This window comes from Vibrio sp. Y20_XG_PY13, assembly GCF_024181925.1.
In the GTDB taxonomy this organism is placed as follows: Bacteria; Pseudomonadota; Gammaproteobacteria; order Enterobacterales; family Vibrionaceae; genus Vibrio; species Vibrio parahaemolyticus.
Genome location: NZ_JAMZAL010000006.1, coordinates 57,672 through 173,014 on the forward strand (window position 1 = coordinate 57,672; position 115,343 = coordinate 173,014).

Sequence of the window (115,343 nt, forward strand, 5' to 3'; positions counted from 1 at the left end):
CGCTGCAGTTCGCTCCAAAGTCACCGAAGGTTACCCATTGGCAGATAGCCTAGGTGATTATCCACACGTATTTGACGAACTGTTTCGCTCTATGGTCGCCGCGGGTGAAAAATCTGGACACCTTGATACGGTTTTAGAGCGCTTGGCAGAGTACGTCGAAAACCGTCAGAAAATGCGTTCTAAGCTGTTGCAAGCGATGATCTACCCTGTCGTGTTAGTGGTGTTTGCGGTGGCGATTGTCTCGTTCTTGTTGGCGACCGTGGTACCCAAAATCATCGAGCCGATCATTCAAATGGGGCAAGAGCTGCCACAGTCGACGCAATTTTTGCTGGCGGCTAGTGAGTTCGTCCAAGAGTGGGGGCTGATTATCTTTGTTGTGCTAGTAGTTTGTTTTTATGGCTTAAAACTGGCGTTGCAAAAACCAGATTTTCGCTTGTCTTGGGACAGAAAAATCATCAGCTTGCCGCTCGTCGGTAAGATTTCTAAAGGTCTCAATACCGCTCGTTTCGCTCGTACCTTGTCGATTTGTACTTCAAGTGCGATCCCAATTCTTGAAGGGATGCGAGTGGCGGTTGATGTGATGTCAAACCGTTACGTAAAGCAGCAAGTGTTGATTGCTGCAGACAACGTCCGTGAAGGGGCAAGCTTGCGTAAAGCTCTGGATCAAACCCGTCTATTCCCACCGATGATGCTGCATATGATCGCCAGTGGTGAGCAGAGTGGTGAGTTAGAAAGCATGTTGACGCGTGCGGCGGACAACCAAGACCAAAACTTTGAATCTACGGTCAATATTGCGTTGGGAGTGTTCACTCCTGCCTTGATCGCATTAATGGCTGGATTGGTGTTATTCATTGTCATGGCGACCTTGATGCCGATGCTAGAAATGAATAACTTGATGAGCGGATAATATTCGAATTAAGGCGTGTCTAAATTAAGACGTGGCTTGAATCTAACTTTCGGAGAAAAAAATGAAATTTAAGCGTAGTAAGCAACACGGTTTCACACTGTTAGAAGTGATGGTAGTTGTTGTTATCTTGGGTATTTTGGCAAGTTTTGTTGTTCCAAACTTGCTAGGCAACAAAGAAAAGGCAGACCAACAAAAAGCGATCACTGACATTGTGGCGTTAGAGAACGCGTTGGATATGTACAAGCTAGACAACAGCGTGTACCCAACGACAGACCAAGGTCTAGACGCATTGGTTACTAAGCCTTCTAACCCAGAACCGCGCAACTACCGTGATGGTGGTTACATCAAGCGTCTTCCAAATGACCCTTGGGGTAATGCATACCAATACCTAAGCCCTGGTGACAACGGCACGATTGATATCTTCACTCTAGGTGCGGATGGTCAAGAGGGCGGTGAAGGTCCAGCAGCGGATATTGGCAACTGGAACATGCAAGACTTCCAATAAAATGAGCGCAAGCCAGCACTAATGAAACAAATGCGAAAACATAACGGTTTTACATTAATAGAAATCCTATTGGTGCTGGTTTTGCTATCTCTTACCGCGGTGGCGGTGATCACTACGTTGCCTACCAGTCAAAAAGACCTCTCTAAACAATACGCGCAAAGTTTCTTTCAGCGTTTGCAGTTGCTTAACGAAGAAGCCGTACTCAGCGGTAAAGATTTTGGTGTGCGTGTCGACGATACCAAAAAGACCTACACCCTGCTTAGCTTGACCGCTGAAGGCTGGAAGCCGCTAGAAATGAAGCAAATTCCAAGCAAAACCAAATTAGAAGATGACATTGCATTGCAATTGGATCTAGGTGGCGGTGCTTGGGATAAAGACGATCGTTTGTTTGAGCCGGGTTCACTGTTTGAAGACATGTTTGCCGACGAAACTGAAGAAAAGAAAGTGAAACCACCGCAAGTCTTCATTTTCTCGAGCGCAGAAGTCACGCCGTTTACCTTGTCTTTTTTTCCACAAAAAGGCGATGCGTTTAACGATGGTTGGCGAGTGATCGGAAAAGAGAGTGGGCAAATTCTGTTGGTAGCGCCAAGTGAAGAAGTGGAAGAGGATGCGAATGCGCAATTTTAAGCAAACTCAACCAAACTTAAACCGTCGCCGAGTGCGAGGTATGACGTTGCTTGAAGTGTTGGTTGCACTGGCTATTTTTGCCACCGCGGCGATCAGTGTGATTCGCTCAGTGAGTCAACACATCAACACAGTCAGCTACTTAGAAGAAAAGATGTTTGCAGCAATGGTTGTGGATAACCAAATGGCGAATGTGATGCTAGATACTGGCGCGCTGAAAGCCAAGAATGGTACCGAAGAGCTAGCAGGGCGTACATGGTATTGGAAAGTCACGCCTGTAGCTACCACGCAGCCATTGCTGAAAGCATTTGATGTAAGTGTCGCGACCGCGAAAAACGCGAGTCCAGTTGTTACGGTAAGAAGCTATGTGGCGCAGTAAACCCAATCGCGCAGATAAGCGCCGTGCAGCAAAAGGTTTTACACTCATTGAAGTGCTGGTGTCGATAGCGATCTTTGCCAGTTTGAGTGTGGCGGCATACCAAGTGGTGTCGCAAGTTCAGCGCAGTAACGAGTTGTCGCAAGAGCGAACTCAGCGTTTGAATGAACTGCAACGCGCCATGGTGATGATGGATAACGACTTCCGCCAAATGGCATTGCGTCAAACGCGTACCAACGGCGAAGACCCTGCCGGGCAACTGATCTTTTGGTCGGATTATTTACTCGATTCCGACGCGAAAGGCCTAATGTTTGCACGTGTGGGTTGGCATAACCCGCAGCAACAGTTCCCGCGTGGTGAAGTGACTAAAGTGGGCTATCGCGTTAAAGAAGAAACCTTGCAGCGTGTTTGGTGGCGTTATCCAGATACCCCAGTTGGGCAGGAAGGCATTGTCACTCCGTTGCTGACGCAGGTGGAATCTTTCGACATGCGTTTTTATGACGGTAAACAGTGGAAGAAAGAGTGGGACAGCAATAAAGAGTTGCCGAAAGCTGTCTCAGTTGTCTTGAAGTTGAAGGATTACGGTGAAATTGCGCGCACGTATCTAACGCCAGATGGCAAGCTTGCAGAAAGTGAAAGAAACAAAGCATCGGAGGGCAACAACAATGGCTAATCGTCAGCGCGGTGTTGCTTTGATTATTGTACTGATGCTGTTGGCAATTATGGCGACCATTGCTGCCACCATGTCTGAACGTCTGTTTTTACAGTTTCAGCGCGGTTCAAACCAAATCCATTACCAGCAAGCATATTGGTACAGTGTTGGTGTTGAAGCCTTGGCTGAAGTGGGTATCGAGCAGAGCTACAAAGACAGCGATACCATCAACCTCAGCCAACCTTGGGCGATTAAAGAACAAGTGTACCCATTGGACTATGGTCAAGCTGCAGGACGTATTTGGGACAAGCAAGCGTGCTTTAACCTCAATGTGTTAAGTCGAGTGCAGCCGACCGGACAACAAACCACTCGACCATATTTGGTTCAAGTGCTGCAGCGTTTGTTGGAAGAGTCGGATGTAGAGCCGTATCAAGCGGAAGTGATTGCCGATTCCACTTGGGAATACATTGATTCAGACAGCACAGTACGTTCAACCACTGGGGTGGAAGACAGCACCTACGAATCGATGAAACCTTCGTATTTAGCGGCTAATGGTTGGATGGCAGACAAAACTGAACTGCGCGCGGTATATCAAGTGAGTGGTGAAATTTATCAAAAAATTGAGCCCTTGATATGTGCGATCCCAAGTGATGATTGGCGTTTAAACGTCAACACGATAGAGGTAGAACAAGCGCCGATTTTAGTCGCTATGTTTTCACCGAACTTGAGCAGCAGCGACGCGGTTCAACTGATAGAAAAACGTCCCTTCGATGGTTGGGACAGCGTAGACGAATTTCTAGCGGAGTCAGAATTAACTGGCTTGAGCGATGATGTAAAGAAAAACGCCAAAGGCTATTTAGGAGTGGATAGCTCCTTCTTCGAATTGGATGCACAAGTGTTGGTGGATGATTCACGAGTACGTATCCGAAGCCTTTTGCAAAGTACAAATAGAGAAACGGTGACGGTCGTTCGCCGTCGTTTTGGAGGGATCAGTGAGCGAGTTTCTGACCGTTCGGCTGAGTAGCGAACAACAAAGTACCATTCCTTGGGTGGTGTGGTCGACAGAACAACAGGAAGTGATTGCCAGCGGTGAACTTGCCGGATGGGAACACTTGGATGAGTTGGTATCGTATGCCGGCCAGCGCCAAGTCATCGCTTTACTAGCGAGTAATGATGTGGTGTTAACTCAGGTGGACATTCCGCCTGGTGCAACACGTCAGTTCGACAGCATGTTGCCTTATTTGATTGAAGATGAAGTCGCGCAAGATGTGGATAGCTTGCACTTCACCGTATTGGGTAAGCAAGCGGATAAAGCACAAGTGTGTGCGGTCGAGCGCGCATGGGTACAAACCGTGCTACAGCATTTTGCTAGCCAAGGGTTGACCATCAAACGCATCTTGCCAGATGTATTGGCATTGCCTGTCAGTGATGACAACAGCAGTGCGGCACTGATTGGTGAGCAATGGCTAATTCGTCACTCAGAGACGGAAGGCGCGGTGGTGGATTCGGCGTGGCTGGACCTTTATCTCTCTTCTTATCTGCAAAATCATGAAGGTTGGCAACTCGAATGCTACAGTTCCGTGCCAGAATCGACTGTTGAGAGTGTATGGGTTCCTAAGCCAGAAGAAATGACGATGGCGTTGCTCGCAAAAGGCGTCGTGAGTAGTAAAACGAACCTGTTAACTGGCGAGTTTAAGCCGAAGTCTTCTTGGGGTAAGTACTGGAAAGTTTGGCAAAAGGCGGCTATCGCTGCGGGCGTTTTGTTAGTGGTGGTCGTGGCTCAGCAACTTCTCGTCGTCCACAAGTACGAGGCGCAAGCACAAGCCTATCGTGAAGAAAGCGAACGTATTTTCCGTCAGGTTTTCCCAAACAAGAATCGAATTCCAACCGTAAGCTACTTAAAGCGCCAAATGACGGATGAAGAGCGCCGTTTATCTGGTGGCTCAACAGATGTTGCGATGTTGTCTTGGCTTGCTGCCTTGCCTGCAACGCTTGGTCAGGTGAAAGATCTAGAAATCACCAGCTTTAAGTATGACGGCCAACGTGGTGAAGTGCGCATTCACGCACGTAGCTCAGACTTCCAGCCTTTTGAGCAGGCACGTGTGAAGTTGGCTGAGAAGTTTAATGTTGAGCAAGGTCAGCTTAATCGCAGCGATAACGTTGTGATGGGTAGCTTTGTGTTGAAGCGTCAGTGAGGTGATGATGAAGAATTTAATTTCTCAAGCGCAAGCTTGGTGGAGTGGCATCTCTCAGCGTGAACAACGACTTGTGCTGGGCTGTGGTGCATTCGCCATCCTTGGCATTCTTTACTGGGGGCTGCTGCAGCCGATGAGCCAACGTGCAGAGTTGGCGCAATCTCGTATCCAAAGTGAAAAGCAATTGCTTACATGGGTACAAGACAAAGCTGATGACATTACCGCATTGAGAAAAAGCGGGGGTGTCAGTTTTTCCAATCAGCCACTTAACCAACTTGTCTCTTCATCATCGCGCCGTTTTAAGGTGGAACTGATTCGTGTGCAACCACGCAACGACAGTGTGCAAGTGTGGATTAAACCGCTCGCATTCAACCAATTGGTGGATTGGCTACGCTATTTGAAAGAGCAGCAAGGCATTGAAGTTGAATTTTTAGACATCGATCGTACAGACCAAGCGGGCATGATTGATGTGAACCGTCTGCAATTTAAGCGAGGTTAAGGTGAAGCGAGCAGTACTTTACGTTGTAATCTTTATCGTTTGTTTTTCTGTTAGCTTGATCATGGGGTTACCTGTTTCTTGGGTTCTCCAGCAAGCCCCCACTGTGAAAGGGCTAGACATACAAGGTGCTCACGGTTCCGTTTGGCAAGGTCAGGCTTCTAGCGTGCGTTGGCAGCGTCAAAATCTAGGGCAAGTGAATTGGGATTTCCAATGGTCTAGCTTATTTACCGGCAAAGCCGAATTTTCGGTACGTTTTGGGCGTGGCAGCGATATGAACATTCGCGGTCGAGGTTTAGTTGGTTACAGTCTCAGCGATGGCCCTTACGCAGAAAATTTGGTTGTGTCGATCCCTGCATCGAAAGCCGTCGAACAAGCGCGCCTGCCGGTGCCTGTTGGTGTTGATGGCCAGCTGGAGTTGAACATTCGTCATGCGACTTACGCAGCTCCGTGGTGTAAAACTGGTGAAGGCACATTGGTTTGGAGTGCCAGTGGCATTCAAAGTCCAGTGGGAAGCTTAGAGCTCGGCCCTGTTATTGCTGATTTGAAATGCCAAGATAGCGTGCTAACTGCATCAGGTGAGCAAACCAGTAAGCAAGTTTCCTCGGCGTTTTCAGCGGAGCTGATGCCGAATCAACGCTATTCAACGAAAGCGTGGTTTAAACCTGGCGCAGATTTCCCATCAAGCATGGGGGAGCAGTTGAAATGGCTTGGACAGCCAAACGCACAAGGCCAATACGAGTTTGACTACAAAGGCAGATTCTAATTTTAAGCCAACGTAATACAGAAAAGAGCTGCCAATGTGCAGCTCTTTTTGCTTTTGGATCATAGTAGGCCAAACCCTCTATTCGCTGTACGTAAATAAACGAGGGACAAAACATATTGTTTAAGTGCTTGTATTTTAATGGAATTATGTGATTTTGTGCAGTTTAATTAGCTTTAGGTATATGGTAGGTCAAATACTGTTAAAGCTGCTCATGCGGAAAAAGAAAAGGCCGTGAACGGAATTCACGGCCTAATGATACAAGTTGAGTTACGCAAGTATAAGTACTTAATCTTTGCGTTGCAGGATGTCATCCCAAGGCAAATTCGTATCGCCCAGCACGATAAAGTTCGGGTTCTCTAGCGTTTCCCGTTCGTTGTAAGACAAAGGTTCGAGGTGAGTGCTGAGAATGCGTCCGCCCGCTTCTTCCACGATGCATTGCGTTGCTGCTGTATCCCATTCGCCAGTAGGGCCCAAACGTAAATAGCAATCGACCGCTCCTTCCGCCACCAAACACGCTTTTAACGCTGCAGAACCGAGAGGAATTAAGTCGTAATTCCAAGCGCTACTCATGCGGCTGGTGATGCGATTAATGTCTTGGCGACGGCTGATAGCAATGGCAATGTTTTGTCCTGCTTGTTCATGTTTGTGCGTGTGGATTTTCACGCTTTCAGACATGTCTGGGATTTTCCACGCACCTTTGCCGCTGTATGCGTAATACGTGACGCCAGAAACAGGCCCATACACCACGCCCATCGCTGGCTTGTTGTTGTCAATTAATGCAATGATGGTCGCAAAGTCGCCACTGCGTGCGATGAATTCTTGTGTGCCATCTAGTGGATCGACCAACCAATAACGCTGCCATTGTGCGCGCTGCTCTAAGCTGATGTCGGCGGCTTCTTCAGACAACACGGGGATGTCTGGTGTCAGTTCACTTAAACGTTCAGTGATGAGTTTGTGCGCGGCAATATCGGCGCTTGTGACCGGTGTTTCATCACTTTTGGTATACGCTTCATATTGCTTTTTCTCGTAGATATCGAGAATCATTTGTCCCGCACTGCGGGCAATTTCGATAACTTGAGGAAGCAGGTGAGATAGATCTTTTGTCATTGGCATAGGTGATAGTCCTTACTCACAATATTTTCGGTTTACACCGTTATTGATTGTTGTTGTGAGTGGTGTTTGGTAAGTGTTTCAGTGCCAACATTAACGCCGTGATGCTTCGTGCTTCACAGAAGTCCAAATGCGTTAATAGCTCTTCGGCTTGTGCGAGTGGCCAGCGCACAATTTCTAACGGCTCTGGTTCGTCACCTTCTTGCTTTTCAGGGTATAGCGATTGACCTAGAAACAGCGTCATCTTGCTCGAAAAATAAGAAGGAGCAAGGATCACTTGTTTTAACGGGGTGAGTTCCTTACAACCAAAACCAATTTCTTCTTTTAGTTCGCGGTCTGCGGCCTGATGTGGCGTTTCACCGGGATCGATAAGACCTTTAGGAAAACCCAGTTCGTAACGCTCTGTACCAGCAGCGTATTCACGTACCAACAGTAAATCGCCCTGCTCGGTTACCGGTACAACCATTACGGCATCGCGACCACTTGGCTTCATGCGCTCATAAGTGCGATGCTCGCCATTGGAGAAGCGAAGGTCGAGGGCTTCCACAGCAAACAGTTTTGATCGAGCGACCGTCTGACAAGAGAGAATCTCTGGTGGGGTCCTTTTCGACATGGCGCTGACTCCTTGGTGTCGTTGGCTTTTGTAAGGTGCGTAAGATTCTTAATATATGAGAACTCTGCAAGAGTTGCTAGTTTGATTTCATCGCTTCGGCAGTGTTCGCTCGATAACCTTGAAAGAGGTCGTGTGTGACGAAGAATCTCACGTGTTTAATGGATTGTTCAGATACAAAAATGGGAGACCAAAGCCTCCCATTTTCACCGACGATAAGCTCTTAGTAGTAAGAGTGGTCACCACGGTCGTGTTCTGTTGCATCTCGAACTGCTGTTAGCTCACCAACGAACTGGTTTAGTAGCTCTTTCTCGATGCCTTCTTTTAGTGTTACGTCAACCATTGAACAACCGTTACAGCCGCCACCGAATGCAACGATAGCTACGCCTGCTTCAGTAATCTCAACCAAGTTCACATGACCTCCGTGGCCAGCAAGCTGTGGGTTAACTTGAGTTTGGATAACGTACTCTACACGCTCAACAAGTGGCGCATCGTCCGACACTTTACGCATTTTTGCGTTTGGTGCTTTCAATGTCAGTTGAGAACCCATTTTGTCGGTAACGAAGTCGATTTCAGCGTCTTCAAGGAAAGGTAGGCTTAGCTCATCCACGTAAGCTGAAAAACCTGCGTAAGGGATCTCAGTGTCGGTCGCTTCAACCGCTTCTGGTGGGCAGTAAGATACGCCACACTCAGCGTTTTGTGTACCTGGGTTCACAACGAAAATACGAATGTTAGTGCCTTCTGGCTGTTGGCCTAGAAGGTTAGCGAAATGCGTTTGCGCAGTTTCTGTAATAGTAATATTTGACACGACGAATACCTGAGTAATTTTGTAGGTTACTGCTGCTATTCTACTCCTGTTGACGTATGGGTCTAGTCTTTTTGATGCTAAGGCATGGTGAAGCGATCTAGACAGCACCAGGAGCAGGGGTTCTGCAGATGCAGTAAATATCGACGGTTTCTACGCCAACTTCAAGTAGTAAATGACATAATTGTCGAACCGTGCTTCCCGTCGTGACCACATCATCTACGATTGCGACGTGGTTATACTTTGGTGGCTGATTTAAGGTGAAAGCGCCTTTTAAATTCTGTTCTCGGCTGGATTTCTTGTGCCCACGCTGTGACTGGGCGTGTTTTACGCGGCGAAACACGTGATTATCAAACCTCACATTAAGGTGACCAGCCAAATGTCGCGCCAGTATGTCGCTCTGATTAAAGCCTCGATACAAATAGCGTTGCCAGTGCAATGGCACTGTGGTGATAAGCGGAGCGGGAGTTGAAATGCGCTGGGCAAGCAATTGCGTTAAAGCGTGAACATGCCATGTTTGTCCGTGATCTTTGAAGCGTTGTACTTCTCGAGACAGCGGAAAGTCGTAGTCTCCCAAGGTAAATAGTTGTTGCCACGGTGGAGGCTCGGAGAGGCACTCGCCGCAAATACTCTCTATATTCGCTTCCTCAGCTTTTAAGCTCAATCCACAACGTTGGCAGCGTTTTACTGGCGTAAGATATTGATAACAGTGATCACACCAACGCAGAGCATTGGGTTGAGCGGTAGCCTGAATCGGGAAGCGACATAAACCGCATTGACTGCTGAGCACACGATGCATGATGTTTTGCCAGTGATGAGATAACATACCGCTTATTCAAGGTTAGATTTTGCACAGCCTAACGCTTGAGTTAAGCGATAAGGAATAAAATAAGTGGGAGAGATTGAGATCATGAGCACGAATTTACACTGGCAGTCGTTCGGTCAGGGACCGGATTTGGTGTTGCTGCATGGCTGGGGGATGAATGGCGCAGTTTGGCAGCAAACGGTCGAATCTCTGCAGGCCGATTTTTGTGTCCATGTCGTCGATCTTCCTGGATATGGTTTTAGCGCTGGGCATCATGGTGAAGACCTCGCACAAATCGCTGCCATGGTACTAAAAGATGCGCCAGAGAAAGCAGTGTGGCTAGGTTGGTCGTTGGGTGGTTTGGTTGCCACGCACATTGCGCTCAATGCTCCTCAGCGAGTGAGTAAGTTGATCACCGTCGCCAGCTCACCAAAATTTGCCGCAGAAAAACCGTGGCGCGGCATTCAACCGAATGTACTGAGCGCGTTCACCTCTCAGTTACTAGAAGATTTCTCTCTGACCATTGAGCGCTTTATGGCGCTGCAAGCCATGGGAAGTCCGTCTGCACGTAAAGATGTTAAACAACTCAAACAAGCGGTGCTATCGCGTCCTCAGCCGAACCCAGAGTCACTATTGGTTGGCTTAAATATTTTGGCGGATGTGGACCTGCGTGAGGCTTTGATTTCCCTGACCATGCCGATGCTACGTCTTTACGGTCGTTTGGATGGTTTGGTGCCGATTAAAGTGGCGACCGATCTAAGCCAGCAACTGCCCCACACACAACAGTTTGTCTTTTCTCAATCTTCTCATGCACCATTCATGACCGAACATGATGAATTTTGTGCGCAAGTTCGAGATTTCGCTCGGGATTAAAATCGCGCAGTGAAAAAGGCTAAAGTTGATTAAAATTTGGCCGATATAATTGTCGGTAAGGTTTTATTCGTAAATAAGGCCAAGCCATATTGACGAGTTGGGCGACTCTGAGGAGGGTTCGCAATGATTGTGTCACCGACCAACGTAAGTGTGCCACTGATCGCCCCATCCGTTAATGTGCAGACGGAACAAGCTGCTCGTGACAACAGAGTCCGAGAACCTGTGACGCCGACGGTCGCATTGGCAAAAACCAATGCCGAGCGCAAAGTAAAAAGTGATGAGAAGCGACGACGTCAGTCCTCTTGGGATCCCTCTGAGCATCCCGATTACGAAGTGGACCATGAAGTTGATGCGCGTTATCACGAGGAGCCGGAAGACACGCTTGAAAGGCTTTTCGATTTACTGGCACTGAAATCGTACAGTGAAGATCAGGGAAAGGGCTATGCGATACGCTTTCGTTTACCGAAGCGCATTTTGGATGCTGCGATCAACCAAGGATTGATGGAAAAGCGCAGGAAGGTGATCAAATTTCATTATGGTCATTCGGTCGTGCCCCATACCCCGTCAGAAGTGATAGCAGTATTATGACGAATCAATATCCTATCCAATAAAAACGCTCCAATCAGCATGACTGACTGGAGCGTTTTCTTTTTTCTTCTGGATGCTTGAAGCCGTCGCCCAGCTGCAATGTTAATATCTCAAGTGCAGCCGTTAAAACCTAGACTACTTCTTTGCTTTGGCGAAAGCAGCCGCAAATGCGCCACCCATCGCGCAGTTCGATGAGGAATCATCACGGCGAGGTTGACGACGTTGTGGTTGGTCATTACGACGCGGCGCTGCTGATGAGCGTTGGCTGCGGTTGTCTTGACCCGGCTCGTCGTTTAAACGCATCGATAGACCGATACGCTTGCGCTGTGCGTCCACTTCCATCACTTTCACTTTAACGATGTCACCTGCTTTCACCACTTCACGCGGATCAGAAACGAAACGATCCGTCAGGGCTGAGATGTGCACTAAACCATCTTGGTGAACACCAATATCGACGAAAGCACCAAAGTTGGCCACGTTCGATACGACGCCTTCGAGAATCATGCCCGGTTCTAGATCTGCAACCGAGTTAACGCCTTCAGCGAAGGTCGCTGTTTTGAACTCCGGGCGAGGGTCTCGGCCTGGTTTGTCCAGCTCTTTGATGATATCGGTCACCGTTGGGACACCGAAGTGCTCATCGGTGTAATCCACCGCGTGCAGACCTTTAAGGAACGTCGAATCGCCAATCAGTGCTTTGATGTCTTTACTGTTCTTCTCGGCAATCGCTTTGACTACAGGGTAGGCTTCTGGGTGCACTGCAGAGGCATCCAGTGGGTTTTTACCATCCATAATACGAAGGAAACCCGCACACTGCTCGAACGCTTTAGGACCTAAACGAGGCACTTTCTTCAAGGTTGTACGTGCTTCGAAACGACCGTTTTCATCACGGAAGTCGACAATGTTCTGTGCGATGGTGCTCGACAAGCCTGCAACGCGCGTCAGTAGCGCTGCAGAGGCAGTGTTCACATCAACACCCACCGCGTTTACACAGTCTTCGACAATCGCATCAAGACGTTTTGCCAGCATAGATTGGCTAACATCGTGCTGATATTGGCCCACACCGATCGATTTAGGATCGATTTTAACGAGCTCCGCTAGCGGGTCTTGCAGACGACGAGCAATCGACACCGCACCACGCAGAGATACGTCCATATTTGGGAACTCTTTCGCTGCAAGCTCAGATGCTGAGTAAACCGATGCCCCCGCTTCACTTACGATGATCTTCTGAACTTTCAGGTTGCCGCGTTTGATCACGTCTGCGACAAAGCTGTCGGTTTCACGCGAAGCCGTGCCGTTACCTATCGCAATCAAATCCACGTTGTATTTGCGCACCAACTGATCAACGATTTGCGCTGATTTGTCGTATTGCTTTTGTGGTGGGTGAGGGTAGATGGTTTCTGTTGCAAGCACTTTACCAGTAGGGTCGACAATAGCGATTTTAGAGCCTGTACGCAGACCCGGATCGAGACCCAGCGTCGCACGAGGGCCTGCCGGTGCTGCCATCAACAAATCTTTTAGGTTGGTGGCAAACACTTCAATCGCTTCGATTTCAGCACGTTCTTTCATTGCGCCCATCAGCTCGGTTTCCATGTGCATCGATACTTTGATGCGCCATGCCCAACTGATCACTTGTTTACGCCATGAGTCCGCCGGAGCACTGCTTAGCGTCACGCCATAATGGTCGGCAATGATGGTTTCACAGTACGATTGGCGAGCACCTTCTTCTTGTTCTGGGTCAGCGTTCATCGCCAACGTCAAAAAGCCTTCATTACGGCCTCGTAACATCGCCAGTGCTCGGTGTGATGGCACTTTGCTCAGTGGCTCGTTATGGTTGAAGTAATCTTTAAACTTCTCGCCTTCTTGCTCTTTACCTTCAACGACACGAGAAACCAGTTCCGCGTTGCGGTTTAGATGAGCACGAATTTTTTCAAGTAGGTTCGCATCCTCAGCAATGCGCTCCATGATGATTGCGCGAGCGCCATCCAGTGCCGCTTTGGTATCCGCGATGCCTTTGTCCGCATCAAGATATTTCGTCGCTTCGCTTTCTGGTTCTGTTTGTGGCTGGTTCCAAAGTGTATCAGCGAGAGGTTCTAAGCCAGCTTCAATCGCGATTTGACCTTTGGTGCGGCGCTTTGGTTTGTATGGCAGGTAAAGGTCTTCCAGGCGAGTCTTGCTGTCGGCTTGCGTGATCTCTCGTTCTAGTTCTGGCGTCAGTTTGCCTTGTTCTTGGATCGACTTCAGAATGGTTTGACGGCGATCGTCGAGCTCGCGAAGGTATGACAGACGGCTGTCCAGAGTACGCAGTTGGGTATCATCAAGGCCACCTGTCACCTCTTTACGGTAACGTGCAATAAATGGGACCGTGTTACCATCATCAATCAGGGTGACAGCGGCGTTGACTTGCTCTGGGCGAACATTCAGTTCTTGAGCAATCATGCGACAGATAGCTTGGCTCATCCGTGTATTCTCTTTTAATTCGGTTTGGATATTGGTTGTGTATAGAACATTGGGGTCATTCATAGAATTTGCAATGTTTTAAATTAGCTTCGCAAAAATTTACCGGGCGCTGGTGGACATCGGTCAGATTTATGTCAAAACTGTAATTAAATTGAGAACTTATAAGTTCTGTTGGCGACTAATTTTATATACCTTGGCTCACACGGATAATCATGATGAAAAAAATGTCTTTGGCTCTGGCACTCTCTAGTGCTCTCCTGATAGCCCCGTTTGGTTGGGCGCAATCCATCTCTGCAACCACGCAAGATCCCACCTATCAACTTGATGATAAGTTAGTTTTAGGGCGGGTCGAAAGTGTGTATTACAGCGAAATTCCTGAGCTAAGTGACGTCCCTTTCATCGGTAAAATTGATACCGGCGCTGACACCACCTCCATGCATGCAGAAAATATCCACGTAAGCAGCAGCAATCCCAAATACAAGAATCTTAAAGATGACAAACTGCTGTGGGCAATTGTCGACGATTTAGGTGGCACGCAAGCCAAATGGGAAGCCAACAGTTTTGAACCTTATCAAGTCACCGTCAGTTTCACGATTCAGCATCCTTATACTGGCAAAGAGATCACGGTAACCGACGATCTTGAGCGCATCAGTGCTATCCGCAGTCGCACTAGCAAAAAACCGATTTTGCGTCCAACCGTAAAAATGCCGATGACGATTGCTGGGCATACGGTAGATACCGTGGTGAATCTTACCTCGCGCAAACAGTTCTCTGCGCCAATCCTGATTGGCAAAACTTACCTAGATGATAACGCGTGGGTGTTTGCTGGGTATGACTACCTGCAAGAACAACCCAACGCAAAAATGATTGGTAAGAAAGAGACGGTAGAAATCGAAGGCATTCCCTACAAAACCAGCGTTTCGACAAGCAGCCGGTACACCAACGTTCACGCTCTCGACATCAAAGTTGATAAAAAAGCCAAGCAAGTGTCGTTTACTTTAGAGGGTGAGAACGGTAAGCGCCATCCTATGACACTGCCATTGGTGCGCATGTTGAAAACCACCAAGAGCGAGCGACCTTTGGTGTATCTGCCTGTCAAGATTGATGAAAACGAAACTCAGCAATGGTTGGTGTACTTACGAGACCGCAGCAAGTTCAGTTCGCAAATCCGTCTGGGTCGAGACGTAGTGAGCCAACATTTCGTGATAGATACCGACAAAGAGAATTTGCTCGGTGGTGTGGAAAAAACCTTTAAGAGTGCACTGAAGTCCAAGCCATTGGTGATTTCACCGGAAGAGGAAGTGAACATTGATGGCTACGTGGTTCCCGCTTATCCAACCTTTACCGTGAAAACGCCATTATTACGCGTGAATGGATTTGAACTGAGTGAAAAGGGCAAAGACGAAGTCGCGACGTTCTATTTGAGCAACGAAAAAGGCAAAGAAGAAAAAATCACCAAACCCGAGCTGAAGAAACTCAAAGTCGGCGACATGGTGCGTCCTGTGGTGGAAGGTGACTTCTTGTTCGGTAACAAAGAAAAGTCGATGGAGTTTGCTATTGACGTGCTAGATAAAGATGAAGAGCAGCCGTTTTTCGTTTTCGGCCACAACATGGCTAAAGGTGGCGTGCTACTGAATACGCGCGCAGACCACTTGCTCGATGCCAAACCTTTGTTCCGAGCTGGCCACATCGAAGTGGCCGAAGTGGAAGGCATGTCTTTCCCGGTCAAACTGGACACCGGTGCGGATGTCAGTTCTATCAATGCTAAAGACATCAAACTGTTCCAAAAAGATGGCAAAGACATGGTGAGCTTTACCTACGAAAATGACCTCGGTATGCAAAAAGCCTTTACTCGCGAAGTGGTAGACGTAATGAAAATTACTGCGAAAAAAGGCGAGAAAGCAAACGTCCGTCCGGTGGTGGAAATGCATGTCAAACTGGGTGAGTTAGAGAAGAAAATTCGCGTGAATTTGCAAGATCGCGGACGCTTTCATTACAGCATGATTTTGGGTAAAAACTTCTTAAAGCACGGTGCGTTAGTGGCGAGTGAAACCAATTACATCGTGACGAAAAAACCAGATTACGAAAAATAGTCGAACTGCCGCCTAACCTAATTGCCAATACCCAAAGTCCGCTCTGAGAATCTTGTGGCTTTGGGTATAATTCTAGGTTTAGGATGAAGATCGCGTAAGCGTCGATGCTGCTGAATGTGCGGCATTTTTTATGCCGAAATGAATAGGAGCCAAATTGAAAACTAAGCTGATTACCCGTGAAGGTTATAACAAACTCAAGCAAGAGCACGATTACCTCTGGAATGAAAAGCGTCCAGAAATCACCAAGATCGTGACGTGGGCGGCCAGCCTTGGCGATCGTTCGGAAAATGCTGACTACACCTTCAATAAACGACTGCTGCGTCAAATCGATCGACGCGTTCGTTTTCTCAGAAAGTTTTTACCTGAAGTCACCATCGTTGATTACTCTCCTCAACAAGAAGGCAAAGTCTTTTTTGGTGCTTGGGTCGAGATTGAAAACGAAGCCGGTGATGTGAAGAAGTTCCGCATTGTGGGGCCAGAAGAAATATATGGCGATGCCAAAGATTACATCTCCATTGATTCCCCTATGGCCAGAGCCATGTTGAAAAAGCAAGTGGATGAAGAATTTACCGTTCGAACGCCGGAAGGAGACAAAGAGTGGTTCATCAATTCGATTGAATACAACAAGCAAAGCGCAGAATCTTAACTTCCTCGACCTTGAAACATTCGGCGAGCGAAGTGCGTTTGCCAATGATGTTGACCTATTTTTTTATGCGCCCTCATTTGAGGGCGCGAGCTGTATTTACTGGAGAGGTTTAAAATGAAAGCCGTGATTTGTGGTGCTGTGTTAACGATGGCTATTTCACTTCCTACTGTCGCTCAAGAAGAGCTAAAAGGGTGTGATGCCAAAGCGTTTGCACTTGAGCAGCAAATTGAATACGCCACAGTACAAGGTAATCAAAAGCGCATTGATGGATTAAAACGAGCCCTTGCTGCGATTGAGGATGAATGCTCGGAAGAAGATTTACGCGAAAAACTGCAAGCAGAAGTCGAACAAAAAGCGCAAAAAGTAAAAGCTCGCGAGCTAGAATTGGCAGAGGCACAAACGTCGGGTTCGAGCGACAAAATCGAGAAAAAGCGCCGAAAATTAGATGAAGCGCAAAAAGAGTTGTTAGACGCTAAACGTGAGTTGGAATGGAATTACGGCCAGTAGGCACACCGACCTTCGCGGCGGTTAAAGCCATCTTTCACCGCAGTTTTGTGGCGTTGTTCACATCTCGAAACAAAGTCAATATCGCTAAATACTTAGGGCGGCGCGCAAATAATTTCCCAAAACCGCGTCTAAGATAAAAAGAGTAACAATTTGCACAAGCACGTTTGAAAAAACAGTGATACATTTTCGTCAATAGATGCTTCTGAAAGGATGTTTCAATGCAGGAAAATCATAAAATTTTAGTGGTTGATGACGATGCTCGTTTGCGTGCTCTGTTGGAGCGTTACCTTTCTGAGCAAGGTTTTCAAGTCCGTAGTGTAGCAAACGGCGAACAAATGGATCGCCTACTAACACGCGAAAACTTTCACCTAATGGTATTGGATTTGATGTTGCCAGGCGAAGATGGCTTGTCGATTTGTCGCCGTTTACGCCACGCCAATAACATGTTGCCAATTCTGATGCTGACAGCAAAAGGTGACGAGGTTGACCGTATTGTTGGTTTGGAAGTTGGTGCGGACGATTACCTACCTAAACCGTTCAACCCGCGCGAACTACTCGCTCGAATTAAAGCGGTTTTACGTCGCCAAACGGTTGAGCTACCGGGTGCGCCAAGTACAGAAGAAAAAGTGGTCGAGTTTGGCGAGTTTCGTTTGAATCTCGGCACGCGTGAAATGTTCCGTGGTGATGAGGCGATGCCATTAACATCGGGTGAATTTGCGGTGTTGAAATCACTGGTAACCAACGCGCGTGAGCCAATGTCGCGTGATAAGCTGATGAACATGGCGCGTGGTCGTGAATACTCTGCGATGGAGCGTTCTATCGACGTACAAATTTCTCGTCTACGCCGCATGCTGGAAGACGATCCGAGCAAACCTCGCTACATCCAGACCGTATGGGGTTTAGGTTACGTATTTGTCCCAGACGGCAAAGAGTCGTAATTCTTACTCACTTAACCGGCAATCGGTTTTTAAAACTTCGGCCATCAAATTTCCTTCTTATTTGGTGGTCGAGGTTTTCGCAATTAGGGTCATCAGGAAATTTGCATGCGAATCCGAAGTTCACTGACACAATCTATTCTACTGTTCATCTCCTTGCTTCTCGCTAGCCAAGTCTTTTCTTATTACGCCGTTTTTAACTACGCGTTGATGCCAAGCCTGCAACAGTTCAACAAAATTCTCGCTCACGAACTGAATCTGGTTCTCGATGAAGATGGCCCGCTCAAATCGGATGCACCATTGCGTCGCCAGTTATTAGAAAGGTTGGGTGTGACAGTTCACAGCATCAACAGCGAGAAGGCGGTTGAGTTTAACCATGCGATGTCTATTGATTTGATGTCGGAGGAAATGACTCAAGAGCTAGGCTCACCAACCGAAGTACGCCTGCTGCTAGGTAGTGAAAGCTACATTTTGTGGATGCACATCGAGAAGCTGCCCAATTCCATTATTCGCATCCCACTGTCTGAGCTGCAAGAAGAGGACTTTGCGCCGCTATTTCGTAACAGCCTGATCATGGCGCTATTAATTATCGCAGGTGGTTGGTTGTTTATTCGCTTGCAAAACCGGCCATTATTGGCGTTGCAACGAGCGGCAGAAGGCGTTGGGAGAGGGGAAATTCCCCCACCGCTACCAGAAAAAGGCGCATCGGAAATTCGTTCGGTAACTCGTGCGTTTAACCAGATGTCGAAAGGGATTCAAGAGCTCGAAGAAGACCGCGCTCTGTTAATGGCAGGCATCAGTCATGATTTACGTACGCCGCTGACGCGAATTCGTCTCGCTACTGAAATGATGTCGCCAGAAGACAGCTATTTGGCGGAAGGGATCATCAGTGACACTGAAGAGTGCAATGAGATCATCAGTCAATTTATGGATTATCTAAAGCCTGTAAACAAAGAATCGTTTGAGTCGGTTGATGTCAGCACCATCGCTAGTGACGTGGCGAGCTCTGAAGGGGGGTATGAAGTTGAGATTGAGACGGACTTGAACATGCACCTTCCTCCTGCGAAAGGCAGCCCGATTGCCATTAAGCGAGCGGTGAGTAACTTAGTCGTCAACGCACTGCGTTACGGCAACGGTTGGGTGAAAATCAGCACAGGCGTGACGGCAGACAAACAGTTGGTTTGGATATGCGTAGAAGACAACGGGCCGGGGATTGAGCAGTCGCAAATCGCGAAGTTGTTCGAGCCGTTTACCCGTGGTGATACGGCGCGTGGCAGCGAAGGTACTGGTCTGGGTTTAGCGATTGTAAAACGTATTGTTATCCAACATTCAGGTTCGGTGGTGATGCGTAATCGCAGTGAAGGCGGCTTGATCGCCCAAATCAGTTTCCCGACCAAATAACCCTCTTAAACCAAAAAGCCCAACCAAAAATGTGGTTGGGCTTTTTAATTTCTAAGTACAGGTATTAAGACTCTTTCACTTCTTGAGCGACAAGTTCATCTTCTTCTGTCAGTTTTTCTGGAAGCAGCAAGTTCAGCAGTATCGCGGTGATACCGCCAGCAGCCACACCAGTTGAGAAGATACTTTTAATAAACTCAGGCATAAACTGCAGAATCTCCGGTTTCTGAGCGATACCTAACCCCGTCGAGAATGACAACGCCATAATCAGAATTGCGCGGCGGTCGAGGTCAACACGCGAGATAATACGCACGCCTGCAGCGGCAATGGTGCCGAACATCACGATGGTAGCGCCACCAAGTACAGGTTCTGGGATCAGCTGAACAAAACTGGCCACGCCCGGGAATAGACCAAGAATCACTAACATGCCCGAGATAAAGTAACCCACGTAACGGCTTGCGACGCCCGTTAGCATGATAATGCCGTTGTTTTGACTGAAGGTAGAGTTTGGAAAGCTGTTGAATACCGCAGCGATAGCCGAGTTCAGACCGTCCGCTAATACCCCACCTTTGATGCGCTTCATGTAAGTAGGGCCTTTAACCGGCTCGCCAGATACTTCAGACGTTGCGGTAATGTCGCCGATCGCTTCCAACGCCGTGATAAAGAAAATCAGCACGAGAGGGATAAACAGTGACCAGTCAAATGACAAGCCGTACTGCATCGGAATCGGTAGCGCAACGAGGTTGGTTTCCCCCAATTTTGAGGTGTCGACCATGCCTATGAAGTATGCCATTACATAGCCAACCAGCATGGCAATCACGATCGAAGCCACGCGAATGTATGGGTTTTTAGAACGATTCAAAATCACAATTAACCCAAGTACGGTACCAGCGAGCGCCAGTTTGTCTAAGCTACCAAAAGTACCGTCGCCCATTGCAGCATAGCCTCCACCCATAGAAACCAAGCCAACTTGGATCAGCGTCAGGCCAATCAGAGTTACGACAATGCCAGAGACGAGAGGTGTGATGATGCGACGTGCATGTTCAAGCACACGAGACAGTAAAATCTCGGCAAAAGAGGCGACTAAAATCGTACCGAAAATCGCCGCCATCATGGTGCTGATGTCCGCGCCACCTGCTTTGAGTGATAAACCCGCACCGATGATTGGACCCAAAAAGTTAAAGCTGGTGCCTTGCACCGATAGCAAGCCGGAGCCGACAGGGCCAAAGGTACGGATTTGGATAAAGGAAGAAACACCAGATGCAAACAGCGACATGCTGATAATGGTGTTGGTTTGATCGGCCGGAACGCCCAAAGATTGGCAAATGATTAATGAAGGTGTAATCACCGCAACGAACATCGCCAATAAATGCTGAAGTGCAGCAAAAATCGTTTGTGGCAGTGGTGGACGATCATTTAATTGATAGACCAGTTCCGAAGATCGGTTTGAAGTTGTCATGATTTGTCTCGCTAGTCGCAATGTGTTCCCAGATCTCGCTGAATGGGAGGGCTGGGTGGAGTTGACGTCGTTACCTGTGATTGCTGTTAATCAGTGTCAACTCAGGTTGGTGAAGTGTGATGAGGCACACTCTAGAAATTTTGAGCGCGATTATAGAGAGATTTACCCAAAAAGCAATCGTTTGCTATTGGTGGCGGTACTAAAAAACGAGCCGTTTGGCTCGCTTTAAGATTTACGCTTTGGAGTAGATATCACGCTCGCCTAGCCAGCGATCGATAATGGCGGCTGCATTGGTTGGGTAATTGTCGTGAATATGACGTGCAATACGTTGAACTTCGGGAATTAAGCGTTGATCTCGAACTAAATCGGCAATTTTGAAATCAGCCAAGCCTGTTTGTTTGGTGCCCAACAATTCGCCGGGCCCGCGGATCTCGAGGTCTTTCTGCGCAATAACAAAGCCATCGTTACTTTCACGCAGCACACCTAGTCGTTTTTGTGCGGTTTTCGACAGGGGGGCGTGGTACAGCAGGACACAGTGACTGGCAACCGAGCCTCGACCGACGCGGCCTCTTAACTGGTGTAATTGAGCCAAACCAAGGCGTTCAGGGTTTTCGATGATCATCAAGCTAGAGTTTGGCACGTCTACGCCAACTTCTATCACCGTCGTGGCTACGAGCAGGTGGAGCTTGTTGTCTTTAAACTCTTGCATGACAGCTTGCTTTTCGGCGGGCTTCATACGGCCATGAACTAGGCCAATTTTTACATCTGGCAGTTTGCGCTGCAACTCTTCGGCGGTGTCTGCTGCGGCTTGAGCTTCCAACACTTCCGATTCATCGATCAGCGTACACACCCAATACGCTTGCTTGCCTTCGTTAAGACAAGCGTTTCGTACCCGCTCGACAATGTCGTCACGTTTGGTATCTGGAATGGCGACGGTTTGAATCGGCGTTCGGCCTGGTGGTAATTCGTCTATCACCGACGTTTCCAAATCAGCATACGCTGTCATTGCTAGCGTGCGAGGAATCGGAGTCGCCGTCATGATGAGCTGATGCGGATACGCGCCTTGTTTTGCCCCTTTCTCACGTAACTCTAATCGCTGATGGACGCCAAAGCGGTGCTGCTCATCAATGATGACTAAAGCTAGGTGATGAAATTCCACATGTTCTTGGAAGAGGGCGTGAGTACCCACTATCATTTGCGCTTCACCGCTGGCAATGCGAGCCAGTTCCGTCTCTTTGGCTTTGCCCTTGAGCTTACCAGCAAGCCAGCCTACTTGAATGCCCATGGCTTCAAACCAGTTGGCGAAATTGATGGCGTGTTGTTCGGCGAGCAGCTCAGTTGGTGCCATTAGTGCGACCTGATAACCGTGCTCGATAGCTCGAACCGCAGCCAGTGCCGCGACGAGGGTTTTCCCTGAGCCTACGTCACCTTGGACAAGACGCATCATTGGATGCGGCTTTTCGAGGTCGGATTCAATCTCTTTCACCACGCGTGCTTGAGCATTGGTCGGAGAAAACGGCAGTTGCGCCAACAGCTGTTTTTTCAGTTTGTCACATGGCGCGAGCGGTAAGGCTATATCTTGCTGGCCTTTGCTGCGAACCGCCAACATCGACAAGTTCTGAGCGAGCAATTCTTCCATGATCAAACGGATTTGAGCGGGGTGCTTACCTTCATCAAATTCATCTAAATTAATGGTTGGCGGCGGGCGATGAATGGTGTGCAACGCCTGTGACATAGTAATCTGATGGTTATACAAGCCAGAAGGTAGCAATTCTTGCACTGCCGCTTTATCGAGTAGCGCCAATGCTTGCTCAGTAAGATTACGTAAGGTGATTTGACGCAGGCCATCTGTGGTTGGATAAACCGGGGTTAAGCTTTGTTCCACATCTGGCTTTTGTTCACTGGCGTAAAATTTGTAGTCAGGGTGCACAATTTCCAGCCCCATACCACCACGCTTAATTTCTCCGTAAGCGTGTACTAACTTACCCTGTGAAAAATTGTTCTTCATCGCTGCAGTAAAGTTGAAAAAACGCAGCGTGATGGTGCCATTGCCATCACTGATTTTGACTGTCAGCATTTTGCGTTTACCAAAAATGGTATCGACGGTCATGACTTTGCCTTGTACGGCCGCCCAAAGGCCTGCGTGCAGTTTGGCAATAGGATAAATGCGGGTGCGATCTTCGTAGCGTAGGGGCAGGTGGAACAACAAATCTTGAACGCTATGCAAGCCGACTTTAGCGAGTTTTTCTGCGACTTTGGCGCCAACTCCTGATAGAGAAGTTAAAGGAACAGCAGATAGCATTTGGGCAGACATAGAAAGCTCAAGAAAATGGTTAACATAGCAGTATGTTAACCATTGAGCTGTGTTTTTGTACAGGAAAAACTATAAGAAGTGGCGTAGAAAGCGAGGGCTTTCAACGTTATGTTTCAGCTTAAGCTTTTTGCATCTCTTGCCACCACGCCTCATCTGCGATGATTTGACCTTCATCGTCGAGTGGAGGGTATTCCAGTTTCTTGCGTTTCGCTACTTTGGCAAGCACTGGGTGACCACGTTCAAATAAGATGCGATGAATGGTTTCTTTTGGTAGTGCGCTTTCTTCTCGATCATACATGCCTGCCGCTTCACGTTGGCGTTGCGCTTCATACAGAATAACTGCGCTGGCGACCGAAACATTCAAAGATTGCACCATACCGATCATTGGGATAATGATGTCTTGATCTGCGAGTTTTTTCGCTTGTTCAGACGCGCCAATTTTTTCACTCCCCAGGATGATTGCAGTCGGTTTGGTGTAGTCGATTTCACGAAAATCGACCGCGGTGTCCGATAAGTTGGTCACCAATACTTGCATGCCTTGGGCTTTGAGCTCGGTAATGGCGGTTTCAATCGAGTTGTGAGTTTCTACTTCAACCCAGTTACGAGCACCTGCAGAAGTGTGGGTTAAAGTGCGCATTTTATCAGGCCAGATAGCATGAACTTTGTGTAAGCCCGTGGCGTCAGCCGTACGAATAACGGCAGAGACGTTGTTAGGTTTGTGAACCTCTTCTAGGCACAAAGTAAGGTCGGTTTGGCGTGCTTTCAGCACCTGATGGATACGGTGGTAACGTTCTAAATTCATAGTAAATAAATAGGGTATAAAAAAATCGCCACCCAGTGTGAATGGGTGGCGATGAGTTTAGTTCTTTCTTCGTCTGACTCGGGTCGCCTGCGGCATCGCTTTGATTTTTCGCATGATACCTGCAAGGTGGACACGATCTTTGGTGGTCAGTAGAACGGTGACAGTATACAGTCGGCCATCACGTTCTTCGGTCGACAGGCCATGGATATTGGAGCCTGTTTTTGAAATCACGTTGGTCAATTCTGCCAGAGCACCTTGGTGGTTGAGCATGTCGACTTTCAGTTCTGCGATAAACTCTTTGTCGTAATCGTCAGACCACGCAACGGCCATGTATTTGTCCGGCTCTTTTTGGTAACCGCGCACATTTGGACACGTTTCACGGTGAACAACCAAGCCACGGCCAGGAGACACATGCGCAATGATGTGGTCATCTGGAATTGGGTGACAGCAGTTAGCAAACGTCAGCAGCAAACCTTCCGCGCCACGAATTGGAAGTTTCTTCTTCGAGTCGGTTGGAATGGAACTGGTTGTCGTTAGCTCTTCAGTATCGCCCAGCAAACGACGAGCAATCACAATACTCATGAGTTCGCCTAAGCCAATTGCTGCGAGTAAATCGTCTGTGCTTTCTAAGCGCAGATCGGTCAGTACTTCTTGAATGTTCTCTGGGTAGATGGAGTCAATCGAGTGACGACCCAAAGCGTGATTCAATAGGCGGCGACCGAGCGTGATGGATTCTTCACGGCGCATGGTTTTCAGTACTTGACGAATCTTAGTGCGAGCGCGAGAAGTCACGACATAGTTCAACCAAGCGGCATTTGGACGCGCACCTGGCGCACTGATGATTTCTACCGTCTGGCCGTTCTTCAGCGCCTTACTTAGTGGGTAAGGGTTACGGTCAACACGAGCACCAACACAGGAATTACCTACATCGGTATGTACCGCGTAAGCAAAATCTACGGCTGTCGCGCCAAGTGGCAGTTCAACAATACGACCTTTTGGTGTGAAGACGTAAATCTCATCTGGGAATAGATCCGATTTTACGTTTTCAATGAATTCGAATGAGTTACCGGCACTTTGTTGTAGCTCAAGCAAGCTTTGCATCCAACGTTGCGCTTTCACTTGCGCGGTCGTGCCTGACTTATCGCCCTTGTCTTTGTAAGACCAGTGTGCAGCAACACCTTTGTCCGCCATTTGATCCATATCTTCAGTACGGATCTGAACTTCAACAGGCACACCGTGTGGGCCAACCATGGAAGTGTGAAGCGATTGATAGCCGTTCGCTTTTGGTACCGCGATATAGTCTTTCATGCGACCTGGGCGCGGCTTATACAAGCTGTGTACTTGGCCTAGAACGCGATAACAAGTATCGGCAGTATCAACAACCACTCGGAAAGCGTAGATATCCATGATGGTGTGAAAACGCTGTTCTTTGGTTTTCATCTTGTTGTAGATGGAGAACAGGTTCTTTTCACGACCTACGACGCGTGCATTCAAACCAACATCTTGCAGTCGGCCTTCGATTTCACTGTGAATACGCTGAATCATCTCTTTGCGATTCCCGCGAGCCGCTCTCACGACTTCTTTGAGTACGCGATAACGGTTTGGGTACAGCGCTTCGAAACCCAGCTCTTCTAACTCAGTTTTGATATTGTGAATACCAAGACGATGAGCTAATGGGGCATAGATTTCTAATGTTTCACGAGCGATGCGACGTTTTTTGTCTGGTCGCAGGGCACCTAACGTGCGCATGTTGTGCGTACGGTCAGCCAGTTTGATCAGGATAACGCGGATATCTTGCACCATTGCCAGAACCATCTTGCGAAAGTTCTCAGCTTGAGCCTCTTTCCTGTCACGGAATTTGAGTTTGTCCAGTTTAGATACACCATCAACCAACTCAGCGACGGTGTTGCCGAATTTCTCTTCGAGATCTTCTTTTGTAACGTCACAGTCTTCAATGACGTCATGCAGCAAAGCAGCTTGGAGGGTTTCAATATCGAGGCGCATTTCGGCCAAGATACGAGCCACAGCGACAGGGTGGATGATGTATGGTTCACCGCTAGAGCGGGTTTGCCCTTCATGGGCATCTCTCGCTACCACATAAGATTGACGCAGAGCCTCAATTTGAGGCTCTGTTAGGTATTCTTGGGCAACGTCTTTGAGGCTATCGAATAGATACAAATTATAGGCCCGGGAGGTTGTTGAATTCTAAAGACAGAATTAACGGTTGTGAGCGATGCTGCTTACTGCCGCTAGCTCTGCCGCTTCTTGCTCTTGCTGTTCTTGACGTTCACGAGCGTCTAGAACTTCTTTAGTAATTAAACCTTCTTCGATTTCGCGTAGAGCGATAACCGTTGGCTTATCGTTCTCTTCTGGCACTAGTGCATCTTTACCGCCAGTTTGCATTTGACGAGCGCGGCGAGCCGCAATCAGTACTAGGTCGAAACGGTTGCCAACTTTTTCAACAGCGTCTTGAACAGTTACGCGTGCCATGAGGACTCCAAATAGTTAACTAAATTTTAGAATGACGAGAAAGTATACAACCTAACTACTTTATTTACTAGCAATTAGACAAGCCACAATGTGTGGGCTTTCTCTCTTGTTTATTATGGCTACTTTGCACAATACAAAGTAGCGGAAATTCTGGTTAAACAGACTGACTCTTTGGTGAGAGCTATTCTGCTAATAACGCGTCAAGCATACCTTTATATTTAGCAGCTTGTTTTTCTTCCTTCAATCTTTCTGCACGAAGGATAGCTTTAAAGTCCATTAATGCTGTGTCGAAATCATCATTCACGATGACGTAGTCATATTCGCTGTAATGTGAGATTTCCGATTTTGCTTCAGCCATGCGCTTGGCGATGACTTCTGCGCTGTCTTGACCACGAGTATTTAAACGACGTTCAAGCTCACCGTTTGAAGGTGGCAGAATGAAGATGCTTTTTGCTTCTGGCATTTGCTCTCGAATTTGGCGAGCACCTTGCCAGTCGATATCTAGGAATACATCGATGCCTTTCTCTAGCGTTTCTTCAATCCATACGCGAGACGTACCGTAATAGTTACCAAACACTTCGGCGTATTCTAGGAAGTCGCCTTTAGCAATCAGAGTTTCAAACTCTTCTTTTGCGACGAAGTGGTAGTGGACACCGTCTTCTTCACCAGGACGCATGTTGCGAGTAGTGTGAGACACAGACACTTTCATTGCGTATGTTGGATTACGTTCCAACATTGCTGAGATCAAGCTAGATTTACCTGCGCCGCTAGGTGCAGATACGATATAGAGAGTACCTTTGCCCATTGTACTGTTCCACTTTTGATTGGATTGATTGATTGCCGAAGGAAAGTTTCGACAGTCTTATAACGATAGCACTGGCGGCAGGGAATCAGCCATTATGGAAATGGTGATTGGTGATAATCCCGCCAGAAAAATGGAGGCGAAGAGTATCATGATCTCTATGTGGTTACCAGTTGATCTTTTGGTTTGCATACCCTTCAATGACAACGGATTGAGAACTGAAAAACGACGAAAAAAGGGGAAGCTTTCACTTCCCCAGGCGTGCGACTGACTCACACTTAATTTTCGCGCCATGCTAAATGCATGACTTACCCTTGTGACTCTAGGAAATTAATCCAAGGGCTCGCCATTGCTCTCATATCCGGAGATTGAGCCGCACTTTTCATTGCTTTTAGAGCATTACTCGGTTGGTTTAACTCAAAATATGCCATGCCACGAATGTAAGAGAGCTCTCCTTTTTGTTCGTGCTTAGCATCTGGGGCGGCGTTTTGCGTAAATTTCGTCGCCTCCGTATATTGCTTGTCTAAAATCATTAGACGAGCAATTTTTATTTGAGTTTTTGCTTGTGGAGCAAGATTGTAAGCTTGCTGATAGACGTCGATAGCCTGTTCAAGTTCTTGTGCTTGCTGCCAAAACGAACCAAGTGTTTCCAAATTTTTTGCGTTGCGTTCTACATGACCATTATCAAAGGCTGCTTGAAGTGTTTTCGCTGCGCGGAAAGGCACCCCTTGATAAGCTTGGAAGTTTACTAAACGCAGGTATTCTTTCTCACCTTCTAATAGACCCAATTTATGAGCCATTTCTAGTGTTGAAAGGGCATTGCGCTCTTGATTTAACTCCATGTAAATACCAGACAATTGAGTCCAGTAACGCTTATTTTTTGGATATTTAGTGGTTAATGTTTTCAATACACCCGCAACGCTCTTGAACTGCTTAAGTTCATAATGCGCAGACATCAGTAGCTGATACCAAGATTCACTAGGTTCTTTACTCATAGCGATTGCTTGCTTAGCTGGTGGAATCGCGTTTTTGTAATCTTCTAGCTGAACATAAGCACTCGCTAGAGTGATGTATGCATGCGCTTGTGGCTTTTCTTCGGTGGTTTCTGCAATTTTGAACCACTCATTCATGGTTGCTACTGACTTTTTAAATTGCCCTTCGGCTAAGTAAAGCTGCGCCAAGCTATAACGAACTTGCTGGGCTACAGGCACTGGAAGTGCGTTTAAACTTAACGCATCAGCAAAATACTTTGCTGCTTTCGGGTAGTCATCTTGCAGAGAGTACAAAAAGCCCATCTGTTGCAGTAAGACTGCACGGTCATATTGTTTTTTGCTTGTACTACTTAATGCTGAGTTCAATTTAGAAAGGGCATCAGCGTACTTTTCTGTAGCAATGAGTTCCTGAACTTTGTTTACCGTTCGAAACGTTTTGTCTGACAACTCCGGAGTGTTGGCAAAACCAGGCGCGCCATACGCGCCTGACAATAACACTAGAGAAGCCAACAGTTTGGTATATGCTTTCATACGTATGACTCCTTAGTTTGTAGAGAACTCAATTTCTTGAGAAAGGCGAGAGCTAACCGCTTTACCATCAACCATCTTGGGTTTGAAGGTCCACTTAGATACGGTTTTCTTCGCGGCTTGTCCCAAGCCCAACTTACGTGGTGTCTCTTTTAAAACTTTGACGTCCTCGACGCTACCACGTTCGTTAACAGTAAACTCTACAAGTACGATACCTTTCTCAAGTCCAGAACGGGCGGCCTTACGAGGCATCTGAGGTTGGAATGTTGCTAAAGGTACAGGACCTCCGCTACCTGCCAGTCTCGCTCCGCCACCTTGGCTGTAATGACCGAGCACTGAGCCACCAGTGACGTTTACTGGTAGATCGAGTTTTGGCATATCCATTGGAACTTGGTCCATCACCGGTTTTACTGTCGACGTCACCTTCATTTCTGGTGGCGGCGGCGGACGCTTAGGTGGTGGCGGTTTCGGGAGTTCGCGTTTTTTCTCCTGTACTTTTTCGTCCGGTTTAATGCGAATGAAATCGACCATACGCTGATCATCATTCGACACTAGCTCGTGGCGCTCTTTGTTTACCAGCTTGTCCATCCCCCAGAACAATCCGAGGGAGACAATGAGCGCCAGTGCAATTGAGGCCAGATACCGCATAAGCTTAATCCTTATTCGTTGCGGCAATGGAGATGCTTTCGACACCTGCCATCTTAATCTGGTCCATAACCTTCACGACTACCCCTGCATTGGCCTCGGTATCCGCTTGGATAACAACAGCGCCATCAGGGCTTTCTGCGCGAAGACGTTCGATGTTGGCGCGAACAGCGTCGACTTCAATGCGTCGTTTATCAACCCATACGTCTCCAGCGGCACCGATGGCAACCATAATGTTCCCTTTCTTCACGGTTTGTGCTGAGCTTGCTGTTGGGCGGTTTACTTCCAAACCTGCTTCTTTAACGAACGATGTTGTTACGATAAAGAAGATCAACATGATGAATACGATGTCGAGCATCGGTGTCATATCGATAGCTGTTTCGTCACTGCTATCACTGCTATAGCGTCTTTTCATGACCTATACCTCTAATTCCATTTACTCAGGCAATATGCTTTAGCTTATCTTCCAGCTTTTGCGTTGTGACTTTGGCTAAATGATCAAGACGTGAACTAAAGAACAGTCCTGACAGAGAAGCCACCATCCCGGCTAAAGTTGGGATTGTTGCCTTTGAGATCCCCGAGGCCATTGCTCGAGGGCTTCCTGTTCCGGTTACCGCTAAGATGTCGAATACTTGGATCATGCCGACTACGGTGCCGAGCAGGCCAAGTAGGGGACAAAGTGCAATCAGTACTTTGACGATTGGTAGCCCCTTTTTATTCTCAATATCCTGACGAGATACAATTTCTTGTCGGATCATCTTTGCGTTCCAGCTTTGATGTTCTGAACGCTCACTCCAAAGAGTCACGGCTTTTTTCGCGGCTCTTGGAGCGACGGCGGCAAAGTAGAACCAGCGTTCTAGCAGCACTGCCCATAACATGAAGCTGAGGATGAAGATAGCGACGAGTACATCGCCACCCATTCCCAAGAAGCGCCTAATTGATTCAAGTTCTCCAACTAACCACCACATAACGCCTCCTTAGCTTTCGGCTTTATGTAGTTTTTCCTGATAGCGAGCGATGAAACCTGCACTCTGTTCTTCAAGAGTTTGAACCAAACGACGACCTTTACTGTGTACGATGGTGTAAAGGAACAGTAGAGGAATTGCGACAACCAGACCTAGCATGGTGGTTACCAATGCTTCAGAAATACCGCCAGCCATTAGTTTCGGATCGCCGGTACCAAATAGCGTGATTGCCTGGAAGGTACCGATCATACCCATTACTGTACCTAGTAGACCCAGTAGTGGTGCTACAGAAGCAAACAGTTTGATTGAGCTGATAAAGCGTTCAATGCTTGGTGCATTGCGTAGGATGATTTCGTCCAACTTCGCTTCCAGATCTTCAAGGTTGTCGCCTTTGTGATCTTGGTAAGCTTGGATAACTTCACCTAGAGGGTTGCCAGGGATAACTGTGTCTGATTTCGCCTGTTTACGCATTTTGCCACCGATGATCTGAAGGCGTAGGAAGCACAATAGCGCGATGATGACACCAACAGCGCCCATTGCTAGGATGACGTAACCAACGATACCACCTTGGTCAATACGTTCCTGAACGGTAGGACTCTGTACTAGTAGCGATAGAATTACGCCACGAGATGGATCAAGGAATAGCGGCTCATAAGTGCCTTTTGCTGATTCGAAACCAGCCACTTGGCTTGTGATGTTCTTGCTTGGCTGACGTGATAGTTCTTCGAACTTGCCAGTTTGAGGTACGTAAATGACGTATTTACCATCTGCAATTGCGTTAAATTCACCTACTAGCGTTACGTCGCGAACGGCTTCTTTACCTTCACCGTAAACAACCGTTGCTTGTGTTGTTGATGTATCACCAGATACGACAACTTGTTGAAGAATAGTGTGCCAGAATGCTTCCAGCTCTTGAGTTGATGGTAGTTCTTTACTTTCTGCCAGTTTCGTCAGCAGTGCATCACGCTCTGGGAACTGAACGGCATTTTGCGAAGCGGCAAACAGACCTTTAAATTCACCTGCGTATTGACGAACCACACCAAACATTTCACCCAAGGTACCGGAGCGAACACGCAGTGTTTCGGTTAGTTCAGTCAGTTGTTTGTCGTTTTCGTCGAACGTTGCTTTTAGCTGATCACCCAGTGCTTGTTGTGCGGCAAGCTCATCGCGCGCTTGTTGCAGTAATACGGCTTGTTGGTCACGATCGCGCTTGAACACAGCTTCGCGTTCTTTGTTTTCTTTTGATTCAACAATGCTTTCTGATTTTACGTTTTTTAGTAGTTCAGAAAGTGTTTGTGGGGTTTCAGCTTGAACGCCACAAACCATAAATAAGCTGGCTAGTAGACCAGCGGCTAGAGTTTTGAATCCTTTCATCTCTTATTCCTCCCCAGCAAATACAGGCAATTTGATTAGCGCTGGTGGCGCTTGCTTCTTCGCAATACGAAGGCCTTGCTGTACCGCAATACGGTAGCTTTCAGGTAGTGTCTCCCATTGACGTGTTTGTTGGTTCCACATACCTGTTTCACCGCCGTCTGGAGATTGGAATAGAAGTGCTGTACGACCAATACGTAAGAAATCGTACGTTACGATTTCGCCGTTACGATCTAAGCTCGCTTTGTAAGACTCAATTGAGCGAGAGAAGCCTTCTTCAATTTGGTACGCTTCCATCACTTTACGGAATTTCTCAGAAGTCGTTACGTCTGCGCGATCCATCAGGCGGCGTAACTCTTGAACGCGTTTGTTGCGTTCTTCTTTTTGGAAAGGCAAATCGAGAGTAACGAACTCATCTAGCGCATCGATCATTTTTAGTGTTAGAGGAACAACTTCTGTTGCTGTTTGATCGATTTGAGCAATTTGGTTATTCAATGAGTCCAGTTCGCCCTGTTGCGATTGAACCATTCGATTAATTTGCTCGTTGTAGACTTTCATACTATCGATTTGACGAAGTAAGCCCTTATATTCTGCCAACATGCCTTCTGTGCTTTCAGCGTAAGTATCGATTTTTTGCTGAGAAGCTTGAGAAGACTTCGTTGTTTGTGCTTGATTGGCGACTACGGTTCCAGAGTCTGCAGCAATCGCTGCACCACTTACCGAGAGAATCGCGGCAGTAACTGCACTTACGCCAAATTCCTTTAACGTCATAGTAGCATCCTTGTTAGTGTAAATAGTCAGTCGAATAGGGCGCAGGAAATACTCCTGCGCCAAAGGTTTTAATTAAAAGTTTTGAGAGTATTTCAAGAAGTAAACGCGGCCTTGAATGCTGTATAGGTCTTTATCGTAAGTTACACCATCAGATTCAAATGCAGGATCTTCATCAGTTAAGTTACGAACACCAGCAGTAAACTTCGCATCCCATGGAGCTAAGTAGTTGTACGCGATGTTCCACGTTGTTTGTGATGATATATGGCCAGTTTTATTATAGTTGTCGTCAACATCTTGAGCTTGATCGGCGATGTGGTCAGCAGATAGGTAGATGTCATGTTCTTCCAAGAAGTTTACGCCAACACCTGTGTTGAAACGGTATTCTGGTAGACCATTTCGACCCACTTGGTTGTTTACCGGACCACCAACGTATTCTGGTGAGCTGTAATCAAGCACGTAGCTACCTGTAAAGTCATAACGGATTGTTGCAACATTAAAGTCATAACGATAACCGATTTTAAGGTCTAGACCTGATGTATCAAGTGTTCCTAGGTTTTGAAGTCCAGCAGTAGCTTCTTTGATTCGTCCATTTTCTCGAACGATATTTGGATTCGACACACCAGAACTACGTTCTTGATCAATCATGCTCTGGAGCGTATTCAGAGTGATTACGTCATCAATGCTAATGTTGTAGTAGTCTAAAGTCAGGTCTAGGTCGTCAATTGGTGAGTAACTGATCCCGAAGTTAAAAGATACAGACTTTTCTGCATCCAGATCTTCATTGGATGTGCGAGTAACGTCATATTGAGTTTCCGGACATTCTGAAGCTGATATGCCATTCTGGCTACAGAATACGTAGTCTTTCGCATAGTCAGATGAGAAGCTATCAGCTCCGTATAGATCTGATAGGGTTGGAGCTCGGAAACCAAGACCTGCACCAGTACGGAACATCAAGTTGTCTAACGGCTGGTAACGGAAAGATACTTTTGGTGAGATTTCATCTCCAAAGTCACTGTAATGGTCGTAACGAGCTGCAATGTTCATCTCTAGTTCATCAGTAAACGCAATGAGAGATTCAGCATAAATTGCGTATGTTTCGCGGTCACCACCAGCGGAGTTCCCCGAACTACCAATGATATTACCCGCTTCACTTTGTGGATCGTATTGGTCAAAGTAGTCGTAAGTTGTGTACTCTGCCCCTACATATAGTGGGATAACAATGTTTCCCACTTCTGCTAGATCAAATTGAAGTCCACCATAAACTTGGTGCATTTCCATTTGAGTTTCGCGCCCTGTTCCTGCTGACAGTTGGCTAGTCGCATCGGCACTGAACTCGCCATTTACAAACTGACCTGAGTTTGCCAGTTGTTCAGCTGGAGAGCGGAACACATAGCCAGTACCAGTTTCGTTACTATTCGAGAAGTTTAGGTGGTAACCAGTTTCCCAAATGACTTCACCAAATGAATCTGTGTAAAGTGTGCCATCTAAGCCGGCTTTTAAGTCTGCTTGGAAATCGGTAACACTATTGTCACGTGTACCAACATTGTTGAATCGGTAATAAACAGCAGCAGGACCTTTAGTTGCATCTAAGCCATTTTCGGCAAAGAATGCTGCGCCACCAGTAGTTGTTGGATCGACTTCGAAATAACCAGCCGCTGGCGCGAAGCGTCCAAAGCTTTCATTTCGGTTTAAAAGAACCTGAGCGTTAAACGTGGTGTCATCAGATAAGAAAATGTTACCGTTCATAAAAACGGTGTTGCGTTCTAGAGATGCTGTTTGAGCAGCTTCCGATGTGTAGTCGTAGCCGCAGATATCACCCAAACCAGGGTAGTTCGTTAACCCTACAAAACCTTTTGAAGGATCACACGAAGCGTCTGTGTCGTAGCCTTTAAGTGCTTTCAACTGACCATCATGATAAACGTTACGCCCGTAAATACTAACGCCTGACATATCGAAGTAGTTTGCAGAGCCAGTGTTGGTTGAGCTTAGGTAATCACGATCGCGTTGGTAAATTTCGTCTTTGCTGTCATGTTCAAATGAGAACATGATGTTACCTTTCTCACCGCTTGTACCTAGCACAATTGAAACGTTTTCTTCGTCAGCTCCTTCGCGACTTGGAATACCAGACCCCAGGGTTACGTTGATGCCATCAAATTCTTCTTTAAGAATGATGTTTACTACGCCTGCTACAGCATCAGAGCCATACACCGCAGAACCACCGTCGGCCATGACTTCCACGCGCTCTACGATCGCTGACGGAATTACGTTGATGTTTGCTGCACCACCACCCATTGATGCGGAACCAGGGAGACGTTTACCATTGATCAAAACGAGAGTGCGCTCAGAACCTAGGCCACGTAGAGAGATCGTTGCTTGACTTTGCGCAGAGCTACCTGAACGCTCGTTGTGTGAACCAAATGAGTTAAAAGATGATTTACGCAATACATCGGCAATCGATACGTCACCAGCGCGTTCAATTTCAGCTCGACCAATTACTGCTACTGGAGTGCTTCCTTCCATAGATGCGCGCGTTAGGCGCGAACCAGTAACTTTCATCTTTTGAAGTTTTTCAACTTGTTGCTCTTCTGCCTGTGCTGTTAGAGGGGCCACTGCTGCCGCTGTCCCCAAAGCAAGACTGATCGCAACAGATAAAGCGGTTGTGTTTTTATACATCCTTGTTGCTCCGATTATTATTATTTCCTATGTCTGGTCGCATAGCGACCAAATGTGACGTTAATATTTCGTTAACGGTCGGCCAATGTATAACCGAGAAGAAAAAAGGAAGTCAAACCAGTGGTAAACGGAGATGTGGAAATGTAAAAAAGATGTAAACAACTAAAAGTGATTTAAATCACGGAATAATTTACTGTGTAGGTTCTATAAATCGAGATCAAATTTTAATAAAACACCGTATTTTGTGTTTCTTGTAAACTTTAATGACATATATTGCCTATGGTTTTTAAGCGGGTAATTGAATCTGAAAATACTCATTTATCCAGTGAATTATTCTAAAGGTGGAATTTTATCGAATGCTAACCATGTTGACTTGGTTGCACTGGGTGGTATCAAAATATGATACCCATTGCTGTAAAAGGGCTCACTCGTATTTTTCAGTCAAATGTAACCACAGCTTATGTGTCTATTTATTCTTGCTATGTGCATTTTTATATAGGGTTTTGGCTCTAAAGTGCCTAGATTGATATTCTGCAGGAATTCTTTTTGTGGTTTTTTATAATTTTTTACAAAAACATTTCTGTTTTTCGACATCGGAGGAAGTTTGTCATGTTTTGGTTTCAAACACTTGAAGCTGATGTGGATTCAAGATAAATATGACGCTGAAATTATTGCCGTAGAAGAAAAAACTAGTTATTGAATCGCAGGGAGTGTGTTTCAACAGCTTTAGTTACTACGCGGATAGATATGCACCATTTTGGGCCGGAAACTTCCCACCAAACCCGCCTAATTTGGACAGTAGACAAGGAGCAAGTTGTATATGCTGTCGTACTTTTTACGCCGTTTAGCGTTAGTCATTCCGACGTTTCTCGGTATCACCATTCTTATCTTTGCCATCACTCGATTTGTACCGGGTGGGCCAGTTGAACGCATGCTGTCACAAATGCAGTCTCAGGGAGACGGCGCAGCATCGATGACGTCAGCGGGTGGCAATACTGCACTGTCTGATGAGCAAATCGCTGAGCTAAACGCATTCTACGGGTTGGATAAACCTGTGATGGAAGCTTACGTTGATTGGTTGAGTCGATTAGTGACGTTGGACTTGGGTGAATCAACGCGTTATTACGAACCAGTATCGGATATGATTGCAGAGCGTCTGCCTGTTTCGCTGTTCTATGGTGGCATGACTTTCTTTATCAGCTACTTCATCTCGATACCGCTTGGCTATTACAAAGCCCTCAAGCACGGTTCTGTGTTTGATTCTACCTCCTCCATTTTGATATTCGTCGGTTATGCCTTGCCTGGCTATGTGGTTGGCGTGTTATTGATTACTTTGTTTAGTTATCACTTGGAATGGTTCCCTATGGGGGGCTTTGTCGGTGATGATTTCGATGACTATGAAACCTTCTTTGAACGCGCAAAAGACGTGATGTGGCATGCTGTGCTTCCGCTGATCTGTTACTTGATTGGTGATTTCGCAACGCTCACTATGACGATGAAAAATAACCTGATGGAAAACTTATCATCGGATTACATCCGTACCGCGATCGCAAAAGGCTTGCCGTTTAAGAAAGCGGTACGCAAACACGCGCTACGCAATAGCTTAATTCCAATTGCTTCTCACTTTGGCAACTCACTGTTGTTCTTCATGACAGGGGCATTTTTGATCGAAGTTATCTTCAACATCGACGGCATTGGTTTATTAGGTTACGAATCCATTATGGAACGTGATTACCCAGTAGTGATGGGCATCGTTGCTATCAACGCGGTATTGCTGCTGATCGGCAATATTATTTCGGATATCTGTGTTGCTTTAGTCGACCCACGTGTGAAGTTTGGAGCGTAATATGATTAAAGTAAGTCCATTAACTCAAAAGAAAATCCGTCACTTTAAAGAAATTAAACGTGGTTATTGGTCGTTTGTGATCTTATCTATCATGTTGATTCTTTCACTATTTGCCGAGCTGTTAATCAACAGTAAAGCGTTGATGGTGAAGTACGATGGTAGTTACTATTTTCCGGTTGTCAGTGACGTCCGTTTAGGTAGCGAGTTTGGTCAAGATTCTTCAAGTGAAGCTGATTACCGAGTTCTCCAACAAGTCTTTGAGGAAGAGGGGGGGGACAACTTTGTGATTCTACCTATCGTTCCTTGGAACCCATACGAACAAGACTTCAGTGGCGATTTCCCTCCGACCGCGCCAAGCGCTGAGAATAAACACTATCTAGGTACTGACGTTATTGGTCGCGATATTTTAGCGCGCTTGGTGTATGGCTTCCGTACTGCGATGGGGTTTGCGTTGTTAACGATGGCGGTGTCCTACGCTATTGGTACCGCTGTAGGCTGTGCCATGGGCTTCTGGGGCGGCAAGTTCGACCTATTTGTCCAACGTTTGATTGAGGTTTGGTCAATGGTGCCATTCCTGTACGTCATTATGATTTTGGTGTCCATCGTTCAACCGACTTTCACGCTCTTTGTCGCCATCAACGTGTTGTTTGGATGGATGGGGATGACATGGTACATGCGTACCATGACTTACAAAGAATCTGCACGCGAATACGTAATGGCAGCTCGTGCGTTGGGTGCCTCGACAGGCCGAATCCTGTTTAACCATATTCTGCCAAATACCATGGTCATGATTGTTACCTTGGCGCCATTTACTATTGCCGCCAACATCACCGCACTGACAGCGCTTGATTATCTTGGTTTAGGCTTGATGCCACCAACACCAAGCTGGGGTGAGTTACTGCAGCAAGGTAAGTCCAACTTGGACTCGCCATGGATTGTGGCGTCTGTTGTGACTTCCATTGTACTGGTACTGGTGATGGTCACCTTTATCGGTGAAGCGATTCGAGCGGCATTCGACCCGAAAAAATTCACACGCTATGTTTAAGCATGCATTGTGAGCAAAACATAAAAAAGGGAAGTTTTATGAAAAGAATAATTTTAGCGTCCACGCTAAGCGCCCTAAGTTTTGGCGCGATGTCAGCGACGCTTCCGACTGACTTAAACTGGCAAACGAACTGGGATGAGCCACAATATGGCTCTCCTGAAGCAAAGCGTGGCGGGACTTACCGCACTTTCATGTCGAGCTTTCCTCAGACTCTACGCAGTGTCGGTCCTGATGCAAACTCTGGTTTACGTTCTTTCATCTTGGATGAAACGCCAGGGTTGGTGGTTCGCCACCCAGATACGCTTGAATTCATCCCTGAGCTAGCCAATGAGTGGGCATTAGCGGGTGACAATAAAACGGTTTATTTCAAACTAAACCCACAAGCTAAATGGTCGGATGGCAAGCCAGTCACGGCAGACGATTTTGTTTTTATGCTTAAGTTTTACCGCTCGAAAGACATTTTAGAGCCTTGGTACAACGACTATTACTACAAAACGGTTGCTGATGTTATCAAATTTGACGATCACACCTTCGCCGTGAAGGCCGCGAAAGAGCTCAATCCAGAAGAGTTGTTGTTGAGAATGGGGGCGCTACGTCCTCGTCCTGCTCATTTCTATGCGAATCCGAAGAAAGACGAGAACGGTGACGGCATTCATGATGATTTTGTGCGCTACTACAACTTTAAAAGTGAACCAACCACCAGCGCTTATTACTTAGCCGACGTCAAAAAAGGTAAAAGCGTTACCTTTAAGCACGTAGGTGAGGACTGGTGGGGTTATACCAATAAGTACTACGAGAATCGCTATAACGTCGACAAAATTCGTATCACGGTTATCCGCGATAGTGATATTGCGATGAAGCACTTCGAAAAAGGTAAGCTGGACGCATTTGGATTGGTTTTGCCAAGTCTATGGCATGATAAATCCAATGCTGCCCCTTATCAAAAGGGTTACATTGAGAAGTTCTGGGGTTACAACCAATATCCAGTTGGTGCTGGTGGCGTTTGGATAAACACGGCCATGCCTCTACTCGATGACTTAAACATTCGCAAAGGGATCACTTACGCGACAGATTTCGACGGCATGATCGAGAATGTTATGCGTGGAGACTACAGTCGTAAACCCAACCCAACTGGCTTTGGGCATGGTAAGTACACGTTACCAGATGTGAAAGCGCCAAAGTTTGAACCAGAAAAAGCGGCGGCAGCGTTTGAAGCTGCGGGCTTCGATAAGATTAGTTCCGATGGTATTCGCGTGAATGATAAAGGTCAGCGTTTGAGCTTTGAATTGACGTACTCATCTCCAGTTCATACACCGCGTATTGCTTTCTTGCGTGAACAAGCAAAATTGGCAGGGTTGGACATTGAGCTGAAGCTGATTGATGGTTCATCGATGTTCAAGTATGTGCGTGAGAAAAAACACGAACTTGCTTTCTTTGATATGGGGACTTCGGAAATCCCAACTTATTGGGAATACTTCCATTCCGTGAATGCCAACAAACCACAAACGAACTCATTCACTAACTACAGCACGCCAGAGCTAGATGAAAAGATCATTGCGTATCGCTTTAACATGGACATGGATAAGAAGATCCAACTAGGTCATGAGATTCAGCGAGACATTATTGATGCGCACGTGATTGTCACTGGCTACATGGTGCCTTACGTTCGTTATGGACACTGGCGTTGGTTGAAATTGCCAGAGAAACCAATGAATCGAATGACAGAAGCATTGTTCAGTGGCGGAATTATCGGTGATGGCACGTATTGGATCGACAAAGACGTGAAGAAAGAAACCCAGAAAGCGATGAAGTCGGGTAAAACCTTTGAACCGGTTGTTGTCGTTGATGACACGTATAAGCTGTAAGGATGTGTTATGGAAAACGATGTAATTTTGAGTGTAAAAGACCTCGAAGTGGAATTCATCACGGATGATGGCCCGGTAAAAGTACTCCATGGCGTGAACTTTGATGTTCGTGCAGGACGAACGCTCGGTCTCGTTGGTGAGTCTGGCAGTGGTAAGAGCGTGACCTCCATGTCCATCATGGGACTGTTGCCAAAGCCTTACGGCAATATTGTCAATGGTGAAGTTAACTACCGAGGTACCAATCTGGTGTCGCTACCAGCGGAAGAAATGTACGCCATGCGCGGCGACCGCATTTCGATCATTTTCCAAGACCCAATGACGGCGTTGAATCCAGTGCATACCATTGGCCGCCAACTGTGCGAAGTGTTGGAATTACACCGTCCTGAGTTAGGTAAAAAAGAGCGCGAATCCTACGCGGTAGAAATGCTGGCTAAAGTGAAAATTCCAATGCCAGAAAAGCGCCTCAACGAATACCCGCACAACCTATCTGGTGGTATGCGCCAGCGCGTGATGATCGCAATGGCACTCGCATGTAAACCAGACATTTTGATTTGTGATGAGCCAACGACAGCTCTGGATGTAACGGTACAGGCGTCTATCCTTGAACTTATGAATGAACTTCAAGAAGAAACGGGCATGGCAATGATCTTCATTACCCATGATTTAGGCGTAGTCGCTGAAGTGTGTGATGACGTTGCGGTAATGTATGGTGGTCGTATTGTCGAAAAAGCGGAGATTTTTGAGCTGTTTGACAATCCGCAGCACCCTTACACGGAACGTTTGATGGGCTTAATGCCAAGCTTGGACAACGAACCTAAGCAGATGATTGATATCAAACCAATCGATGCCAGCATGTTTGCTAGCTAACTGGTGCAAAGTGAACAAGTCATAAAAGAGGATGTTATGGCCAAAGAAGTATTAAGAATTGAAAATCTTAAGCAGCACTTTGTATCTGGTAAAGGACTGTTTAAGAAAGGCTACACGATCAAAGCTGTAGACGGCGTTTCCTTGTCGGTTTCAGAAGGAGAAACATTGGGACTCGTTGGTGAATCTGGCTGTGGTAAAAGTACCTTAGGACGTACGATTCTAAAATTGTATGAGCCTACAGAAGGTAAGATTTTCTTTGAAGGCAAAGACATTACAAAGTTCTCTGTCAAAGAGATGCGCTCGTTGCGTAAAGACATGCAGATTGTCTTTCAGGACCCAATGGAGTCACTTAACCAGCGTCACACCATTGGTATGATTTTGGAAGAGCCGTATATCATCCATAAAATAGGCACTCCTGCAGAGCGTAAACAATGGGTGAAAGAGCTGTTGGTGAAAGTTGGCTTGCCTGAAACGGCTGTGAACCGTTATCCGCACGAATTCTCTGGTGGCCAGCGTCAGCGTATTGGTATTGCTCGTGCGATAGCACTGAAGCCAAAGCTGTTGATTTGTGATGAATCAGTATCTGCACTGGATGTATCGGTTCAGGCGCAAATTCTCAACTTGTTGCTACAACTTCAACAAGAAATGAACCTTGCCATCATCTTCATCTCTCACGATTTGTCGGTGGTTAAGCATGTCTCCGATAAAGTTGCGGTGATGTACTTTGGTAAAGTGGTGGAAGCGGGGAATGCGAAAGAAATTTACGCGAACCCACAAAACGATTACACCAAGAAACTGCTCTCCGCGATTCCGATTACCCATCCTAAATATCGCAAGAAAAAGCGTGTGGCAGAAAAAAAGCAGCAAGTGGCGTAAGCCGTGCCACCATCGCATTCAAGAAAACACGCTCCGTTAAATAAACGGGGCGTTTTTCTTATGTATCCTTTTTTATCTTGCATGCTAAACTCAAAGCTTATCTCTTTGGTTTTGCTTGGATAATTGGCTATGCCATCAAATTTACCTAAATCGTTCAGTCGCCCATTTTTAAAGATGTTCCACATCTTAGAAGCGGTTCTGTTGGTCGCTATTACCTTGGCAACTATTTATGCCATGGCTCAAGAGTTCATTCACGTCTTTGTTGAGAAGCGAGTGCTGTTGACGGACATCTTATTGATGTTCATCTATCTTGAGGTTTTAGCGATGGTGCAGCAGTTTGTGATGAACGGTAAGATCCCTGTTCGCTATCCTATCTATATCGCGATGATGGCCATTGCTCGCTACATCACTTTAGGTATGAAAGAGTTGGATGCCACTTTGGTGGTTTGGCTTTCTATAGCGGCGTTTATCTTGGCGGCAGCGACCTTGGTGATTCGCGTTGGACACCACTATTGGCCGTATGTTGACAACCGAACCTTGGAAAAAGACGAATAAAATAAAGCCCCGCATTAAGCGGGGCTTTCAATATGTAATCTAAATGTTTTTAGATTATTCGATGTTTTGGATCTGTTCGTAGAGCAATAAATTTTATTATTTAAAAATCAATAGCTTGGTGGGTTTTTGTTGTCTTATTTAGGGTTTTACTACCCAATATACTACCCAGTTGGGTTACATCACAGCGTTTCTTACATTGACAATAGTTCTGCTATTTGCGAAATGATAACTATTATTATTATCAATCGCAGTGTTTTTACCAACCGAAACACTAAGCTGTGAGAGGTATATGTGCATACTAAGGTAAATATAGTGTCATGTAATTCTGCCGTGAACAACTGTAGCTTTATTTTAAACGCTGCTTCATCAGGGTACTTAAGCTGTATTCGATAAACGTGAATTTTGATCACCATCCCCACTTCTTGTTGATATATCTAGTTCTAGATCTAGATCGGTACGTCATCAAGACTGTCATATCACGTGTATGGTAAATGCCTTTATACAGCTAAGCGAAGATGTTCAGCCCCATTAAAGTCGGCGTTCCTCCCGCAAATGTTTATTCCAAAACCTTAAAAATTTGCTGCAAAACGGCTGGTGGTATCGGGTCCTTGCTTTTCACGATGAAATTCTTTAGATCAAGCCGTAGATCACTCAAAATTTCCAAAAATTGAAAATAACGCTTTTCAGGGGTGTCTTGCGATTGAGGTTCAGAACTTTTTTGTTGCTTTTTCTCTGACTCTCCCACGGGCTTTTGGGGGACAAAAAATTGTGACGAAAAAGCTTCTGTTACCTGTACAAAAGTGCCAAGACTGAGATTCCCCCGTTTAGTTTCCTCTGTGTACAGCCTAACATAACCGAGTTCTTGGAGGCGTTTTAAAGTATCGGATACACGGCGAACACTCATCCCTAAAATGACCGCCATCTTGGTTTTGCTTATCCCTAATCCAAGGGTATTACGGTCAACATTCTTGGCTAAAAATGAGCAAACCAGAATCAATGCTTCCGCAGCTTGAGACGGCGTTGAATCACCGGATGGGTGGTTATGGGCAAATATCACCGCTGCGGCATTCACTTCTAACACTGCTTTCACCACTTCTCGCGGGTAGACGCTGGCGGCATCCACCGTTCCCTGAAACAGCTCTTTAAACTCAATCAGTCGGTTTTGGTTATCCAGCAACAATAAGGCAAACACTTCACGATCATGGCTGCCTAGCTTACAGCGCACATATTCTTTGGTGGCATTAGGATTGGTTAGGGCATCACCACGCACGTAGCGCGTAGCCAGTATTTCAGCCGCATGCTCTAGGATTTCATTTTCCTGATAGCGTTGCTGCTTTTGGTAATCGGAAGTTTTGGGATTCATTTCAGGCTCCTGTCGGAATCAATGATGGGGTTTCACATTGATGACATATACCTGAAGATTTTTGGATTTAACGTTTGTTGTAAAGAAAGGTTGTTTAAGTTGGGCTGCCAATAATCAAAGTTGGGTAGGTGTTTCGAGCATTCTGCTAGGAGAATCGATTCAACCAAAGTTAAACCTTTATTTCTTATGAATCCTTCAGAACCATATGCGACCAATGTTTCTCTATTGCATAGCACTGAAAACACCAAGTATATGCATTGGCTCTTTAACTTTTATCTTTAACCTAATTTCTATTATTTATTGTCACTCTTTATTTCTGGCTTCCAATCTATAATCTCAATATTACGCTCGTCAAGCATCAACAAGGCGGTAACATAGATGGTTAAGGCTAGTTTGTCAGGTAATTCTGACTGTTCATCTAAAAGAATAAGAGATGTTGGTTGATTTAGACTATAGATTATCTCCGGTTCTTTTTTACATACTATGCTATTGCAATCATTGGTGTAAAGATAGTTCTCTTCTGCTTTGACAACACCACATAGTGGGGCATAGAGAAGTGCAATAATGTAAAGACGGAACAACATGTAAAGTAACCTCATTAAAATAATAAAGAGAATGGATGTGAATTAATCATTTCAGCAAAGTGATAAAATTTCTCAAATGGTAAAGGTGGAGAGTATAAATAACCTTGTATTTCAACACTGTCACAGGTTTTACGAATAAAGCCCAACTGCTCTTTAGTTTCAACTCCTTCCACTACAATATTTATTCCAATGGCACTTGCAATACTAAATATCCCTTCCAATATAGTTCGGCTAACATTGCAGCTATCGATATCTTTAACAAAAGAACGGTCCACTTTTAGTGTGTTTATTGGAAGCGATTTTAGGGTGCTCAGAGAAGAAGAACCCACTCCAAAATCATCAAGAGCAATTGATATACCTTCTTGTCTCAATCTATCGAGTGATGAAGTGAGCTTCACACGATTTTCTATAACCTGTGCTTCAGTGATTTCTATTTCAACCATTGATGTAGATAAACCATAATCCTTCAGTAACTGTATCAAGTATTCTACATTATTAATGTTCACAAGCTGTTCGTAATGAAAGTTAATAGAAACTCCCATATCACTCAAAACATTAGATCGTGTCCAAAGTAAACAATAGCTGATAGCTTTTTTAATGATTTGATTTGTCATTTTGTCCAAAAGACCAAATGATACGACTTCATTTAAAAACGCATGAGGGGCGATGACACCAGAATGACAAATCCATCTTGCTAACACTTCACATCTGACCACTTTCCCAGAGTCGAGAGACATGATTGGTTGAAAGTAGGGTTCAAACTCATTATTTATTAAAGCAATCTCTATATTTTCTTTGGAAAGAGTCATTCAATTTTATCTGGTTGCATTAAAACCGAACGAATCTATAGAAAGTGCAAAAAATATTCAAGCAATAATTTATTTTAGATGGATTAAGTAGAAACAAATAAAATTATTTAAAATTAAATCAATTTGTATAAAAATGTTAATAAAAAAACATTTGAATGTTTTTCACATAAAGATTATTTTCCAAATATCAAACACAGGAAGAAATACAATGAAAAAAGCAAACATACTCATAGGTTTTATTTTAACTGCGCCTAATTTAGCTAATGCCGATATCAATTATTTTGATAGTCTTAGCTTTGGACTTCAAGCAGGACAAAATGATGGACTAGATCAATATTTAGGCTCGTCATACGCTAAAAAAGGTGAGCAAGACCTTGTTGGAGGATACGCGACGTTAATGACAACGTTCAACAGACACATCTTTTTTGAAGCCGAATTTACAGGGATGAGTACAGGTAAAACCCAATATCGAGATCATTATGCGGGGCTCGGTATTAATGGTTACGCTAATGGCGCTTTCCCATTTATATCATTAGGTATAAATCGAATTGATGTGGAACGTGGGAGTGGAAAATTTAATGAGTATAGCCCCTCAGCTCACCTTGGCGTTAAATTTGTTCCTATCAGTTTTTTAACATTAACTCCTAGCTATCGATACTCTCATGTTGATAAAGATCCGATGAATAACTTCTCTTTGACCAGTGAAATTAACTTTACAGATCACTTCGCTCTTGAGCTCGGTGCCAGCTATAAAACTTATCGAGAATCTGAACAGTGGTCAGGTATTTCTGGCTTAAAATTCTACTTCTAAGTAAATCAAACAAATACTATACATAGTGAAATTGTTTCCACATTAAAAACGTATTTACTTAGGTACCCTACAAGCATAGAGGAAAATATGAAAAAAATAATGCTACTTCTACTTATCAGTATGTCATCGCAAGCGGAAATTAGGTTGATTGGAGAGCCCACTCCTCTTTATGAATCCCTTGTCAAAGAGCAATCAAAAGAAATTAATAATGGTGATGTTTACTACATTAACCTTGCTAGTATGTCTTTAATAGAAGCAAAGGAATCTAGGAAGTTAGTTAAAGAAAATTCCACGACTGTGATTGATATGACTGAAGTGTATTCAGAAGTTGAGCGTATAAACTTTAGTTCAAAAATTGTTGGATTAGGTGTTGATACTCCAGTTATTGTTTGGGGTGAAATTGAGGGTGAAAAAGCCATTAATGTAGTAAGTGCAAATATTAAAGATGTCAATGGAAACGATGTTCACAATGAAGGTGTAATGCTAGAAAGTCTTACTTCGTCATTGATTCATGTTTTGGACCGTTTTAATGGAGATAAGTAAGAATGAATATAGCTAAATACGCTACTCCATTTCTAGGCCTGATGTCTGTCTCAGCTTTCTCTGAAGATTTTCTTCCGATAATTGAAATTCCATTGTACATCACCAGTCAAGATATTACGTGTGAATTATTTACTGGGGATGAATATGATCGAGAGTCCAATAAAACACGTGATTGGTGTGACGCTGGTGCTTCTATTGATGTTCGAGTTAATATGTCCCTGATGCGTTCGATTCGCTCATCAACAAAACAAGGTGGATTTACCCCTGACGCTAAATTTGCGCGCTTCACTGTCGACAACAAAGGCCATGGAGCAGGAATTCATTTGGTCGATGACTTGAAGCAAGAATACGTTAATTTCCGCTCATGGACTGATAGGAATGAGGTTTTTGGCCCCTTAGCAACAAGTTATAATGTTTGGGTAAAGCCAAGCAGTGGTTACATGCCTAAAATCGTAAAAAACTACCCGGATAACAAAAACAGAAATTTTCAACACCGAGAAACCAGTGGTTTTACCATCGGCGTGGATGCAAAGCGAAGTCTGGAGCTTAGTAAAGATGGGCCAAAAGGAGGAGTTGACTTTGGAGCATCTTTTGGTTATCAGCAATCCAAAACTTTAGTGTTTGACACTCAAGAGTATGAAATTGTTAACCGTTCTTCGTTGCATGATTTTTCTCTTTCTTTTAAACGTACCTTTGGTATCTGTGATGCCATAATGCGTAAAGAGGCCTCCACTGGCTGCTACTTCAGTGGCCCTATTTGGTCAAATGCTTGGGTTTTTGATAAGCAGAAAGTCAACCCGATTGCATATGCCAATTTTAAGCCAAACTACGATGTCATTTATGAAGCCCCTGTAAGTGAGCAAGGACAAACCCATTTTGAGATCGGAGCGGGTGTGGATTACTCCATTTATACTGGAAGAGTACAATACGGTGTAGTAGCCGCCTTTCATATTACACATGAAGAAATACAAGGGTCACATAATATCAGAAGTAGTTTTATTGTTGATTGGAGTCATCCAATATTTTTGCCAGAGAAGCATGTAATACTTCAATCTCTCGCTCACGCGAATCAGTGTTTAACGGCTGATGAAACAAGTAATAATGTATTCGGAAGAGAATGCGATAACGAATTAACACAAGTGTGGGGATATGATAAAGAGCAGCGGTATGTTAACAGGCAAGATCCAAATACATGCTTATCGATTAATAGTGACAAACGTATCGTTACGGAAACATGTAACTCGAGTCTCGCCCAAAAATGGTATTGGAAAAAAGAGCAATTAATCAGTTTCTTACCAGATGGAGAGAATGTGTGGGCACTTGATCCCGACGCTCTTGGCCGAGTGATTAATATTAGTGACGACCAGCACGCTAAAAGAGGGTGGCTAGAGCAACAAATAAATTTACATTTGTAGTAGCCGTATGTGGTTACTATTCATAAATAGCCACAAAGACTAGACGCATGAGAGCGCTAAGTTTGAAACTCTAGCGGCTCTCATCATTTGCAGGTTGATAGGCAAAGGTTTTATAAAGTCTCAATGAAAGATGTTACATAAATTGGAGGTCAAAGCGTGATTACGAAAAATACGAGTAAATCGGTTATATATCTCGCGTTCATTGATAGTGGCTGTAATTTGTACATGTAATGCTAGAGATACAAGATGCTCATTGCCAGCCTGATTTTGTCTTGATACAGTCCTTTACGAGAGCTGTCACTTTCTCCAGTGCTTTTTTACGCTCTTCCAAGTAATCATATCGATCATAGATGCCCTCTACACCTTTTAGCTTATGGTTCAAGCATCGTTCAGCAATGTGGCTAGGAACTTTTAGTGAAGCGAGTAGGCTACGACAAGTGCGGCGCAGATCGTGAACCGCAAAATGTTTGATATCGCCCATTTTATTTGGTGGTTGTACCTTACGACCGGGCTCTCGTCCGAATAACTTTGAAATAGCTCTGTTCAATGTGTCTTTGCCCATGTGCGGTACTTTGCTTTCTCTTCTGTTAGGGAAGACGTATTCCGAACCACAAGCTCGCATATACAGTTCTTTAAACCACTGTATGCACAGCTCCGGGAGCGGAATAGTGAAACCTGTCCCAGATTTGCTTCGCTCCGCTGGTAGGTGCCATAAAGCATTATCTAGATCGAACTCAGTCCACTTTGCTTCTGTTAGCTCTGATTTACGAACGCCAAGACAAAGAAGCAGAGCACAAGCTAGGTAGTTGTCTCGATTGAAACTATAAATGTTTTGGTTGAAAACGGAAAAAACATGTTTAATCTCTTCCAGTTCTAAGACCCGATCTCGGCTCTCTTCAATGCCACCAGCATCATAGTTAGAAAATGCTAGTGCAGGGTTAGACTCAATAACACCAATCTTCATACCGTGTTTAAAAAGCTGCTTACAATACATTAGCGTGTCGTTAGCTGTGGTTGGACGGCCACTGTCAGCGACTATTTGGATGATGTTACGGATATCTAAAGGTGTGACACGTTTCAACGTGTATTGACCAATTTGTGGAGAGATCTCTTTCTGATAGATACGCTTAGGTATATTGGGATGCTTGAGCCTTTTGGACAAATCCTTGTACCAGTCTTCGAAGAGATCATCGATTATTTGTATATCGGCTTGCTTACTCCGTTTTCTTTCTGCAATTGGGTTAATCCCTTCGCTTATTTGCTTTCGAAGCTCAGATGCTTTCAACCTTGCATCTGCAAGAGAAAGTTCATCGACCTTGCCAATAGTCACCTCCTTTCTTTTCTTAAAAAGGGTGTACCTTAGCATCCAGTATGGTCGACCTATTCTAGGAATCATTAGATAGAAACCATCACCATCGGCATGACGACCCGTTTTTTGGTCTTTTACTATCGCCTTAACTTGGTTGACGGTGAGATTCCCCATCTCTATCTCCTTGAATTTATAGCTCTAATTGAAGTTATCATTACATCACCCTCCAGAAGTGGGGAGTATGTTGTGATATTTATACTATGGTGGGGAGTAAATGGCAAAGTGCTACCCAAGATACTCCCCGTTTGTTCATGGCTGTTGATGAATTTTATGGATGTATATGGATGATGGAAATAAAAAAGCCCTTATAAACAAGGGCTTTTTGGAAGTGAGTAGAGTATAGGGGAATCTATTCTATATTTTGGATCTGTTCGCGCATTTGTTCGATCAGAACTTTCAGTTCAACACCCGACGCAGTGATGTCGGTGCTGATCGATTTAGAAGCGAGCGTGTTTGACTCACGGTTGAATTCTTGCATCATGAAATCCAGACGACGACCGACTGCGCCACCTTTTTTCAGGATGTTGGTCGTTTCTTTCACGTGAGAATCCAGACGATCCAGCTCTTCTGCAACGTCTGACTTTTGCGCTAGCAAGATAAGCTCTTGTTCTACACGAGAAGCATCCAGTTCAATTTTCGCATCTTCAAATTTTGAGAATAGACGCTCACGTTGCCATTCTAGGATTTCAGGCATGCGAGCTCGAACTTTCACCACTTCTGCGGTAATCGCGTCTAGGCGTTGTTCGATCAGCGCTTTCATGTTGTCGCCTTCACGGCCACGCGCTTCAATAAATTCACTAATTGCTTCATCAAATGCAGCAAGCAGTTCTTTGTTGACCTCATCCATGTTTTGCTCAGGAGTTTCCATCACACCAGGCCATTGCATGACTTGAAATGGATTGATGCGGCTAAGCTCACCAGTCATGTGCATAACTTGTTCAGCAGCCTTAATCACTTGGGTTGCCAACGCTTCATTGATGCTAAGTTCGGCTTTTGCTGCAGGGTTCGCTTCGAAACGAAGGCTACATTCCACTTTTCCTCGCGCTAGGCGTTTACGAAAACGCTCGCGTAGAACTGGTTCTAAAGCTCGGAATTGTTCTGGCATGCGGAAATAGGTTTCTAGGTAACGCTGGTTTACACTGCGGATTTCCCATACCGCTGAGCCCCAATCGCCTTTTACTTCTTTGCGCGCATACGCAGTCATACTGTAAATCATCGAATTTTCCTGTCTTCATTTTTTGAAAATTACCCAGAGAGTGTATCACGGAGCGGCAAGAGGTGCGCGGGCTGTCTTACATCAGTGTCTCGCAAATATGCTCCCAGGAAATGTTTAGAGGGAGTGAAGCTGTGACCTAGGAATCCGAAATCGATTCCGCTATAATCTTCGCCCAACCAAATCGTCTTCTCCTCATTATTTAAGGTAGATGCCCATGCGTCCAAACGATCGCAAGGCGGACCAAGTTCGCCCAATCAAAATTACTCGTAACTACACGGCTTACGCTGAAGGTTCAGTGTTAGTTGAGTTCGGTAACACCAAAGTGTTGTGTAATGCGACCGTCGAAGAATCAGTGCCACGTTGGTTAAAAGGCCAAGGTAAAGGCTGGGTGACCGCTGAATACGGCATGCTACCTCGTGCGACTCACTCGCGTACTCGCCGTGAAGCGGCAAACGGTAAGCAGGGTGGCCGTACAATGGAAATCCAACGCCTTATCGCGCGTAGCCTACGTGCAGTTGTCGATTTGCAAGCTATGGGCGAATTCATGATCACGGTTGACTGTGATGTAATTCAAGCTGACGGAGGCACACGTACTGCATCAATCAGTGGTGCAAGCGTTGCAATGGCAGATGCATTCCAACATCTAGTCGATAGTGGCAAGCTAAAAGCAAACCCAATGAAAGGTCACGTAGCGGCAGTATCAGTTGGTTTGCTTGGTGATGAAGTGCTGTGTGACCTTGAGTACGTTGAAGATTCAGCAGCAGACACCGACATGAACGTTGTGATGACAGAAGAAGGTAAGATGATTGAGATTCAGGGCACCGCAGAAGGTGAACCGTTCAGTCATGAACAGCTGATGGCATTACTCGAATCGGCGAAAGTCGGTATTACGGAAATCGTTGCGGCGCAGAAGGCGGCGTTAGCCAATTGATTTAGATAGCTCCCATTATGGGGGCTATTTTTTTATCTCGGGAATTGAGAATTGAATGATTGCCGAGAAGAGATAAAAGAAACCAAGGAAATAGAGAGAAAATAATGAAAGCATACCAGCGTGAATTTATTGAGTTTGCACTTGAGAAAGAAGTTCTTAAGTTTGGTGAGTTTACTTTGAAATCTGGCCGTAAAAGCCCGTACTTCTTTAACGCTGGTCTTTTCAATACAGGCCGTGACCTAGCGCGTCTTGGTCGTTTCTACGCGGCAGCACTTGCGGATTCTGGTATCGAATTCGATGTTCTATTCGGCCCTGCGTACAAAGGGATTCCAATCGCGACAACTACGGCGGTTGCACTTGCGGATCACCACGATATCGACACGCCTTACTGCTTCAACCGTAAAGAAGCAAAAAATCACGGCGAAGGCGGTAATCTAGTCGGTTCTGCTTTAGAAGGTCGTATCATGCTGGTGGATGACGTGATTACAGCGGGTACCGCGATTCGTGAATCGATGGAAATCATCAAGGCGAATAGTGCAGATCTGGCTGGCGTATTAGTGGCTATCGACCGCCAAGAGAAAGGCAAAGGCGAACTTTCTGCGATTCAGGAAGTTGAGCGCGACTTCGGTTGTGCGGTGATTTCTATCGTGAGTTTGGGTGACTTAATCACTTACCTTGAAGAAAAAGGTAACGCGACCGAGCATCTTGAAGCGGTGAAAGCATACCGCGCGGAATACGGCATCTAATTTCCCACTTTTCGAATTCAATAAAAAAGGTATCCAATCGGATACCTTTTCTTTTGCGATTTATTTGTAGCGAATGCCTTTGGGCTCGTTTTCATCTTGCATGGTTTTGTAGCGTTTGTGTAGCCACATCCATTGCTCAGGTGCTCGCAAAATCACTTCTTCCACGTATTTGTTCATATAAGCCGCCGCAGCCACTTCATCTTTTTGTGGGTAATCGGCTTCAATGCACTTATCAGCGATGATTTCGTATTTGCCTTCGTCATTGCGGAAACCAGAACCTGGAATGATCGCGCATTTTGATGTGTAGGCTAAAATGCTGGTGCCAGTTGTTGTACAAGCGTCATCAATGGCAAAAAACGGCACGAAGACCGATTTATTGCGGCCGTAATCGTGGTCAGGTAAGTAGAACAAACGCTCGCCGCTGCGCAGTACACGAATCATCTTTTTCACATCTTTGCGATCAATCAGTTTGTTGCCGTTGTGCGTGCGCCCCCAATATTGGATGAAGTTGTACGCTGGGTTGTTGTGAGGACGAAATGCGCCGTAACCCGCAACACCTAAAACAGCAAAAGCTCGCGCGGTAATTTCTAAGTTAAGAGCGTGCACACAACACAACAATACGCCTTTCCCTTCCGCGCCTTTTTCTTTTAGAGTGTGGATGTCTTTCTCGACAATGAGCGTTTTGAAGCGCCATGTAGGCCAAAACCATGTAATACCGGTTTCGATCAGTGCCATCCCGGTATTCTTGAAGTTTTCTTCCACGATATGTTGCACTTCTTCTGGCGTTTTCGCGGGGAATGCCAGCTCAAGGTTGCGCTTCGCGATATGCACGCGCTTTTTGCCATAGCGCATGCCTAGCTTGCCAAGTGAACGCCCCAAAGACAGTAATAGGCGATAAGGAAGAATATTGACGATGATAGCCAGTAGACCAAACCCAAGCCAAACTCCCCAGTTACGAGGATGGAGAAGGGAAAGAGAAAACTCGGGCTGCGTGTATTTGTCTTTACTCATAATATCTACTTAATTTGTGCACTGAGTAGTGCCCAATACTCGTCAAAGTTTGCAGTAGGTTGGTACTTGAAATCGCTGCGCACAAAACGGTTCAGGCTGCCTTCAACTTGCCCAAGAATTTGCGCAGCAAGAATACGCTCTTCTACAGGGAAAGATTTACCTTCACGAATTTTACGCTCACGCAGAATCTGACGTAGTTGGGTTTCGATACGTTCAAACAGCTGGTTGATGCGTTCACGTAGACGTTCGTTTTCAAACATTAAAGCATGACCAGACAGAATACGTGTCAAGCCAGGGTTACGTTCTGAAAATGCAAGAATCAGGTGCATTACCATACGAATACGCTCTAGTGTATCTTTCTCGTCATCTAAAATGCGGTTGATGCGAGTCATCAAGGCTTCTTCGATGAACTCAATCAAACCTTCAAACATGCGAGCTTTACTTGGGAAATGACGGTACAACGCGGCTTCGGAGACGCCGACTTGTTTTGCCAATTTTGCCGTAGTAATGCGTGAAGCGCCTTCTGCAGATTCAAGCATTTGTGCTAATGCTTGCAAGATCTCTTCACGACGATTGGATTTTTTACTGCCGGCCATTAGTTACTTCCTTTCAAAATACAAAGTTGAGCGGAGGGGATTATAAGATGCTAAGTCGCATCACACTAGACTGCTGAGGGCGGAATGGGAGATTTAACACCCTCAGTTGTCATGTTTAGACTAAATTTGTGCCAGTTCTTAATTAGAAAATAAGTGCGAATTACATCAATTCACGCATTTTCTCGAGGATTTTGAAGCTCAGGGCTTCTTTTGACTCTAGAGCTAATGCAAGTTCACCATCAGGCCAAAATAGGGTGATGGCGTTGTCATTACTATTGAAGCCTTGGCCTTCGACTGACACATCGTTAGCGCAGATCATATTGAGGTTTTTCTTCGCTAACTTTCCTCGGGCATAAGTTTCGACATCGTTGGTTTCTGCTGCAAAACCTACCGTAAATGGGCGCTTATCAGTCAGTGCTGCGACGGACGCTACAATATCAGGGTTTTTCACCATTTTGATGGTCATCTGATCGTTGTCTGCCGTCTTTTTCAACTTTTGAGACGCAATGGCCTCTGGTCGATAATCCGCTACTGCTGCGCAGCTGATGAACGCGTCGTGACTGATGGCTTGAGCCATCACGGCCTCATACATTTCTTGTGCGCTAGACACGTTAATGCGCTCCACTCCCATCGGTGTGCTCAGGTTGACAGGGCCGCTCACTAGCGTGACTTTTGCGCCTAACTGCGCGGCAGCGTTTGCTAGTGCATACCCCATTTTCCCAGAGCTGTGGTTCGTAATGTAACGCACTGGGTCGATGGCTTCTCGCGTTGGGCCTGCTGAGATCAGAATGGACTTGCCTTCCAAGACTTTAGGTTGGAAAAACTGCTCACACAGATGCACCAATTGCATTGGTTCAAGCATTCGACCCGGACCAACATCACCACAGGCTTGTTCACCTGCTGCTGGACCCCAAATGTGCATACCGCGGCGAGCTAAAGTCGCAATGTTCTCTTGTGTCGCGATGTTGCGATACATCTGCTGATTCATTGCTGGAGATACCGCAACAGGCGAATCCGTTGCCAACACTAACGTCGTCAATAAATCATTGCCCATGCCAGCTGACATACGAGCAATGAGGTCTGCCGTAGCAGGAGCAAGCAGCACTAAATCCGCCCATTTAGCTAACTCGATGTGACCCATTGACGCTTCAGCCGCCGGATCGAGCAAGCTATCGGATACTGGTCGTCCTGAGACGGCCTGCATGGTTAACGGAGTAATAAACTCTTTTGCAGCTTTCGTCATGACGACTTGAACTTGTGCCCCTCTCTCTATTAGGCGACGGGTTAGCTCCGCACATTTATACGCGGCAATACCGCCACTGATGCCGAGTAGAATTTTCTTTCCTGCTAGTGTTTGCATGTGAGATCTCCAATTTTTCTGGCAGCGAGTTTAGCATAACGGACTGTTTCAGCACCCAAGCAAATCAAATCCACATCAAACTCCGCGGCATTAGTTACACAAGTGGAGAAAAAACTCCCGCCTATCTCACAGACAATTTGAGCTGATTTTGTAAGATTGAAAAGAAAAAAGAGGTGGTACAAACATGGTGTTGAAAAGTCGAAACAAATTGCTGCTGATAACCTTAATTCCTCTGTTGTTGATCACGACATTGATCTCTGTGGTGTATTACATCAACAGCAGTAAGAGTTTGGAGGCGGAGCTCGTTCGAGACAGACAGGAGCTGATTGATGCGCGTAAGAAAGAGCTAAAAGCCTACATGATGATGGGTGTAACGGCGATTAAGCCGCTGTATGACTCTGACGTTAATGGCAGTAATAAACAAGCGGCGAAAGAAATCTTAAAAGCGATGCGCTTTGAAAGTGATGGGTACTTTTTCGCGTATGATTCTCAGGGCATCAATACCTTACATGCCATCAAACCGTCGCTGGAAGGTAAAAATCTGTATGACCTTAAAGATGAAAATGGCGTTGCGGTGATTGCTGGATTAATTGATGCGTCGCAAAAAGGCGATGGCTTTTTGTATTTTTCTTGGCACAAACCAACCATCAACGCTCAGGCACCGAAATTGGGTTACGCTGAGTATCTACAAAAATGGGACTGGGTGCTTGGTACTGGGATCTACATTGATGACATCGACCAACAAGTTGCCATGCAGCGTGAATTGCGCACGCAAGAGTTAAATCAACACACTTTATCTGCGGTGACAATCTCGGTGATTGGCCTGATTATTACCAGCATCTTAACCAGCATTGCTGTCTCGAAAGGCATTAAACCACTTCAGCACGTCGCCGATTCTCTCAAAGATGTTGCTGCGGGTGGCGGTGACTTAACTGCGCGTCTAAAAGTGGAAAGTAAAGACGAAGTTGGCGAAGTCGCGGCTGCCTTTAATGAGTTTATGGATAAACTTCACCCACTGATGCAGGACATTCATCAATCTGCTTCTGCCGTTCAAACAGTTTCTGAAGAACTGAATGATCAAACGCGCACAGCGAGCGGTCAAATGCAGAGTCACTGTTTGGAAACGGATAAAGTGGTGACGGCCGTAACAGAGATGAGCATGACGGCAAAAGAAGTCGCAAGCAATACAAATGCCACTGCGCAGGCCATTGACGATGCGAACGATCAGGTGACCGAAGCCCAGCGAGAGGTCGAACAAGCGATTCAAGGCATTACTGAGTTGGTTACAGAGATCAACAGCACATCGGATGCTATCTCTGAGTTGAGTCAGCAAACGGAGCAGATTACCAAAGTATTGGATGTGATTGGCGAGATTGCTGAGCAGACCAACTTATTGGCGCTCAATGCGGCAATTGAAGCCGCGCGAGCGGGCGAGCAAGGGCGTGGATTTGCAGTGGTGGCCGATGAAGTACGTTCACTAGCGAGCCGTACGCAAAATAGCACTCATGAGATTGGCGATATGCTTAAACAGCTACAAAGTGGGGTATCTCGAGCCGTCACGACCATGTCCGCCAGTCAAGAACGCGGAGTGAAAACGGCTGAAGAGTCGGCACTGATTCAACAGTCTTTGTCTGGTGTCCACCATTCTATTGGTACAATTCGAGATATGGGAATTCAAACCGCATCAGCGGCAGAAGAACAAAGTGCGGTGGCGGAAGACATCAACCAGAACTTGGTGGCGATTCAACAGATCGTCAACAACATCAATGATACCTTGCAACACGCAGAAACGATCAGCACTCAGTTGTCACAATCTGGCACGGAAATTCACGATCTGGTCGGCAACTTTAAACTCTGATGAACCATTAAATTACACATAAAATCAGTGTGGAACGAAGAAAGCGAAAGTCACCCTCGACTTTCGCTTTCTGTTTTGTGGAATAGGGATTCTTACCTTTAAAGAGAGTTCCGATGATACTCAAAGCTTTGCCAAATGAGTCGATGCCACGAGAGAAACTTCTGCAACGTGGGCCGCAGGCGTTAACCGATGCCGAATTACTGGCGATATTCCTCCGCACGGGCACGCAAGGCATGAACGTGATTGAGTTGGCCGATTTCCTTATTCAAGATTTTGGTTCGCTTAGGCAGTTGTTCTCCGCTTCAGAACAGGAGTTTTGTCAGCATAAAGGGCTAGGGCAGGCCAAATATGTGCAATTGCAAGCGGTGTTAGAAATGACTCAGCGATATTTGGCGGAAACCCTCAAGCGTGGCGACGCCTTAACCAGCCCTGAGCAAACTAAATTGTATCTCTCCTCTATATTAAGAGACCGCCAAAGAGAGGCTTTTTACATTCTTTTCCTCGATAACCAACACCGAGTAATAAAAGATGAGATTTTATTCGAAGGAACCTTGGATGCCGCATCAGTTTACCCTAGAGAAGTAGTAAAAAGAGCCCTGCACCACAACGCGGCTGCTTTGATTTTGGCGCACAATCACCCGTCCGGTGTCGCCGAGCCGAGCCAGGCAGACCGCAGGATTACAAGGCGATTAATTGATGCGTTGGCGCTGGTGGATATTCGCATTTTGGACCATTTCGTTATTGGTGATGGGGAAAGTGTCTCTTTTGCAGAAAGAGGATGGATATAACTGTGCGTTTTTTAGGTTGTTAGTTGCTAAAAATCTGCTATCATCCTCGCCACTAAATTTTTAACTGAATTCAGCTTGGACTGCTAGAAAAAACCTGCTGTCTAAAAAAAGATCACGAAAACCTGTAAAAAGGATCTGTTCGGGTCTTGAGCAATGCATATCAAGTTAGTATAATGCGCGACCTTTGATAGCCTTGTATGGATTTTCCATAGCGGTTCTTAACCTCTAACTTCTTTTCGAGAGATAGAGAGGTTCGGCCACCAAGGTTGATATCGAGCTGAAACGATTTTGGAGAAGACATTCATGTCACGAGTATGCCAAGTAACTGGTAAGCGTCCAGTAACGGGTAACAACCGTTCACACGCACGAAATGCTACTAAGCGTCGTTTTCTGCCGAACCTACAAACTCATCGTTTCTGGGTAGAGAGCGAAAAACGTTTTGTTAAACTACGCCTTACTGCAAAAGGTATGCGCATCATCGACAAGAAAGGTATCGATACTGTTCTTGCTGATATCCGTGCACGTGGCGAAAACGTTTAAGAGGAAATAGGCAATGGCAAAGAAAGGCGTTCGTGAGAAAATCCGTCTAGTATCTTCAGCAGGTACAGGCCACTTCTACACAACTGATAAGAACAAGCGTAACATGCCAGGCAAATTTGAGATCAAGAAATTTGATCCAGTTGTACGCCAGCACGTTATGTACAAAGAAGCTAAAATCAAATAATTGATTTTGTCTCTTTGACGATTTGAAAAACCCAACTTTCGAGTTGGGTTTTTTATTATCTGAAATCCTCACTATTCCTTCAAATCCACCTTCACCATGTTTACATGCTGATGCTCTAGTCAATTCCTGTAACCTTTGCTAGTTTGTCTCTAGAACTAAGATAGTAGGAACCGTTATGCGTATTAGTCCGACTCGCCGTCGCCGTTGGAACAATATTCTAATATTGGGCATTATCGCGTTTATCGTGATCTTAAATGCGCCAATGTGGATCAAAACGTACTTGTTATCAGAGAACGTTGATCCTTATCCGCATTTACTTCGAACTGATCATTCGGTTAGCGCTATTTATTCCAATAGTCTTGAATTGGAGTTTCGCGATGGGCGATGGCATGCGAATGCAGATGCTCCTCTCCCTCTATCTGAACTTATTGCTCGCTGGCAAGCGCTCGAAGGTACGGAGTTATCTGCGCAGCAATACGACACTCTTAAAGATAAGTTAGGCACACCAGAAACCATCGAAGTTTGGTATCAAGGCGTCGAAGAACCGCAGCGAATTACTCTTTATCGTCTTCATGATTTTTGGTTGTTCAAGAATTGGCAAGACAAGTGGATCGCGATTTCTGTTGATAGCAATTACATCATGCCTAAGTGAGAGGTGGTCAATAACCTCGTAGGTAAGCAGTGTTTACGCTTGTACTTTTCGATTATTCTAACTGCCTTTCAGTAAGGCTTTGAGTGTTCTAAGGAGAAATAAATGCCTGAACTACCAGAAGTTGAAGTAAGCCGGATGGGTATTAGTCCACATATGGTTGGACAAACGATTAAGGCATTTGTTTTTCGCACCCCCAAACTGCGCTGGGATATCCCGCAAGAGCTGAAATTGCTTGAAGGGCAAGTGATTCGAGCCATTCATCGCCGCGCAAAGTATTTGCTCATAGAAACGGATGCAGGGACTGCTATTGTGCACCTTGGAATGTCTGGCTCGTTACGTGTGTTGGATGCTGATTTTCCTGCGGCTAAGCACGATCATGTCGATCTCAAACTTACAAATAGTAAAGTGCTGCGTTACAACGATCCTCGACGTTTCGGTGCTTGGCTATGGTGCGCTCCTGGTGAGTCACATGCGGTACTTGATCATATGGGACCAGAGCCTCTAACTGATGCGTTTAATAGCGAGTACATTGCCGATAAAGCGCAAGGTAAGCGTGTCGCGGTAAAGCAGTTCATCATGGACAACAAGGTCGTGGTCGGTGTGGGGAATATTTACGCCAATGAATCTCTGTTTAAATCTCGTATTCTCCCAACCCGACAAGCAGGTCAAGTGACACCCCAAGAGTGGGTGCTGTTAGTGGAAAACATCAAAGCCACGCTAAAAATTGCCATTAACCAAGGTGGTACGACTCTAAAAGACTTCGCTCAAGCCGATGGCAAGCCGGGTTATTTTGCTCAAGAACTTCTAGTGTATGGAAAAGCGGGTGAGCCTTGCCCAGAATGTGGCGAGCCGCTTCAAGAGCTAAAAATTGGCCAACGTAATACCTTCTTCTGTAATGAGTGCCAGCAATAGAAATACGATCGCGTACGGTGTATTGCTATCAAGCAGTTGTAATCGCCGACCTTTCCTTCAATAATTCATACAATTTTGAACAGATCAGTACATCCTATGAAAGTCATTTACCCAGGTACATTTGATCCAGTGACCAATGGTCACTTAAATCTTATCGAGCGCACTCATGAAATGTTTGATGAAGTCGTTATTGGAGTAGCTGCAAGCCCTTCAAAGAACACTATGTTCACATTGGAAGAGCGCGTCGCTTTGATGGAAGAGGTAGTGGCACATTTACCTGGCGTGACAGTAAAAGGGTTTTCTGGATTGTTAGTGGATTTTGCTCGCCAAGAACAAGCCAAAGTGCTGATTCGTGGGTTAAGAACGACAGTCGACTTTGAGTATGAGTTTGGTTTGACCAACATGTATCGAAAACTACTACCTGGGATTGAGAGTGTATTTCTGACTCCAGAAGAAGAGTTTGCCTTTTTATCTTCGACCATCGTGCGTGAAGTTGCTATCCATGGCGGCAGTATTGAGCAGTTCGTTCCCGCGGCCGTTGCTAACGCTATTGAGAAGAAAGTAAATGAAAGACAGTAAGTTTCCTTATTATTTCTCAAACGCACTTTCGATGCTGGTTCCTCGTTTTGTATATCGAGCACAGGCAAAGCGTTTACTTTCGACTCTGACTGAAGCGGAGAAGCAGTACTGTCTTGAGCGAGTAAATTACTACAACAAGTGTGGGCAGCCATTTACGGTCGATAGCCGAGAACAGAGTTACGCTAAAATTGGCGAATTCAAAAAAACAAAAGGTTGGACTTATTTTTTCGATACGCGCCAAGTCATACGCTATTTCCCGTCTGAGTTTACATTCAACTACATTAATGGCGATGTGACGCATATTCCCAATGTTCCGAGCTTTATTAAAAGTCGCCCTATCCACGGCGACAATCAGAATTCTGTCGTTTTAAAGCTGAATCAAATTCGTCATTTCAAATTTATTGATGACGAAATGAGCTACCACGATAAGAAAGATATGGTGGCGTGGCGAGGTGTCGGTTTCCAACCGCACCGTTGCAAGGTGATACAAGCGTTCTATGACCATCCCCGTTGCAATATAGGTCAAACTCGACCGCAAGAAGGACAGCCTTGGGAAAAAGGCTTTATGAGTATTGAGGAGCAACTTCAATACAAGTTCTTGCTGTGTATTGAAGGCAATGATGTCGCAACCAACCTGAAGTGGGCAATGTCCTCTAACTCATTGGTTATTATGTCGAAACCTAAGTACGAAACGTGGTTTATGGAAGGTAAGCTAGAAGCTGGCATCCACTATGTTGAAGTGCAGGATGATTATTCAGATTTGCCTGAAAAGATGGACTATTACTTAGCGAATGAGCAAGAAGCATTGGCGATCATTGAGAATGCGCACCAATGGGTTGAGCAGTTTAAAGATAAACGTAAAGAGCGTTTGATCTCGTTGATGGTTGCCGATAAGTACTTCACCTTATCTCATCAACAATAAAAAGGGGCGAAACGCCCCTTTCATATTCTTGTAAGCTTCCAAAGTTTTTAAGCTTTTAGAAACTGGTCAACACCGCTTTCACAACGCTTAAGCTTGTTTTTAATGGTTTTCTCTAAGATTTCATCGTTTTGGCCCAATGACGCGCGAGAGTTTTCTACGTGGTACAAGTGGTAGCCTACACCTGCGAATTTTAGGTAAAGACGTGATTTGCCTGCATTCAACATGCGATGAACAAACTCGCTGTCTTCGCGTCCCCATCCAACAAAATCTTGGTTGAAGCCATTCACCTCGATGACATCTTGTCGCCAAAACGCCATGTTACAGCCGCGAGTTGCTTTATCGTTGTTGCGTTCGTATGAGAACAAGTTCGATAGCAGTGAGTTTGTGATGCAGTTCTTTCGGTTGCGGATCCCTTTGCTAAACACCGAAGGAACCAATCCGTTTTCCATAATGTCACGACTACACGTTTCGTCCGTCAGAACTCGACCGCCTTGAACAAACCAATTTGGTTTTGCTACGCGTTTGTGGGATTCGATAAAAGTTTGCGACAAAACCATATCGCCATCGACCATGATCAGGTAATCACCTGAAGCTTTAGCGATTGCACGGTTACGGCTCATGGAAAGCTGGAAGCCATTATCCTCGTGCCAACTATGAATCAGTGGAACCGGAAAACCTTCACGCATTTGGTCAATCATTGCTTTGGTGTCTTCTCGAGAACCATCATCTGCAACAATCACTTCGTCAGGCAAAACGGTTTGACGTTTTACGCTTTCTAACACCGCTTTTAATGCTTCTTTCCAGTTATAAGTGGTGATTATTAAAGTCGTTTTCATGATTTCTTTGCCTGTTCACGTAAGTAAAGATCAATGTATTTCACAAAGGTAGAGTGCATGCTAAGCCACGCCAGAATAAAGCCATGTTTACCATCAAGAAAGCCTCTCTTGAGGATGTACATTTTTAAAAAACTGGCAAGAGCATGGACAATTGCAGTGGTTAAGCCGGATTTCTTTTTACCTTCACGCTCATCCGTCCAGGCCTTGAGGTAACAAGTGGTTTTATTGATGTAATGATGAAGATGCTCGTAAGTATAGTGATGCAATCGACCATCTAACTTTTCAGTCTGATAGCTTTTCTCATCGACTTTTTCATGCACGAGTGAATCGTTGTAGTGCGTATATTCAGTGCGATACAAGCGAACAATCCAATCTGGAGACCAGCCAGAATGGTAGATGAACTTTCCGAATGCTGAGCTAAGTCGATTTAGTTTATATAAAACGTTAGGCTTATCTGCTGAAACAGCCTGTAAAATGCTTGCTTTTAGCTCAGGAGTAACCTGTTCATCGGCATCTAACCACAATACGTAGTCGGCCGTAACATATTGCTGCGCAAGTTGGCGTTGTTTTCCAAACCCCGGCCAGTCTAAGTTGGTATAGAACTTATCGGTGTATTGTCGGGCAACTTCTTTAGTGCGGTCGGTACTGCCCGAGTCGAGGATGACAATCTCATCAACCCAACCTTTTACGGTGTCTAGACAAGCTTTTAAATGCTTCTCTTCATTTTTGACGATTAAGGCAACGGCTAAAGTTGGCTTGGACAAATTGACTTCCTTCTTAACAAATCTATACAGGGAGTTTACTGGTATTGCGGGTACAAATCTTCTACGACTTGATTGAACATTGTAATCACTTGCTTGCTTGTGATGCGATTCATTGCTTTTTCATCTTTCGCACGAGTTCTCCAGCTTAGTTGTTGGCTGGTTTTTCCTGTTTCAGCCAAGATGACTTCCTCATAAACTGAGACGGCATACTGTAGATAGCGATATGGGCCCACTCGAACCGGATTATGGTGGGCGTATAAACCAATGATCGGTGTGTTCATGGCGCTTGCCATGTGAGCTGGCCCGGTATCAGGCGCGATGACCATGTCTACTTTGTCAATCAGAGCCAGCATTTGCAGGATTGAGCTTTGCCCAACTAAATTTAGACATGGCTCTTCCAGTCGAGATTGAATGGCATCTGCCAAATCCAGTTCGACTTGAGCTGGGCTGCCAGCCAGAATTACATTCCAACCTTGTGCTCTCGCATGGTGGATGACGTCTATGTACCCTTCAGCATTCCAGTTTTTATATGCTTTACTGGCTCCTGGCACAATCAGTAGGTTGGGTTTGTCGCAAGAAACATGACTCTCTGCCCACTCTTGGTCTTGTGTGGAGTAGGAAAGTGCCCAGTCTAGCTCCGTGTTAGGGATGCCAATTTGATGAGCAAATGCCATCAAACCATCCGCCACGTGCAGAGATTGTGGTGAGGGAACTTTGACATTGGTGAATAGTGTTTGAAAATCTTGGCTTCTGTCAGACGAAAAACCAAGTTTGTATTTTGCCTTAATGCCCAAAGTCGCGACGCTAGCTCGAATCGCATATTGCATATGTAACAGAGCATCAAATTCTCGGCCCTTTAACTGTTTCCACAAGGCTTTATAGCCATCTAAACCAGCTTTTTTATCGAATACAATGACTTCGACCCCCTCAATCGCCGCTAGCAACTGAGCTTCCAACTTGCCAGTAATCCAAGTTATTTGCGTGGTTGGCCACTGTTTCTGGATTGCTTGCACAGTAGCGATGGTATTACACACATCTCCAATAGCGGATAAACGCAAGATGCATAATGACGATGGGGCAGAAGTGAACATAATTATTGTCTGACTAGATGAATAGAGGCAGGTAAATTATGCAGACATCCCGAATAAATGTAAAATACACGGCTCCAATATAACGAAGTACCGATAAGTGTTCTGCAATGTCAAAGACAACACCGCATCAATCGCAAGAATCTGGAAAGCCAGGCAATACTGGGGTAAAGCGCATTATCAAAGCGACAGGTTATTCTATACAGGGATTAAAAGCCGCTTTTAAACATGAAGCTGCTGTTCGACAAGAGCTCGCTTTGCTAAGCATTGCTGTGATTTTGGCGTGCGTGGTTGATGTCGGGATGATAGAGCGCATCTTATTGATTGGTGTCGTGGTATTAGTTCTGATTGTCGAACTGATTAACTCCGCGATAGAAGCGGTGGTGGATCGCATTGGTGTTGAACGCCATGAATTAAGTGGTCGCGCTAAAGATATAGGATCGGCAGCCGTTATGGTTGCGTTAGCGTTCGCAGCTTTTACTTGGCTATACATATTGGCCAGTCGCTACCTAGGCTAGAGGTTACAACATGATTCAGCAGTATCGAGATAGCAACCAAGTCATTTGGTTTGATGAGGAGCTTATTGAAGATCCTAGTCAGCCTATTTTTGATGCAGAGTATTGGCAATCCACCAACAAAGTAACTGGCAGTGCGTCAGGGCGTGGCACGACTTGGTTTGTTCAGCTTGATGCGATGCAAGCCGCTCTGCGTCATTATCGACGTGGGGGTTTATTTGGTAAGTTAGTTAAAGACAATTATTGGTTTTCAGGTTGGGAGCAAACGCGTTGTGCGCAAGAGTTCCAACTATTACTTACACTGATTAATGCAGGTGTTCATGTGCCAAGGCCAATTGCTGCGAGAGCTGTGAAATCTGGATTGACATATCAGGCCGATTTATTGAGTGAGCGCATTCCTAACGCAAGAGACTTGGTCAGTATCTTGCTGGAAAAACCGTTACCGGAAGGAAAGTATCAAAAAATAGGGCAAGAAATTGCCAAAATGCACAACGCTGGCGTTAATCACACTGACCTGAATATCCACAACATCTTGATCGATGACAAAGATAAAGTGTGGATTATTGATTTTGATAAGTGCCGCAAACAAGAACACGGCGACTGGAAAAAGCAAAACCTAGAAAGGCTTCTTCGCTCATTCAAAAAAGAATTGCTCAAACGCCAAATCATTTGGCAAGCGTCCGATTTTGATCATGTACAAAAAAGTTATACTGAAAATACGTAAAGTGAGCTTTTTGTCAGTTATTCGTGAGGCAATCCAATAGCGCATTTCGGTACACCCACTAAAAGTACTCATTAAAGTAGGTAACATTTGCAATGAAAATACTAGTAACAGGCGGGGCAGGCTTCATTGGCTCAGCTGTCGTTCGACACATTATTCGTGACACCCAAGATAGCGTCGTGAATTTAGACAAGCTCACCTACGCAGGAAACTTGGAGTCGTTGGTGGATGTCGCGGACAGTGACCGTTATTACTTCGAGCAAGTGGATATCTGTGACCGAACTGAACTAGACCGCGTGTTTTCAGAGCATCAACCCGATATGGTGATGCATTTAGCGGCTGAGTCGCATGTCGATCGCTCTATTGATGGTCCTGCTGCTTTTATTGAGACCAACGTCATGGGCACTTACCATCTTCTTGAAGCGGCGCGTCAATATTGGTCAAGCCTTGAGGAAGCGAACAAATCGGCGTTTCGTTTTCATCATATTTCTACGGATGAAGTGTATGGCGATTTAGAGGGTACGGATGATTTATTCACCGAAACCACTTCATACGCTCCAAGCAGCCCATACTCTGCGTCTAAAGCGTCGAGCGATCACCTTGTACGCGCTTGGCTGCGTACTTATGGTCTCCCAACACTCGTAACCAATTGCTCAAACAACTATGGCCCGTACCACTTCCCAGAGAAGTTGATCCCACTGATGATTCTGAATGCCCTCGATGGCAAGCCTTTACCTGTGTATGGTGATGGCATGCAAATCCGAGATTGGCTGTTTGTGGAAGACCATGCTCGCGCGCTTTACAAAGTCGTGACGGAAGGTGAAATCGGTGAGACCTACAACATCGGTGGCCATAACGAAAAAGCAAACATCGAAGTAGTGAAAACCATTTGTGCTTTGCTTGAAGAGCTGCGACCAGACAAGCCGGCAGGTGTTGAGTCTTATGAATCTTTGATCACTTATGTCAAAGATCGCCCAGGTCATGATGTGCGCTACGCAATTGATGCGACCAAGATTGCTCAAGAGCTTAACTGGACGCCAGAAGAAACCTTTGAAAGCGGCATTCGTAAAACCGTGGAATGGTACCTAAACAACCCGCAATGGTGGCAACGTGTGCTTGATGGTTCATACAGTTTAGAGCGATTAGGAGCGGGCGAATAATGAAAGGCATTATTTTAGCAGGTGGCTTGGGCACTCGCCTTTACCCTATTACACGCGGTGTCTCTAAGCAGTTACTGCCGGTTTATGACAAACCAATGATTTACTACCCGTTGTCGGTACTCATGCTTGCTGGCATTCGTGAAATCTTGATCATCACCACGCCAGAAGACCAGGAAGGATTTCAGCGCCTATTGGGTGATGGCTCAGAGTTTGGCATTGAGTTGCAATACGCGATTCAACCAAGTCCAGACGGCTTAGCTCAAGCCTTCATCATTGGTGAAGAATTCATTGGCGATGATTCAGTATGTTTAGTGCTAGGTGACAACATCTTTTATGGGCAAGGTTTTTCGCCGAAGCTACAACAAGCTGCAGCATTAACAGAAGGTGCGACGGTCTTTGGTTATAAAGTGAAAGATCCTGAGCGTTTTGGTGTGGTGGAATTTGATTCTGATATGCATGCTATTTCTATTGAAGAAAAACCGGTGGCGCCCAAGTCTAACTACGCGGTTACAGGTCTGTATTTTTATGATAATCAAGTCGTTAAGTTGGCAAAACAAGTACAGCCATCAGAACGAGGGGAATTAGAAATCTCTACTCTGAATCAGATGTACCTAGATCAAGGTCACCTTAATGTCGAGCTACTAGGGCGTGGTTTTGCTTGGCTAGATACAGGTACGCACGAGAGTCTGCATGAAGCATCTTCATTTGTTCAAACCATTGAGAATGTACAAGGTCTTAAAGTTGCTTGCCTTGAAGAGATTGCTTACCGTCAAGGATGGTTGTCTAAAGAACAATTACTTCAGGCTGGTGACGCATTGGCAAAGAACGAATATGGTCAGTATCTATTAGCATTATTGGAAGAATAAGTTTTGGCACTAATAAAATGGGTTGATTTTCCAGTTATTGGAGATGAACGAGGTAGTCTTGTTGCGTTAGAGGGAAGTATTAATATTCCGTTTGATATTAAGCGTGTTTATTACTTATTTGGTATGCAGCCTGACTTACCCCGTGGCTTTCATGCACACAAAGAGCTGGTACAACTGGCAGTCTGTTTAAAAGGTCGTTGTGATATTTTAATGGATGACGGTAAAAATAAAGAGACCGTGACATTAGATTCACCGGAAAAGGGATTGATGATTGATGTGATGCAGTGGCATGAAATGAGAGACTTTTCTGAAGACTGTGTACTGCTGGTATTGGCAAGCGATGTATATAATGAAGCAGATTATATTCGTGATTATAGCAAATTCCTTGAAGAGATGAAAAATGGACATACATCCAACAGTGATTGTTTCTGAGAACGCAGAGTTAGGTAAAAACGTTACCATTGGTGCTTATTCAATTATTCATGAGAATGTTGTAATTGGTGACAATACGATCGTTGAATCGTACTGTGAGTTAGGTGTATCCAATCACCTTTCAGGCGGTGAAAAGTTGGTTATTGGTCCGGATTCATATATTCGTTCTCGGAGCACTTTCTATGAAGGGTCTACATTTGGTGCGAAGTTGACGACAGGGCACAATGTTACGGTTCGAGAAAAAACAATAGTAGGTGAAAACTTTCAGCTTGGTACTTTAAGTGATATTCAAGGACACTGTACTATAGGTGATTACGTTAGAACTCACAGTAATGTACATATAGGTCAACATAGTCATATTGGTAATTTTGTTTGGATCTTTCCATATGTTGTCATTACAAACGATCCGCACCCGCCTAGCAATGTGATGCAGGGTGCTACAATTGAAGATTTTGCAGTTCTGGCTACGATGTCAGTTATATTGCCGGGTTCAATAATTTCCGAAGGGGTGTTTGTTGGTGCTCATTCTTGCGTTGGTGGGCGAACTGAAAAGGATATGCTTTATTCCGGTTCTCCAGCAAAAAAAATCTGTCCAACATCAAAGATAAAACTTAAAGATGGCTCCAGAAAGCCAGCTTATCCATGGCGTAAGCATTTTCGCAGAGGTTATCCAGAGGATGTTGTAGCAACTTGGAATAAGGAGCAAATCGAAAATGTATGACATTGAGGAGCTGGAAGTAGGTATGTCTGCGTCATATTCACAGACAATCACTGATGCTGATATCAAGCAATTTGCGGGGATCTCTGGAGATAGAAACCCAGTGCATCTAGATGAAGAATATGCAAGTCAATCAAGGTATGGAAAAAGAATTGCTCACGGAATGAATAGTGCTAGTTTTTTTTCCGCACTTTTTGGCACTAAATTACCGGGTAAGGGATGTGTATATGTTTCACAATCTCTTAAGTTCAGAATGCCAGTTTATATCAACGATACAGTAACAGCGACGGTAATTATTGAAAAAATAGATAAAGATAAACGAAGAGTTTATTTTAAGACATACTGTAAAGTGGGTCGTAAGAAAGTTATAACAGGCGACGCCGAGATTTATATCCCAGAGAAATAAAATGATTCCATTTTTAGATTTAAAAAGCATTAATCAGCAATATCAAGCTGAGCTGAAAGAAGCTTGTGCCCGAGTTATTGATTCTGGCTGGTATATTATGGGTAAGGAGCTGGGTAAATTTGAAACAGATTTTGCCGCTTACTGTGGAACTAAGTACTGCATCGGTGTAGCAAATGGCCTAGATGCCTTGACCCTGACTTTAAGAGCATGGAAGGAGCTAGGGAAGCTTGAGCTCGGCGATGAAGTAATTGTGCCCGCAAATACTTATATTGCTTCTGTTTTAGCGATTACTGAAAATGGTTTGGTCCCGGTTTTGGTTGAACCTGATGAACACTCTTTTAACTTAAGTGCGGCAAATATTGAGGCGGCAATCACTTCGAAGACAAAAGCCATATTGCCTGTTCACCTCTATGGTCAAATATCACCAATGCGTGAAATTATGGGGATTGCTGAGAAGAACCAACTATTGGTTCTGGAAGACTGCGCGCAATCTCATGGTGCGTTAATCGACAAGAAAAAATGTGGCGCCTGGGGGCATGCTGCTGGATTTAGCTTCTACCCTGGAAAAAACCTGGGTGCACTTGGTGATGCCGGCGCTATTACGACTGATGACAAAGAGCTATTTGAGACGCTGATGGCGTTAAGAAATTATGGTTCTCATAAAAAGTATGAGAACAAATACCAGGGTGTTAATTCGCGTTTGGACGAAATTCAAGCGGCAATGTTAAGAGTAAAACTAAAGCATCTGGATGAGGAAACTGATCGCCGCCGAATGATCGCAAACGTATATTTACAGAATATATCGAATTCCAAAATTATTTTACCAACAGTTGACTCGGCTGAAGAGCATGTGTGGCACCTATTTGTGGTGAGAACAGAGTATAGAGAAGATTTGGCTCGTTATCTACACCAAGAGGGGGTGCAAACGCTGGTACATTACCCAACCCCTCCTCATCAACAAGAGGCTTATCGCTGTTTATCGGAAAACACATTGCCCTTGACGGAGAGAATTCACCAAGAAGTGCTAAGCCTGCCAATGGGACCAACTCTTTCGGTTGAAGACGCAGAAAAAATTGTCCGGATTATTAATCAATATTAGGATAATTAAATGAAGAAAATTATTGATGATATGATTGTGGCAATATTTTGCTATAAGCAATCTGCGTATATTGAAGGTGCTATCAAATCTATATTTAATCAGACGGTTTGGCCTAAAAAGCTGTACATTTTTGATGATTGTTCCCCCGATGATACCGAGACGGTGATTGAAAAAACACTCATGGAAAAGCCAGAAGGGCTTAATATTGAGTTTATTAAAAATGAATGTAATGTTGGCCTCGTCTCTCAATTTAATAAATTGAAAGGGATGTTTAATGATACGCTGATCGTTGTTCAGGCCGGTGATGATATGTCTAAGCCACAACGACTTGAAAAACAATATCAAGCCTGGAAAGAGCAGAGAGATGTTAAGCTCATTTTGTCGCAGTTTGACAAGATTGATGAACATGGCAACTTTGTTTCTGGCAGAGATGAAGGTGAAGTTTTTGATGACTCTTATCAATCAATTATCGAGCGTCAAGTTTTACCAGCAGGCTGTACCGCAGCGATTGACTCATCATTGTTTAATGATTTTCCGGAAATTGATAAAGAAGTTATCAACGAAGATCGAGTATTTATCTTCAGAAGCCGATTAAAAGGAAAAAGCATTAAGTTAATGGAGTCATTAATTGACTATCGATATGATGTTGGAATTAGTGCCTTAAAACAAAGAACAAAAGAAGAATTCATCAATAAATGGAAAGTGATGTATGAAAGAGAGTTAATTGATTTACGGATGAATATAAAAGATGCTAAGGGCTGTAGGAAATACAGAGGTAGTTAAAGCTCTAGATGAAAAACATCTGTTTGTGGAAATATTAAGAGCTCTCTTTAGTGGAGAATTTGATAGTAAAGCTCAAGCATGGAAGACTTACTTTTCCCGAGGTGTTAAGTTAAGTCGATTGTTTAAATTCAATAGAAGAGTAAAGAAGTATTTCAGAAACTCTAGTTGTTGAGCAGGATTGCTAGTTACTTCTGTCATTGAGCTTTAGGTGGTAATGTTGGTATGAGATATCTAATTATTAAAAAAATAATAGCCAAATACAGAAAGTTTGCTTTGTGTATATACCGGAGAAAGTTCTTATTTTATGCGTTATTTAGGGAAGGTCAGACAGAAATTGGGAGGGATATTTCTATTAATCAGCCTGTCAAGATTGTGGGTAAAGGAAGGGTTAGTATTGGTGATGGTGTTTGTTTGGGTTATGACACATCTCCACAATTGCGACTTTCAGAAGTATATATAGAAGCCCGAGGCGAAGAAAGTACTATTGAAATCGGTCGAAATGTGATGATTAACAATGGTAGTGCCGTTATTGCCGATAAATCCTCTATACATATAGGTGATGAAACATTAATTGGTCCCGGTTTTATGTGTTTGGGGAGTAATTTTCATCCACTTTCTCCTGATAAAAGAAAGACATCAGATTACACATGTAAGCCTATCATAATCGGTCGAAATGTTTTCATTGGTGCAAATGTTGACTATTCTGCAAGGCGTTGAGATCGGAGATAACAGTGTTATTGGCGCTGGTTGTTTGATATCACAGAATGTTGAAAAGAACTAAATAGTGAGGGCAAATGCCCCCATAATAGAAACTCTTAATATTGATTAGTGGTGTTGTTTAATTAGTTTATAGTATTGGCGGCTCATAAAATTAAGAGAAAATTCTTCTCGTAGCGGGATGGTAAAATCCTTGGGAGAGTTATAAAGCTCAATGATTTTATCTCTCAGACTTGATGTGCTTGCTTCACTGAGGCAGTGTTTAAAATTTTCTCCGAAGATCTCTCTGGGGCCGCTATTACAATCGGTTGAAATCACCGGCGTTCCTAAGGCGATGGATTCTAATAATACTGTCGGTAGCCCCTCATAATCTGATGATAGGATAAAACCACTCGAGTTTGCTATCCATGGATAAGGGTTGCTCACAAAGCCGGGCATATGGATTCGCTTGTCGGCACCTTCCATCTGCGCCATCAGATCGTGTATTTCATTAGTTCGGTGCGAATACTCACCGAGTAGAACCAAATCTACGTCTTTGATGTTTGCCTCCAAGTATGCGCGTACTAAACGATCTTGTCGTTTTGCACGGCTAAAGTTGCCCACATTGATGAAGTATTTTTTACTTGGCAATTGAGTGGGTTCCTGTGCGTAACGCTCAAGCGCCTGTTGGCATACCGCATTATATATCACACTTGTGTTGGTTAGCTTAAAGTTTGTTTTTAAGTCTTCTTCAACCCCTTTTGATACACAGATAATATTTAAACCTTTGTACAGAGAGCGCAGCTTATTTCTTCTAAGTAAACGCTTTAAACCCGTTGAGTTGCTAAGCTTATCGTGGGATAGAGTACTGTGAATGACATGAAAAGTATTATTAAATTCACTGTGTCTCATGATCTTTGATACTGTATCTTGATGACACAGTATCAGTTCTGGTTCAGACGTGGTTATGTTGTTTTTAATATAATCAACAATCAGTTTTGATTTTGACTTTTCGCTAATTCGAAGGTTTAAAGAGTTTCTAATAGTTGTGTCTACATGGTGTATCTTAACACTATTTGAAATTGGTATAAGGCTTTCGTACGGTTTGATTGTAATGATATGTACATCACAGTCATCATATTGACTCAAGCCATCGCTTAATTGGTACACTACTTTTTCAACACCACCGCCTTTTAAGTGTGGCATGATAGATATGATGGTTTTTTTTCTCATAACCGTTCCATAACGAGTAAAATGTTAAAGTGAAAAAATGTATATATTGAAATTATTTGGCTCGTTGATTGTATTCTTTTTGTTTCCATTGTTTGAAAACCCTATACCATTCGATATATATTTTGTTTATCCAGCTTATATTTGATTTAACTTTTCTCTTACCTATAGTGGAAGCTGTATTGCTGCGTGATACTAAAGGAGGAAAGTAACTGTAAATGGTTTGATTTGTTCGCCACTCATTATCCATGAAGTCATCAACCGGTTCGAAAAAAACATCGATCTGTTTGAGGTATCTTTCTGCTGTTGTGGGCGTTATAGCGTAAGCAGAGGTTCCACAAGCACCTTTCAGGTTTGCTATTAGTTTGTATTTTCCATCTATCTTGGCTATATCTACGTGTTTTCGCTCAAAAATATTACCAAGCTTCACTAAACCATATTGCTCTGTAAGCTTTTCTATGTTTTCCAGCTGCTCATGCAGGTGACCAAGTAGTTCAATATTATCTTCAAGAATTAAAATTGGTTCTTGTATTTTTACACAATGTCGCCAAAGAGCAATATGGCTTGCCCAGCAACCTAACTCCGGAACGGTTAGCTGATAGCCTTTGTACTTGCGCGTTTTCTGCGCATCGTAAAGGGTGTATATAAAGTGGTTCGGATCTTTCTTTATGTTTTCGGCGTCAAAAAACTCAAAGTTAATAGATGATAGCACTTGGGTCATATGCTCTCGACGCTCAACAGATTCTTTGAGATTTATTACGTATGTTTTCATGGTCATGGTCATGGTCAGGTCATGGTTATGAGTGCTCTTCTATCCCTTTTAGAGTCTTGTTCAAAGCTCCCGCGTTACCGGCAACAAACGCGGTTGTTTTTTTACTGAGAGCAAAACGGTGGTTATCGTCACGGAGTAGCGAGGTGATGAACAAAGAAAGCTGCTGGCTGTTCTCGATCAGCATGATTGCTTCTTGGTGGCGCATTGCTTTCACGATGTCTGTGAAGTTATAGTAACTTGAACCGATAACAACAGGTATGCCTAAAGCGGCTGGCTCTAAAACGTTGTGCCCACCGACCTTATTTCCAACTAGGCTACCACCCATAAAGCAGATGTCTGCTGCACCAATCAATACGAGCATTTCACCCATTGTATCGCCTAGGTAAATCTGAGTTGTGTTTTCTGCAGGTTGCTTTTCTGTGCGACGGACAGTTTCAAAACCTTGTTTTTTACAAAGAGCGAAAACATCGTCAAATCGTTCCGGATGCCGAGGAACTAAAATGAGTAGAGTATGGGGATGAGATTCTAAAATCTGTTTATGTGCCTCTAATACCTGTTCATCCTCGCCTTTATGCGTACTCGCTGCAATCCATACTGGGCGGTCTTTTCCAAGTTGCGCTCGAAGTGCTTTGCCTTGTTGCTTCACGTGATCTGAAATTTGAATATCAAATTTAATCGAGCCCGTGACCGATAGCTTCTCTTTATTGACGCCTAAGCGTTCAAATCGCTCTGCATCAGAATCCGTTTGACAAAGTACTTGCGTCAAGCATGGATGAAGTTGGTTAAAAAGCCATTGGACTTTTGCGTAATTTTGACAGGATTTTTCTGATAGCCTAGCGTTAACTACGGTGATCGGAATATTGGCTTGTTTGACGACGTTGAGCGTATTTGGCCACAGTTCTGTCTCTATAATCAGCATTTTCTTTGGCTGTATTGCCTTTAGGAAGCTTTTTACAGCAAAGCCAAAGTCTATTGGCATATAGCGGTGCTCAACTAAATCACCCAACTTGGCTATTTGTTCCGCACCAGTGCTCGTGGTTGTTGTGACAACGATAGGTTGCTCTGGATATTGCTGTTTGAGTTCCTTGATTAGAGGTGTTGCCGCGATGCTTTCGCCTACAGAAACAGCATGAATCCAAATTGGACGCTGATGCGTTTTTAACTGTGGGGTAATTCCAAAGTGTTCTTTCCAGCGCCCACCAAATTTGGGTTTATTGGGCTTGCTTTTATATAAGCCCAATAAAAGAAATGGTGAGGCAAGCGCTAACAGTGCCGTATAAATAATTCGAATTAACATGAACTAGTCGCAATGGCTTCGAGCTTCTGGATGCTATCTAGGACTTGTTTTGGCGATAGCTCAGTCAAGCATTTCAAATGTTGGTATTGGCACTCACGCTTGAAACATGGTCGGCAGTCGATATCGGTATGAACCATTTCAACTTTTTCAGCCAGTGGTGGTGTGTACTTTGGTGATGTTGAGCCATAAACAGCAACGACATTACAACCTACAGCGGCTGCTACATGCATTAAGCCTGAGTCATTTGCGACCACCGTTTTACATGCAGCAAGAAGATCGACCGCTTCAATTAAACTGGTTTGCCCTGCTAGAACATGAATGTGTTCATGGAACTGTGTTGGAATAAGTGCACGGATATTGTTACAAGTCTCTAGGTCTTTTTGAGAGCCAAACAGCCATACTTGATGGCCGGCTTTGCACATCTGTGTAGCAACTTCGGCATAGTGTGTTTCCGGCCACTTTTTCGCTGGGCCAAATTCTGCACCAGGACATAGACCAACAGCTGGTCGTTTTTGATCTAAATTGAATTTATTGATGGTTGTTTGCTGTTCTTCTTTATTGATCGACAGGCTAGGGCGAGGCAGTTTATCCAATCCTCCAAGAGAAGATGAATCAACCATTTCTGATTTAGAGTAAGCGAGAGCCACATAACGCTCAACCATGTATTGGAAGGATTTCATATTTGGACGCAGGTCATTGAGAAGACCGTAGCGCATCTCTCCTTTCCATCCTGTACGCAGAGGTATATTCGCAAACCAAGGAATCAGCGCTGATTTCGCTGATTTTGGCAGAATATAAGCGTGGTCGTATTGCTTTTCACGTAATGATTTACCAATCTCTCTGCGGCCTAATAAACTAAACTCACCATGGCCTATCGGCATCTCGATTGCTTGGTGAATTTCTGGCATACGCTCAAGAATAGGCTTACACCAGCCGGGTGCAATAACATCAATTTGGCTTTCCGGGTGCAGTTGCTTTAGTGTGATGTAAAGAGATTGGGACATCACCATATCACCAACCCATGCTGGGCCAATAATTAGAATTTTTTTCATTTTTCAACTTGCCAGTCAGTGTTGTATCTCGGCTTAAAGAGATTGTAATAATTGTTGCCGTCTTCTTGTGAATGCAATAGCTGTAGCACCCACATATATTGTTCTGGTTTATCACCGACGAAGTATTCAATAGCTTCGTTACAGGTGCGGGCGTCTTGCTCTTCGCCTTTATCCAGCTCAAACGCTGGTAAAATCTCAATATCAAACGTACCATCTTCTGTGTTCATTGACGCAAATAGAGGCAGTACTTTTGAGCGTGATAGTTTTGCAATTTTGCCTAAACCAGGTAGCGTTGCTTTACGTGTGGCAAAAAAATCGACAAACACACTATGCTCTGGGCCGTGATCTTGATCGGGTAGATAATACCCTACATAGCCATCTCGAATGGATTTCAGAAAAGGCTTAATGCCACCTGAGCGTTCATAAACACGACCACCGTATTGAACTCTTTGCTTGTACATCAGCCAGTCAGCAACATCATTCTTTTGTTTCTTCGCCATTGCAGAAACTGGCATTCCCATTGAAGCGAGCAAGATAGCAGGCACATCAATAGCCCAAGAGTGGGGAACCATTAAAATCACATTTTCGTTGTTAGCAATGTGCTGTCGTAAAATGTCTAGGCCGCGAATTTGGCAACGGTCCTGAAGCCATTTTGGTGAGCGTAAACTTAGTAACCCGAAGCGAAAAAAGAACATGGCTGCTGTGTAGAGTGTTTTTTCTATCAAAGCTTCACGTTCTTGGAACGACTTTTCTGGAAAACACAGCTCAAAGTTAACCCTCGCTCGGTGAGCTGGCCCTTTGTGGGATTTCGACAGTTTTTTGGCTATGGTTTTCGCCAACCACTTTTGTAAACTCAGTGGCATTAATGATAAAGGTAAAAATAAGATAACACCTAACCACGTGCCCCAGTACTTAGGCGACAGAAAGTGGCGCTTAAACTCAGGGTTATATGCTTTAGGGTCGAAGTCGTTACGCTCAGAAGTCATTAGGGTAGTTACAGCCTATGTTATTTTCAACGGTGGACAGTTTAATTTTAAATCACTAAATGTTCACAATCATTAGTCATTACTATTGTCGTGAGTGCCAGTCCTATGTGCTCTTAGGAGCGTATGTTAAATCACGTCTCTGAGAGCTTTCACTTTATCCTCAGTTTCTAAAGGTGTACGAAGCCTTGAATTGCTGTTACTTTGGCATATTGTTTAGCGATTTGCCAACAGGTATACCTTAAGTCTAATTTGTTCATACAGGCGAAATGTCTCAATATTAATCTTATCAAGAAGCGTTAATGAGGTTTTGCTCTTTCTAACGTGACCTATTGTCGATGGGAGCACGGCTCGGGAAACCACGTTAGGATAAACACTAACGATGTTAGTACGATGAATCCATACCTTTTCCATGTAATCATCCACTGGTACGATGATTTCATTTGCGTGCTCTACAAGGCTTTGAGCGGTTTCTGAGCTCATCAGATACCCCATTGCACCTGTTGTTGGCTTAACATAGTTGCCCAAAGTAAAGCTGTCATTGAGATCATGTGTTTTCTTAAAGCGAACCCCTTGTTTAGAGGCTGAGAGTTTGATGATGGTTCTTGGCTTCGTGCATTGTGAGTAGACTTGCTTTAAGTCGGCAACTAGGAATGTAAACTTGGGGTGTATATCCACATTATCTTCCAGAACTAATACATCTTGCCCGTGCTGAGCACTCCATTGCCATATGGCCATATGACTAAAAAAGCAGGCAATTTCACCTTCTGTTAGTTCATAACCTTTTAAGTTGCGTGTTTTTTCTGGATTTAACCTTTGTCTTTGCTCGTGCGATAACTCTTGGGGGGTTAAAGCGTCAAAGAACTCAAATTCAATATCAGTTAAACCTAATGTCTCCTCAACGCGCTTTCTACGATCGGTGGATTGTTTAAGGCTTAAGACGAATACTTTCATTACAACGCTCTTTTGAAAAATATAAAATGAAGAAATACAAATAGAAACTTAACGTACTGGCATTGCTCAACGGTGTATCCGTTAAACCAGATACGGCGTAGATGCCGCACACCAACAGCATCGCATCGGTATTGGGCCAGGAGTGCCGGAGGTAATACGTTACGGGTTTGAGTAGCAAAAATATGATAATCATTGTGCCAATGAACCCGTCACGTACCCACGTAGAGATGAGTTGATTATGGTAGTGGTACAGGATAGTAAGATCTAACCCACCGTAGTTTTCAAAACGTTCCTTAAGTAAAGGTTTGTCGTTGTAACCATGCCCTAGCAATGGCGCTGATGGTATAAACGATAGCCCTGCCTTCCAGAGTTCCAGGCGAGAATGAATATTGTAGTCTTTATTTGATTGACTCTCTTTGTATTCATTGACTTGAACCAACTTGTGACTGAGAAATGAGTTATTAATTATTTGAGGAGCTAGAACACCAACACTGAGAATCACAATGATTAAAGCGTTTATGCGATTTTTCTCAAGCAGGGTTTGTAAGGTCAAGACTCCCATTGTAAGCGTAAAAGCGAGTAATGGTCCGCGAGAAGAGGCACCAATAAACGGAAAGCTGACCAGAATAAAAGAGACGGTACCGACAAGCATTAAGTGCCGCTGTTTTTGCGCGATTAAAAACAGGCTGAGCACGGCAACAGCAGCGGCATAGGTCGCAAAGTTAATCCGATTTAAGTGCCAGATGCCTTCACTGCCGAGCAATACATAGTAGGTGCAAGCCGATGTGGCAGATAATGCGATAAAGCACGCCAACATGTTTTTCGACAGTCTGAGCCTTGGAAGGAAAATGGAACACAGAGTAATGGATAGCACCACTCTCAACGTGCTTGAGCTAAAACCATGATAAGTTTTACTAAACACATAGTAAGTAGATATTACGACTAAGGCCTTACTTATCCAGTCCCAGTGAAGCTCTAAGCGGCTGTGTGACCTGTAATAAATCAGCTGATAGCAAGCAATCGAAGCTAACGTAATGAAGACGATATCTTTTGTCGCATCCGAGTACCAGAATATGGCTGTGAATGTAAACAATAATGGAAGCGTAGCGGTGGTGCGAAGTGCGTTGTTCATTAATAAACCACTGATAAGGGAGCGTATTACGCTCACTTTGATTATAAGAGTTTTATTGTATAACTAGTCAAAGCCGTAGCTTTGAAAGGATAAAACGAATTGTTTAATGGTTTTGAATGGTTAAGTATTCGGCAACGCCTTCTGCAACCGTCTTGAACTCAACATCGCAACCGGCAGCGCGTAGCTTGGTAAGGTCTGCTTGTGTGAATTCTTGGTAAGCGCCTTTTAGGTGCTCAGGGAATGGGATGGTCTCAATTTTGCCTTTGCCATGATGCTTGATAACTGCTTTTGCTACCTCTTCAAAAGATTCTGCACGACCAGTACCACAGTTGAAGATGCCAGAAACACTATTTTCAAGGAACCATAGGTTTACTTTACATACATCACCAACGTAAACGAAATCCCGCTTAAAAGACTCGCTACCTGCAAACAGTTTTGGATTTTCACCTGCGTTTAGCTGGTTGTTCAGATGGAACGCAACAGATGCCATGCTGCCTTTGTGATCTTCACGTGGGCCATATACGTTGAAGTAACGGAAGCCAGTGATTTGAGAAAGGGTTTCACCATGTTCTTCAGCGTCTTGCCATAGACGACGAACGTAGTTATCAAATTGTTGTTTCGAGTAACCGTATACATTCAGTGCGCCTTCGTATTCGCGTTTTTCAACGAAAGTATCTGTATCGCCGTATGTGGCTGCGGAAGAGGCGTATAGGAATGGAATTTCACGATCTAAACAGTAATGAAGCAGCTCTTTAGAGTACTCGTAATTGTTTAGCATCATGTATTTACCATCCCACTCTGTCGTTGCAGAGCAAGCGCCTTCGTGGAAAATTGCCTCAATCGGACCAAAATCATCGCCCGCCATAATTTGGGTCAGAAAGTCGTCACGATCCATGTAATCTGTGATGTCCAGATCCACTAAGTTCTTAAACTTTTTGCCATTTTTTAGGTTGTCGACAACCAGGATATCGTTAATACCAGCTTCGTTTAGTGTTTTAACAATGTTGCTGCCGATCATGCCAGCGCCACCAGTTACGATGATCATAGAACTTCCACCATAGATTAAAATTTTCTCAGGAATTCTAGCAAGAAACAGAAATTAGCGCTATTGGAAGGAAAGGAAAGGTATAAAGCGCTTGGGGGAGGAATAAACAAAAGGGAGCCGAAGCTCCCTTAAATAGTGTTGTTATTCGGCGTTTGACGCATTTGGTCTTTGGTACCAAGGGTTGCGTTCGTCTGTTAATTGAATAAGTTCGTATTTTCTATTTAGCTTCTGACCACCATCACGAGTGATTGGTTGCCAAGAGAAGTTTGCTCTATTGTTACTTGGTTTCACTGTCATGATATCGTATGGAATCGAAATGTAGAGACCTTTAGTAAAGCTGCCTTCACCAAACTCTTCTGCAGTTAAATTTGTAAACGAAGCATAAGCACCGGCGATTACGCCACTATCAAACTGCTTAGCTATGTTTATTTGAGTACCGACGTCACCTCCGAGGAACTGCCCTACATCTACTTGTACCATCAAATTGGATAGAAAATCCCATTGAGGGTAGTAATACGCAGAAACGAAACCTGTGAAGCCTTTATCAATAACTTGGAAAGGATCTCCGTATTCTGGAACATACTGCCACTTTTCATCGTACACACCGAAGTAACTTTGCGGGTCGCGTTGAGAGATCAAGTTAACATCCGCACCGATCGCCCAGTTTGCGCCTTTCGGTCGGTACAAGAACTCGGTACCCACACCGGCGAACATGCTCTCCAGATAACCAGCGTAGAACTGTTGATCCATGGTGTCTGAGTACTCTTGGAACCAAGTTAATTGGAGATTCTGCATAGTTACAGGATATTCATCTCTATAGGCTCTAAACATAGTGCGTACACGAGGTATCGTCGTGCCATCCGGTGGGGTGACGTAGTTAAACTTGTCGTAGTTGTTGTACCAATCCCAATAAAGAGCACCACTTACTTCTAAATCATCTGTCAGCCAATAAGAGGCTTCACCTTTAAGACCTACACTAAAGAAGTAAAATGTTTCAGCAGCACCCAGTGTTTGAACCAGTTGCGGGGAAAAACCATAATCAAAGCGCTCAAAACCGTCGTAAGCAGGCTTACCTTGTGGTTTCTCGCTTGAGGTATATGTTGCATCTTCGATATTTGGATTGATGTAGTTAACTTCTGCAAAGTCACGGTATTTCTCTTTGGAGATAACCGTTTGATCGCCGATCAGACCACGACTGCGTTCATTGATAGTAAAGGTATTAATGTTGTCTGGCATTTCGCTGTAAAGGACTGCCGCTGCTTTTTCATGAGCTTCATTGCGATCACGATACTTTTTCTGCTCGCCGACAACCGAAACGGTATTGTCTTCAACATAGAGTTGGGTATTTTGGTAGCCAGCAATCTTATCTAGCTCCTCAGTAACACGTTCCCAATCTACATCAGACAGTTGCTCTGGTTGTTTGTCTTTAACTTCTGGCGTTGGTGTATCACGCCAGAAAGATGGCATATCATTGAAGTTCGTGTAAAGGCTTACGCCTGCAACTAACGTATCACCGCGCTCGTAGCTCAAGCGCAAATCTGCCATATGTCCTAAACGATACAAAATACCAAAGTTCCAAGGCGTATGGGATGTCATATCTATACCACCACGTACTACAGGATAGTCTTCACTGTAGTCGTTGCTGTCGTATTCAAGCTTAAAGCGTAGCGGGGCATATAAAGTTTGATACTCGATGCCGCCAAAGAGTGCAGCAGGACCTTTAAACCAACGTTCAAAATCCACACTACCACCGTTATTTTTGAAGTCCGAAGGTCGCTCACAGAATTTATCGGATAACTTACAAGCTGGGTTACTGATACTGTCGCGAGTGCCTAAGTAGCCCCAGCCCATACCCAACGTAAAATCAAAGCTACCGAGGTTTGGGTTAGAGTAACGTTTTGTCGCGGCAACAAATTCTCCATCAAAAAGACCGGTACCAGCAAAGTCGCGAATACCAACAGAAAGCTCTGGTAAGTACTCTGACTCTTGCAAAAGTCGAACTTTAAAATCGATACCTTTGTCGGTGTATTTGGTATCACCCGAGAAGCTTGGATCATCACTATAAAAAAGGTCATTCACCATGGTGTAGCGGATGGTCGTTTCTAACCAGGGCATGACTTGCAGTGTGACATTGTAAAAAAGGTACTCATTGCTGCCGGTAACAGCAAAATTAAACTCGCCTTCAGGTGCCATACGACCTGTGGGCATCTGCATTAAGCCGACACCACCAAAGTCCATTTGTGATGGCCGCAATGGTGGTGCTTCGAAAGGCATGTCTTGAGCCCACACCAACGCTGGACCTATTAAAGAAAGGGATAAACTGGTTCTGATCAGGTTCATGTTTAGTTCTTCGATGAGGTTGGTTTACGTTGTGCAAGCAGAGCGACAATGTCTTTATCCATTTGTGATGTTTCGAACTCATCAAATGGGATGTACACCATGGTAAGTGGTGGCAAGTAATATTGAGTGGTTAACCAACTATCATGATGAGGATGAATGACCTTGCCATCCGGGTAAATTAGAATTGGCGGATAGGCGAGCTCACCAATATCACCTGAACGTAGATTATCGACCTGTTCATGCAGAGCGATACCCGCTTGGTTTTCTACTGCGTAGACTTTTTCCAAGTTACCCACATACAACACTTTCTCTTTGCGTTTTGGTGCACTTAACGCAAGTTGACCTTGTAAAAGAGGGTTATCAAATTTATCCAGACGGATGCGATCAACATCAATGGCCGACAGCACGCGAGGTGCAAACTGGCTTCGTTGGATAAACTTGTAAAATGGGTGCGCAACTAAATTATGTTGAATCATTTGGTTCAACACCGAATTCTTTAAGGCAGTACTTTCTTGCTGTGCTGTTTCGGAATTATCAAATAGAGTCACAGCTAAAGGGTATTGCAGATCGACTTGTTGTTCTTGTGCATGCTTAAGTATGCTCTCTAAACGTGCCGCTTGTTGGAACTGCAATGCCTTGCCCGTTCCGACAAGTTCTATATTGAGCGGTGATGAGGTGTGATTTTGAGCTTGAACGGTAGTAGGTATAGCCAGAATCGTTGCCGTTAAACTTAGGCTTAATAAAGATAGCAGTCGCTTATTCATGATTTACTGTACCCTTTCAGAATAGTCAATTCAACAGGCACCATGTTTGGACCTAAGTGTTGACGTGTTCTCACCACTTCTCCTTTACCGTTTACCCAGTATTGGTTCTTTACACTTTTTTCTAAGCTGGTAAACGTTACAACCTCTGTATAAACATCAGTAGCTGTAGATGAAATAGGGGTTATGACGGTTTCTTTACCTTTACGGGAACGTTGGACTTTTGCCGGGAATCCATAACGGTATTTGTCAGACCAATCGTAAGAGAGGGAATATTGCGCAGAGGACGCTGAGTAGGCAGGAACGTTGCCATAAATGCCCGCTAGATTGGTGGTTTGCAAGCCAATAGTTTTAACGATATGACCGTTCTCTGTTACCACCATTGCCTTGTCTGCACTTACCCATTTTAACTGAGTATTACCAGTTAATGGGTTTTGCTCAGCAAAGGCCAACACTACGAAGACCTGTTTTTGGTCACCAATTTTTAAGTAAGCACTGGCATAAGGAACTGCTTCAATTTCTTCTGGAGTTAGCTCAACATCGATGTAGTTGCCATAAGCTTCTTGGACCGTAGCGGATACATCATTGAATTTTTGCGTACAGCCGAAGATTGAGCTCAGTAAAGATAGGGCAATCAATAAGCGTATCCATTTTAGCGATAGAAAGGTGTTCATCATTCCCTCATTACAAATAAAATCGCCCTGAAAAATCAGGGCGATATATAAGTCAAGCTAGGCTTGCTTATTTTTTAATACTAGTAGTCGTAGTTGTAGTTGAGTCACTATCTGACGCTGCAACTGCTACTACAGTTACTGCTGCTGCTGCACCTACTGCTACTGCTGTTGTGCCAGTTGCAGATGCTGCTGCTGTACCAGTAGTGCCAGCTTCAGTCGCTGCAAATGCAGTTGATGCGCTTAGAGCCATAAGAATAGCTAGAGCTGTGTTCTTCATTATTAATCCTTGTATTTCAGATTTTAAAACATCGATGTTTGGTCTGTTTATAACATACCATCTCTCATTTTAGTTAAAAAACAATCAGCATGTAAATAGTTTCCTATGGGAATTTACCTAACGTTAAAGAAAGACAATTGAAGAGTTGATAATCGCCTATATGGAATTCTAGTTTGCAATAACCATGCATTAGATATGGTTTTGGTTAATCTTGGCTATTTTTAAGTAACGTTCACGGCTCTTAGTCACAGCAATCCTTGTTGTATCTCGTTTTTAGCGGTTAATAGTTAATTTTTTCTTATCAGTGAGAACTGACTAACTAAAACAGAACATCTATAAGCGATGCTAGAGAACCTTGCCGTTTTGCGCTAATCCATGCATAATTTGCCAGCTTTTGTGTGGCGTTTATCAAGACTGTTTTTTTGAACGACTAGTCGCAAAAGTGAGGCTTAAAAAGAATATTTATATCAATAAACCGAATGGATCGGGAATCAGCGAACAGTGGCTAGCGCGTAATGCCGCCGGGCGGTAGCGTGTAAACGCACAAGCGAAATTGACAAAAGTTAACAGACATTCACTGCGCGCGTCGTTCATAATGTGCAGCGGTCAGTCGACACCCAAGGAACACTTACGTGATTAATAAACGACCATGGCTAGGGGCGTTGAGTGCAATCAGCTTAGGCTTGTGCTCATTTTCTGCCTCAGCAGACTTTTATGCTGGTGCGTTAGTCAGTTACTCTAACGCCGAATTTCATCATTCCTCTTCTTCAGTAACCGAGGGAAACCCTTTCCTTCTTCAAGCGCAAGCTGGTTACTTCTTCAATGATTACCTCGCTTTTGAAGCGCGTTACGGAACTTCTGTACAACGAGACAGCGGGCTTGCAGTAGACAGCCTAGCGAGTGGCTTTCTTAAGCTGAACATGCCCGTCTCTGAACGTATCGCATTGTACGGACTTGCTGGTTATTCGAGCGTTCAGATCGACCAACAAAATGTAGGCTCAAATAAAGATCAAGGTTTTAGCTTTGGCTTGGGTATGCATTACGCTTTGGACAAGCAGAATGCAGTTGTCTTTGAGTTTGTTGATAGTACATCTGAAGATCAGGTTCGTTTGAACGCACTTACTCTTGGCTTTCAACACCGATTTTAATTAAAGACCTAGCGCCTAGTTTTGTGGCTAGGATTTTTAACTCCTGACTTTAAATAGCGAATTATCATGCTCAAAGGATATTTCTCGATAGGTGCTTGCATTCTGGCAAGCCTATTTGCGCCGTTTACTAATGCGCAGACTCCAACCCCAGAACAAATTCAGATGTTTCAGAACTTACCTGCTGATCAGCAACAAGCGTTGGCGAGTAAGTATGGCATCTCTATTCCATCCGGTGCTTCTTCTCAGCCAAGCAGTTACCAAAATCCTCAAGTGGTTGAACAACGTCCGGTTGCTAGTAGCGCGACTGAAGTAAAAGTAACCGACTCAGAAAAAGACGAGCAAGGTCTAAAGCGTTTTGGTTTAGATCTATTTGCAGGTTCACCTACGACGTTTGCACCAATCAGTGATGTGCCTGTTCCGGCTGACTACACGGTAGGAGCTGGTGATGAAATCGTTATCCAACTTTTTGGTAAAGAGAACACGACGCATCGTCTTCGTGTTAATCGCGCTGGGGTCATTAATTTCCCTTCTATTGGTCCTGTTCAAGTGGCTGGTATGACATTTTCTGACGTGCGCGATTCTTTAAACCAGCGTGTAAAAGAGCAAATGATCGGGGTTCGCAGTGATATTTCGTTAGGTGAAATGCGTACCATGCAAGTTTTTGTTATGGGTGATGCCTACAAGCCAGGTGCTTACACGGTAAGTGCCCTAACCACGATCTCTCAAGCGATTTACTATAGCGGTGGCTTTAGTGAGAGTGGAGCCCTTCGTAACGTGCAACTTAAGCGCAATGGTCAGGTAATTCGTAAACTTGATATGTACGACCTGTTACTTAAAGGTGATGCGCGTAACGACATCCGCTTATTACCAGGAGATGTGGTCTTCATCGGTGCATTGGGTAACACTATTTCGATTGATGGTGAAGTAAACCGCCCGGCAATCTATGAAATCAAGCCAGATGAAACCTATAAGCAAGCTATTCAAATGGCTGGTGGTTTTACGGCTAACGCTTATAGCGATCAAATCGAAGTGAAGCGTTACGCCGCAAAAGGTGCGCGTGACGCATTAACACTTAACTTTAGTCAGTCTCAGGATCAGCAAAGCAAAGTAAAAGATGGCGATGCCGTTAATGTACTGAAGAAGAGTGAAGAACTGACACGTTATGTACAAATTGAAGGTGATGTCCGCCATCCGGGTTTTATAGAGTGGAAGAGCGGTCTGCGAATTGCTGATTTATTCCAATCTGTTGATACCTCATTCAATTCTACTGCAGATGTAAGCTATACTGTTGTTGTACGTGAGATTAACCCTCAACGCGATATCGAGGTTTATCAAGTTAATCTTGCTAATGCGATTCTTTCTCCAACGAGTAAAGATAACTTGAAGTTAAACTCTCGCGATCGAGTCTTGGTGTTTAACCGTCTCAATAACGAAGATTTGGATACATTAGCGGCTCAAGAAACAGTTACCAAAGCGAAAACATTAGAGCAAGCTCAACTTCAAGCACAACAAGAACAGTTGAAAGAACAAGAAGTCATGAGCTCATCGGTTGCAGTGTCTTCTGCTGCGCCACTAGAAAAAAATTCAAAACAACCAAAGATCATGTTTCGTGGCAAAGAAATCACTAAAGACGATTTTGAAGCATTAAAACAAAATACGCGTCGCACGTTGCTTGCTCCTGTATTGCTGCAACTTCAACAGCAATCGCGTTTGGGTTTGGCTCCGCAAATTGCAGAAGTCTTCGGTGAGGTAAAACACCCTGGGCGTTACCCAATTACCCCACGTATGACGATTTCTACCTTGATTGAAGCCGCGGGTGGTTTAACTTATAACGCATTTACCATTAACGCAGAGTTAGCTCGTACGGTAATTAACAGTAAAGATGAGCGCGCTTCTATTGATGTTGAGCGTATTGATTTGCGCCAAGCCATCAAAGGCAGTACCGCTGATGATGCCGTTATTGTTGGTCGCGATCGTCTAAACATTCTTGAGAAGCCCAACGTCAAACTACAAAGCACGGTAACGTTGCAAGGCGAAGTCCGCTTCCCTGGTACTTATACTGTTCGTCAAGGTGAGACCTTAGGTGAATTGTTAGAACGTGCTGGTGGTTTAACCGAATTCGCACATCCGCAAGGGGCTATCTTTACTCGTGAGGCTTTGCGCCTTCAAGAGCAAAAGCTACTAAACCAATACGCTGCAGATATGCGAGCAGAAACGGCGAAGAAAACCTTCCGTGCTGATAGCAACATGGGTTCGGTCATCTCTGACCCAGATAAAACCCTGAAGTTTGTTGAAGAAGCAAGCCGCAGTAAAGCTCTTGGTCGTATGGTCGTACAGCTAAATCGCATTCTAAAGGACGAACGTTCGGCGGACTTTATGTTAGAAGATGGTGACTTCCTATTTGTACCAACCTTCCGAAACACGGTTTCGATCATGGGCGAAGTTCAAGTTCCAATTACATACCTACTTGATAACAAGCTAGATGTGGATGATTACTTGAACAAATCCGGTGGTGCGAAAAAACAAGCGGATGAAGATCGTATCTTTGTCGTACGTGCTGATGGCTCGGTTTACAAACCAACATCAGGCTACTGGTTCGGTAATAACCATGAAGAGCTAAAAGCGGGTGACACAATTGTTGTACCAATTGATACTGACTACCGTGATGCATTAAGCACCTGGACAGCGGCAACGCAGATCCTTTACCAAACTGGTGTAGCGATAAACGCTTTGAAGTAAGGAACGACAAGGTCATTCCAATCAGCTTAAAACAAGATTAGAAATACAATAATAGTAAGAGCTTATGTAACGATTGAAGTTACATAAGCTCAGTTTTGTGAATACTATTAATCAAAACGGCAAATACTACTCTGGACAGCAATAGTGGCATTATTCAACCGTAGCCCGTCATACCAGCGAGCCGAAGCGAGACTAGGAATCTTGTCACAGCGCGGTTGTGTTTTGCAAGTCGGGGAATAATTTATCAAATTTCACCAATCTCTGGGTCCAATATAAATAACGCACCTCAGAGCTTAGGATTAAAGACCAATGGAACCACAAAAAGAACCCAGTCCAAACTACCTACCTTACCCACCACAGCCACAATCTACGGGCGATGAAATCGACTTACGCGAGCTCTGTAAAGCTCTATGGGAAGGCAAATGGATAATCATTATTACCACGTTTATTTTTGCAATTGGCTCTGTACTTTACGCACTGAGTCTACCAAATATCTATAAAGCAGATACGTTGCTCGCACCAGCGGATACTTCAAATGGAGGCGGATTGTCAAAAATGGCTGGTCAGCTTGGTGGTCTAGCTGCACTTGCGGGGGTTAACTTTGGGGGGAGTGAGTCTTCTCAAACGGACTTAGCTGTACAAGTTATGAAATCGCGTCAGTTTATTGATACATTCATTAAAAATCATAATCTCCTTGTACCTTTAATGGCGTCAGAAGGTTGGGATTTGGCAACCAACTCTCTCATTCTAGATTCTGATGTTTATGATGTTACTTCGAGTAAATGGTTACGAGATCCGAATGGACTTCGTGGTGTTAAGCCTACAGCACAAGAGATATATGAAAAATTCATTAAAAAAATATTAATCATAAATAAAGATGAGGAGACTGGCTTTTATACTATTAGTGTTAAACATTACTCTCCTTATATTGCACAACAGTGGACAAAATGGTTAATAGAAGACATAAATAAAACAATGCGTGAACGGGCTATAGCTGAAGCTGAGCAAAACTTAACTTATTTGAATATTCAGTTAAATAAGACAGCTATTACAGATATGCAAAGTACATTCTATAAGCTAATAGAAGAACAAACAAAAAGTCTGATGCTTGCTGAAGTACAAGAAGAATTTGTGTTTAAAGTGATAGATCCTGCTTTAGTCCCTGAAGTTAAAGACACACCTAGACGAGGCTTGATTTGTATTATAGGTACACTTATAGGAGGAATTATTAGTGTCCTAATAATATTAGTATTATTTGTTTATAGAAAAGAAAATATAAAAGTTGTATAGCCCATTAGTTGTGAGTTTGATGTGACTAAAAGAAATGATATATTTAAAAAGTCTGTATCTAGAAGTCTGATTGCGAAAGTTGCTAGTATAATATTGTCCCTGATTAATTTGAGAGTAACCTTAAGCTATTTGGATGTCGAAAGTTATGGGATATGGATTACTATATTTTCGATAACTTCTTGGATAGTGTACTTTGACCTAGGTCTTGGTAATGGGTTACGTAACAAATTGACCGAGGCAGTACATCAGAATGATGGACTAAAAGCAAAAAGAATAATTGCGACCTCTTATGTGACGCTATCAATAATAGGTGTTTTTTTATTTGTACTGATATCACTAGCTATATCTTTTTTTGATATCGAGAACTTTCTTAATTTAAACAATGTTTCAAGTTTAAAAATAGTTATTCTTATTGTTGTCTTATTTACAGTTATAAACTTCATACTAAGTTTATACAAACAACTAAATAATTCATTGTATAAAACTGAGTATAATGAGATATCAATTCTCGTGTTTCAAAGTTTGTGCCTTGTCACCGTAATAATATTAGATTGGTGCTTTTCTCCTTCATTACTACTTTTAGCAATAGGGTTCGGTTTTTCACAGACTTTTGTTTCTTTAATATTTACATATATCTTTTTTTCAATAAATAGAGATTTTATTCCAAATCTCAAAGCATATTCTAAAGAAATCAATAAAGATATACTTTCGCAAGGAAGTATGTTTTTTCTAATTCAGATATCTATGATGGTAATATTTACAACTGATAATGTTATCATAACAAAATATCTTGGTCCTGAGTCGGTAACAACTTATAGTATTACTTTTAATTTATACCAGAAGGCTCTTATAGTATCATCTATTGCATTAGCTCCTATTTGGGCTTTATATAAAAATGCAATATTAGATAATGATATCAATTGGATTATTAACACAATTAAAAAAAGTAATTTTATTTTTTTTATATTTTCGTTGTTGATCATAATAGGTTCATTTTTTACGAAGGATATAATAAAAGTATGGTTAGATCGAGATTTATCATACCCGGATTATTTAATCCAGTTTTGTGCGATATTTATAATGATAAGGATCTTTTCTGATATATATATGTATTATTTAAATGCTGCCGGAGTTATAAAGTTACAGATGTACTTGTATGTCTTTGGAGCCATTATGAATATTCCTCTTTCTATATGGCTCATTAAAAACACAACACTTGGAAGTTCTGGAGTTATTCTAGCTACAATAATAACAATGTTACCCTTTGTGATATTGATGCCAGTTAAAGTTTACCTTAATATATGCAAACTGAGAAATGACGGATGATAATATACAGCTTAACTAGTCGAGGGTTTTACTCAGAGTTTATGAACCTTGCTATAGCATCTATTTATTGTGATTTGACTGGAAATGAACTTATAGTAAACACCAGAGCTTGGGTCGGTAAATATGACTTAGGTTTACAAGATTACTTTGAAATACCAATCAAAGAAGTTAATGATTTTTATTCTGTAGAGTATGATATATTTGGATTAAATCGTTCGATTTATATTGCTGCAAAAAAAATAAAAAGAATGGATTTTAGTGGTATCTATGTTGTTATTAAAAATTTTATAAACTTTTTCTACAAAAAATATAGCGGAAATAAATTATCAAGTGATATATTTTTCCACATGAGATCAAAAGAATTTATTGAAAGTGTTGGAAATGATGATGTGTGGCAAGTACTATTATCAAATAAAATTAAAGAGCTTCACAATGTTAATAAACACGTTAGAGATTACATAGAGAAACAAAAAGAAAAGATCAGTATTTCGAATATCGACTATATATCAGTCCATATTCGGAGAGGGGACAAAATAGCAACGAATGAGATGGAAAATATCAGTATAAGCAGATATGTTGAAGAAATTAAAAAGAGATCTCATATATCTAAAAATGTTTATGTTGCGACCGATGATTACTCTGTAATTAAAGAAGTAGAAGCTAACTTAGGTGATTCTTATAAGGTTTTCCATTCTGTTACTTCTGATAGGTCAGGTTTTTCAGAAAAAGATAATATTGAATCATCTTCAGAAGAAAAAAGAAAAGAAATGCTGAACTTACTTTTAGATGTGTCTATATTAAGTGAAGGGCAGTTTTTTATAGGAACATATAGTAGTAATCTTAGTCGTGTTATTCCATGCTTTAAAAAACTATCAGAATGTAAGTCGTTAGATATTGAATGGACTCCTGTATTTTAAAGTTCGCTAAACTTTAATTCAAACGAGGAAACGGTTTTGAAAATTGTCAATTGTATTGGTGGCTTAGGAAACCAATTATTTCAATATTCATTTTATATGTATTTAAAAAGTCAATATCCAAATGAAAAGATATTGTTTGATACTTATGGGTTAAAAAACTATAAAGTCCACAACGGATTGGAACTAAATGAGTTTTTATCATTAGATCTTGAAAGTAGATCATTTATTTTTAATAGATTCTTATTAACAACTGATGAGTTACCTACTACTATTAAAATATTAAGAAAACTATTGCCTAAAAAAGAGTTTATAGAACATTGCAGTCAAGAGTATAAATTTATTCATTCAGTTGATTACTTAGATGGAAAGAGTTTGTACTTTAAAGGTTATTGGCAGAACTATAAATATATAAAAGATAATTTAAAATTTATTAAGAGTTGTGTTAAAGATATAAATTTAAACGAAAGAAATAAAAAGTATAAAAACGAAATATTGTCTAGCAATTCTGTTTCAATACATGTACGACGTGGTGATTATGTTGATCATCCGTTATTTTCAGGTGTCTGTGAAATTTCTTACTATCAAAAAGCAATTAAAGAAATAAAAAACAAAATAAAAGATGCAAAGTTTTTCATATTTACAAATGATCCTAAATGGGTTGAGGAAAATTTTGTAGGCTTTGACTATTGCATTGTTAGTGGGAATAAAAATCAGGCATATGTAGATCTATATCTTATGATGAAGGCGAAGAATTCTATAATAGCAAATAGTTCTTTTAGTTGGTGGGGTGCTTTATTAAAAGATGAAGAGGATGGTCATGTAATTGCTCCCAAAAAGTGGAACAATGAAGGTCTAAGTACGAGAAGCATCTCCCCAAATACTTGGCAGTTTTTATAATGAAAGTCAGTATACTAATCCCAGTTTATAATGCTTCTAAGTACTTAAGTGTTTGCCTAGAGAGTGTTTATAATCAAACATATAGCGATGTAGAAGTTGTCATCATTGATGACGGTTCTGTTGATAATTCGTTGGAAATTATAAAAGAGTATGCCAATGAAAAAACAATTATTATTTCAAGAGAAAATAGAGGAATAAATCAAACTAGAAAGGAATTAGTTTTAAATTCAACTGGTAATATACTTGTTTTTATTGACTCGGATGATTATTTTAATAATTTAAATGTAATAGAAAATTATATCTCAGTCTTTGAAAATTATAACTGTGACATGGTTACGTCAAATTATACACGAGGTATAAATGACGTTATATATGAAACTTCTGAATCTCCAGCTTCAAGCGGCCTTCAGACATCGTTTGAATACCTATCAAAAATGATATCAGACAATTCTTGCGTTGCTTTATGGAATAAAGCTTTTAAGAGAAGTTTGTTACTAAGTTGTGTTGATAATGATTTCGTTGATTTAAAGTTGGGGGAAGACTTGTTAATTTGTATGTCTTATATCTTAAATTCAGATAAAATATATAAATTAGACATCGAAAGTATATTATATCGAGAGCATGAATCAAGCTTAACTAAACATAAGCATGCACGTGACTATTTGGAATTAAATCGAGTTTTGTTATCCATATCGAAAAAAATAACTGATGAAGATTTAAAGGACAAATTTAAATTGTTTCAGTGTTATCATGTATTACAAGCTATTTTTTGTCAGATTTCAAATAAAGATAATGATTATATAGAATTGAATGATTTGGTTGTTTCAATGGTCAAAAATAATAAGGTTTGGAAGTTTGATGGCTTTAGATATTGGAAAAAATACTATTTGATACTGTTGCACTTTTCTCCAAAATTGATAGATAATATTTTAATTAAAAGCCTTAGGTTAGCTATTAAAATAAAGAGTATATTGTGATTTATTATTACGTACTTTTGTTTTCAACTTTATTGGCTGCATTGTCTTTTTCTAATTTGAAGCTTTTAGATGTAGATAAACAATATTGTTTGCGATTAGCATTCCTATCATTGTCATTTTTGACTTTTTGGCTGATAGCTGGGCTAAGATATAAGATAGGTGCGCCAGACTGGTTTGAATATGACAAAATATTTAATCAGGTCAGTGATGGTATATTTAACATTAGATTTGAAATTGGATATCTTTATCTAAACTATGTTCTTTCTTATATCAGTAATGATTCTCAAATTGTATTTCTTTCTGTTTCATTATTTGTCACTATTGCATATTACTATTTTTGTTATAGAACATTAGGGGCCCCTTATTTTTTAATTGCTGTTTTAATATATATATCTACTTTGTATTTTAATTTAAATATGTACAATGTTAGACAGCATATTGCGATATCAATATTTTATTTTTCAATTATCTTTATTTCTAATGGTCGATATATAAGAGCTGTTTTGGCATTAATGTTTGCAGGGCTCTTTCACACGACTGCTTTTGCTCTTATTCCTTTGCTATTTTTGTTGAAAATTAAATTTAACAGATGGATTATTGCTATAATATTTTTTGTCGGTTATGTCTTTCTTATATTAAATATTAGTTTAGCTGATTATATAATATACATGCTGAGGTTTAATGACTATTTAAATGGAGTTATAAACTTGAGTATGAGTATTGATGGTCTTAACTCTCCAAGAACAGGTGGATTCTTGGGGATGGCTGAAAGGCTTTTCTTTCTTTTTATTGTACTAAAATTTTATGAGGAATTAGTAAAAGATAGTACATCAAGAATGGTCACAAACTTATATTTAATTTATTTGGCTGTTTATTTATTTTTATCATCTTATGGTTTCTTTATTGTGAGGTTGAATCTTTATTTCGCATCTTTTTTTCCGATAGCGTATGTTTTAATTTTAAAGAACCAGACAAGAAGAAAAGATGTAATATTTATTCTATTCGCTATATATTCAATTGTAAAATTTACCCTTTATATTTTAGGTCAAGTGGGTAATCCGGATTCCTTTGTTCCGTATCGTTCTTATTTAGAGAGTTTGCTTTGAAAAAAAAGAAAATTTTATTGATAATTCCAAAATTATATAACGGTGGGATTGAAAAAGTTGCTTCGGTCTTTTCTCTTAATCTTTGTGATGATTATGACCAGTATATATATTCCATAATGAACCAAGATGAATCTTATGATTTTGCAGTAAAACCAATAATTCTTGAACGAAGAGTTGCAAGTGGTTATTTGGGAAAACTATTAAATTTCTTTTATAGAATAAAGTTGCTAAGAGATATTGTTCACCAAGAAGATATAGATGTAGTTATTAGTTTTGGCGAGCGATGTAACTTGATTAATATGATTTCGTTCATTAAAGTCAAAAGAATACTCACAATCCATAGTGTTATCAGTGTCGAAAACAAATCAAAGGGATTTTTAGGTTTTGTCGGAGGGTGCATAGCCAGAACGACATACTCTAATGCAGAAGAAGTTGTTGCTGTATCTGGTGTAGTAAAAGATGAAGCTGAAAAATATTTGGGTATATCAAATATAAGTAAAATCTATAATGGGCACGAAATTGATTCTATTATAGAGCTTGGTAATTTTGAGGCTGACTATAAGATTGAAGGTGACTATATTGTTGCAGTAGGTCGAATTACTTATGCAAAAGGGTATTGGCACTTAATTCGTTGTTTTTCTAAATTAAAATTAACTAACCCAAATCTTAAACTAGTAATCGTTGGTGGTGTAGAGTTAGACGGAAGGCTTGAAGATTTAAAAGAAATTGTGTCACATTTTAAGTTGGAGTCTGAAGTGCAATTTCTAGGGCAAGTTAATAATCCGTACCCAATAATAAAAAATGCTAAGCTGTTAGCTTTGACTTCTATTTATGAAGGGTTACCTGGAGTTGCTATTGAGTCTTTATCATTAGGCACTCCTGTTGTTTCTACCAATAGTGGTGGTTCTGCGGAAATAGTATTGGGTGATGTTTCTTGTAACGAAATTAATCTCGAGTCTGAGTTTTGTAAAAGTGATTTTGGTTGTATAACCAAGACATTTAAAGGGGATTTTTTGAAATTTGAGGAGCTAACTTTTGAAGAGCAACAATTTTGTGATGCTATGCAATTTCAATTAGATGTTGATGTTAAAGGTGACAATCTAAAAACTCGAGCATTAGAGTTTGCTATTGAGAATGCAATTGCTAAATACCGTGATTTAATAGAGAAGTAATATGAAAGAAGCTACCAATTCCTATAAGTCTTTAGATACAATCCTACCTTATTTCAATATTAATAAAGAAGATTATTGGCATGTTGATTATAAAATTTTAAATTTTGAACCAATAAATTATTATTGGGATTTATCTCGGAAATACTTGGATTTTGCCGGGGAATTTGATGAGAGTGGCATTCCGCTTTATTTAGGTGCTGATGGAAATAAATATCACTCTGTTATTTTTCTTGGACATTTTGCACTTGGCGCATTTCAAGAGTATGTAAACTCAAACTCTGAGAGTTCAAAAAAAGATTTCTTGAGAATTTGTGATTGGTTGATTGATAACATTGAAAATAGTGCCCTTCATTATGGAATTTGGTTAAATAAATATCCAATGGCTCTCTTTAAGTTAGAAAACTCATGGTCATCAGGTTTAGCTCAAGCAAAAGGTATATCTTGCTTGGTTCGAGCATTTCATTTAACTAAGCAGAAGAAATATCTTTCTACTGCAATTATGGCTTCTAAGATGTTTTCCGTAGCTAGAGATGAAGGTGGGCTTTTGGCTGAGGTTGATGGAATGTATGTAATTGAGGAGTATACGACAACCCAGGCTTCTTGTGTTTTAAATGGTCATATTTTCGCTATTTGGTCTATCTATGATATTCTTCTTTTTGAGGAGTTTGTTGAAAGTAAAGAGGTAGAGCGACTTAAAGGGCTTTATGAAATTCTAATAGAGTCATTAGCTTCGAATTTAGAACGTTGGGATAATGGTTTCTGGTCAAAATACGATATTTGGAGTGAGCACAATAATATCTCTAGCCTTTTCTATCATGACTTGCATATTAAACAACTAGTTATTATGTGGAAGATGACTGGAAAAGCTCAGTTTATAGAACGTGCTAATAAATGGTCTTCTCAAAGAGGAAGATTCTCAAACAGAATGATTGCTCTTTTTAGCAAGGTTACTTTTAGGCTTAGAGGTCGGTTGTAATGCCACACAAGATTAAAATGTTAGTTGAATCTATTTTATATACGTTTTATTATTTTCTTGTGAATTTGTTTTCATGTAAATCTAGAAAATCAAAATCAACAAAGGTAGTAGTTTCTCTTACTACTTATCCGAAGAGGATTAGTACAGTATTTCTGACTATTGAGTCAATATTTAATCAAGATGTTAATGAAGATTATATTGTCGTTCTTTATTTGTCTAAAGAAGAGTTTAAGGGGACGGCATTACCTTCGTCTCTGATTCGACTACAAAATAGAGGTCTTGTAATCAAGTTTGTTGACGATAATATCAAGTCCTATAAGAAACTTCACTATGCTATAATAAAGTACTTAGATTTTGGAAGTAAAATAATCACTGCCGATGATGATATTCTTTATCCAAATGCATGGCTTCGAAAACTACTGGAAACTAGCAAAGAAAATCCTGACTGTGTTTGTTATTACAGAGGAAGAGAAATTAAATTAAATAATGAAGGGAAGATATTGAACTATAACTCACTTCCTTTAGCTAATTCTAAATCTAACAGAATGATGACTATACCAACAGGTGTTAGTGGGATTTTATATCCACCATATTCTCTTCACGAAGATGTACTAAAGGAAGATATCTTTCTTGATTTGGCCCCTAATGCAGATGATTTATGGTATAAAGCTATGTCCCTCATGAAGGGGACTGAATGTGTAATGGTCACAGATAAGTCAGTTCACTTCCCTCCGATTTTAGGAACACAAATTACGTCTCTTCGAAGTACCAACTTATGTTTGAGTAGTGATCTTATAAATAACGATACTCAACTTGGCAAACTTGTCGATTTCTATAAAATTAATTTTACAAATAAATAAGGATAAATGAGTTTTGAAAAAAATTGCATTAATCACTGGTATTACAGGTCAAGACGGCTCTTACTTAGCTGAGCTTCTAGTTGCAAAAGGTTATGAAGTTCACGGTCTTATTCGCCGAGCATCATCATACAACACAGAACGTATTGATGCGCTAGTAAACGGTGGTGCCAATATTAAATTGCACTATGGCGATCTTACTGATTCTTCAAACCTAATTCGATTAGTTAAAGAAATTCAGCCTGACGAGATCTATAACTTGGGCGCAATGTCACACGTCGCGGTTTCTTTTGAGTCACCAGAATACGTGGCCGATGTGGATGGCATGGGTACGCTTCGTCTTCTTGAAGCAATCCGTATCAATGGTTTGGAGAAGAAAACTCGTTTTTACCAAGCTTCTACCTCAGAACTTTACGGTGAGGTTCGTGAAATTCCTCAGCGTGAAACAACGCCTTTTTATCCGCGCTCTCCATATGCTGTGGCTAAAATGTACGCATACTGGATTGTGGTTAACTATCGTGAGTCTTACGGTATGTACGCATGTAATGGTATTTTATTTAACCATGAGTCACCACGCCGTGGTGAAACCTTCGTAACTCGCAAGATTACTCGAGCTATCGCTAACATCTCTCAAGGTCTGGAATCTTGCCTAGAGCTTGGCAATATGGATGCGTTGCGTGACTGGGGGCATGCAAAAGATTACGTTCGAATGCAATGGATGATGCTTCAACAAGATCAGGCTGAAGATTTTGTTATCGCTACTGGTAAGCAGATCTCTGTGCGCGAGTTTGTTCGCTTGTCAGCGAAGGAAGCGGGGATCGAACTTGAGTTTTCTGGTGAAGGAATTGATGAAATTGCTACTGTGGTTGCTATTGATGAAGAAAAGGCGCCAAAAGTGAAAGTTGGTGATGTCATTGTAAAAGTAAACCCTCGCTTCTTCCGTCCTGCAGAAGTAGAGACACTACTTGGCGACCCAAGTAAAGCGAAATCTAAACTTGGCTGGACTCCAGAGATCACTGTAGAAGAAATGTGTGCAGAAATGGTTGCGTCTGATATCGATAAGGCAAAACAACACGCAGTTCTAAAAGAACACGGATTTGACGTTGCGATCTCATTAGAAAGCTAATTAATCAGCAATACTGATTCGTTTATATTGCAGAGTTCCTCATTTTGGGCTCTGCTTTTTCTATTTATATTATCGGAACTAGTATGAAAAGAGTATTTGTTGCTGGTCATAAAGGTATGGTTGGCTCAGCTATTGTTCGTCAACTATCTAAAGATTCTTCAGTAGAAGTTATTACTAAAGATCGTAATGAGCTTAACCTGTTAGATGCACTAGCCGTCGAGGCGTTTTTTGCGACTCACCATATTGATCAAGTTTACCTTGCGGCGGCGAAAGTCGGTGGGATTGTTGCTAACAATACGTACCCCGCTGAGTTTATTTACCAAAATTTGACGATTCAAAACAATATTATTCACTCTGCACATCTGCATGATGTTCAAGATTTACTATTCTTGGGGTCGTCTTGTATTTATCCAAAGTTTGCACAACAACCGATGCGTGAAGACTCTTTATTGACCGGAACTTTGGAAGAAACCAATGAGCCTTACGCAATTGCTAAGATTGCAGGTATCAAAATGTGCGAGTCCTATAATCGCCAATATGGTCGCAACTATCGTTCAGTAATGCCAACTAATTTGTATGGTGAAAATGATAATTTTCATCCTCAAAACTCTCACGTTATTCCCGCATTGTTGCGTCGCTTCCACGAAGCAAAATTGAATGGCGACAGTAAAGTTGTTGCGTGGGGGAGCGGTAAACCTATGCGAGAGTTTTTACATGTAGATGATATGGCAGCTGCTTCAATTTACGTAATGAATCTTGCTCAAGAGGTATATCTAGGAAATACGCAAGAAATGCTTAGTCACATAAACGTAGGTACAGGTGTGGATTGTACTATCCGTGAACTTGTTGAAACTGTTGCAAAAGTGGTCGGTTTTGACGGTAAAATTGAATTTGACACGACGAAACCTGACGGCACTCCTCGTAAGTTAATGGATGTTTCACGTTTAAATAGTTTAGGCTGGGAAGCGAAGACGAGCCTAGAAGATGGTTTAACTATGACTTACCAGTGGTTCCTAGAGAATCAAGAAAATTATCGCGGTTAAAGTACCTAGGGTAGAGCTAATATAAGGATTTAAACAAAGCATATGTTTTTAAGCAAACAACGTTTTTCTCAAGTAATTGAAAGTACGCCATTAGTTTCAATTGACTTAGTTATTGAGGACGAAAGTGGTCAAGTTTTACTTGGGGAGCGTTTAAATCGACCAGCTCAAGGTTTCTGGTTCGTTCCCGGTGGGCGTATTCTTAAGGATGAAAAGCTTGAAGACGCCTTTGCTCGTTTAACTTTAGGGGAGCTTGGATATGAGTTTAAGCTCTCTCAGGCAACACTGTTGGGACCTTATACACACCTCTATGATGACAATGTATTTGGCAATGAGTTTACGACTCATTATGTCGCGATTGCCTACAAGCTTATTGTCATTCGCTCTGAATTGAACTTACCCATGGATGTACAGCATTCTCGTTACCGTTGGTGTAATCAAGATGAATTATTGACCAGTGATAAAGTACATATTCATACTAAATGGTATTTTCAAAAATAACTAAAACTATCACCTAATTAAAAACAACGAGTTGACTATGCTTATTCCTGTAATTATGGCCGGCGGTTCAGGCAGTCGTTTATGGCCTCTATCTCGTTCAAAATATCCTAAACAATTCCTTGCAGTAACTGGCGAACAAACCATGCTTCAACAAACGTTGAGCCGCATGGTTGGTCTAGAACACAATGCGCCGTTTGTTATCTGCAATGAAGAACATCGATTCCTAGTTGCTGAACAGCTTCGCCGTATTAATGGCAATCATAGCGGAATACTCTTAGAGCCAGTAGGGCGTAATACTGCTCCCGCTATTGCTTTAGCAGCAAAATTTGCCCTATCTGAAAATCAAACTTCAGGTGAAGATGCTTTGATGTTAGTTCTTGCTGCTGATCATGTGATTAAAGATACTCAATCTTTCCATCAATCGGTGCAAGCTGCTATTCCGTACGCGCAACGTGGTGATATGGTCACTTTTGGTATCAAAGCGAATGCACCAGAAACAGGTTATGGCTACATTAAAACCGGTGCTACGGTTACTGCTGCGGATGAGAGTCGAGGCTTTAGTGTTGATAGCTTTGTTGAAAAGCCTGATCTCGAAACTGCAAAGCAATATCTAGAGGATGGTAGCTACTTGTGGAACAGTGGTATGTTTTTATTCAAAGCATCTACTTATCTTGAAGAGTTAGCAAAGTTCCGACCAGATATCTTGAAAGCATGTGAAAGTGCTTACGATAGTCATTTTGACGACCTAGACTTTATTCGCATGTCATCCGAACTGTTCTCACAAATCCCAGACGAATCAATAGATTTTGCCGTAATGGAAAAAACAGAAAAAGCTGTTGTTGTTCCAATGGACGCAAATTGGAGTGATGTTGGTTCTTGGTCTGCACTCTGGGATGTGAATGATAAAGATGAACAGGGCAATGCAACTCGCGGTGATGTGTTAACTGAGCAGACTCAGAATAGTTATATTTATTCACAAGATAAACTTGTTGCTACCGTTGGCATTGAAAATCTTATCATTGTCGAGACGAAAGATGCAGTGCTAGTTGCGGATAAAGACAAGGTTCAAGATGTAAAGTCGATTGTTAATCAACTTAAACAACAAAACCGAGCAGAGTGTCAGCAGCATCAAGAGGTATATCGCCCATGGGGTTCTCATGAGACGGTATCTGAAGGTGAGCGTTACCATGTGAAACAAGTGTTAGTTAAGCCAAAAGAGAAGACTGCTCTTCAGATGCACCACCATCGAGCTGAGCATTGGGTTGTCGTGTCAGGTACGGCTAAAGTGACAAAAGGTGATGAAACTTTCCTTCTTACTGAAAATCAGTCAACTTATATTCCAGTAGGGACTCCGCATTCCGTAGAAAACCCAGGACAAGTGCCTTTGGAGCTTATTGAAGTTCGTTCTGGATCGTACTTAGAAGAAGACGATATTGTTCGCTTTGATGAGCAAGCATCTAAGTTTGGCGGCGACTACTAACTACTTATTGAGATAGGAAATTATGGTAACAAAATTAATCAGTAGTGAAGTGCTTGGTGCTTCAGGCGTTCAGTTTGGTACTAGTGGCGCGCGAGGACTCGTTACTCAGTTTACGCCGGACGTCTGTGCTGCATTTACTCATGCATTTGTGGCATCAATGCGTAGCAATTTTACTTTCAATCAAATGGCTGTGGCAATTGACAACCGCCCTAGCAGCCCAGCAATGGCAAAATCAGTCATTCAAGCGCTTATCGATGCAGGTATTGACGCTGTTTACTATGGTGTTGTACCCACTCCCGCTCTAGCTTTTACCGCAATGCAAGACGATATGCCATGTATCATGGTGACTGGGTCTCATATCCCATTTGACCGCAATGGAATTAAGTTCTATCGTCCAGATGGGGAGATTACTAAAGCAGATGAACAAGCAATCTTAACCGAGAAGGTAGACTTTAGTCCTATCAATGACCTGCCTGAGTTAACGATTAATTTCCGTGCGGCTGAGCTTTACCGAGCACGTTATACCGATTTGTTTGATGCAGATTTACTGGCAGGAAAGCGTGTTGGTATATATGAGCATTCAAGTGCCGGGAGAGATATTTACCAGGGACTTTTTGAATCGCTTGGGGCTGAAGTCATATCATTGGAGCGTACTGACGAATTTGTTCCAATTGACACTGAAGCAGTTGCTGAATCTGATAAGGAAAAAGCACGCAGTTGGTCGAAACAATATAATTTGGATTTTATATTTTCGACTGATGGAGACGGTGATCGTCCTCTAGTTGCTGATGAGAACGGCGAATGGTTGAGAGGTGATATCCTAGGCTTACTTTGTTCGCAAGCGCTTCAAGTAGATGCATTAGCAGTTCCTGTTAGCTGTAACACTATTATTGCTGAATCCCCTGAATTTGAAGCCGTATCTAAAACACGAATTGGTTCGCCTTATGTTATCGCTGAGTTTGCCAAATTAGCAAAATCTTATAAAAGAATTGCAGGGTTTGAAGCTAACGGAGGATATTTGCTCGGAAGTGATGTTTCGGTGAATGGAAAATCTCTAAAAGCACTGCCAACCCGAGACGCTGTGTTACCTGCGCTTATGTTGCTTTCTTTAGCGAAAACATCATCGATCAAAAGCTTGGTAAGTCAATTACCACAGCGCTTTACGCATAGTGACCGTATTCAAAACTTTGCGACTGAAAAGAGTTTATCGATATTGGAAAGTGGTCGTAAAAACATTAAACAGCTACTAGATTCTCTGAGGTTGTCAGAGCTTAATGCTGTTAGTATTGATAATACTGACGGATTAAGATTAGAGTTATCTAATGCTTCAATTATCCATTTACGTCCGTCTGGTAATGCCCCTGAGCTTCGTTGTTATGCGGAAGCTGAACGAATGGATGATGCTATTGCTTTGGTTGATAAAGTGTTAGGAAATATCAGGTTAATTTAGCTTTTGAGCACTGAGTATTTATAGGTAACCAATAATGGAGTTATGCGCTAAAGCATAGCTCTATCTTTTTGAGCGTCGGTTTTATGATTTACACTTTAAATAACCCAGTAAAGAACTTTCCTTGGGGAAGTCGTACTGCGATTCGAGACTACTTTGGTTTCGATAATTCAAATTTAGAGCACCAAGCTGAAATATGGATGGGAGCTCATCCCTCCGCTAGCTCCAGTATTTCTCAAGCAGGTGTTGATGTATCTTTATGTGATGTTATTTCCAATAACCCAGACTATTGGCTAGGGAAGGAAACTAAGGAGAATTTCTCATCGCTTCCTTTTCTTATGAAAGTTCTAGCAGCAGAAGAGCCGCTATCCATACAAGTCCATCCATCGAAAAAAGCTGCCGAATTAGGCTTTGCTAAAGAGAACGAGCAAGGGATACCTCTAGATGCAGCAAATCGCAATTATAAGGATGCAAATCACAAACCTGAGCTTGTGTATGCTCTCACTCCTTATTTAGCTATGAATGGTTTTCGAGAGTTTGCACAGATTGTTGCCAACTTTGATGCTATTGACCTTCCAGTTCTAGAAGATGTTTTTCAACCTTTTAAACAAGATCCTAACCCATTAACTCTTGCTGAGTTTTTTGCTGCCATTCTTACATTAAAAGGGGAACTTAAAGCGCAGGCAATTAGTCAGCTTCTTAACGCGTTAAAAGCGATAGATAAAGACCATTTTGCATACCAAGCTTCATTGCTTATCTCTCGCTTTTCTCATCTTTACCCTGAAGATGTTGGCTTGTTTGCTCCGTTATTTTTAAATGTTGTTGAGTTGCAACCTGGTGAGGCTATGTTCTTGTATGCTGAAACCCCTCATGCCTATATCCATGGATTAGGGGTGGAAGTCATGGCTAACTCTGATAATGTTTTGAGAGCAGGTTTAACGCCCAAGTATATTGATGTTGAAGAGTTAGTTGCAAACACGAAGTTCGAGTCAATTCAATATACTGACCTGATCTTAAAAGGAAGTGTTGACTTTGGATGTACAACTTTTAATGTTCCAGTGGATGATTTTAATGTCGATATATTAACAAAGACTAGAGCGTGTGTTGATGTTTTTTCTCCTGAGATAATTCTCTGTATACAAGGTAAGGTTTGTTTTTCATATGAAGGTAATTTATTAGAAATAACAAAAGGAGAGTCAGTCGTTATTCCAGCCCATATAAAAAAGTACAATATAGATTGTGCTGGCGTTGCTGTTCGAGCATATTGCTAGTAACTATGTATACATTTAACCTGTTCTATAATTAGTGGTGATTATGCGTAATGATGAAAAATTAGTTTCAATTGTCATGCCGACATACAATTCGGGAAAAACAGTTGTTGAAAGTATTAATAGTGTATTAGACCAAACTTACGGCAACTGGGAATTAATTATCATTGATGATAAATCTACAGATGATACGTGGGAAATTATCACTAAGTACTCTGCATTGTACTCTAATATTTATACTTTTCAGAATGATTCAAATAAAGGGGCTGGAGCAAGTCGTAACGTCGCAATAGAAAAATCTAAAGGTAGATTTATCGCTTTTCTAGATTCTGACGACTTGTGGATGAGAGAAAAACTAGCGGAGCAAATCTCTTTTATGCTAAAAAATAACTACGCATTGACTTATACTTATTATAGTCGGTTTACGAGTGATGAACCTATTAATGTTGTGTTAGCCCCTAAATATACTACATATAAAAAATTAATGTATAGTAATGTTATAGGCTGTCTTACTGCTGTATATGATGTTCATGTTTTAGGCAAACGCTATATGCCTCTAATCAGGAAGCGACAAGATATGGGGTTGTGGCTAGATATATTGAAAGATATTCCAAAAGCATATTGCTTACCACAAGTGTTAGCGAAGTATCGTATGGATTCTGGAATGACATCAAACAAACTTAGTGTTTTATCCTATCAATGGCGGTTTTATAGGGAGGTTATTGGTTTGAGCTTTCCCCGTAGTATGCTTACTTTCTCTATATATGCAATTAAAGGAACAATAAAGCACCGTTCAAAAAAGACCTTTTAATTATTGCTATTATGTACAAGATACAAAAGAGCTGATAGAGAGTTGCATTACAGCTCTTTTGTATAAACGTTATTTTTACTAACGTCCCATCCCAAACAAAACCGTTTTAACCGTGAGTAGCAACACTTTTACTTCCATGATCCAATTCTGATGTTTGATGTAGTATATGTCATACTTGTGTTTCCAAACTGCATCTTCAATTGAAGCCCCATATGGATACCTTACTTGAGCTAAACCCGTAACCCCTGGTTTTACAGCGTGACGAAAGCGATAATAAGGGATCTCTTTTTCTAATTCTGAAATGAAGACTTCTCGCTCTGGACGTGGACCTACCATTGACATCTCATTTTTTAATACGTTAATTAACTGTGGTAGTTCGTCAATGCGTGTTTTACGAATAAACTTGCCTACTCGTGTAACACGAGCATCGTTTTTCGTTGCCCATTTCGCTCCATCTTTCTCTGCATCATTTCGCATGGAACGAAATTTGATTACGTCAAATTCCACATTGTACTGCCCTGTACGCCTTTGCTTGAAGAATACGGGACCAGGTGACTCCATCTTGATTAAAAGAGCAGCGATTAATCCCACAGGAATGGCTATCCAAGCCAGCATAAAGACAAACACTAGGTCAATTGCTCTTTTTTGCCAACTGTTCTTCCTATTAGATAGGATCGAAAACGCTTTTTGGTGAAGAAAATAGCCACTATGGAGTAATTCTGTCTCTGTGTAGCCGAGTTGCCTATCAAAGTAGCTAACTAAGGGCTCTACCCATGCGCCAAGTTCCGTCGCTGCAACGAGATACGCTTGTTGTTCCGGCTCTAAGTTAGAGCTTTTAAAGTGGCATAATGTTTTGTTCTTGAAATCGCGAATACTGTAGTCATTGACCTTAGCTGTGATCTCTGGATGCCTTTTTAATACTGAAGATATTTTATCTTCATCTGTGACTGGGCAATATATATATATGCAATTATTAACCGAGTTTGTATTAAGTGCGGGTTGTATATGAGTAATCTTGACTGCGTTATTCTGAGATAATTCAGAATCTTCTCTTTTTTGAAGAGTATTACTGATACCGTTTGCCATAGAATTAGTATTTTAAAGTTGACTAGCCAATTAGCGAAAGAAGTCAAAGTATAGTTTATTTTCTTTAGAAAGAGTATACCTTGAATACTAAAGGTTGCCTGATGAAAAAGCTTGGCAGCACAAACTCTCTAAATTTAAGGTACTAGTTGTATCAATCTAACCTCGATTCGATAGTACAATCTTTCGATTTTTGCTATCCTCAGCCAAAAATAAATGAAGGATTAATCCATGAAAATCGCAGTTGCTGGGACTGGCTATGTTGGGCTTTCTAACGCTATGTTGTTAGCCCAGAATCACGAGGTGGTCGCTTTAGATATCATTTCTGAGAAGGTTGATTTACTGAACCGACGTAAGTCGCCGATTGTTGATACCGAAATTGAACACTTTTTGGCACACAAAGAGCTAAACTTTTTGGCAACAACGGATAAGCAGAGAGCTTACCAAAACGCAGAATACGTTGTTATTGCAACTCCTACAGATTACGATCCACAAACTAATTACTTTAATACATCTTCTGTTGAAGCGGTGATTAAAGATGTTATGTCAATTAACCCTGAAGCAGTAATGGTGATTAAGTCTACTGTTCCTGTTGGCTATACTGCTCGCATTAAGGAACAGTTGGGGTGTGAGAATGTCATCTTCTCCCCTGAGTTCTTGCGAGAAGGTAAAGCGCTTTACGATAATCTTTATCCATCACGTATTATTGTTGGTGAGCGCAGTGAACGTGCCGAAGTGTTTGCTGGCTTGCTAGTGGAAGGGGCAGTAAAAGACGATATTCAAGTTCTTTTTACTGACTCTACAGAAGCTGAAGCAGTAAAACTATTTTCAAACACCTACCTTGCTATGCGTGTAGCATACTTTAACGAGCTGGATTCTTACGCAGAAGCGCATGGCTTGGATGCTCGTCAAATCATTGAAGGTGTTGGCTTAGATCCTCGTATCGGTAATCATTACAACAACCCATCATTTGGTTACGGTGGTTACTGCTTACCAAAAGACACTAAACAGCTTTTAGCCAATTACCAAGATGTACCCAACAACATCATTGGTGCGATTGTTGATGCTAACCGCACTCGTAAAGATTTTGTGGCTGAAGCTATTCTTAAGCGCGAACCAAAGGTTGTCGGTATTTATCGTTTAATCATGAAGGCGGGGTCGGATAACTTCCGTGCTTCTTCTATTCAGGGCATCATGAAGCGTATCAAGGCGAAAGGTGTTGAGGTCGTAGTTTACGAACCAGTACTCAAAGAAGAAGATTTCTTTAACTCTCGAGTGGTTAAAGACCTGAATGAGTTCAAACAAAGTGCGGATGTGATTGTATCTAACCGCATGGTGGAAGAGTTAGCTGACGTTGCGGATAAAGTTTACACGCGTGACTTGTTTGGTAGTGATTAAATTTTTAGTATAACGATAATATATGGCTCTCATGCATGAGGGCCTTTTTTACAGTTGGTGAATTTAAAAATGATTAAAAAATGTCTTTTCCCTGCAGCAGGCTACGGTACTCGTTTTCTACCTGCAACCAAATCCATGCCGAAAGAAATGATGCCGGTAGTTAATAAGCCATTGATTGAATATGGTGTTGAAGAGGCGATTGAAGCTGGCATGAATGGCATGTGCATTGTCACCGGTCGTGGCAAACACTCTTTGATGGACCACTTCGATAAAAACTATGAGTTGGAACATCAAATTTCAGGAACAAGCAAAGAAGCACTGTTGGACGATATCCGTTCTTTGATTGATTCAGCGAGTTACACATATATCCGTCAACGTGAGATGAAAGGTCTTGGTCATGCTATCTTGACTGGTCGTGAGTTGGTGGGTGATGAGCCATTTGCTGTTGTGCTAGCAGACGACCTTTGTGTGAATGAAGAGCAGGGCGTATTAGCGCAAATGGTTGAGCTGTACAAGCAGTTCCGTTGCTCTATTGTTGCGGTTCAAGAAGTTCCAGAAACTGAAACTCATAAATACGGTGTAATTGCCGGTGAGATGATCAAAGATGACATCTTCCGAATTGATAACATGGTAGAGAAGCCAGAACCAGGCACAGCACCAAGTAACTTAGCAATTATTGGTCGCTATATCTTAACGCCAGATATTTTTGATCTTATCGAAAATACAGAGCCAGGCAAAGGTGGAGAAATCCAAATTACTGACGCATTGATGCAACAAGCGCAATCTGGTTGTGTTATTGCTTACAAATTTAAAGGTCAGCGTTTTGACTGCGGCAGTGTAGAAGGTTACATCGAGGCGACAAACTACTGCTACGAGAACCTATACAAAAAAGCGTCTAGTGCTGAGCTGGCTAAAACACCAACCGTAAAGGTTGTTGAACCTGCATAGTTGTTCAGTCTCGTTACCAATGTGCTTTAACATGGCTTTCTGACGTACAAAGCTTAGTTAAAGCACGTTGATATTCAAATTCTTATGCTGTTTTAACTGATTAACAATAAGTAAGAACTAGGTTATATCGTTCTAAAGTCGGCTGATATTAGTTTAATAAGTCACTTCAATTCCCTCTGCTTCCAACTTCTCTCCTAACTCTTTTTTTGCTTCTTTCTCTCCATGTATCAAATGCACGGCTTTTGGTTGTGCTGGAATACCAGTAACAAACTTCAATAAGTCGCTTTGGTCTGCATGTGCAGAATATCCAGAGATGGTATGGATCTGTGCGTTGGCTTCGATTGATTGGCTATCGATATTGCCTGATTGGATTTCTCGACCTAATGTCCCTTGCGCTTGATAGCCTGCAAACAACACATCATTTCTTTTGTCTGGTAAGAGTGCTTTTAAGTAATTGACGATTCTTCCTCCTTCGCACATACCGGATGCCGCGACGACAATCGCAGGCTCGTCGGTGGAGGCTAGTCGATTCACTAATGCTTGATGTTCTCGATGGTTTTCTACAGTAATGCATTGTTCAAAGGCGAGGGGATGACGATGGTTGTTGAGCTTTTGTTTTGCTTCTTTTCCCCATAGTTTTTTGAAACGGCGGTAGGTCTTCGTGACTCTTTTCGCAAGCGGTGAGTCTAGGATAATTGGCAAAGAAGACGACAAGTCGCGTTGGTGAATCAGTTGCTCAATATCGAATAACAGTTCCTGCGTACGTCCTACGCTGAAAGCCGGGATCAGAATTACGCCACCGTCTTGCAGTGCGTGATCGATAATGGTGTTCAAGCGCTCAGTTCGAGTGGCAATGTCTTCATGCTCTTTGTTGCCGTATGTGGACTCTATGAACAGATAGTCGGCACGCTTTGGCGTCTTTGGATCGGGTAAGAGCGGGGTATTGGACGGACCTAGATCGCCGGAAAACACGATGATTTCATGATTGGGGAGTTTGAATTCCACGTAAGCGGAACCAAGAATGTGCCCTGCTGGTTGAAAGCGCAGGTAACATTGTTTGCCAAGTGGCAGCCATTGTTGGTAGTCATGAGGTTTTAGCTGTTTTTTAATGACATTGAGGACTTGTTGACGCTGATGGTAGTTCAAACCCAGTTGCAGCTTTAATCCATCTTCTAACATGAGCGGTACTAGTTCGGCTGCTGCTTTGGTGCAGTAAATGGGACCTTTAAATCCAGCAGCCAGTAACCAAGGTAGGCGTCCAATATGGTCGATATGAGCATGAGTCAGGACTAATGCTTTGATGTGTTTAACCGGAAACTCAATATCCAGTGATGCCTTGCGATTACCAAAATGGATGTCTTTGCCTTGAAAGAGTCCGCAATCGATCAAGATGCTACCGTGTGGCAGTTTCAATTCATGACAAGAGCCAGTGACGGTATGTTTCCCACCATAGTGAATCACACTGGCGATGTCTGATATTGGTGTTGTCATGTCGATTGCTCCTCCTTGAACAAGCATAGGTCAATACTAAATCTTGAGGTCAGGGTAAGTGAATAGAGTTCGTTGGTTGGATGGAATTAAGTAGGAATAACTGGAAGTGCGATTAGGTTCTTTGTTTTGATGTAAGGCGTTTTTCGTTACTTAACTTTGGGTTTGACACATGCGGTTAGTAGATTCCTGATGTCGCTTAGGCTCCTCGGAATGACAAAACTCATTAGATCGTAGGCAAACAAAAAGGGATGCATGATGCATCCCTTTGTTATTTCTGCTTAATAAAAGCGAAATTAAGCTTTAGCTGCTGCCGCTGCTTTAGCGATTGCTGCGAAGCTCTTAGCGTCTAGAGAAGCGCCGCCAACTAGAGCACCGTCGATGTCTGGTTGTGAGAAGTAAGCTTCAGCGTTTTCTGGCTTAACAGAACCGCCGTATTGGATGATTACTTGTGCTGCAACTGCTTCGTCTTTCGCTGCGATTAGTGCGCGGATAGAAGCGTGGATGCGTTGTGCATCTTCAGCTGTTGCTGCTTTACCAGTACCGATAGCCCAGATTGGTTCGTAAGCGATGATTGCGCCGTTTAGAGCTTCAACACCGTAAGTGTCGATAACTGCGTTGATTTGACGTGCACATACTGCTTCAGTTTCGCCAGCTTCGTTTTGAGCTTCAGATTCACCGATACAGAAAACAGGCGTTAGGCCGTTTTCTTTTAGGAAGTTGAATTTCTTAGCGATGAACTCGTCAGATTCGTTGTGGTATTCACGACGCTCTGAGTGACCGATGATGATGTGAGTAGCACCGAAATCTTTCAGCATTTCTGGAGACATGTCGCCAGTGAAAGCACCGCTGTTGTTTAGGTCAGTGTTTTGAGCACCTAGGATGATCTTGTTACCGCCTTCTGCGATTAGACGCTCAGCTAGGTCGATGTAAAGTGCTGGTGGAGCTACTGCTACGTCAACACCTTCAACGCCTTCAAGCTCAGCGTTAAGACCAGTTAGCAGCTCAGTTACCATTGCTTTGCTGCCGTTTAGTTTCCAGTTACCCATCACTACAGGACGACGCATAGGAATATCTCCCTTATCTTTAATGTAAATAGTCTATTAATGTAAAAAATCTACGTAGGAATATAACAGAATAATATGAACAGATCATGATTGGTATCATGTCTTATGTGGCTTTCTCTCTCCGTCTGGAGTCGAAGTTGTTCTGTTATTTTTATCAAAAGCAATCGATTGGTGATCGCGTAGACAGAATGATAGTTCATTCCTCGGAAATTGCTGGCTAGATTGGTATTACTACGCACTGAATTTTTTATGTTGTAGAAAGGAATCAAAATGCCAAACTTAGTTTTAGAGTATTCGAACTCAGTGGAAGAGCGAGTCAATGTACAAGGTTTGCTGGAAGACTTACATAAGGCTGCGTTAGAGAGTGGCCTTTTTGAGTTGGCCTCTGTGAAATCAAGAACGTTAAGATGTCATAACTGGCTAATTGGTGAAGCGGGTGACAGCCTCGATTTTATCCATATCAATTTTGATTTGTTGTCTGGCCGAACGCCTGAACAAAAGCGAGAATTATCGCGAGCTTTAATGGCTGTACTTCAAGAACAGGCAAGTCATGTACACAGTTTAACGGTTAACATTAGAGATATGGATGTGGACAGCTTTCAAAAAGTGGTGAACTGAATATAAGGCTTGGCCGACGTTGCTCACGACTTGTTGTTTCTTCCCAAATTAACCCGACTCGGCTAATCTGTATTCTTTCTATTTTTGGATAAAAATTGATGTCGACTAAAGAGTTACTGTTTTCGTTTCACGGACGTATCGATCGCAAAACCTATTGGATTTGGAATGTGATTTACTACATTTCGATTATAGGTTTTGGTGCGGGTATCAGTAAGTTGTTTCCTGCGTTTTCTTACCTGTTACTGCCCATATTCTTGTTGGTACTGCTCATTCCTGATTTGGCTATTACGACAAAGAGATGGCATGACCGCGACAAGTCGATCTACTGGTTAGGCTTGAATATTCCTTTAGTGATTGGTCGCATCGTAACGCCGATGACAAGCCCAATGGCGCAAGAGCCTTCAACGCCACAGCTGTTCATTGCTTCGATTTCATTAATTTGTGGGCTTTGGATTTTGATTGAGTGTGGTTTTTTGAAAGGCACATCAGGCCCGAATAAGTACGGTCCTGAGCCACAGTGATTTATGAATGTGGGAGTCTGCCTAAGGTGTGACTCTCACATCAGTAGAAATCGTTTCTGTTGAAGGCGACTACGTTGTCTGTTTTAACCGACGTCGCTTTTCCTTGTAATGCTTCTCTGAACTTTGTGACTTGTTTTTGTAGTTCATTCATTAACACGACGTTGGTGTGATGAGGGTTTTTACAGTTGCGAATAACGCGATCAATATGGCTTTGCTGAGCCCATAAGCGTGGTTGCATCGTTTCTGATGCGCTTTCTATCATTTCTTTTGCCATCTTGTGGCGAAATTGTTCAAAGCCTTCTGGATCGCTTTCGGCCATCTGAACCAGTTCATCAAATGAGGGTAATACTTGCGTTACGTGAGTGTGTAGAGTTCTCATCCCTTTCTCCAAATCCATATGGATACTCGTGTTCAATACTACAAGCGTACACCACAGGAATCAGGGTAAAGGATGAATCATTGGCCTGTCTCATTTATAAGAGAGAGCGAAAGGGCCGAAATCTAAGCGCGGATTCGGTAAACGCAGCGACGTTGACCGCTAATGATATGCTCGGTACGCTCGACGGTCGTGTCGTCTCCGAGTAAGGACTGGAACACACTCAGTTCAGATTTGCATAAACTAGGGCAACGCGTGGCGGCTTTACAAATCGGGCAGTGATTCTCGATCAAGATAAACCCGTGCTCATCTTGTTCAAGCTCTGCCATGTAGCCTTCTTTTTCGCGCAGAAAAACCAAAGTTTCCAGTTTGCTTTCTAAAGACTCACATTGGTCGAGGTGCTGGCGATAGTTTTGTAAAGTCAGTTTTTCGCGCTCGGAGGTAACTTTGTCGAGGCCATCTTTACCGAAGATGTGTTCCACGGCTTCGATAAATTGGATTGTGAGTTCGCCATGACGATCGGCAAATTGCTCATGTCCCTTCTGGGTTAAAGACCAATGGCGAGTAGGGCGTCCGACTTTTACTTTTACATCGTGAATCGACAGGATTCCATCATCTTCTAAACCTTGCAGGTGCTGGCGAGCACCCATGGTTGTCATCCCAAGCTCAGAAGAGAGTTGTTTTGCAGTGACAGACCCGTCACGCTTAACGATTTGCAATATCCTATCTACGGTCTTCATATTCCCACCATTTGTATTTCCGTACACATTATGCGCGATAGGCTTAGTAAAGAAAAGTATTGACTTAACTTGAGTGGGGGTTTGGTGAGCCAAAAACAAAAAGGGTCGGCACTTTGCCAACCCTTTGCGATGCTGAACACCAAAATTACAGAATGATATCGCGAACTTCTGGATCTTTGCGCTCTAAGTAATGGGTCGACTTGATACGGCGAATGGTTCGGCAACGGCCTCGCACGAGTAGCGTCTCTGTTGTCGCAATATTACCTTGGCGAGAAATTCCCTCTAGCAAATCACCTTTTGTAATGCCTGTTGCTGAGAAGACGACATTGTCGCTGCGCGCCATGTCTTCCATTTTTAGGACGACGTTGGCTTTTACGCCCATTTCTTCACAACGTTGTAGTTCAGCTGCGCCGTAAATACGGTTTTCCTCTGTGTCGCCTTTCACTTCGTGGCGAGGCAGAAGGCGGCCATGCATGTCACCATCAAGTGCGCGAATCACCGCTGCGGATACCACACCCTCTGGTGCACCACCAATGCAGTACATGAGGTCCACTTCACTATCTGGCATACACGTTAGGATAGAAGCAGCAACGTCGCCATCTGGCACCGCGAAGACACGCACACCCATCGCTTGCATTTCTACTATCACATCATCGTGGCGAGGTTTTGCTAGAGTGATGACAACCAGAGTGTCCAACGTTTTATTCAGCGCGCTAGCAACGTTTTCTAGGTTTTCTTGCAACGGTTTTTCTAGATCGATCACGCCTTTCGCACCTGGGCCAACAACCAGTTTTTCCATGTACATGTCAGGTGCTTTTAAAAAGCTGCCTTTTTCACCCGCGGCAAGCACTGCCAATGCGTTCGATTGACCCATTGCGGTCATGCGTGTGCCTTCAATAGGGTCAACAGCGATATCCACTTCATCGCCACCTAGACCAACTTTCTCACCGATGTATAGCATTGGAGCATCATCGATTTCACCTTCACCAATGACAATTTCACCACTGATGTCTGTTTTGTTCAGTAGAGTGCGCATAACTTCAACAGCAGCGCCATCGGCTGCGTTTTTGTCACCACGGCCAAGCCATTTGTAACCAGCGAGTGCTGCACCTTCAGTTACACGAGAAAATGCCATTGCTAAATCGCGTTTCATGATGTCTCCAAGTAAGCAATAGGGAAGAGGAATTTGCGCGGCGATTCTATCACAACGGCAGTTAAACGTTTGCCTTTTTGCTGAGCTTTTACTTTAACTAAGTTGAATTTGATCAATACTTGGGTGATTTTTGTCGCGGAGAGGCGTAAATACCTTGCACAAAAATGCTTCGCCGATAAGAAAAGTCAGCGTTTAGTGAGATTGCGCCGATTTTTTAACCGAATGATGCGAAATATCGAATATAGTGAGTGTTTCTCATCGCGACGCTGAGTAGAATGACCTTATATAGGTAAGCTGCACACCAATCTCGTGCATCGTCCCAACGGAATAACATAGGTAGGCCAAGATGTCTTTTGAAGTACTAGAACAACTAGAATCTAAAATTCAAACTGCAGTTGACACAATCACTCTTCTTCAGATGGAAGTTGAAGAGCTGAAAGAAGACAAAGTAAAACTAGAAGCAGAAGCAAACGAGCTTCGTTCTCAACGTGAAGATCTAGAGCAAAAAGCTCAGCAAGCTCAGCAAGAGCACGCACAGTGGCAAGAGCGCATTCGTGCACTACTTGGCAAAATGGACGAAGTGGAATAATTTCCCTTCTTCATCCAGAATTAAAAACACCCGCTTCGGCGGGTGTTTGTGTATTTGGGTATGAGCAGCGCTTTAGTCAACAAAAGGTGACTGGCTATCGGAAACTACTCTTCGACCGTATCATCTAACTCAAGGTCAATATTAAGTGGCTCTGGAGATAGAATGATGCCAGTGTTGTCGGCGTAGATGTAATCTTCTGGAAGGAAGCTAACGCCGCCGAAGTTTACGGGCACATCTAGCTCACCAATGCCCTGGTTTGCCGCGCCAACGGGAATCGATG

116 protein-coding genes (2 of these 116 cut by a window edge) are annotated in these 115,343 nt (G+C 43.1%); 68 read left to right on the forward strand and 48 right to left on the reverse strand.

All coding sequences use genetic code 11. The annotated features are described in order from the left end of the window. The 9 genes from gspF to NL646_RS15200 form a co-directional block, all read left to right on the forward strand. Positions 1-907 carry the 3' portion of a type II secretion system inner membrane protein GspF gene (gene gspF, locus NL646_RS15160; RefSeq protein WP_017449057.1) on the forward strand. The gene continues 311 nt to the left of window position 1, outside the view, so 907 of the gene's 1,218 nt are visible here — the last part of the coding sequence; its start codon lies off the left edge, out of view; its stop codon occupies positions 905-907. 61 nt (positions 908-968) lie between these two features. Further along, positions 969-1,412 carry a type II secretion system major pseudopilin GspG gene (gspG, locus tag NL646_RS15165; protein ID WP_005465191.1) on the forward strand — a complete coding sequence of 148 codons (444 nt, stop codon included), beginning with the start codon at positions 969-971 and terminating at the stop codon, positions 1,410-1,412. A 30-nt stretch (positions 1,413-1,442) separates the two neighbouring features. Beyond that, positions 1,443-2,039, forward strand: a complete 597-nt coding sequence (gspH, locus tag NL646_RS15170) for a type II secretion system minor pseudopilin GspH (RefSeq protein WP_042761978.1) — start codon at positions 1,443-1,445, stop codon at positions 2,037-2,039. Further along, positions 2,026-2,415, forward strand: coding sequence for a type II secretion system minor pseudopilin GspI (gene gspI / locus NL646_RS15175; RefSeq protein ID WP_005478722.1), 390 nt, complete (start codon positions 2,026-2,028; stop codon positions 2,413-2,415). The genes gspH and gspI overlap by 14 nt, the downstream gene beginning before the upstream one ends. After that, the gene (gene gspJ, locus NL646_RS15180) at positions 2,402-3,085 is read left to right on the forward strand and encodes a type II secretion system minor pseudopilin GspJ (protein WP_024703498.1); all 684 of its coding nucleotides are present in this window, start codon (positions 2,402-2,404) and stop codon (positions 3,083-3,085) included. The genes gspI and gspJ overlap by 14 nt, the downstream gene beginning before the upstream one ends. Then, entirely contained in the window at positions 3,078-4,088 is a 1,011-nt protein-coding gene (gene gspK, locus NL646_RS15185; protein WP_253664379.1) for a type II secretion system minor pseudopilin GspK, read from the forward strand. The genes gspJ and gspK overlap by 8 nt, the downstream gene beginning before the upstream one ends. Further along, a complete protein-coding gene (gene gspL / locus NL646_RS15190) occupies positions 4,057-5,259 on the forward strand; it encodes a type II secretion system protein GspL (RefSeq protein ID WP_253664380.1) in 1,203 nt (400 codons plus the stop codon). The genes gspK and gspL overlap by 32 nt, the downstream gene beginning before the upstream one ends. Before the next feature lie 7 nt (positions 5,260-5,266). Then, positions 5,267-5,758 (forward strand): type II secretion system protein M, encoded by a 492-nt coding sequence (locus tag NL646_RS15195; protein ID WP_253664452.1) that lies wholly within the window; start codon positions 5,267-5,269, stop codon positions 5,756-5,758. A gap of 1 nt (position 5,759) precedes the next feature. Further along, positions 5,760-6,521, forward strand: a complete 762-nt coding sequence (locus NL646_RS15200) for a type II secretion system protein N (RefSeq protein ID WP_021822200.1) — start codon at positions 5,760-5,762, stop codon at positions 6,519-6,521. Positions 6,522-6,806: 285 nt separating this feature from the next. Here NL646_RS15200 and cysQ read toward each other — a convergent pair whose 3' ends face one another. The 4 genes from cysQ to NL646_RS15220 all read right to left on the reverse strand — a co-directional run bounded on the left by cysQ (position 6,807) and on the right by NL646_RS15220 (position 9,872). Next, positions 6,807-7,634: a 3'(2'),5'-bisphosphate nucleotidase CysQ gene (gene cysQ, locus NL646_RS15205; protein WP_005458987.1), complete on the reverse strand. Its 828-nt coding sequence runs from the start codon at positions 7,632-7,634 to the stop codon at positions 6,807-6,809. 40 nt (positions 7,635-7,674) lie between these two features. After that, positions 7,675-8,244, reverse strand: coding sequence for an ADP compounds hydrolase NudE (gene nudE / locus NL646_RS15210; protein ID WP_005459019.1), 570 nt, complete (start codon positions 8,242-8,244; stop codon positions 7,675-7,677). Between the two features lie 220 nt (positions 8,245-8,464). Further along, positions 8,465-9,049 (reverse strand): Fe-S biogenesis protein NfuA, encoded by a 585-nt coding sequence (gene nfuA / locus NL646_RS15215; protein ID WP_005458964.1) that lies wholly within the window; start codon positions 9,047-9,049, stop codon positions 8,465-8,467. A 97-nt stretch (positions 9,050-9,146) separates the two neighbouring features. Continuing rightward, positions 9,147-9,872 carry a ComF family protein gene (locus NL646_RS15220; RefSeq protein ID WP_140121030.1) on the reverse strand — a complete coding sequence of 242 codons (726 nt, stop codon included), beginning with the start codon at positions 9,870-9,872 and terminating at the stop codon, positions 9,147-9,149. A gap of 84 nt (positions 9,873-9,956) precedes the next feature. On the opposite strand from NL646_RS15220, the gene bioH reads away from it, so the two are divergent. Both bioH and NL646_RS15230 read left to right on the forward strand, forming a co-directional pair. Further along, positions 9,957-10,724 carry a pimeloyl-ACP methyl ester esterase BioH gene (gene bioH / locus NL646_RS15225; protein ID WP_253664381.1) on the forward strand — a complete coding sequence of 256 codons (768 nt, stop codon included), beginning with the start codon at positions 9,957-9,959 and terminating at the stop codon, positions 10,722-10,724. A gap of 123 nt (positions 10,725-10,847) precedes the next feature. Then, positions 10,848-11,312, forward strand: a complete 465-nt coding sequence (locus NL646_RS15230) for a hypothetical protein (protein ID WP_005459035.1) — start codon at positions 10,848-10,850, stop codon at positions 11,310-11,312. 135 nt (positions 11,313-11,447) lie between these two features. Here the strand turns inward: NL646_RS15230 and NL646_RS15235 are convergent, their stop codons facing one another. Next, a complete protein-coding gene (locus NL646_RS15235; protein ID WP_253664382.1) occupies positions 11,448-13,769 on the reverse strand; it encodes a Tex family protein in 2,322 nt (773 codons plus the stop codon). A 212-nt stretch (positions 13,770-13,981) separates the two neighbouring features. On the opposite strand from NL646_RS15235, the gene NL646_RS15240 reads away from it, so the two are divergent. From NL646_RS15240 to envZ, 5 genes are all read left to right on the forward strand, one after another. Beyond that, positions 13,982-15,862 (forward strand): RimK/LysX family protein, encoded by a 1,881-nt coding sequence (locus NL646_RS15240; protein ID WP_253664383.1) that lies wholly within the window; start codon positions 13,982-13,984, stop codon positions 15,860-15,862. Between the two features lie 154 nt (positions 15,863-16,016). Next, a complete protein-coding gene (greB, locus tag NL646_RS15245) occupies positions 16,017-16,508 on the forward strand; it encodes a transcription elongation factor GreB (protein ID WP_005458979.1) in 492 nt (163 codons plus the stop codon). A gap of 114 nt (positions 16,509-16,622) precedes the next feature. Next, positions 16,623-17,015 carry a DUF1090 domain-containing protein gene (locus NL646_RS15250; RefSeq protein ID WP_029847914.1) on the forward strand — a complete coding sequence of 131 codons (393 nt, stop codon included), beginning with the start codon at positions 16,623-16,625 and terminating at the stop codon, positions 17,013-17,015. Positions 17,016-17,233: 218 nt separating this feature from the next. Continuing rightward, positions 17,234-17,953, forward strand: coding sequence for a two-component system response regulator OmpR (ompR, locus tag NL646_RS15255; RefSeq protein WP_005459027.1), 720 nt, complete (start codon positions 17,234-17,236; stop codon positions 17,951-17,953). A 105-nt stretch (positions 17,954-18,058) separates the two neighbouring features. After that, positions 18,059-19,351, forward strand: a complete 1,293-nt coding sequence (gene envZ, locus NL646_RS15260; RefSeq protein WP_005459014.1) for a two-component system sensor histidine kinase EnvZ — start codon at positions 18,059-18,061, stop codon at positions 19,349-19,351. Positions 19,352-19,415: 64 nt separating this feature from the next. Here envZ and NL646_RS15265 read toward each other — a convergent pair whose 3' ends face one another. The 13 genes from NL646_RS15265 to NL646_RS15325 form a co-directional block, all read right to left on the reverse strand. Then, positions 19,416-20,807 (reverse strand): uracil-xanthine permease family protein, encoded by a 1,392-nt coding sequence (locus NL646_RS15265; RefSeq protein ID WP_253664384.1) that lies wholly within the window; start codon positions 20,805-20,807, stop codon positions 19,416-19,418. Between the two features lie 232 nt (positions 20,808-21,039). Next, positions 21,040-23,121 carry an ATP-dependent DNA helicase RecG gene (gene recG, locus NL646_RS15270; RefSeq protein ID WP_025553042.1) on the reverse strand — a complete coding sequence of 694 codons (2,082 nt, stop codon included), beginning with the start codon at positions 23,119-23,121 and terminating at the stop codon, positions 21,040-21,042. Positions 23,122-23,239: 118 nt separating this feature from the next. Next, positions 23,240-23,923: a tRNA (guanosine(18)-2'-O)-methyltransferase TrmH gene (trmH, locus tag NL646_RS15275; RefSeq protein ID WP_005478720.1), complete on the reverse strand. Its 684-nt coding sequence runs from the start codon at positions 23,921-23,923 to the stop codon at positions 23,240-23,242. Between the two features lie 57 nt (positions 23,924-23,980). Continuing rightward, positions 23,981-26,101: a bifunctional GTP diphosphokinase/guanosine-3',5'-bis pyrophosphate 3'-pyrophosphohydrolase gene (spoT, locus tag NL646_RS15280; RefSeq protein ID WP_005459012.1), complete on the reverse strand. Its 2,121-nt coding sequence runs from the start codon at positions 26,099-26,101 to the stop codon at positions 23,981-23,983. 39 nt (positions 26,102-26,140) lie between these two features. After that, entirely contained in the window at positions 26,141-26,413 is a 273-nt protein-coding gene (gene rpoZ, locus NL646_RS15285; protein ID WP_005379346.1) for a DNA-directed RNA polymerase subunit omega, read from the reverse strand. Between the two features lie 181 nt (positions 26,414-26,594). Then, a complete protein-coding gene (gmk, locus tag NL646_RS15290) occupies positions 26,595-27,218 on the reverse strand; it encodes a guanylate kinase (protein WP_005496750.1) in 624 nt (207 codons plus the stop codon). A gap of 305 nt (positions 27,219-27,523) precedes the next feature. Next, complete coding sequence (locus NL646_RS15295; protein ID WP_021822536.1) at positions 27,524-28,738, reverse strand: lipopolysaccharide assembly protein LapB; 1,215 nt, start codon at positions 28,736-28,738, stop codon at positions 27,524-27,526. Positions 28,739-28,750: 12 nt separating this feature from the next. Next, positions 28,751-29,383 carry an energy transducer TonB gene (locus NL646_RS15300; RefSeq protein ID WP_005458947.1) on the reverse strand — a complete coding sequence of 211 codons (633 nt, stop codon included), beginning with the start codon at positions 29,381-29,383 and terminating at the stop codon, positions 28,751-28,753. A gap of 4 nt (positions 29,384-29,387) precedes the next feature. After that, positions 29,388-29,795 (reverse strand): biopolymer transporter ExbD, encoded by a 408-nt coding sequence (locus NL646_RS15305; protein ID WP_005458951.1) that lies wholly within the window; start codon positions 29,793-29,795, stop codon positions 29,388-29,390. A 25-nt stretch (positions 29,796-29,820) separates the two neighbouring features. Beyond that, positions 29,821-30,348 (reverse strand): MotA/TolQ/ExbB proton channel family protein, encoded by a 528-nt coding sequence (locus tag NL646_RS15310; RefSeq protein ID WP_005458945.1) that lies wholly within the window; start codon positions 30,346-30,348, stop codon positions 29,821-29,823. Between the two features lie 9 nt (positions 30,349-30,357). Then, the gene (locus NL646_RS15315) at positions 30,358-31,719 is read right to left on the reverse strand and encodes a MotA/TolQ/ExbB proton channel family protein (protein ID WP_021486868.1); all 1,362 of its coding nucleotides are present in this window, start codon (positions 31,717-31,719) and stop codon (positions 30,358-30,360) included. Positions 31,720-31,722: 3 nt separating this feature from the next. Continuing rightward, entirely contained in the window at positions 31,723-32,487 is a 765-nt protein-coding gene (locus NL646_RS15320) for a DUF3450 domain-containing protein (protein WP_005496754.1), read from the reverse strand. Between the two features lie 72 nt (positions 32,488-32,559). After that, on the reverse strand, positions 32,560-35,160 hold the full coding sequence (locus NL646_RS15325) for a TonB-dependent siderophore receptor (protein WP_005458992.1): 2,601 nt from the start codon (positions 35,158-35,160) through the stop codon (positions 32,560-32,562). Positions 35,161-35,980: 820 nt separating this feature from the next. Here NL646_RS15325 and NL646_RS15330 point away from each other — a divergent pair. The 6 genes from NL646_RS15330 to NL646_RS15355 all read left to right on the forward strand — a co-directional run bounded on the left by NL646_RS15330 (position 35,981) and on the right by NL646_RS15355 (position 42,214). Next, positions 35,981-37,006, forward strand: coding sequence for an ABC transporter permease subunit (locus NL646_RS15330; RefSeq protein ID WP_005458995.1), 1,026 nt, complete (start codon positions 35,981-35,983; stop codon positions 37,004-37,006). A 1-nt stretch (position 37,007) separates the two neighbouring features. After that, positions 37,008-38,051 carry an ABC transporter permease gene (locus NL646_RS15335; RefSeq protein WP_015296095.1) on the forward strand — a complete coding sequence of 348 codons (1,044 nt, stop codon included), beginning with the start codon at positions 37,008-37,010 and terminating at the stop codon, positions 38,049-38,051. Positions 38,052-38,089: 38 nt separating this feature from the next. Further along, positions 38,090-39,916 carry an extracellular solute-binding protein gene (locus tag NL646_RS15340; protein ID WP_253664385.1) on the forward strand — a complete coding sequence of 609 codons (1,827 nt, stop codon included), beginning with the start codon at positions 38,090-38,092 and terminating at the stop codon, positions 39,914-39,916. A 9-nt stretch (positions 39,917-39,925) separates the two neighbouring features. After that, positions 39,926-40,783 (forward strand): ABC transporter ATP-binding protein, encoded by an 858-nt coding sequence (locus NL646_RS15345; RefSeq protein WP_005496771.1) that lies wholly within the window; start codon positions 39,926-39,928, stop codon positions 40,781-40,783. 36 nt (positions 40,784-40,819) lie between these two features. Further along, on the forward strand, positions 40,820-41,659 hold the full coding sequence (locus tag NL646_RS15350; protein ID WP_005458953.1) for an ABC transporter ATP-binding protein: 840 nt from the start codon (positions 40,820-40,822) through the stop codon (positions 41,657-41,659). Positions 41,660-41,788: 129 nt separating this feature from the next. After that, on the forward strand, positions 41,789-42,214 hold the full coding sequence (locus tag NL646_RS15355; RefSeq protein WP_005458957.1) for a phosphate-starvation-inducible protein PsiE: 426 nt from the start codon (positions 41,789-41,791) through the stop codon (positions 42,212-42,214). 556 nt (positions 42,215-42,770) lie between these two features. Here the strand turns inward: NL646_RS15355 and NL646_RS23455 are convergent. The 3 genes from NL646_RS23455 to NL646_RS15375 all read right to left on the reverse strand — a co-directional run bounded on the left by NL646_RS23455 (position 42,771) and on the right by NL646_RS15375 (position 44,970). Then, the gene (locus tag NL646_RS23455) at positions 42,771-43,577 is read right to left on the reverse strand and encodes a JAB domain-containing protein (protein ID WP_324163448.1); all 807 of its coding nucleotides are present in this window, start codon (positions 43,575-43,577) and stop codon (positions 42,771-42,773) included. Between the two features lie 293 nt (positions 43,578-43,870). Continuing rightward, positions 43,871-44,161, reverse strand: coding sequence for a hypothetical protein (locus tag NL646_RS15370; RefSeq protein WP_253664386.1), 291 nt, complete (start codon positions 44,159-44,161; stop codon positions 43,871-43,873). Positions 44,162-44,175: 14 nt separating this feature from the next. Next, on the reverse strand, positions 44,176-44,970 hold the full coding sequence (locus tag NL646_RS15375; RefSeq protein ID WP_253664387.1) for an EAL domain-containing protein: 795 nt from the start codon (positions 44,968-44,970) through the stop codon (positions 44,176-44,178). A 208-nt stretch (positions 44,971-45,178) separates the two neighbouring features. On the opposite strand from NL646_RS15375, the gene NL646_RS15380 reads away from it, so the two are divergent. The 3 genes from NL646_RS15380 (at position 45,179) to NL646_RS15390 (ending at position 47,739) form a co-directional block, all read left to right on the forward strand. After that, the gene (locus tag NL646_RS15380; protein WP_253664388.1) at positions 45,179-45,781 is read left to right on the forward strand and encodes a hypothetical protein; all 603 of its coding nucleotides are present in this window, start codon (positions 45,179-45,181) and stop codon (positions 45,779-45,781) included. Positions 45,782-45,868: 87 nt separating this feature from the next. Beyond that, entirely contained in the window at positions 45,869-46,324 is a 456-nt protein-coding gene (locus NL646_RS15385) for a hypothetical protein (protein ID WP_253664389.1), read from the forward strand. A 2-nt stretch (positions 46,325-46,326) separates the two neighbouring features. Beyond that, positions 46,327-47,739, forward strand: a complete 1,413-nt coding sequence (locus NL646_RS15390) for a leukocidin family pore-forming toxin (protein ID WP_253664390.1) — start codon at positions 46,327-46,329, stop codon at positions 47,737-47,739. Positions 47,740-47,989: 250 nt separating this feature from the next. Here the strand turns inward: NL646_RS15390 and NL646_RS15395 are convergent, their stop codons facing one another. Together NL646_RS15395 and NL646_RS15400 are read right to left on the reverse strand one after the other, a co-directional pair. After that, on the reverse strand, positions 47,990-49,222 hold the full coding sequence (locus NL646_RS15395) for a site-specific integrase (RefSeq protein ID WP_253664391.1): 1,233 nt from the start codon (positions 49,220-49,222) through the stop codon (positions 47,990-47,992). A gap of 235 nt (positions 49,223-49,457) precedes the next feature. After that, the gene (locus NL646_RS15400; protein ID WP_015296114.1) at positions 49,458-50,324 is read right to left on the reverse strand and encodes a YicC/YloC family endoribonuclease; all 867 of its coding nucleotides are present in this window, start codon (positions 50,322-50,324) and stop codon (positions 49,458-49,460) included. 214 nt (positions 50,325-50,538) lie between these two features. Here NL646_RS15400 and rph point away from each other — a divergent pair, with 214 nt between their 5' ends. Together rph and pyrE are read left to right on the forward strand one after the other, a co-directional pair. Further along, positions 50,539-51,255, forward strand: a complete 717-nt coding sequence (rph, locus tag NL646_RS15405) for a ribonuclease PH (RefSeq protein WP_005459025.1) — start codon at positions 50,539-50,541, stop codon at positions 51,253-51,255. A gap of 104 nt (positions 51,256-51,359) precedes the next feature. Next, positions 51,360-52,001, forward strand: a complete 642-nt coding sequence (pyrE, locus tag NL646_RS15410; protein ID WP_025587874.1) for an orotate phosphoribosyltransferase — start codon at positions 51,360-51,362, stop codon at positions 51,999-52,001. A 60-nt stretch (positions 52,002-52,061) separates the two neighbouring features. Here the strand turns inward: pyrE and NL646_RS15415 are convergent, their stop codons facing one another. The 3 genes from NL646_RS15415 to coaBC all read right to left on the reverse strand — a co-directional run bounded on the left by NL646_RS15415 (position 52,062) and on the right by coaBC (position 54,968). Beyond that, entirely contained in the window at positions 52,062-53,012 is a 951-nt protein-coding gene (locus NL646_RS15415) for a Kdo(2)-lipid IV(A) acyltransferase (RefSeq protein WP_140287753.1), read from the reverse strand. Between the two features lie 5 nt (positions 53,013-53,017). Further along, positions 53,018-53,608 (reverse strand): nucleoid occlusion factor SlmA, encoded by a 591-nt coding sequence (slmA, locus tag NL646_RS15420; protein WP_005478760.1) that lies wholly within the window; start codon positions 53,606-53,608, stop codon positions 53,018-53,020. A gap of 160 nt (positions 53,609-53,768) precedes the next feature. Beyond that, positions 53,769-54,968, reverse strand: coding sequence for a bifunctional phosphopantothenoylcysteine decarboxylase/phosphopantothenate--cysteine ligase CoaBC (gene coaBC, locus NL646_RS15425; RefSeq protein WP_020839956.1), 1,200 nt, complete (start codon positions 54,966-54,968; stop codon positions 53,769-53,771). A 184-nt stretch (positions 54,969-55,152) separates the two neighbouring features. On the opposite strand from coaBC, the gene NL646_RS15430 reads away from it, so the two are divergent. The 8 genes from NL646_RS15430 to NL646_RS15465 all read left to right on the forward strand — a co-directional run bounded on the left by NL646_RS15430 (position 55,153) and on the right by NL646_RS15465 (position 61,403). Beyond that, positions 55,153-56,826 (forward strand): methyl-accepting chemotaxis protein, encoded by a 1,674-nt coding sequence (locus tag NL646_RS15430; protein ID WP_020904348.1) that lies wholly within the window; start codon positions 55,153-55,155, stop codon positions 56,824-56,826. Between the two features lie 113 nt (positions 56,827-56,939). Next, on the forward strand, positions 56,940-57,614 hold the full coding sequence (radC, locus tag NL646_RS15435) for a DNA repair protein RadC (RefSeq protein ID WP_005482037.1): 675 nt from the start codon (positions 56,940-56,942) through the stop codon (positions 57,612-57,614). A 303-nt stretch (positions 57,615-57,917) separates the two neighbouring features. Further along, positions 57,918-58,154 carry a 50S ribosomal protein L28 gene (rpmB, locus tag NL646_RS15440; RefSeq protein WP_005467944.1) on the forward strand — a complete coding sequence of 79 codons (237 nt, stop codon included), beginning with the start codon at positions 57,918-57,920 and terminating at the stop codon, positions 58,152-58,154. 13 nt (positions 58,155-58,167) lie between these two features. Further along, a complete protein-coding gene (gene rpmG / locus NL646_RS15445; RefSeq protein WP_004410866.1) occupies positions 58,168-58,338 on the forward strand; it encodes a 50S ribosomal protein L33 in 171 nt (56 codons plus the stop codon). 175 nt (positions 58,339-58,513) lie between these two features. Further along, positions 58,514-58,990 carry a hypothetical protein gene (locus tag NL646_RS15450; RefSeq protein ID WP_253664392.1) on the forward strand — a complete coding sequence of 159 codons (477 nt, stop codon included), beginning with the start codon at positions 58,514-58,516 and terminating at the stop codon, positions 58,988-58,990. A gap of 102 nt (positions 58,991-59,092) precedes the next feature. Beyond that, on the forward strand, positions 59,093-59,902 hold the full coding sequence (gene mutM, locus NL646_RS15455) for a bifunctional DNA-formamidopyrimidine glycosylase/DNA-(apurinic or apyrimidinic site) lyase (protein ID WP_005496819.1): 810 nt from the start codon (positions 59,093-59,095) through the stop codon (positions 59,900-59,902). Positions 59,903-59,998: 96 nt separating this feature from the next. Beyond that, positions 59,999-60,481 carry a pantetheine-phosphate adenylyltransferase gene (coaD, locus tag NL646_RS15460; RefSeq protein ID WP_005462497.1) on the forward strand — a complete coding sequence of 161 codons (483 nt, stop codon included), beginning with the start codon at positions 59,999-60,001 and terminating at the stop codon, positions 60,479-60,481. Then, a complete protein-coding gene (locus tag NL646_RS15465; protein WP_025504105.1) occupies positions 60,468-61,403 on the forward strand; it encodes a glycosyl transferase family 90 in 936 nt (311 codons plus the stop codon). The genes coaD and NL646_RS15465 overlap by 14 nt, the downstream gene beginning before the upstream one ends. Before the next feature lie 47 nt (positions 61,404-61,450). Here the strand turns inward: NL646_RS15465 and NL646_RS15470 are convergent, their stop codons facing one another. Genes NL646_RS15470 through NL646_RS15480 form a run of 3 tightly spaced genes read right to left on the reverse strand, consistent with a single transcriptional unit; the run spans position 61,451 to position 64,094 of the window. Beyond that, on the reverse strand, positions 61,451-62,239 hold the full coding sequence (locus NL646_RS15470; protein ID WP_025504103.1) for a glycosyltransferase family 2 protein: 789 nt from the start codon (positions 62,237-62,239) through the stop codon (positions 61,451-61,453). After that, positions 62,236-63,003, reverse strand: coding sequence for a glycosyltransferase family 2 protein (locus tag NL646_RS15475; protein WP_253664393.1), 768 nt, complete (start codon positions 63,001-63,003; stop codon positions 62,236-62,238). The genes NL646_RS15470 and NL646_RS15475 overlap by 4 nt, the downstream gene beginning before the upstream one ends. Before the next feature lie 35 nt (positions 63,004-63,038). Then, positions 63,039-64,094 (reverse strand): glycosyltransferase family 9 protein, encoded by a 1,056-nt coding sequence (locus NL646_RS15480; RefSeq protein ID WP_029829999.1) that lies wholly within the window; start codon positions 64,092-64,094, stop codon positions 63,039-63,041. A gap of 107 nt (positions 64,095-64,201) precedes the next feature. On the opposite strand from NL646_RS15480, the gene NL646_RS15485 reads away from it, so the two are divergent. The 10 genes from NL646_RS15485 (at position 64,202) to NL646_RS15530 (ending at position 71,508) form a co-directional block, all read left to right on the forward strand. Beyond that, positions 64,202-64,609, forward strand: a complete 408-nt coding sequence (locus NL646_RS15485) for a diacylglycerol kinase (RefSeq protein ID WP_005459671.1) — start codon at positions 64,202-64,204, stop codon at positions 64,607-64,609. 10 nt (positions 64,610-64,619) lie between these two features. Then, on the forward strand, positions 64,620-65,330 hold the full coding sequence (locus NL646_RS15490) for a 3-deoxy-D-manno-octulosonic acid kinase (protein ID WP_253664394.1): 711 nt from the start codon (positions 64,620-64,622) through the stop codon (positions 65,328-65,330). Positions 65,331-65,422: 92 nt separating this feature from the next. Next, positions 65,423-66,487, forward strand: coding sequence for a dTDP-glucose 4,6-dehydratase (gene rfbB, locus NL646_RS15495; protein WP_253664395.1), 1,065 nt, complete (start codon positions 65,423-65,425; stop codon positions 66,485-66,487). Continuing rightward, positions 66,487-67,353 (forward strand): glucose-1-phosphate thymidylyltransferase RfbA, encoded by an 867-nt coding sequence (gene rfbA, locus NL646_RS15500; protein WP_253664396.1) that lies wholly within the window; start codon positions 66,487-66,489, stop codon positions 67,351-67,353. The genes rfbB and rfbA overlap by 1 nt, the downstream gene beginning before the upstream one ends. Before the next feature lie 3 nt (positions 67,354-67,356). After that, entirely contained in the window at positions 67,357-67,785 is a 429-nt protein-coding gene (locus NL646_RS15505; RefSeq protein WP_253664397.1) for an FdtA/QdtA family cupin domain-containing protein, read from the forward strand. Continuing rightward, positions 67,754-68,506 (forward strand): N-acetyltransferase, encoded by a 753-nt coding sequence (locus tag NL646_RS15510; protein WP_253664398.1) that lies wholly within the window; start codon positions 67,754-67,756, stop codon positions 68,504-68,506. The genes NL646_RS15505 and NL646_RS15510 overlap by 32 nt, the downstream gene beginning before the upstream one ends. Continuing rightward, the gene (locus NL646_RS15515) at positions 68,499-68,909 is read left to right on the forward strand and encodes a MaoC family dehydratase (RefSeq protein WP_020839968.1); all 411 of its coding nucleotides are present in this window, start codon (positions 68,499-68,501) and stop codon (positions 68,907-68,909) included. Before NL646_RS15510 ends, NL646_RS15515 begins: the two co-directional genes overlap by 8 nt. Before the next feature lies 1 nt (position 68,910). Next, positions 68,911-70,008, forward strand: a complete 1,098-nt coding sequence (locus tag NL646_RS15520) for a DegT/DnrJ/EryC1/StrS aminotransferase family protein (protein WP_253664399.1) — start codon at positions 68,911-68,913, stop codon at positions 70,006-70,008. A gap of 9 nt (positions 70,009-70,017) precedes the next feature. Further along, on the forward strand, positions 70,018-70,791 hold the full coding sequence (locus NL646_RS15525) for a glycosyltransferase (RefSeq protein ID WP_253664400.1): 774 nt from the start codon (positions 70,018-70,020) through the stop codon (positions 70,789-70,791). Positions 70,792-71,013: 222 nt separating this feature from the next. Then, positions 71,014-71,508 (forward strand): DapH/DapD/GlmU-related protein, encoded by a 495-nt coding sequence (locus tag NL646_RS15530; protein ID WP_253664401.1) that lies wholly within the window; start codon positions 71,014-71,016, stop codon positions 71,506-71,508. Positions 71,509-71,616: 108 nt separating this feature from the next. Here NL646_RS15530 and NL646_RS15535 read toward each other — a convergent pair whose 3' ends face one another. The 12 genes from NL646_RS15535 to NL646_RS15590 all read right to left on the reverse strand — a co-directional run bounded on the left by NL646_RS15535 (position 71,617) and on the right by NL646_RS15590 (position 84,004). Beyond that, positions 71,617-72,720: a glycosyltransferase gene (locus NL646_RS15535; RefSeq protein WP_253664402.1), complete on the reverse strand. Its 1,104-nt coding sequence runs from the start codon at positions 72,718-72,720 to the stop codon at positions 71,617-71,619. 52 nt (positions 72,721-72,772) lie between these two features. Beyond that, positions 72,773-73,489: a glycosyltransferase family 25 protein gene (locus NL646_RS15540; RefSeq protein WP_253664403.1), complete on the reverse strand. Its 717-nt coding sequence runs from the start codon at positions 73,487-73,489 to the stop codon at positions 72,773-72,775. 25 nt (positions 73,490-73,514) lie between these two features. Beyond that, positions 73,515-74,786, reverse strand: coding sequence for a lipid IV(A) 3-deoxy-D-manno-octulosonic acid transferase (gene waaA, locus NL646_RS15545; protein ID WP_253664404.1), 1,272 nt, complete (start codon positions 74,784-74,786; stop codon positions 73,515-73,517). Beyond that, on the reverse strand, positions 74,780-75,838 hold the full coding sequence (waaF, locus tag NL646_RS15550; RefSeq protein ID WP_253664405.1) for a lipopolysaccharide heptosyltransferase II: 1,059 nt from the start codon (positions 75,836-75,838) through the stop codon (positions 74,780-74,782). The genes waaA and waaF overlap by 7 nt, the downstream gene beginning before the upstream one ends. Then, positions 75,835-76,824: a lauroyl-Kdo(2)-lipid IV(A) myristoyltransferase gene (lpxM, locus tag NL646_RS15555; RefSeq protein WP_253664406.1), complete on the reverse strand. Its 990-nt coding sequence runs from the start codon at positions 76,822-76,824 to the stop codon at positions 75,835-75,837. Before lpxM ends, waaF begins: the two co-directional genes overlap by 4 nt. Positions 76,825-77,037: 213 nt before the next feature. Then, on the reverse strand, positions 77,038-77,775 hold the full coding sequence (locus NL646_RS15560) for a glycosyltransferase family 25 protein (RefSeq protein ID WP_102780274.1): 738 nt from the start codon (positions 77,773-77,775) through the stop codon (positions 77,038-77,040). Beyond that, the gene (locus NL646_RS15565; protein WP_253664407.1) at positions 77,750-78,907 is read right to left on the reverse strand and encodes an O-antigen ligase; all 1,158 of its coding nucleotides are present in this window, start codon (positions 78,905-78,907) and stop codon (positions 77,750-77,752) included. Before NL646_RS15565 ends, NL646_RS15560 begins: the two co-directional genes overlap by 26 nt. Before the next feature lie 103 nt (positions 78,908-79,010). After that, positions 79,011-79,952, reverse strand: a complete 942-nt coding sequence (gene rfaD, locus NL646_RS15570; protein ID WP_071161410.1) for an ADP-glyceromanno-heptose 6-epimerase — start codon at positions 79,950-79,952, stop codon at positions 79,011-79,013. 141 nt (positions 79,953-80,093) lie between these two features. Beyond that, positions 80,094-82,292 (reverse strand): YjbH domain-containing protein, encoded by a 2,199-nt coding sequence (locus NL646_RS15575; RefSeq protein ID WP_253664408.1) that lies wholly within the window; start codon positions 82,290-82,292, stop codon positions 80,094-80,096. Positions 82,293-82,294: 2 nt separating this feature from the next. Further along, complete coding sequence (locus NL646_RS15580) at positions 82,295-83,056, reverse strand: capsule biosynthesis GfcC family protein (protein WP_071161412.1); 762 nt, start codon at positions 83,054-83,056, stop codon at positions 82,295-82,297. Continuing rightward, a complete protein-coding gene (locus NL646_RS15585; protein WP_253664409.1) occupies positions 83,053-83,727 on the reverse strand; it encodes a YjbF family lipoprotein in 675 nt (224 codons plus the stop codon). Before NL646_RS15585 ends, NL646_RS15580 begins: the two co-directional genes overlap by 4 nt. A gap of 67 nt (positions 83,728-83,794) precedes the next feature. Then, complete coding sequence (locus NL646_RS15590; protein ID WP_069495959.1) at positions 83,795-84,004, reverse strand: hypothetical protein; 210 nt, start codon at positions 84,002-84,004, stop codon at positions 83,795-83,797. Positions 84,005-84,636: 632 nt separating this feature from the next. Between NL646_RS15590 and NL646_RS15595 the strand changes: the two genes are divergently transcribed. The 18 genes from NL646_RS15595 (at position 84,637) to NL646_RS15680 (ending at position 105,082) form a co-directional block, all read left to right on the forward strand. Further along, complete coding sequence (locus NL646_RS15595) at positions 84,637-85,152, forward strand: porin family protein (RefSeq protein WP_031852596.1); 516 nt, start codon at positions 84,637-84,639, stop codon at positions 85,150-85,152. Positions 85,153-85,218: 66 nt separating this feature from the next. Next, positions 85,219-87,891 carry an SLBB domain-containing protein gene (locus tag NL646_RS15600; RefSeq protein WP_253664410.1) on the forward strand — a complete coding sequence of 891 codons (2,673 nt, stop codon included), beginning with the start codon at positions 85,219-85,221 and terminating at the stop codon, positions 87,889-87,891. A gap of 309 nt (positions 87,892-88,200) precedes the next feature. Beyond that, entirely contained in the window at positions 88,201-89,181 is a 981-nt protein-coding gene (locus tag NL646_RS15605; protein ID WP_253664411.1) for a Wzz/FepE/Etk N-terminal domain-containing protein, read from the forward strand. 21 nt (positions 89,182-89,202) lie between these two features. Beyond that, the gene (locus NL646_RS15610; protein WP_253664412.1) at positions 89,203-90,507 is read left to right on the forward strand and encodes a lipopolysaccharide biosynthesis protein; all 1,305 of its coding nucleotides are present in this window, start codon (positions 89,203-89,205) and stop codon (positions 90,505-90,507) included. Beyond that, positions 90,504-91,424 (forward strand): hypothetical protein, encoded by a 921-nt coding sequence (locus NL646_RS15615; RefSeq protein ID WP_071161418.1) that lies wholly within the window; start codon positions 90,504-90,506, stop codon positions 91,422-91,424. Before NL646_RS15610 ends, NL646_RS15615 begins: the two co-directional genes overlap by 4 nt. Before the next feature lie 36 nt (positions 91,425-91,460). Beyond that, on the forward strand, positions 91,461-92,321 hold the full coding sequence (locus NL646_RS15620) for an alpha-1,2-fucosyltransferase (RefSeq protein WP_253664413.1): 861 nt from the start codon (positions 91,461-91,463) through the stop codon (positions 92,319-92,321). Beyond that, positions 92,321-93,298 (forward strand): glycosyltransferase, encoded by a 978-nt coding sequence (locus tag NL646_RS15625; protein WP_253664414.1) that lies wholly within the window; start codon positions 92,321-92,323, stop codon positions 93,296-93,298. The genes NL646_RS15620 and NL646_RS15625 overlap by 1 nt, the downstream gene beginning before the upstream one ends. Next, the gene (locus NL646_RS15630; protein WP_253664415.1) at positions 93,295-94,404 is read left to right on the forward strand and encodes an EpsG family protein; all 1,110 of its coding nucleotides are present in this window, start codon (positions 93,295-93,297) and stop codon (positions 94,402-94,404) included. The genes NL646_RS15625 and NL646_RS15630 overlap by 4 nt, the downstream gene beginning before the upstream one ends. Beyond that, positions 94,401-95,576 carry a glycosyltransferase gene (locus NL646_RS15635; RefSeq protein WP_253664416.1) on the forward strand — a complete coding sequence of 392 codons (1,176 nt, stop codon included), beginning with the start codon at positions 94,401-94,403 and terminating at the stop codon, positions 95,574-95,576. Before NL646_RS15630 ends, NL646_RS15635 begins: the two co-directional genes overlap by 4 nt. Position 95,577: 1 nt before the next feature. Next, positions 95,578-96,552 carry a D-glucuronyl C5-epimerase family protein gene (locus NL646_RS15640; RefSeq protein WP_253664417.1) on the forward strand — a complete coding sequence of 325 codons (975 nt, stop codon included), beginning with the start codon at positions 95,578-95,580 and terminating at the stop codon, positions 96,550-96,552. Then, a complete protein-coding gene (locus tag NL646_RS15645; RefSeq protein WP_253664418.1) occupies positions 96,552-97,412 on the forward strand; it encodes a hypothetical protein in 861 nt (286 codons plus the stop codon). The genes NL646_RS15640 and NL646_RS15645 overlap by 1 nt, the downstream gene beginning before the upstream one ends. A 13-nt stretch (positions 97,413-97,425) precedes the next feature. After that, positions 97,426-98,535 (forward strand): GDP-mannose 4,6-dehydratase, encoded by a 1,110-nt coding sequence (gene gmd / locus NL646_RS15650; protein WP_071161425.1) that lies wholly within the window; start codon positions 97,426-97,428, stop codon positions 98,533-98,535. An 83-nt stretch (positions 98,536-98,618) separates the two neighbouring features. Beyond that, on the forward strand, positions 98,619-99,578 hold the full coding sequence (locus tag NL646_RS15655) for a GDP-L-fucose synthase (RefSeq protein ID WP_071161426.1): 960 nt from the start codon (positions 98,619-98,621) through the stop codon (positions 99,576-99,578). Positions 99,579-99,620: 42 nt separating this feature from the next. Continuing rightward, a complete protein-coding gene (locus tag NL646_RS15660; RefSeq protein WP_253664419.1) occupies positions 99,621-100,076 on the forward strand; it encodes a GDP-mannose mannosyl hydrolase in 456 nt (151 codons plus the stop codon). A gap of 37 nt (positions 100,077-100,113) precedes the next feature. After that, positions 100,114-101,556, forward strand: coding sequence for a mannose-1-phosphate guanylyltransferase/mannose-6-phosphate isomerase (locus NL646_RS15665; RefSeq protein WP_071161428.1), 1,443 nt, complete (start codon positions 100,114-100,116; stop codon positions 101,554-101,556). Positions 101,557-101,578: 22 nt separating this feature from the next. After that, positions 101,579-103,006 (forward strand): phosphomannomutase, encoded by a 1,428-nt coding sequence (locus NL646_RS15670; RefSeq protein WP_253664420.1) that lies wholly within the window; start codon positions 101,579-101,581, stop codon positions 103,004-103,006. An 83-nt stretch (positions 103,007-103,089) separates the two neighbouring features. After that, the gene (gene manA, locus NL646_RS15675) at positions 103,090-104,274 is read left to right on the forward strand and encodes a mannose-6-phosphate isomerase, class I (RefSeq protein WP_025508050.1); all 1,185 of its coding nucleotides are present in this window, start codon (positions 103,090-103,092) and stop codon (positions 104,272-104,274) included. 43 nt (positions 104,275-104,317) lie between these two features. After that, positions 104,318-105,082, forward strand: coding sequence for a glycosyltransferase family 2 protein (locus tag NL646_RS15680; protein ID WP_253664421.1), 765 nt, complete (start codon positions 104,318-104,320; stop codon positions 105,080-105,082). A 78-nt stretch (positions 105,083-105,160) separates the two neighbouring features. Here the strand turns inward: NL646_RS15680 and NL646_RS15685 are convergent, their stop codons facing one another. Continuing rightward, positions 105,161-106,168: a sugar transferase gene (locus tag NL646_RS15685; RefSeq protein ID WP_025508046.1), complete on the reverse strand. Its 1,008-nt coding sequence runs from the start codon at positions 106,166-106,168 to the stop codon at positions 105,161-105,163. 228 nt (positions 106,169-106,396) lie between these two features. Here NL646_RS15685 and NL646_RS15690 point away from each other — a divergent pair, with 228 nt between their 5' ends. Both NL646_RS15690 and galU read left to right on the forward strand, forming a co-directional pair. Then, positions 106,397-107,563 (forward strand): nucleotide sugar dehydrogenase, encoded by a 1,167-nt coding sequence (locus NL646_RS15690; protein ID WP_253664422.1) that lies wholly within the window; start codon positions 106,397-106,399, stop codon positions 107,561-107,563. Between the two features lie 69 nt (positions 107,564-107,632). After that, positions 107,633-108,511 (forward strand): UTP--glucose-1-phosphate uridylyltransferase GalU, encoded by an 879-nt coding sequence (galU, locus tag NL646_RS15695; RefSeq protein WP_024700406.1) that lies wholly within the window; start codon positions 107,633-107,635, stop codon positions 108,509-108,511. Between the two features lie 153 nt (positions 108,512-108,664). On the opposite strand, the gene NL646_RS15700 is transcribed toward galU, so the two are convergent. Further along, positions 108,665-110,002, reverse strand: a complete 1,338-nt coding sequence (locus NL646_RS15700) for an MBL fold metallo-hydrolase RNA specificity domain-containing protein (RefSeq protein ID WP_253664423.1) — start codon at positions 110,000-110,002, stop codon at positions 108,665-108,667. Positions 110,003-110,295: 293 nt separating this feature from the next. Next, complete coding sequence (gene tpiA / locus NL646_RS15705) at positions 110,296-111,066, reverse strand: triose-phosphate isomerase (protein ID WP_005466271.1); 771 nt, start codon at positions 111,064-111,066, stop codon at positions 110,296-110,298. Between the two features lie 270 nt (positions 111,067-111,336). Here tpiA and NL646_RS15710 point away from each other — a divergent pair, with 270 nt between their 5' ends. Continuing rightward, positions 111,337-111,684, forward strand: coding sequence for a 5-carboxymethyl-2-hydroxymuconate Delta-isomerase (locus NL646_RS15710; protein WP_005489609.1), 348 nt, complete (start codon positions 111,337-111,339; stop codon positions 111,682-111,684). A 98-nt stretch (positions 111,685-111,782) separates the two neighbouring features. After that, complete coding sequence (locus NL646_RS15715; protein ID WP_024703427.1) at positions 111,783-112,205, forward strand: DUF805 domain-containing protein; 423 nt, start codon at positions 111,783-111,785, stop codon at positions 112,203-112,205. Between the two features lie 40 nt (positions 112,206-112,245). On the opposite strand, the gene NL646_RS15720 is transcribed toward NL646_RS15715, so the two are convergent. From NL646_RS15720 to glpX, 3 genes are all read right to left on the reverse strand, one after another. Next, positions 112,246-112,602 (reverse strand): DUF3135 domain-containing protein, encoded by a 357-nt coding sequence (locus NL646_RS15720; RefSeq protein WP_031832382.1) that lies wholly within the window; start codon positions 112,600-112,602, stop codon positions 112,246-112,248. Between the two features lie 104 nt (positions 112,603-112,706). Continuing rightward, positions 112,707-113,321, reverse strand: a complete 615-nt coding sequence (locus tag NL646_RS15725; RefSeq protein WP_005489474.1) for a metalloregulator ArsR/SmtB family transcription factor — start codon at positions 113,319-113,321, stop codon at positions 112,707-112,709. Between the two features lie 145 nt (positions 113,322-113,466). Then, a complete protein-coding gene (glpX, locus tag NL646_RS15730) occupies positions 113,467-114,474 on the reverse strand; it encodes a class II fructose-bisphosphatase (protein WP_140316673.1) in 1,008 nt (335 codons plus the stop codon). A 346-nt stretch (positions 114,475-114,820) separates the two neighbouring features. On the opposite strand from glpX, the gene zapB reads away from it, so the two are divergent. Further along, positions 114,821-115,063 (forward strand): cell division protein ZapB, encoded by a 243-nt coding sequence (gene zapB, locus NL646_RS15735; protein ID WP_005481417.1) that lies wholly within the window; start codon positions 114,821-114,823, stop codon positions 115,061-115,063. Between the two features lie 104 nt (positions 115,064-115,167). Here zapB and rraA read toward each other — a convergent pair whose 3' ends face one another. Beyond that, positions 115,168-115,343, reverse strand: the 3' portion of a protein-coding gene (rraA, locus tag NL646_RS15740; RefSeq protein ID WP_020904308.1) for a ribonuclease E activity regulator RraA. 337 nt of this gene lie beyond the right edge of the window; only the last 176 of its 513 coding nucleotides appear in the window; its start codon lies off the right edge, out of view; its stop codon occupies positions 115,168-115,170.

What these genes read in the sequence shown, in the direction of transcription:
- gspG (WP_005465191.1), top strand. Translation starts at nt 969, where the DNA reads ATGAAATTTAAGCGTAGTAAGCAACACGGTTTCACACTGTTAGAAGTG.
- gspH (WP_042761978.1), top strand. Translation starts at nt 1,443, where the DNA reads ATGCGAAAACATAACGGTTTTACATTAATAGAAATCCTATTGGTGCTG.
- gspI (WP_005478722.1), top strand. Translation starts at nt 2,026, where the DNA reads ATGCGCAATTTTAAGCAAACTCAACCAAACTTAAACCGTCGCCGAGTG.
- gspJ (WP_024703498.1), top strand. Translation starts at nt 2,402, where the DNA reads ATGTGGCGCAGTAAACCCAATCGCGCAGATAAGCGCCGTGCAGCAAAA.
- gspK (WP_253664379.1), top strand. Translation starts at nt 3,078, where the DNA reads ATGGCTAATCGTCAGCGCGGTGTTGCTTTGATTATTGTACTGATGCTG.
- NL646_RS15195 (WP_253664452.1), top strand. Translation starts at nt 5,267, where the DNA reads ATGAAGAATTTAATTTCTCAAGCGCAAGCTTGGTGGAGTGGCATCTCT.
- cysQ (WP_005458987.1), bottom strand. Translation starts at nt 7,634, where the DNA reads ATGCCAATGACAAAAGATCTATCTCACCTGCTTCCTCAAGTTATCGAA.
- nudE (WP_005459019.1), bottom strand. Translation starts at nt 8,244, where the DNA reads ATGTCGAAAAGGACCCCACCAGAGATTCTCTCTTGTCAGACGGTCGCT.
- NL646_RS15220 (WP_140121030.1), bottom strand. Translation starts at nt 9,872, where the DNA reads ATGTTATCTCATCACTGGCAAAACATCATGCATCGTGTGCTCAGCAGT.
- bioH (WP_253664381.1), top strand. Translation starts at nt 9,957, where the DNA reads ATGAGCACGAATTTACACTGGCAGTCGTTCGGTCAGGGACCGGATTTG.
- NL646_RS15230 (WP_005459035.1), top strand. Translation starts at nt 10,848, where the DNA reads ATGATTGTGTCACCGACCAACGTAAGTGTGCCACTGATCGCCCCATCC.
- NL646_RS15235 (WP_253664382.1), bottom strand. Translation starts at nt 13,769, where the DNA reads ATGAGCCAAGCTATCTGTCGCATGATTGCTCAAGAACTGAATGTTCGC.
- NL646_RS15240 (WP_253664383.1), top strand. Translation starts at nt 13,982, where the DNA reads ATGATGAAAAAAATGTCTTTGGCTCTGGCACTCTCTAGTGCTCTCCTG.
- NL646_RS15250 (WP_029847914.1), top strand. Translation starts at nt 16,623, where the DNA reads ATGAAAGCCGTGATTTGTGGTGCTGTGTTAACGATGGCTATTTCACTT.
- ompR (WP_005459027.1), top strand. Translation starts at nt 17,234, where the DNA reads ATGCAGGAAAATCATAAAATTTTAGTGGTTGATGACGATGCTCGTTTG.
- envZ (WP_005459014.1), top strand. Translation starts at nt 18,059, where the DNA reads ATGCGAATCCGAAGTTCACTGACACAATCTATTCTACTGTTCATCTCC.
- NL646_RS15265 (WP_253664384.1), bottom strand. Translation starts at nt 20,807, where the DNA reads ATGACAACTTCAAACCGATCTTCGGAACTGGTCTATCAATTAAATGAT.
- recG (WP_025553042.1), bottom strand. Translation starts at nt 23,121, where the DNA reads ATGTCTGCCCAAATGCTATCTGCTGTTCCTTTAACTTCTCTATCAGGA.
- trmH (WP_005478720.1), bottom strand. Translation starts at nt 23,923, where the DNA reads ATGAATTTAGAACGTTACCACCGTATCCATCAGGTGCTGAAAGCACGC.
- rpoZ (WP_005379346.1), bottom strand. Translation starts at nt 26,413, where the DNA reads ATGGCACGCGTAACTGTTCAAGACGCTGTTGAAAAAGTTGGCAACCGT.
- gmk (WP_005496750.1), bottom strand. Translation starts at nt 27,218, where the DNA reads ATGGGCAAAGGTACTCTCTATATCGTATCTGCACCTAGCGGCGCAGGT.
- NL646_RS15295 (WP_021822536.1), bottom strand. Translation starts at nt 28,738, where the DNA reads ATGAAAGCATATACCAAACTGTTGGCTTCTCTAGTGTTATTGTCAGGC.
- NL646_RS15300 (WP_005458947.1), bottom strand. Translation starts at nt 29,383, where the DNA reads ATGCGGTATCTGGCCTCAATTGCACTGGCGCTCATTGTCTCCCTCGGA.
- NL646_RS15305 (WP_005458951.1), bottom strand. Translation starts at nt 29,795, where the DNA reads ATGAAAAGACGCTATAGCAGTGATAGCAGTGACGAAACAGCTATCGAT.
- NL646_RS15310 (WP_005458945.1), bottom strand. Translation starts at nt 30,348, where the DNA reads ATGTGGTGGTTAGTTGGAGAACTTGAATCAATTAGGCGCTTCTTGGGA.
- NL646_RS15315 (WP_021486868.1), bottom strand. Translation starts at nt 31,719, where the DNA reads ATGAAAGGATTCAAAACTCTAGCCGCTGGTCTACTAGCCAGCTTATTT.
- NL646_RS15320 (WP_005496754.1), bottom strand. Translation starts at nt 32,487, where the DNA reads ATGACGTTAAAGGAATTTGGCGTAAGTGCAGTTACTGCCGCGATTCTC.
- NL646_RS15325 (WP_005458992.1), bottom strand. Translation starts at nt 35,160, where the DNA reads ATGTATAAAAACACAACCGCTTTATCTGTTGCGATCAGTCTTGCTTTG.
- NL646_RS15330 (WP_005458995.1), top strand. Translation starts at nt 35,981, where the DNA reads ATGCTGTCGTACTTTTTACGCCGTTTAGCGTTAGTCATTCCGACGTTT.
- NL646_RS15335 (WP_015296095.1), top strand. Translation starts at nt 37,008, where the DNA reads ATGATTAAAGTAAGTCCATTAACTCAAAAGAAAATCCGTCACTTTAAA.
- NL646_RS15340 (WP_253664385.1), top strand. Translation starts at nt 38,090, where the DNA reads ATGAAAAGAATAATTTTAGCGTCCACGCTAAGCGCCCTAAGTTTTGGC.
- NL646_RS15345 (WP_005496771.1), top strand. Translation starts at nt 39,926, where the DNA reads ATGGAAAACGATGTAATTTTGAGTGTAAAAGACCTCGAAGTGGAATTC.
- NL646_RS15350 (WP_005458953.1), top strand. Translation starts at nt 40,820, where the DNA reads ATGGCCAAAGAAGTATTAAGAATTGAAAATCTTAAGCAGCACTTTGTA.
- NL646_RS15355 (WP_005458957.1), top strand. Translation starts at nt 41,789, where the DNA reads ATGCCATCAAATTTACCTAAATCGTTCAGTCGCCCATTTTTAAAGATG.
- NL646_RS23455 (WP_324163448.1), bottom strand. Translation starts at nt 43,577, where the DNA reads ATGAATCCCAAAACTTCCGATTACCAAAAGCAGCAACGCTATCAGGAA.
- NL646_RS15370 (WP_253664386.1), bottom strand. Translation starts at nt 44,161, where the DNA reads ATGTTGTTCCGTCTTTACATTATTGCACTTCTCTATGCCCCACTATGT.
- NL646_RS15375 (WP_253664387.1), bottom strand. Translation starts at nt 44,970, where the DNA reads ATGACTCTTTCCAAAGAAAATATAGAGATTGCTTTAATAAATAATGAG.
- NL646_RS15380 (WP_253664388.1), top strand. Translation starts at nt 45,179, where the DNA reads ATGAAAAAAGCAAACATACTCATAGGTTTTATTTTAACTGCGCCTAAT.
- NL646_RS15385 (WP_253664389.1), top strand. Translation starts at nt 45,869, where the DNA reads ATGAAAAAAATAATGCTACTTCTACTTATCAGTATGTCATCGCAAGCG.
- NL646_RS15390 (WP_253664390.1), top strand. Translation starts at nt 46,327, where the DNA reads ATGAATATAGCTAAATACGCTACTCCATTTCTAGGCCTGATGTCTGTC.
- NL646_RS15395 (WP_253664391.1), bottom strand. Translation starts at nt 49,222, where the DNA reads ATGGGGAATCTCACCGTCAACCAAGTTAAGGCGATAGTAAAAGACCAA.
- NL646_RS15400 (WP_015296114.1), bottom strand. Translation starts at nt 50,324, where the DNA reads ATGATTTACAGTATGACTGCGTATGCGCGCAAAGAAGTAAAAGGCGAT.
- rph (WP_005459025.1), top strand. Translation starts at nt 50,539, where the DNA reads ATGCGTCCAAACGATCGCAAGGCGGACCAAGTTCGCCCAATCAAAATT.
- pyrE (WP_025587874.1), top strand. Translation starts at nt 51,360, where the DNA reads ATGAAAGCATACCAGCGTGAATTTATTGAGTTTGCACTTGAGAAAGAA.
- NL646_RS15415 (WP_140287753.1), bottom strand. Translation starts at nt 53,012, where the DNA reads ATGAGTAAAGACAAATACACGCAGCCCGAGTTTTCTCTTTCCCTTCTC.
- slmA (WP_005478760.1), bottom strand. Translation starts at nt 53,608, where the DNA reads ATGGCCGGCAGTAAAAAATCCAATCGTCGTGAAGAGATCTTGCAAGCA.
- coaBC (WP_020839956.1), bottom strand. Translation starts at nt 54,968, where the DNA reads ATGCAAACACTAGCAGGAAAGAAAATTCTACTCGGCATCAGTGGCGGT.
- NL646_RS15430 (WP_020904348.1), top strand. Translation starts at nt 55,153, where the DNA reads ATGGTGTTGAAAAGTCGAAACAAATTGCTGCTGATAACCTTAATTCCT.
- radC (WP_005482037.1), top strand. Translation starts at nt 56,940, where the DNA reads ATGATACTCAAAGCTTTGCCAAATGAGTCGATGCCACGAGAGAAACTT.
- rpmB (WP_005467944.1), top strand. Translation starts at nt 57,918, where the DNA reads ATGTCACGAGTATGCCAAGTAACTGGTAAGCGTCCAGTAACGGGTAAC.
- rpmG (WP_004410866.1), top strand. Translation starts at nt 58,168, where the DNA reads ATGGCAAAGAAAGGCGTTCGTGAGAAAATCCGTCTAGTATCTTCAGCA.
- NL646_RS15450 (WP_253664392.1), top strand. Translation starts at nt 58,514, where the DNA reads ATGCGTATTAGTCCGACTCGCCGTCGCCGTTGGAACAATATTCTAATA.
- mutM (WP_005496819.1), top strand. Translation starts at nt 59,093, where the DNA reads ATGCCTGAACTACCAGAAGTTGAAGTAAGCCGGATGGGTATTAGTCCA.
- coaD (WP_005462497.1), top strand. Translation starts at nt 59,999, where the DNA reads ATGAAAGTCATTTACCCAGGTACATTTGATCCAGTGACCAATGGTCAC.
- NL646_RS15465 (WP_025504105.1), top strand. Translation starts at nt 60,468, where the DNA reads ATGAAAGACAGTAAGTTTCCTTATTATTTCTCAAACGCACTTTCGATG.
- NL646_RS15470 (WP_025504103.1), bottom strand. Translation starts at nt 62,239, where the DNA reads ATGAAAACGACTTTAATAATCACCACTTATAACTGGAAAGAAGCATTA.
- NL646_RS15480 (WP_029829999.1), bottom strand. Translation starts at nt 64,094, where the DNA reads ATGTTCACTTCTGCCCCATCGTCATTATGCATCTTGCGTTTATCCGCT.
- NL646_RS15485 (WP_005459671.1), top strand. Translation starts at nt 64,202, where the DNA reads ATGTCAAAGACAACACCGCATCAATCGCAAGAATCTGGAAAGCCAGGC.
- NL646_RS15490 (WP_253664394.1), top strand. Translation starts at nt 64,620, where the DNA reads ATGATTCAGCAGTATCGAGATAGCAACCAAGTCATTTGGTTTGATGAG.
- rfbB (WP_253664395.1), top strand. Translation starts at nt 65,423, where the DNA reads ATGAAAATACTAGTAACAGGCGGGGCAGGCTTCATTGGCTCAGCTGTC.
- rfbA (WP_253664396.1), top strand. Translation starts at nt 66,487, where the DNA reads ATGAAAGGCATTATTTTAGCAGGTGGCTTGGGCACTCGCCTTTACCCT.
- NL646_RS15510 (WP_253664398.1), top strand. Translation starts at nt 67,754, where the DNA reads ATGGACATACATCCAACAGTGATTGTTTCTGAGAACGCAGAGTTAGGT.
- NL646_RS15515 (WP_020839968.1), top strand. Translation starts at nt 68,499, where the DNA reads ATGTATGACATTGAGGAGCTGGAAGTAGGTATGTCTGCGTCATATTCA.
- NL646_RS15520 (WP_253664399.1), top strand. Translation starts at nt 68,911, where the DNA reads ATGATTCCATTTTTAGATTTAAAAAGCATTAATCAGCAATATCAAGCT.
- NL646_RS15525 (WP_253664400.1), top strand. Translation starts at nt 70,018, where the DNA reads ATGAAGAAAATTATTGATGATATGATTGTGGCAATATTTTGCTATAAG.
- NL646_RS15530 (WP_253664401.1), top strand. Translation starts at nt 71,014, where the DNA reads ATGAGATATCTAATTATTAAAAAAATAATAGCCAAATACAGAAAGTTT.
- NL646_RS15535 (WP_253664402.1), bottom strand. Translation starts at nt 72,720, where the DNA reads ATGAGAAAAAAAACCATCATATCTATCATGCCACACTTAAAAGGCGGT.
- NL646_RS15540 (WP_253664403.1), bottom strand. Translation starts at nt 73,489, where the DNA reads ATGAAAACATACGTAATAAATCTCAAAGAATCTGTTGAGCGTCGAGAG.
- waaA (WP_253664404.1), bottom strand. Translation starts at nt 74,786, where the DNA reads ATGTTAATTCGAATTATTTATACGGCACTGTTAGCGCTTGCCTCACCA.
- waaF (WP_253664405.1), bottom strand. Translation starts at nt 75,838, where the DNA reads ATGAAAAAAATTCTAATTATTGGCCCAGCATGGGTTGGTGATATGGTG.
- lpxM (WP_253664406.1), bottom strand. Translation starts at nt 76,824, where the DNA reads ATGACTTCTGAGCGTAACGACTTCGACCCTAAAGCATATAACCCTGAG.
- NL646_RS15560 (WP_102780274.1), bottom strand. Translation starts at nt 77,775, where the DNA reads ATGAAAGTATTCGTCTTAAGCCTTAAACAATCCACCGATCGTAGAAAG.
- NL646_RS15565 (WP_253664407.1), bottom strand. Translation starts at nt 78,907, where the DNA reads ATGAACAACGCACTTCGCACCACCGCTACGCTTCCATTATTGTTTACA.
- rfaD (WP_071161410.1), bottom strand. Translation starts at nt 79,952, where the DNA reads ATGATCATCGTAACTGGTGGCGCTGGCATGATCGGCAGCAACATTGTT.
- NL646_RS15575 (WP_253664408.1), bottom strand. Translation starts at nt 82,292, where the DNA reads ATGAACCTGATCAGAACCAGTTTATCCCTTTCTTTAATAGGTCCAGCG.
- NL646_RS15580 (WP_071161412.1), bottom strand. Translation starts at nt 83,056, where the DNA reads ATGAATAAGCGACTGCTATCTTTATTAAGCCTAAGTTTAACGGCAACG.
- NL646_RS15585 (WP_253664409.1), bottom strand. Translation starts at nt 83,727, where the DNA reads ATGAACACCTTTCTATCGCTAAAATGGATACGCTTATTGATTGCCCTA.
- NL646_RS15590 (WP_069495959.1), bottom strand. Translation starts at nt 84,004, where the DNA reads ATGAAGAACACAGCTCTAGCTATTCTTATGGCTCTAAGCGCATCAACT.
- NL646_RS15600 (WP_253664410.1), top strand. Translation starts at nt 85,219, where the DNA reads ATGCTCAAAGGATATTTCTCGATAGGTGCTTGCATTCTGGCAAGCCTA.
- NL646_RS15605 (WP_253664411.1), top strand. Translation starts at nt 88,201, where the DNA reads ATGGAACCACAAAAAGAACCCAGTCCAAACTACCTACCTTACCCACCA.
- NL646_RS15615 (WP_071161418.1), top strand. Translation starts at nt 90,504, where the DNA reads ATGATAATATACAGCTTAACTAGTCGAGGGTTTTACTCAGAGTTTATG.
- NL646_RS15625 (WP_253664414.1), top strand. Translation starts at nt 92,321, where the DNA reads ATGAAAGTCAGTATACTAATCCCAGTTTATAATGCTTCTAAGTACTTA.
- NL646_RS15640 (WP_253664417.1), top strand. Translation starts at nt 95,578, where the DNA reads ATGAAAGAAGCTACCAATTCCTATAAGTCTTTAGATACAATCCTACCT.
- NL646_RS15645 (WP_253664418.1), top strand. Translation starts at nt 96,552, where the DNA reads ATGCCACACAAGATTAAAATGTTAGTTGAATCTATTTTATATACGTTT.
- NL646_RS15655 (WP_071161426.1), top strand. Translation starts at nt 98,619, where the DNA reads ATGAAAAGAGTATTTGTTGCTGGTCATAAAGGTATGGTTGGCTCAGCT.
- NL646_RS15660 (WP_253664419.1), top strand. Translation starts at nt 99,621, where the DNA reads ATGTTTTTAAGCAAACAACGTTTTTCTCAAGTAATTGAAAGTACGCCA.
- NL646_RS15665 (WP_071161428.1), top strand. Translation starts at nt 100,114, where the DNA reads ATGCTTATTCCTGTAATTATGGCCGGCGGTTCAGGCAGTCGTTTATGG.
- NL646_RS15670 (WP_253664420.1), top strand. Translation starts at nt 101,579, where the DNA reads ATGGTAACAAAATTAATCAGTAGTGAAGTGCTTGGTGCTTCAGGCGTT.
- manA (WP_025508050.1), top strand. Translation starts at nt 103,090, where the DNA reads ATGATTTACACTTTAAATAACCCAGTAAAGAACTTTCCTTGGGGAAGT.
- NL646_RS15680 (WP_253664421.1), top strand. Translation starts at nt 104,318, where the DNA reads ATGCGTAATGATGAAAAATTAGTTTCAATTGTCATGCCGACATACAAT.
- NL646_RS15685 (WP_025508046.1), bottom strand. Translation starts at nt 106,168, where the DNA reads ATGGCAAACGGTATCAGTAATACTCTTCAAAAAAGAGAAGATTCTGAA.
- NL646_RS15690 (WP_253664422.1), top strand. Translation starts at nt 106,397, where the DNA reads ATGAAAATCGCAGTTGCTGGGACTGGCTATGTTGGGCTTTCTAACGCT.
- galU (WP_024700406.1), top strand. Translation starts at nt 107,633, where the DNA reads ATGATTAAAAAATGTCTTTTCCCTGCAGCAGGCTACGGTACTCGTTTT.
- NL646_RS15700 (WP_253664423.1), bottom strand. Translation starts at nt 110,002, where the DNA reads ATGACAACACCAATATCAGACATCGCCAGTGTGATTCACTATGGTGGG.
- tpiA (WP_005466271.1), bottom strand. Translation starts at nt 111,066, where the DNA reads ATGCGTCGTCCTGTAGTGATGGGTAACTGGAAACTAAACGGCAGCAAA.
- NL646_RS15710 (WP_005489609.1), top strand. Translation starts at nt 111,337, where the DNA reads ATGCCAAACTTAGTTTTAGAGTATTCGAACTCAGTGGAAGAGCGAGTC.
- NL646_RS15715 (WP_024703427.1), top strand. Translation starts at nt 111,783, where the DNA reads ATGTCGACTAAAGAGTTACTGTTTTCGTTTCACGGACGTATCGATCGC.
- NL646_RS15720 (WP_031832382.1), bottom strand. Translation starts at nt 112,602, where the DNA reads ATGGATTTGGAGAAAGGGATGAGAACTCTACACACTCACGTAACGCAA.
- NL646_RS15725 (WP_005489474.1), bottom strand. Translation starts at nt 113,321, where the DNA reads ATGAAGACCGTAGATAGGATATTGCAAATCGTTAAGCGTGACGGGTCT.
- glpX (WP_140316673.1), bottom strand. Translation starts at nt 114,474, where the DNA reads ATGAAACGCGATTTAGCAATGGCATTTTCTCGTGTAACTGAAGGTGCA.
- zapB (WP_005481417.1), top strand. Translation starts at nt 114,821, where the DNA reads ATGTCTTTTGAAGTACTAGAACAACTAGAATCTAAAATTCAAACTGCA.